This is a genomic window from Synechocystis sp. PCC 7509 (assembly GCF_000332075.2).
Lineage (GTDB): Bacteria > Cyanobacteriota > Cyanobacteriia > Cyanobacteriales > Chroococcidiopsidaceae > Aliterella.
On record NZ_ALVU02000001.1, the window covers coordinates 3,155,865 to 3,271,207 of the forward strand.

The window sequence follows — 115,343 nt, forward strand, 5'->3', positions numbered from 1 at the left end:
GCCCACTGTCAAGGGTAAGGCTACAATTGTTAATCCGATAATTAAACCAAATATCAATTCTCCTACGTGAGGGCCACCCTCGTAGTAAACATCTTCACGAATGCCCATTTATTACCTCTGCTTTCGTCAATAACTGCTCTAATTCTTGCAGAAATTGTTGATAATCGCACTTACTCGTTACTGCTTGAGGTTGTACGATCGCAACTAAGCTCCATCCCGGCGTTATTTGCGGTAACAATGACCGAAATGCTGCCCGAAGTTGGCGTTTGATGCGATTGCGAATTACGGCGCGTTTGCTGACTTTCGTGCTGATAGAAATACCAATCCGTGTTGCGTTTACAACTCCCTTGACTGGGATTGTTTGCATACGTAAAGCTCTCAAAGTTAAATGAGAGCTTTTCAGGCGGCTTCCTTCCCGAAATAGGGTTTGAAAGTCGTGCCGATTTTTGAGTCGATTTACTTTTGGTAAAGCCACAGTACATTGTTAAGAAACGCTGAGACGATACCGCCCTTTTCGGCGACGAGCGCTAATTACATTTTGTCCGTCTGGGTTACGCATCCGAGCGCGAAAGCCTGAAGTTCTCTTTCTTTTACGGCAAGTACCGCCTAATGTCCGTTTCATTATTTAGGCCCTTAAATTTCGTCAAAAGTCACAATCTACAATAATATCACTAAAATTGCTAAGAAATGCTAACAATCCAAGTACCTACATAACGCAGAAGTGGCACATCGCCAGGGGAAAGGATTTGACAATTGAAATAATAAGTACCGCCAAAGCCTGGGTTTTTGACGTTAGAAAGTACCAATTCTACCCGACTTCCGGCGGGTACTGGCTCTACAGGGTAGATTTCTAAAGCTCGGTTTTCTTTATTCCAAACTACTTCTTTTAAAGGCACAGCTTTACCTTTGATGCGAATTTCAACTTTGTCAGTGTCAAAAGTGCCTTTGTAATAATCAGGATAAGAGACAGAAAATTGAGCTACAGCTAACTTTAACTGTTTAGGTGGAATCCTCAAGCGATAGCGATCCCAGCCGCCAGCTTGTCCGCCAAAGTCTAATCTAAAGGGTAATTGATTTTCGCGTTTGACACCGCTAAAAATTGTAAATCCAGGCAAACTTTGAGCAGAAATAAGCGCGGGAAACCCAGCGACTAAGCAACTGGTGACAGCTAAGGCAGAAAGAAAACGTAGCGTAGATTTTTTGGCAAACATTGGTTTAGAGTAAGTTTTTGTACTTATAATTTACTACTTGCTTCACCAACTTAGACGTAAAAGCTATTAAAAAAGTGCCTTAAGGTAGGTGTAAAGGTAACTAGGGCAAGGTACAAACGCCCATAGAAATAAATAATGCTAGTTCGGTATTGAGAAATTTAGCGATCGCACTATAGCAATCCTAAGTCAGTGAATATTGTAGGGGCGCAATGCATTGCGCCCCTACGATTGATGTTCATGAATCAAATAGGATCGCACTTTTTCCTAAACACATCATTAAAATGGATTAGAATTGCGATCGCGCTCAAAAGAAATTATCAATTATTCTAAAGACAAAGTTTTCTAAGTTAGATATAGACCTAAGATGGGCAAAATGTGCAACGTTTAAACAAAATAAGGAAACTGTTGCTTAATAAATGTTTGCAAACTATTTTAATTAGTCAAAGGCACAAATTTATTGCTGCCTTTGCCAGAAAATCGGTAATTACAAAAACATTTACCCTGGCAAAAACAAGTTTTCCCCATTTTAAGGAGATGAAATGATCATAGCGGTTGCTAAAGAAATTGAAGTCGGTGAACGTCGCGTTGCTTTGATACCCGAAACTGTAGCGCGATTGGTGAAAAAAGGCTTAGAAGTATGGGTAGAAGCGGGTGCAGGCGATCGCGCATTTTTTACTGATGCAGCTTACGAAGCAGCCGGAGCAAAGGTTGTAGCCGATAGTATCGCGATTTGGGGCGAGGCAGATATTTTGCTCAAAGTCGGCTTACCCCAAGAGCGAGAAGACGGGCGACAAGAAATTGATTTACTCAAAGTTGGAGCAGTATTAATTGGCTTTCTCAACCCCTTGGGAGCGCCGGAGACTGCCCAAAAACTAGCGGACAAGAAAGTTACGGCTTTTGCTATTGAACTAATCCCCCGCAGCAGTAGAGCGCAAAGCATGGATGCTTTATCGTCCCAAGCATCAGTAGCGGGTTACAAGTCTGTACTAATTGCGGCGGCGGCTTTGCCTAAATACTTTCCGATGTTAACAACGGCAGCAGGAACGATCGCCCCAGCTAAAGTATTTATTATGGGAGCAGGGGTAGCAGGATTACAAGCGATCGCTACAGCAAGGAGATTGGGCGCAGTAGTGGAAGCTTTTGATATTCGTCCCGCAGTTAAAGAAGAAGTGCAAAGCTTGGGAGCAAAGTTTGTAGAAGTACAGCTAAACGAGGAAACCGTAGCCGCCGGAGGCTATGCCAAAGAAATCTCCGCCGATGCTAGACAACTTACTCAACAAGTATTAGCCGAACACATCAAAAACTCAGATGTCGTAATCACAACGGCGCAAGTACAGGGTAAAAAAGCCCCGTTACTTGTCACCGAGGAAATGGTAGCGCAAATGAAGCCGGGATCGGTAATTGTTGATTTGGCGGCGGATCAAGGTGGCAATTGCGCCCGTACTGAGCCAGGAAAAGACGTGCAATGGCACGGCGTAACAATTATTGGCACGATTAATTTACCTTCTTCAATGCCCGTCCACGCCAGCCAAATGTATTCAAAAAACTTGGCTACTTTGGTGCAGTATTTAGTTAAAGACAACGCCCTCAACCTCGATTTTGCTGACGACATTATTGATTCTGCTTGCATTACGCATGACGGAGAGATTCGCAACCAAAGAGTAAAAGATGCTTTAACGGCTACCAGTGCAACGGTGGGTAATTAGTGGCGTTGTTTAAGTTAAGGGACAAAAGTGATCGCACGAGATTTAAAAACCAACGCAATGTAGAGACGTTGCAGTGCAACGTCTCTACACCGAAATTTATACATCTAATCAGCAATTAGTTTTTAAATAGGAGAATTTTAACGATGACAGAAGCATTAATTGCGGCATTATTCGTGTTTGTTTTAGCCTCTTTTGTTGGCTTTGAGGTAATTAATAAAGTCCCGCCAACTCTGCATACTCCTTTGATGTCTGGCGCTAATGCTATTTCGGGAATTGCCGTAATTGGCGCGTTAGTTGTTTCTGGGAGTAGAGACGTAAATATTAGTGTAATTTTGGGCTTGATTGCGGTGGTACTGGCAACTATCAACGTCGTGGGCGGCTTTTTGGTTACTGATCGGATGTTGCAAATGTTTAAGAAAAAAGAGGTTAAAGCGTGAACGATTTTTTACCAACGGGGATACAGCTAACTTATTTAGTTGCAGTGTGTTTATTTATCATCGGGTTAAAACAACTAGGATCGCCCGCTACAGCGCGTAATGGTAACTTGTTAGCTTCCGGGGGAATGTTGCTGGCGGTGGGGGCAACTTTGCTAGATCGGCAAGTATTGAATTATGAGATGATTTTGGTAGGTTTAGCGATTGGTTCATTGATAGGCGCGATCGCAGCCCAAAGAGTCGCTATGACCGAAATGCCCCAAATGGTCGGTTTATTGAATGGTTTGGGGGGTTTAGCTTCAGCATTAGTAGCAGTGGCTGAGTTTTGGCGGCTAATTGGCAATGGCGAAGCTATCGGTTTAGATGCGAATATTTCTATGCTGTTAGATGTCTTTATTGGTGGCGTGACTTTTACAGGCAGTATGGTTGCTTTTGCGAAGTTGCAAGGCTTAATTAGCGGCTCTCCGATTACTTTTCCATTGCAGCAACCAGTAAATATTTTGTTGCTGATTGGGTTTGTCGTCGGTAGCGGTTACTTATTGGTAACGCCGGAAAATGTACCTTTGTTTCTTGGTGTAGTTGCCGTGTCTTTGCTGCTGGGCGTATTGTTTGTAATTCCCATCGGTGGCGGCGATATGCCTGTAGTTATTTCGCTGTTAAATTCCTTGTCGGGAGTAGCAGCAAGTGCGGCGGGGTTTGTAGTCATGAACAATATGCTAATAGTGGCTGGCGCTTTGGTAGGCGCGTCTGGGTTGATTTTGACTCAGATTATGTGTAAAGCAATGAATCGCTCGTTATTTAGCGTCTTATTCGGCGCTTTTGGCGGTGGTAGTATTGCAAGCGGCGGTGCAGGTGCAACAGCAACCGATAAAAATGTCCGCAGTATTGACCCTGAAGAAGGTGCAATGATGCTAGGTTATGCTCGTTCGGTTGTCATTGTTCCCGGCTATGGTATGGCAGTGGCTCAAGCACAGCATAGCGTGCGCGAACTCGCCGATCAATTGGAGCGCATGGGTGTAGATGTCAAATATGCCATTCACCCTGTAGCGGGGCGGATGCCGGGGCATATGAACGTATTACTGGCTGAAGCAAATGTTCCTTATCCTCAGTTATCAGATATGGACGATATCAACCCCCAGTTTGAACAAACCGATGTAGCTTTAGTAATTGGGGCAAATGATGTAGTTAATCCTGCCGCCCGTCATGATACCGCTAGTCCAATTTATGGGATGCCGATTTTGGAAGTAGACAAGGCAAAACAGACGATTGTGATCAAGCGCGGCATGAGTGCGGGTTTTGCTGGTATAGACAATGAATTGTTTTACAAAGATAAAACTACTATGCTGTTTGGCAGCGCTAAAGATATGGTGGCGAAGTTAGTAGCTGAAGTGAAGCAACTGTAAAGAGAGATAAATTTAATCGGACATCATAAATATTGCTTGCTTGATTAAGTTCAAAACTCAATCAAGCAAGCTGTTTTTTATTAAACATAGTTTTAATTTTTAATCTATCAAATGGTACATTTGCTATCTTCATCAGTGCGAAGCGCTCCTAGTAAAGTAGATACAAATACGCAACGTTTGATATTGTTCGTTTCGTTACGAATGTTAAGGGTGACTTTTCCCTTTTGGACTGCTGCACCCCCGTCAGTGGTTTCAAGAGTACCATCAAATTTAAACCTTGCTCGATAGTAATTGGCAGGAGTTTGCCTCAAAGTAGTATAGGTTGAATTTATAGCGATGTGCTTAGAATCCGCTCCCAAAAGTGGTCGCCAATTTGTAGCGCTAGTACAAGCCCAAGTAGGATTACTTTCAGGTAAACGAGTTACAGAAGATAAGATTTTACTCCCATCATCACGAAAACAAGCAGCCCAAGTACGTCTTTCTCGTTTGGCGCTAGATTGAGCATTCCGCATTACTATAAAAACTTGTTCTTGGGCATTATTTAGGCGCTGGCGATTGATTAATCCTGTAAAGCTAGGAACTGCGATCGCTGATACTATACCAACAAGAAAAACTGTAGTTGCTAATTCTAGCAATGTAAAACCAGCTACGGGCTGCTTTGACAAGCAATACTTGTTCATTTTTTGTTTTAACTTAATGTGTTTACAAACTGAAATACTATTTAGTCAATTGCTTTAGGATCTTTATTAACGATACTTCGTCTCAAAACTTGAGTTCTTAGCGTCGGAAGCTTATTGTTATTACCAGGTTGTACTCTCCCTATGCTATTTCCCCGTAGAAAGACTAAAACATCTTGATTCAATGTTCTACCATCGTAAACATCCACGCCTAATTCCGAAGTTTTATCTACTCTGACACAAGCATAAAAACTTCTCACGCCAGCAAAAGGTGTGGCAGTAACATCTGGCGAAACTCGATAATAAACATCATTGGTGAGATCGTCGACAGGACAAGCCGTAGAATCGGCAACTGATGAATTTATTCGTTCCCCGTCAACAAAATCTACCAAAGTCTGAGGAATGTCATTGTTAAGGTTAGGTATAGCAGCTTGTAAATTGCTTACAGTACCACCTTTCAACTGCCAGGGCCACTTACGAAAACCTACACCTGGTTGTTCTGGACTGACATAATTTGCGATCGCAGTGCCATCACTTGCATAATTAGGCAATTCATAGCGTAGCAAGCGGGATTTACCATACCATCTAGGAATGTCAGTGTCTACGTTTTTTCTTAAAAAGTAAACAACTAATGTGTAAGTTCTGCCGGAATTGCAAGGTACGCCTGCTGTAGGGGTAGCAGTGCCACAACTGTTAATTAGAGGGCTGGGCAGAGTGTCTAACTTCCAAAAAGCTAAAATTGGCATACTATTATTGTTAAAGTCAGTACCAAAATCTTTGATATGATTGACAACTCCAGGACAAAAGTCTGGGCTAACGGTAATTGCTGACTTACTTCCTTCTCCTGTAGCTGTTAAACATTCTCCAGGATAAACATATACTGCTTCTCGCAGATCGTTACTAATATAGTCAAGAGCAAGCTGCATATCATTTTGAGTTTGGGTTTGTCCTGACTCTTGCTGATTGGTGGATACCAATTGAACCACCAAAGACATCAAACCTGATACTACAACTGAAGCGATCGCCATACTGATTATTAGTTCTACTAAAGTAAAACCAGATATTTTGCGTTTAGGATGATTAAACGACAATTGGCGCAATAGAAAAATAAAATATTTTATATTCATTTTTTTACCTAATTTTGGCAATCTACTCAATAATAATCAACGTTACGGACTAAGATACTGCTTATATTTTTCTAAAGAAACTGTCGTTGCATCGCTACGAGCAACTGTAGTATAGGCAACCGCTAAAGGACTAAATTCTTGACTTCCATAACTTGTTGTCAGTCGCAAAGATGCAGGCAAAATTTGCAAGCTCCCAGCTCTAGCGACTTTTGAATAAACTCTAACTCCAAGTTGAAATGCAACTAACGTAGTTGTTCCAGTAGGTATTGCATTAGAGTTGTTGTCACGAAATATTTGTACGTAGTAGTCAACTTGAGCGTCGTTGTCTACATCAACACCAAAAGCTTTGGTAGTAGCATTAGCTAAAGCACGACTTAGATCGGTGTCAATTTTACCGCTAACAATGGGAGTAGTAACAAAGGTTGTAGGAGCCGTTACTTTAGCAATATTGCTATCGGGTATTATGCCACTAGGAACGGGAGGTAATTTTGCTGTGTAGGCTCCTCCTTGTTCTACCAAAACTCTGATTCGATCAACTTCTGCTTGTGCCAGTTGCATAGCTTGTTCGGCTCTGCGGTTTTGTACGCGCGTAGCGGTGCTGATAACAATTGGCGGTGTAATTGTGATTGCCACTACTGTTATTACCAATATTCCCATCAAAGATTCTACTAAGGTAAATCCTTGTGCTTCTATTTGGAGATTGGTTTTTGGTTGCTTAAAAAGACTAAGATTACTAAGCATTTTTTTGGGGTGTGGTGTTAAGAACATTTGGGATCGACTTTGGTAGAAGTTGCACCAATGGTGGCACAACGCAGCTTTCTAATATAGGGGTCGTCTACAGGCAACTCTCTATAAAACTCACTACGAATAGAGCTAATAGTTGTAAAACGCTGTGAAACTGCGCCTGGAGCTTGAAACTGCAAGGCTACATCGTAACCCCAACGACGATTGGGAGGGCCATAATATTCGATTGGTTCATTTGCATCGGAGGTATCAAGTTTTTCCCAAGAATCTTGGTCAAAAGGGGCAGTGGCAGAGGTACTGAAGTTTAACTGAATAAAAGACCCAGAAAGATATAAATCAGTCTTTGGGTTACCATTCCAGGTTTCTAGAAAGCGAGGAAAGTTATGCAAACCCCCATAAGCTTGTTGTTGTCGCGAAGGTACAAGACCACTAATTAGAACGGCATTAATGCGGGTGACTGAAGCTATATTTCTTTGTTTTCCATTGGTAAAAGCCTGGTATGCACCAGCGTACTTTACTCCTGGAGTAGCAGTACCTGTTCGAGGCGCTCCTTCGCTATCAAAAACTATTGGAGACTTATCATCAGCTATATTTTCTCGAAGCCAGCTAGCAAAAGTAATACTACCAGTAGGACGGTTTTGGTTTAGATAAGAAGTGGCTATGTTGCCTGTACCACAACCATATTTAGCCTCGCTTATAGTAGTTGTACTGCTTGGTGCAGCAGATCCTGATACAAATAATCCATCTTCGATGCTACCATCACAAAAACTGTTGGAAAGGATAGTAATAGCATCGGCAATAATTTCTGTAGGTCGCCACGAGTCAATAGCAGGTTTGGCAAACTCTGTACTAGGCGTTGTGCGAGTGTAAAAATTACTGTAAAAGCCACCAGTACCGTAGGTCAAAAGCTGAGTAAATTCTTCAAGTAAAGTGTTACTTGAGTTTTTATGTAAATTGAAGTCTCCTTGAATATAGGCGGTGTTATCAGAAATAAACGACAAACCGAAAGTGTTGTCTACACCCACTACCGTTCGGGCTAGAGTTGTTCCTTGCTTTAGGCGGAAACCATAAGGACGACGCGCTGGATCTGGGTAGTAATCAATTGGTTTGGGGCTAATACCTGTTCCACCTGCTGAAATCGCGCCATTACCATCCGAGCCATTTAATGGTGGGTCTTTGGGAGTAACTGCATCCATGCGCCAAATTTGTGATGGCGTGCCAGTGCTAGTTTCTGGAGGGCCAGAGGCAGTATTAGCGTCCCACACGCTTTTGTACTGAGGCCATGTCCCCAGAGGTGGTCTAGCAATGCCATCTTCTCTAACAGCATCTTCACGGAAGGCAAAAACAAGTCCGCTTGCAGGCAGCCAGGTATCAGCAGCATAAGGTTGATTTTGGCGTAACAAGTCAAGGTCAATGTTTAGCACTCTGACGCTCATCATTTCGCGCCCGTTGAATAAAGCCGTATCTTTGAAGGGAATGCGGTAGACCGTAGAGACTCCCCCCGCAGTTGTATATTTGATTAAGTTATTAGTTTTATCATTGGGTGCATTAGTACCGGGGCTGGCAATCGTTGCTGGATCTAGTTTCCAGTTAGCGATAGGTTGTGGAGTTAATCTAATGCTCTCTAGAGCGGTATCGTCATTAACAGTATTGAAAGTAGTACCTCCAATACCTTGATAAACTAACGTAGTTGGATTTACACCTGTAGAGTTTAGGTAAGTATCGGCACGAGATTCATTGCGATTGGCTGTGGGGAAAATGTAAGATAAAGCTTCATACTTTGGAACAATAGGAGTAGTAATAGGAGGACATAGCTTTGCCACTATGTATGGGTAGGGATGTATAGCAAGGGCAGAAGGGTTAAGGTTTGTACTACACACATAACCTACATTGTTACGTCGATCGCGATCAATCTGCTCTTTTAGATAAACCAACCAAGCTGTATCAGCGATCGGTAAATTTGCTTGAAACAACTTTGTAGTAACTTCTTCCGGTGTGGCTCCAGTTATAACTGGCATAGCTGTTGGAGCTAAAGCAGAATTTAAAGCCGTTAGGTTTACTATATTAGCTGCATTTGTATAACTATAATCTTTAAGTTTTTTAATTTCGTCAGCCAACATTCCTAAAGAACAATTAGCTGTATCAATGTAGGTTTTATCGGCGGTGCTGAGATCGGCGTAACTAGAACCAGCGAGAATTGTCAGAGCGCGTCTTAAATTGGAGAAATCTCCGTTTTGCGTTAAGAGTGGGTAGGGGTGAACAACCGTTGAAGTTGACGCTTCTTGCTTGGGCGGAAATGCCCCATTAGGATCGCCGGAATAATTGGCAAGGTTCTTTAAAGCTATTAGCTGTGCAGCATTAGGTCCTCCAGCACTTGGGGCGGTGTACTCCCATCCGTTTGTTCCCCTGCCAGTAAAAAAGTCATTTTTCAGTGTTACAGGTGTCCCACCTACGTTAAAGGTTACGTCTCTAAACGTAGCGCTGTTTTTGAGACTATCAGCAGTGCCAGGATGTACGGCAGTAGCCAAGCAAGCGACAGGTGTATCAACATTTTCATGGAAGTAAATAGCTGTTGCTTGTACCGCCGCAAGATTGTCCCTTAAAGTTCGTCTTTGCAAGGCTTCGTGAGGTCTGCTTCCTAAAGAACCAGGTGCAGCAAGAGGATTGCCCAACTCTAGGCGCTGTCCAACAATAATTCGCAACCCTTGGTTGCGCGAACGGCGCTCCCAGTAACCATCTAGACCCACGTTATCAATGTTACCAGCTATAGGATCGTTGCTAACAAGTTCTGTAAGAGTGCTACTTATTGGATCTCCTACTTTGGTTGCTGCGGGTAGTCCACCCTTGGGTATTTTTGGCCCGTAGCGATTATCAGCCCGATAACTATCATCTACGTATGGTTTGGCAACTGCTTTATTGAAAACTCTCTGAGTTGCACCTTGAGCTAGAGGGTTGGTAGTATCCCAAGCTGCTGTATCTCTTGCCGTTGTATTGTTTGGGTCAGCAGCTTTTCGAGCTTCCGACTTATCTTCTGTAAGTAGTGATAGGGCATCAAGAGCAATATCAACAGGTAGCTTGACTGCGCCTACTGTGTCTTGTCTTACAGAGTCGGTAGCTGAACCAAGGGTAGTGGTTTGGGTGGGACTGCGATCTATTTGCCCCACAGTAGCAACAAAGGTATTGTCTTTCATTGTGCCACTAATAATCTGCCCTTGAAACCTGGGTGTCTTGATTATTGCTGGATTGATTGGATCTCTAACTTCTGGTTGATCTTTCATACTTATCTCAGAAGCTTCTAAACCATCAACACCATATAAGCAAGAATTAGGCGCACTAATTAAATGTGCTTTGAAAGCCGCAGAGCCTATAAATATCGTTCCTTCAGTGTGCATTGAGCCATTCCAGTTGAACTCAGGACCTGGAAAAACTTCTAGGTCATTAAGAAACCATGCGCCCCATTTATTTCCTCGGTCTACTTGTCGCTCTTGTTGAAACTCTAAAGTTGTAGCAGTTTGGTTAGCTGCACCATTTTTAAGCACGACTGCGTTGACTTGGAAGTTTTTCCGCAAAAACCCGGTACTAACACCATCTTTGAACCAACCTTTTTCTAAAGCACTAGCACCAGCGTTTGCACAAGCTGAACTTGGTTGAACGGTACTAACAGGGCCACTGCGGACTACTAGACTACTTGCTTTAGTTGCTAAGTCTGCGGTCTTAACATTTACGGTTCCCTCCTCGGCTTTCATCAAGATAGAGTAAGCAATAGTATTGCCTTCAGCATCTTGATACATCCAAGCGTTTTCTGTCGTACCAGTATTACCGTCTAAGTTCAGACGAGTTTCCTGTTGAGATGTGGTTTTGCCAGGAAAATTGTAAACATTCTCCTGCATCAATTCAGCTAATTTACCTTCTGGCGGTATCCCACTAGGAAGTTTGCCATCTTTAAATAAGTATTCTAATTTTGCTTTGGCGCGGTCAATGGCTGGAGTGGCGGCGTTGTAGATTTGTTGTTGCTCTCGTTGACCAATGACTTGAGTTGTTCGACTTAACGAGCGAAAAAGTAAGGCTGCGACTGTTAAGCCAACAACTAATAAAACTAATACAACCGTTGGTAACACAAATCCCGCTTGTGGTTGTTGCCGTAAACCTACAATCCAACCACGCAGTAGCCATTGAATCTGCTGTTTGAGATCGGTTTTCGATAGCTGCTCAATTTGCTTAAGTAGATTTTGTTTAGTTTTATCTTGCTTGTTGGTTGACATAACTACTTTTGGTTGATGGTATTTTTACAGGTAACAAAAAAATGCTGGGGCGATTTGCGGTCAAGGCTTAAACTTAATAACAATGTGTATTTGTAAACTTTTATACTTTTGTAAAGATAATAAATTGACTTTCTAACTACTTTTTTAGCAGTTGAATTGTTTATTAGATATGGGATAAATACCAATTTTATTATATTGGCTGCTACAAAGTCGTGCGTGTTATTACTGGTAATAGAAAATTTTGCGCTAAAAACACACATTCTTAGGCAGCAACTTAATTTACGAGTAAAAATAATTATGAATATCTTGCCGAGGTTATCTTACCCAAAACCCTCGCAAAAATAACTTAGTAGAGATAATTTTATAGTTTTAGGGCTAATGGTAGAAATTAGAAGCACACTACACCATTAGCCCTAAATATTAATAACTTAATAATGATTGAGATTGATTCCGGCTTCTTTTGCCATTGCAGCTATACCTCTGGTGTTTAAGGTTTTGATGGCTTTGGTGGAAATTTTGAGTTTTACCCAGCGATTTCCTTGACTCCACCAAATACGTTTCCACTGTAAGTTTGATTCTTGGAGCTTTTTGGTGCGGCGGTGAGAGTGGGAGATAGCAAAGGCGTTATTGGCTTTTTTGCCTGTCAACTGACATATACGGGACATAATAGTTTTTTGATTGTTAACTAACGTGCAGTTTCTTATTGTATCGGTAGTTAGGAGAAAGGCGATCGGGCGTTGCTGATTAGATGTAGGAATTTTGGTGTAGAGACGTTGCAATGTAACGTCTCTACATTAGTTTTGAAATCACGAAAAATCAGTTTCATACCTGAATTCAGCAACACCGCGATCGCACATTCATAAAAGGCGATCACCTATCATAGCAAATTAGCTACTAGCAGCCCGTTCGGTGAGGCGTGTTAGCACCTGGTTAGAACGTTCGACAAAGGCGTTCATTCCTTCCGCGTCAAAGCCTTTTTGCGCCATTAGTGCCAGATCGTAGACGTGATTGCAGATGAGGTTTGCAAGTTCGGCTGTAGGGGCAGATCCATCGCTAGTTGCGATCGCGCCAGCGTTGAGATTAACCAAGTTTTGAATTAAGGGATGAGTAGTATTGACTAGCAAAATATGCTCCTCTGGAAATTGAGGGGTTTGTTGCTGCATCATGGCGCTCATGTCTCGCATCCGCCGCATAAATTCGGGTAATAAAACAATCGCTGGTGGTGTTCCTTGGGGATTGTCAGATTTTATCGCCTCGGTGCGGATGGTAATTTTGGGTTTATTGATGGCTTGCTCAAATATCTCCTTAATTACTTCGCTGCGGGTTTTATTAGTTTTGGGATCAACAATTTCCGCAGGTTTGTCTTGTTCTAAAAGGCTTTCGTCTAAGTCAGAATCTACACGAGAGAATTTGACGCTAGAGTATTCTTGCTCCAAAAACGAGATGAAGTGCGTGTCAATAAAGGAGTCCATAAACAAGACTTCTAAGCCTTGACTTTTGTGTAGTTCGATATATGTAGCTTGGGTGGCTTCGTTGGTGCAGTAAAAAACGCGGTTTTCGTGACGTTCTTTGTTGCGTTCTAAATATTCCTTAATCGTGGTGTATTGCGGACTGTTTGCATCCGATGGAGGATTAACCTCTTGCCAAGCATCATTTTCGCTGCTTTGAACTTCAACGCTGGGGGTTGGTTCGGCGGCGGCTTTGGTAGTGCGGTAGATGAGGATATCTTCTACTTGCTTTTTGAATTTATCATCGTTGAGAGCGCCAAATTTGGCAAAAGTGCCGATATCTTGCCAGCTTTTGATGTATTCAGCACGGTTATCGCGGTATTGTTCTTTGAGCCTGTCGCCAACTTTACGAGCAATGTAGTCTGCTATTTTTTTGACAGTGCGATCGCTCTGTAAGGCACTACGGGATACATTGAGCGGGATATCAACGCTGTCAATTACTCCCCGCATGGGTAGCAAAAATTGGGGGATAATTTCTTCGCAATGGTCGCTAACAAAAACTTGATTGCAAAAGAGTTTAATTTGTCCTTTGGTAACGTCTACATCTGGTACTAATTTGGGAAAGTAGAGGATACCGTTAAGTAAAAAAGGATAATCGGTATTGAGATGTACCCACAATAGCGGTTCTTCTTGAAAAGGATAGAGGTAGCGGTAAAATTCTAAATAATCCTCTTTGGTTAGGCTACTAGGAGAATCGCGCCAGGGTGCTTTTTGACGGTTGATGACTTCGCCATCTAGCTTGATGGGTACGGGGAGAAAGTCGCAGTAAGTTTTGACCAACTGGCGGATACGAGCGGTTTCGGAGTATTCGCCTTCTTCTTCCTGCAAAGATAGAGTGATGGTAGTACCGCGTTGGGTGCGGCTAGAATCCTCTAAACGAAATTCTGGCGAACCGTCACAACTCCAGTGGACGGCTTGAGCGCCTTCTTGGTATGAAAGGGTGTCAATTTCGACTTTTTGCGCCACCATAAACGACGAGTAAAAGCCTAGTCCAAAGTGTCCGATAATTGGCTGATCGGATTTACCTGCGTATTTTTGGATAAATTCTTCGGCGCTCGAAAAAGCTACTTGATTGATGTATTTTTTTACTTCTTCGGCAGTCATTCCGATACCATTATCGGTAATAGACAAGGTTTTTTGCTCTTTGTCTACAGCAATAACGATTTCTGGTTCGCCAGCATCGCCGCTATATTCTCCGGCACGGGATACCATTTTTAGCTTTTCGGTGGCATCTACGGCGTTAGAAACAAGCTCTCGGAGGAAAATCTCATGGTCTGAGTAGAGAGATTTTTTGATGATCGGGAAAATATTTTCAGTATGTATACTGATTGTGCCTTGTTCCAGCATGGGTTTTAGATGTAGTAATTTAGTTAATTAAGATTTTAATCGGTGTGGGAGAAGATGGTTGTTAGCGATATACGTCTCCCTTTGTGGCGTTTGAGGCTGTTTAGCCCCTCAAATCCCCCAATGCTGGGGGACTTTGAAATCCAGTTCCCCCAGTATTGGGGGTTAGGGGGCGATTTGCACTTTCATTCTCATCAGGGCGATCGCCTTTTCTACTTAGCTGCTTTAGCTTCTTTGAGCAAGCTAACAGGAATTTGGCGATTAAAAGTTAAACTACTGTCTGCATAATCTACAAGAATTGTATCGCCTTCAGTAAAGGTGTTTTCCAATAGCTTAGTTGCTAGAGGGTTTTCGATTTGTTTTTGGATGGCTCTTTTTAAAGGACGAGCGCCATAAACGGGGTCATAACCTGCTTCTGCTAAAAAGTCTAAGGCGGGGGAAGATAATTCTAGGCTGATTTTTTGGTCGGCTAATAGATTCATCACGCGCTTGATTTGAATAGCGACAATTTGCCGTAACTCGCTGCGGTTGAGGGTATGGAACAGAATAATATCATCAACTCGGTTGAGAAATTCAGGGCGAAAATGCGATCGCAATGCGTCTAATACTTTAGTTTGCATTTGGTCATATTTGCGATCGTCTCCAGCTACATCTAAAATATGTTCGCTACCAATATTGCTTGTCATGACAATTACAGAGTTGCGAAAATCTACTGTTCTACCTTGAGAATCTGTAATTCTGCCATCGTCTAACACTTGCAGCAAAATATTAAAGACATCGGGATGGGCTTTTTCTACTTCGTCTAGCAGTACAACGGAATAAGGACGACGGCGCACGGCTTCGGATAATTGACCACCTTCTTCATAGCCTACATAGCCTGGAGGCGCACCAACTAAACGCGATACTGAGTGTTTTTCCATGTATTCGGACATATCTAAACGCACTAAAGCATCGTCTGCATCAAATAGAAATTGTGCCAAAGCGCGGGCCAATTCGGTTTTACCGACTCCTGTAGGGCCCATAAACAAGAATGAACCAATCGGACGACCGGGATCTTTCATGCCTGCACGGGCGCGGCGGATGGCTGCGGAAACGGCTTCTACAGCTTCGGTTTGACCAATTACTCGCTCGTGTAAATGGCTTTCTAGTTGTAATAGTTTTTGGCGTTCGGATTCTAAAAGGCGATTTACAGGGATTCCCGTCCACTTAGCAACTATTTCGGCGATGTCAGCTTCGGTTACTTCTTCCCGCAACAGCGTTGAACCTTGGGTTTGAATTTCTAATAACTTGGCTTCTTTGGCTTCGCGATCGTGTTGTACTCCTTCTAATTGTCCGTACTTTAACTGTGCGGCAGTATTTAAGTCATAGGCGCGTTCGGCTTGTTCGATTTGAACTCTTAGGGAATCTTCTTGTTTTTTTAACGTACTAATAGCATCTAATATCTGTTTTTCGCCTTGCCATTGGTTGTTGAATTCTTGCTGTTTTTCGGTTAAACTGGCGATTTCTTGCTGGATTCGGTCTAAACGCTCTTTAGTAGTAACGGCGCGTTGATCTTCTCCAGCTAAAGATAGTTTTTCCATTTCTAGCTGCATAATCCGCCGATCTATTGCTTCTAATTCTGAGGGTTTAGAAGTAATTTCCATTTTTAGCTGCGCGGCGGCTTCGTCTACTAGGTCTATGGCTTTATCGGGCAAAAAGCGATCGCTTATATAACGATTAGATAAGGTAGCGGCGGCGACTAGCGAGGAATCGGTAATTTTGACACTATGATGCACTTCGTAACGTTGTTTTAAGCCGCGCAAAATAGAAATTGTAGTTTCTACCGTTGGCTCGTTAACGTACACTTGCTGAAAGCGTCTTTCTAAAGCGGCATCTTTTTCAATATACTTGCGGTACTCGTCTAAAGTTGTTGCGCCAATACAACGCAATTCTCCCCGCGCCAGCATGGGTTTAAGCAGGTTTCCCGCGTCCATAGTCCCTTGACTTGCTCCCGCACCTACAACGGTGTGCAATTCGTCGATAAATAGCACAATTTGCCCGTTAGATCCGGTAACTTCTTTTAATACCGATCGCAAACGATCTTCAAATTCTCCCCGATATTTAGCCCCAGCAATCAAACTTCCCATATCTAGAGAAATTAGTTGCCGATTTTTGAGATTTTCGGGAACATCACCATTAATTATCCTTTGGGCTAAACCTTCGGCGATCGCAGTTTTCCCTACTCCAGGTTCGCCAATTAGTACAGGATTATTTTTACTCCGCCTTGACAATACTTGAATTACTCGCCTAATTTCTTCATCTCTACCAATTACAGGGTCAAGTTTGCCATTTTTTGCTTGTTCCGTTAAATCTCGCCCAAACTTCTCTAAAGCTTGATAGCGCGATTCGGGGGTTTGATCGGTAACTTTTTGGCTACCTCTAACCGTTTGAATTGCTGCTTCTAATTTTGCCGTGTCGAGGTTAAAAGTTTTGTACAAACGGCGACCAATGCGATCGTCTTGAGCAAAGCCTAAAAGGATGTGTTCGATGGAGATAAACTCGTCTTCCATCTTCGCTCTAGCTGCTTCTGCGCGGTCAAGCAACAGGTCTAAACTGCGCCCTAGGTAGAGTTGTTCGCTTTTGCCAATTTTGGGCTGGCGCTGGGTAAATGCGTCGAGTTGTTGTTGAAAGCGGCTAAGTTCGATCCCAGCTTTAGTTAAAATGCGATCGCCCAGTTCATTTGGTTCTAATAGCGCTAATACTAAATGTTCTACATCTAATTGCTGTTGTAAATAATTCCGGGCTATATCTTGGGACTTGACAATTGCATCCCAGGCTTTGTCTGTGAACTTGTTAGGATCGGTAGGCTGCATTTGGAAATATTTTTAAGTTGGCGATAGTAATTTGTTTAAAAATTGCCTGTACATCAACAGTTTAATCTTTATTGTTTATCAGCGATACACAAGTATATATGTACTATATCGAGAAGTCGCATTAGACTAAGAGTGTCTCTCAAACTAGCAACTTTTGGCATCTAACCTTACGGTGAATTAAGTTTTTATGCTGCTATCTCTTTCAATTGAAAACTTTGCTTTGATCGATCGGCTAAATCTAGAGTTTGGCGAGGGTTTGAACGTGCTGACGGGGGAAACGGGGGCGGGAAAATCAATTATTTTAGATGCGATCGATGCAGCTTTGGGAGGTAAGGTTTCTAGCCGTGCTATCCGTACAGGCTCAAATCGAGCAATAGTAGAAGCTACTTTTAAGTTAAACCGCTCTTTGGCGGCGTGGTTGGTAGAGCAAGAAATTGAACTAATTGATGAAGAAACCCTAGTTTGCAGTCGAGAAATGAATGCTAGTAGTGGTAGTCTTCGCAGTCGCACTAGAGTAAACGGTGTATTAGTCAATCGTCAGGTAATGACGCAATTGCGCGGCTTATTAGTAGAAATTACCGCCCAAGGGCAAACAGTACAAGTTGGACAATCAGCACAAGTTAGGCAATGGTTGGATCTTTACGGTGGCGAGGCGCATTTTAAAGAGCGGGAAATTGTCGGAAAGCTGTTTGCAGAGTATCAAGAAGCGAAAACAAATTTGGAAAAACGCCGCCAGGGCGATCGCCAACGTTTGCAGCAATTAGACTTACTTAAGTATCAGTCGCAAGAATTAGGAGCGGCTTCTTTGAGCGATCCTGACGAAATGGAAGCTTTAGAACAAGAAAGTCAGCGTCTTAGTCATGTAGTGGAGTTGCAACAGTTAAGCTACAAGGTTTATCAAGCGGTATATCAAAACGATAACGATGGTTTGGCGGCGGCGGATTTGTTGGGAAATGCGGAAATAGTTTTAACCGACATGGTGCAATACGATTCTCAGTTGCAGCCGTTGGTAGATGCGATCGCCGAAGCGTTAGCTACAGTGGGAGAAGTAGGAAGACAAATACACGTTTACGGAGATGCTTTAGAAGCCGATCCGCAGCGTTTGGCAGAAGTTGAGGAGCGAATTCGTGAATTAAAACAAATTTGCCGTAAGTACGGGCCTACACTCGTAGAAGTCATCGCTTATTACGATCGCATTCAAACAGAATTAGCAGAAATAGACGGCGGCGAACAATCGATTGAAGCCTTGGAACAAAAGGAAAAAGCTTGTTATACCAAGCTGATGCAAACGGTAGATAAATTAACTAAACTCCGCCAAGCTACCGCCTTTCGGATGGAAGAAAAGCTACTAATTGAGCTTAAACCTTTGGCAATGGACAAGGTAAAGTTTCAAGTTGCGATTGAACCAACTACCGTTTCAGCGATGGGAGGAAACCGGATTACATTTTTATTTAGCGCTAATCCCGGCGAACCTTTGCAACCGCTTACTGAAGTTGCTTCTGGGGGAGAAATGAGCCGTTTTTTATTAGCTCTAAAATCTTGCTTTTCTAGCTTAGATCCGGCGGGAACTTTGATTTTTGATGAAATTGATGTAGGTGTATCGGGAAAAGTAGCTAATGCGATCGCCGAAAAGTTGCATCAATTAAGCGATCGCCAACAAGTATTATGCGTCACTCACCAGCCTTTAATTGCGGCTATGGCAGATCGTCATTTTCGCGTTGATAAACTAGCTCTTGATACTTCTATAGACGCGGATACTCGTACAGTGGTGCGTGTAAAAGCCTTAGATAACTTTGCCACTCGTCGGGAAGAATTAGCCACTTTAGCTAGTGGAGAATCTCAAACTGAGGCGATCGCTTTTGCTGATTCTTTACTCGTTCAAGCCGCCCATTTGCGCCAAACTAAGTTAGTCAAATAAATCGCCGTAAAATTGCAGTCGTCCATAACCCATAAATTGCCCCGCCGTTTTTTCACCTGGAGGAAAAGCTTTAACTCCAAACAAGTAAACTCCCGACGAGAAGGGATTTTGCACCGGACGCAAACCAATTGTAATTGTTTTTCCTGGAGTAATTGGCGGGTTAAATACTACGGTGACAGTGCGGGTTTTTTTGTCTCTAGTTACAGAACCTAAAGCAATATTTTCTCCTTTATTTCGGCGCGTCCCCACAAAAGCGCGGGTATCTTCAAGATCGAAACGAATATTATCTACCCCTTCATGCTGATTAAACGTAACTGTTTGCAAGGGTTCTCCAGCTTTTTCCGGTAAGTTGATGGTGAAATAGTAGGTTGCACCCCAAGCATTGATGTCTTTTAGTGTCGTTGTAGCTTCGACTAAACGGGGTTGTTGGACAAAAGATATAGTTCCATCTCTCAACTGTACCCCTCGTGCTATTTCGGGAATAATTACGAAAACACTGGCAATTGCTAAGGTTGCGGCAGCTAAACTTTTGGGGCGGATTAGCATAGAAAATTAGGTGGCGTTTAAAAAATATGCGATCGCTAATTACCTTTAATCTAAGCAATTGTTATCAATCTTGGTTAGAGTTCACAAAACTTAGGGCTTTGCGCGGGTTTACTTTAAATAATATTTCGCCGTTGTTACTAAAAAAATTAGATAAGCTAAAAATATAGAATACATCAGAGGAAATTATATGACTGCTGTTTCTAACCTGCAATTAAAGACTTCGCCTTGGCAAACTATTGTCCTATTAACCTTGAGTTTATGGCTGGGTGCAAGCTTAATTTTAGACTGGGTAATTATGCCTAGTTTATATGTGTCAGGGATGATGACACAAGCGGGTTTTACTTCCGCAGGTTATCTAATTTTCTGGAATTTCAACCGGATTGAATTAGTAGCGGCGGCGGTAGTATTAACTGGCGTACTAGCTTTAAATAAAACAGCTTTTGTAAGCAATAGCTGGCGACGCGGTGCGGTGATTTTGTCAGGAATGATGTTAGCTGTAGCTTTAACCAATGCCTACTTTTTGACTCCGCAAATGTGCGCTACAGGAGTCCAGCTAAATTTGTTTGAAGCTGTTGAAGTTCCTAGCACAATGAACAACTTGCACGTTGCTTACTGGCTATTAGAAGCAATTAAGTTAGCTATAGGTGGTACGCTTTTGGGTTGGTGTTTTCGTCAACAAGCTTAAGAAATTTTGAACCATCTAAACATTGAAAGCCTTTCATAGTGAATGAAGGGCTTTTTGCTATTGCTCTAGTTGGGCAATTAATTATTGTTGATGCGCTACTTTTTCCCTGCTACTCCATAATCAAACAACCCTGCGACTGTTCACAAGCCATATCTTAATTAATGTTATTTAACTCCAGTCTTCGTCTTCACCCTTATTAGCTTTACCTTTATAAAGTGGTTGGTTAGCGTGGATTTGACGAGTTTTAGCAAATAATTGGGTTTCTGTAATCTCCCAGTTTTGCAACACTAGGTCTAAATCCCCTTGAATATCTCTAGCGCCAGGAAAGCCATTGTAACGAATCCGTAGTCTGGCAAGCTCCGCCAGATTATAATCGGTAGGCGAAGATATTAATAGATTGTTAACGATAATGCGATCGCGACCGTGTAAAGGATGTTGGCGATCTTGATTTTCCGTTTCTGACATTAGCAATTTTTGGTTCGCACTGTGTACTAGGTTAATAGTTACAGATTTTTTTGTCGGTTACAGTGCAAGGGTTGTTGCAAAGTGTCAAGAGCAAACCAAAGTCAATAGCGTTGTGCTAGTGTCAGTTTTTAGACGAACTTGTTTGCTTGAGCAGCTAACCAAAGTCTAAACCCCTAGCAAGGGAATGATTTTTTGCTTCTCTCTTGGAAAACTCTGTAGAGGGAAACCCTCAAGAGCAGATTTTCCGCTCTATTGTAAAACTCTGTGGAAGAAACCTTCCTACATATTTTCCGTTTTAACTCTTGGTAGCTGTATGTCTGACCTTCCTTTCACTTTAGATCAGTTACGCATCCTGAAAGCGATCGCGGCAGAAGGAAGCTTTAAGCGTGCCGCAGATAGTTTGTACGTTTCTCAACCTGCTGTTAGCCTCCAAGTTCAAAACTTAGAAAGGCAATTAGATGTGCCTTTATTTGATCGCGGTGGACGACGCGCTCAATTAACCGAAGCAGGTTATCTTTTGCTAAGTTATGGCGAAAAAATCCTGACTTTGTGTCAAGAAACTTGCCGCGCCATTGAAGACTTACAAAATCTTCAAGGTGGAACGTTAATTGTCGGCGCGTCTCAAACTACTGGAACTTATCTTTTGCCGCAGATGATTGGCTTATTTCGGCAAAAATACCCTGATGTTGCCGTCCAGTTACACGTTCACTCTACCCGCCGCACAGCTTGGAGTGTCGCCAACGGACAGGTGGATTTAGCAATTATTGGTGGTGAAGTACCTAGCGAATTGCAAGAATCTTTAGAGATTATTCCCTACGCGGAAGATGAATTAGCGCTGATTTTACCTGTTTTTCATCCCTTTGCTAAACTGCACACAATTCAAAGAGACGATTTATATAAATTACAATTTATTGCTCTCGATTCTCAATCGACAATTCGTAAAGTTATCGATCAAGTATTGACTCGCTGTGAAATTGATACGCGCCGCTTGAAAATAGAAATGGAACTCAATTCAATTGAAGCAATCAAAAATGCCGTGCAGTCAGGGTTAGGAGCAGCTTTTGTGTCGCTAAGTGCGATCGCTAAAGAATTACAAATGAACGTCCTCCACTGCACTCCGATTGAAGGAGTTGTAGTCAAACGGACGCTATGGCTAATTTTCAACCCCAATCGTTATCGCTCAAAAGCGGCGGAAGCTTTTAGCAAAGAAGTTTTACCCCAATTTGCTACCCCAGGATGGAATCAAGAGGTTCTATCCGTCCAACCATTAATTACTGAAGCTATTGGAGAAATAAGCGATCGCCCAATTTCCATAGCACCCCAAGCTGAGAAAACAAATATTTAGCTAAAAGTTAATCGGCATAAGTTATAAACAAGAAAATTGCTTATTGCTACCGTCCAAATCATCAATATTTATGGAAGTCTATTGCACTCGTTCAAGTTGTCCCCGTCCGCAAAATAATTTTGCCGATTTAGATGATGGTGCAACCTTAAAGACGACACAGCAAAAGTACTGTACTACTTGCGGAATGCCATTGATTTTAGTAGGGCGCTACTTACCACTAAAATTGTTAGGACGGGGAGGATTTGGGGCGGCTTTTTTGGCGCGCGATCGCTATACTCCAGGTTTCCGTAAGTGCGTAGTCAAGCAATTCAAACCCTCTGGCGATTTAACCCCAGAGCAATTACAAACAGCCCACCAACTATTTGAACGCGAAGCGGAAGTTTTAGAACTAATTGGCAATCAAAATAATCAAATCCCCGACTTATTTGCGTTTTTTGATTTAACTGTTCCCAGTCTTCAACCTTCCAAACAAGAGCAATTTTTTTATTTAGTTCAAGAATTTATTGATGGCAAAAACTTAGAAGAAGAACTACAGGAAAAAGGCAAGTTTTCCGAAGCTGAGGTACAAGAAGTATTACTAGAAGTTCTCAAAGTTTTAAAATTTGTCCACGATAGCGGCTCGATTCATCGAGATATCAAACCTTCCAATATTATGCGCCACAAAAACGGGCGCTTGTATTTATTAGATTTTGGTGCAGTTAAACAAGTAGCCAGCACCGCCACTAGCAAGGCTTCCACAGGCATTTATTCCCTGGGATTTGCCCCCCCAGAACAAATGTCTGGCAAGCAAGTTTATCCATCTACCGATTTATATGCTTTGGCGGTTACTTGTGTAATGTTGCTGACAGGTAAAGACGCAGCCGATTTGTTTGATAACTATAGCAATCAATGGAGTTGGCAAAAAGAAGTCAAGATTAGTCCAACGCTAGAAAATGTACTAAATAAAATGTTGATAGCAGCTCCAAATCAACGCTTTCAATCGGCGCAAGAAGTATTGGATGCTCTAGCTATAATTCCTGTCCCACAAACACCGCCACCTAGTCCTAGGGCAAAGCCTAACCCATCTTTAACTAATATTCCGAATTCTGCCCCGATTGTTTCTACTACTCCTGTTGCTCCTGCTGTCAGGCAGCAATCGCATCCCACTTTTTCAACCTGGGAATTATTAATCAATGGCGCTTTTACTGGCTTTGAGGGGAGTTTAATTGCGATCGCCTTAGCGAGTCTTTTAGGTACAACTTTAATGACTACCGGAGCGTGGCTAGTTGTGTTGGGAGGACTAATTTTTGTCCAATGGCGACGCTGGATTGAGGGCAAAGATTTATTAATTATTGCGGGTCTTACCTTAGCCCTAATATTATTCTTGCCCGGATTGCACAAAAAAATTGTTAGTAGTTTGCCAGGAATTGGAACTTGGCAAACGGTATTAATATTAGCGATAGTTGCAGGCTTGGGTGCGATCGCTGTAACGGCACTATATAAATTAATCTACAAGTTACTTGCTCGATTTATTCGCTAACAGTGGCTAACAAGCAATCATGTCCGAAAGAAACGAAACCACTATTTTAGTTCTAGCTTTACTAACTACATTAGGTTTGGTAGGTGGCGCGATCTGGTGGTTTACTCAAGATAGGATCAAACTAACTGATTTAACTAAAAATCAAACTGAGCCAAATACTTTTGCCCAAGTAACCAATCTTCCTACGGGGCTATTTAGTTATGGTGGTAGTACAACTTGGGCCTCCATTCGGGGTATTGTCGATCCAGCAATTGAAATTGTCCATCCTGAATTTCGGCTGCGCTATACCAACCCCACCTCTGGAACTCCTGGTTCTGGTAGTGGGATCAAGATGTTATTAGATGGTCAATTAGCCTTTGCTCAATCTTCACGCTCAATTAAAGAGCAAGAGTTAAACCGCGCCACTGCTAGAGGCTTTGAGCTTAAAGCCATACCTGTTGCCATTGATGGTATTGCGATCGCCGTTCACCCAAATTTAAACATTTCTGGTCTGACTCTAGGGCAATTACAAGAAATTTATACGGGTAAATTAACTAATTGGCAACAATTAGGAGGTATAGATTTACCCATTGTTCCTTATTCGCGCCAACTCAATGAAGGCGGGACTACTGAATTTTTTGCCGAAAATGTTTTAAACGGGGCAGATTTTGGTCGCAACGTCCAGTTTAGCGACACAACTACCCAAGCTTTGAGAGCCGTAGCAGCAAATCCCGGCGGTATTTATTATGCTTCCGCTCCCGAAATTGTCAGCCAATGTACTGTAAAACCCTTACCATTGGGTCGTAAAGCTACAGAACTTATTGCGCCTTATCAACAGCCATTTATTGCCCTTTCTCAGTGTCCCAGCCAACGCAATCAAGTAAATACCGCAGCCTTTCAAAGCGGTGATTATCCAATTACTCGTCGCTTATTTGTAATTGTCAAACTTGATGGCAACGCCGACCAGCAAGCCGGAGAAGCTTATGCTAAGTTACTTTTGACTTCCCAAGGTCAACAATTAATTGCTAAAGCTGGATTTGTTAGTATTCGCTAATTTTTGTAGTTAAAATAACAGGTTAAATTGATGTTGAGAAAATTGTCTAACCATTACTGCGAGTAATTTATGTCTCAAAAAAATGAAACTCCGCTTTTGATTGTGGCTTTATTAATTACTGTGGGGCTAGTCGGGGGGGCAATATGGTGGTTTATGCGATCGGGGATTAACTTAACGGCAACTAATAATAATCGCCCTACTCCTACCAATAACCAGCCAGAAGCTCCTCTCAATGCTAGTAGCGATCGCGATTTTGCCTCCGTACAAAAAGTTCCTAGTGGCTTATTTAATTATGGTGGTAGCACTTCTTGGGCCCCTATCCGTTTGCGAGTAGATTCAGCAATTCAAGCGGCGCGTCCTGAATTTCGCTTGCGGTACGTTACCTCCACCGGAGTTGCACCAGGATCATCCACGGGAATTAAAATGTTAATTGATGGCAAGCTAGACTTTGCTCAATCATCCCGGAGTCTCCGAGACGAGGAGTTAAGCAGCGCTCAACAGCGAGGGTTTAAGCTACAACAAACTCCTATTGCTATTGATGGTCTAGCAGTGGCGGTCAATCCCAGCTTAAATATTTCTGGACTGACGATAGACCAACTTCGGTCTATTTATACAGGCAAGGTAACTAACTGGCAACAAGTCGGTGGACCAAATGTGGCGATTCAACCTTATTCGCGTCCTGCTAATGATGGCGGTACGGTAGAGCTTTTTGTTCAAGATGTTTTGGGGAACCAAAAGTTTGCCGCCAACGTCCAATTTGTTGCTACTACTACTCAAGCGTTGCAAAAACTAGCTAGTAGCCCTGGAGGAATTTACTATGCCTCCGCCCCCGAAGTTGTTCCTCAATGTACGATTAAGCCGATAGCCCTAGGGCGCAAAGCTAACGAATTAGTCCCTCCTTTTCAAGAACCTTTTGTGCCGTTGTCTCAATGCCCCAGCCAGCGCAATCAATTAAATACCGAGGCTTTTCAATCGGGAGCATACCCCATTACGCGGAATTTATTTGCGATCATCAAACAAAACGGTCAAACCGAGCAGTTGGCTGGGGATGCCTACGTCAATTTTCTGCTCTCAAATCAAGGGCAAGAATTAATTAGTCAAAGTGGGTTTGTCAGAATTCGCTAACTTTAACGCCGTACTAAATTTATCGAAGCGGCGGGCAAACAAATTAAGTTGTCTCCTTGGTTAATCAATAACCCTTTTTGACGTAACTTACCCATCAAGCGGGTAACAGTAACGCGCGTAGAACCAATGGCGCTACCGATTTGAGCGTGAGTAAGAGGAAAAGGCAAATAATATCCGCGCAAAGTTTCTGGATCTTCTTCACTTACTGAAGCTTCGCCATATTCCTCAACTAACAATGTTAAAAAGCCTAATAACCGATCGATGGTGCGTCTTTGACCTAAAGCACTCAGCCATAATAGCTTGCGCTGGTGCTGGTAGCGAAAAGCATCTAGCACTTCCCGGCGGAAATGGGGCCAGTTGTCTAAGTCGTGCCAATACATCCACACTACTGCTGTTTGGTCTACGTGAGCGTAACTTTGCAGCGTAAAAGGAGATTGAGCAACAATTTCAAAAGGCTGTCCCGCGCCCACAAAGCCTAAAAAAGCTTCTTCGGGAGTGCGGTTAATCCGCCTTGACATCAATTGACTTGCGGTGGTGCTGGGTTGTGCTGTGCCTACCAGTCGTACAGCGCCGCGCTGGACTAAATAAAGCAATCCAGGTCTAGCAGGAATGCGCTCATCTTTACTAAAACTACGGCATCGATAATGCTCGTTAGCCCAGTCGAGAATCCGTTGCCAAGTTAAGAAAGGTCGTGATGGCTCTGAAAAAGATGGGGATTGCATAATTTAAAGCAAATGGCGATCAAGCGTGAAAAGTTACATTAATTGCAGTCGTTTCCGATTTTCTGTAATGATAGGTCTATACAAAAGAATCGGCTGTTTGAGCGGTCAAGCTAAACTATAATTACACATTTATCTAAGTAATTGTATTTGTCTTTAGTTATTGTTTAGTGAATTTTATGGTTGGTGAAATTGTAGCTATTGTAATTCAATCTAGTTAAATAAAAATCAGCAATAGAGTAGTAAATTAGGCAATCAAAAATATATGTCATGAATTTATTGGCGATCGCCTTGCTAAAAAGTAGAGAATCAACAGTTATTATCAAATTACTAAATCGACGGTTTTTGGGGCTAGAGTTTGATTGAGTATAGAATATCACTGCTGTCAATGGTGTTTAGCCTATCCAGCAATTAAGCAACTAGCTTTACAGCAGTTAAAAACGGCGGCGAACAGGTATTTTGTGAATAGTCCATTGCCGCTAGTTGATTCTATGTCTACATCCTACCGAGCTAACGGTTGCTGTCAAGTAACTTATAGGACAAACGTAGCATTTGTATTCAGTAAGGTTTTAAATATTCCTCCTTTAGAAATAGCCAAAGACTTTGCTACTTTTTATGCGGTTACTGAGGTACACCAGCCAGATTTTGAACTCGCTGTAGTCGCGCCAGGTTTTTTGCAGTTAAAACTGACAGAGCTTAAACTAGCCAATTGGTTGCAATGCCTGCCATTGGGAGCGCTAGTATTAGCTAACTTACCTCTACCAAAATATTCTAGGGCTTTAAGCAATAAATATAGTTTGTTTGCAATTCAATATGCTCATGCACGTTGCTATAGTTTGATGCAGTTAGCTCAAAGAGAAGGATTGATTACTTTAGAAGAAATATCAACTAATCAAATTAAGTCAATGTTTCCTGACTTAATTTACTTGCCGGAAGCCACAAAGATTTTAACTATTAATCATTGGCAGACGTTAGTAGGATTAAATTACAACCAGCAATTCCAGTTCTGTCATCCTGCCGAATATGCTCTAATTACTCAGCTTGTCAAGGTAGTAGACGACTTTTGCTGTTCTCCCAAATTAATCTTAGATGACTGGGCAAAAATAGCAATAAGTTTAAGTCAAGCTTTTGCAGATTTTTATAGCCATTGTCAAATTTTTGGTGCCACAAAAACCCAAACACCCGATTTAGCGCGATCGCGCTTAAGTTTAATCTTAGCGACTTACACAGTCTTAAAACTTGTGTTACAACGGTTGGGAGTTTTTGCGCCCCAAGAACTCTAACTACTCTCTATCTAAAGATAGATAATAAAATTACAACTGGTGACAAATTAATCATCTTCATATATATTTAATCTTGTGTGAGGAGCGAACCAGCCAGAACACCGAGACGAAACACGGCAAGTCGTCGGTGTTCTTTCTGAATTTCAATTATTCTCAAGCAAATATTTTTCAATCGCTACGGCGGCTCCATCTTGTTCGACTCCAGGCGCTACCCACTGAGCTACGGCTTGGACACCCGCAGGAGCGTTACCCATGGCGATCCCAAGTCCGGCGTACTCTAGCATTTCTACATCATTGAAGTTATCGCCAATTGTCATAACGTTAGCAGCGTCTATTTTTAGTAATTCTTCAGCTAGATAGCGCACACCCGTACCTTTATTAACTAGCGGGTTTGTAGCTTCAAAAAATGTTGCCACAGATTTAGTCAAATATAGTTCGGCGGGGGTGTATCGTTGACGCAAATTGCCCAGCAAGCGATCTATTACCTCGGTATCGTCACTTAAAGCTAAAACCTTGGTTGGTGCTTCGCCAAGGACGCGGCGCAAGTCTCCAACAGCAATTGGTTCTATTCCTGATCTAAGCGCATAAATCTCTGTTTCTGGGGTAATTTCCCGGACGTACAGGCGATCATTGATGTAAAAATGCACCGACAAGAGATTTTGCAATTGCGGTTGCTCAAAGTAGTCTAAAAGTTGGTGGGCGGTATTAGGATCGACGCACCAATGACGGTGAAGTTCTCCGCTACTAGGATCTTGAATCCAAGCCCCCTGATAGGCTAATAGGGGCAAAGCCGAGCCAATGTCTTGATGGAAACGCAAAGCCGAACGATACATTCTCCCGGTGGCGATCGCTACTTGTACGCCACGATTTTGCACCGCTTTAACAGCTTGTAAGACGCGGGAATTGATTGTATTTGACGATCCAGCGATCGTGCCATCAATATCTAGCACGAGCAATTTAATTTCCCTTGGCTTTATTTCTGGATCTTTGTCTACAAATATCTGCATAATTGCTTGCTAGTTTAGTGCAAAAACTCGCTCTAGCTTCATTAGCTAGAGCGAGTTTTTCATTAATTATTCACTGTGTCTAGAACGTGAATGTAGTACGCAAAGTTCCTACATAAATTGTATCGTTGGTATCATTGTGTTCTGGGTTAAGAATCACTAATAAGCCTGGGGTAACAGCGATGTTGTCGTTGAGTTGCAAACGGTAAAGCGCTTCAATGTGGTAGGAGGTGTCTGGATCTTCACCACCGCCGCCAAAACCACCGTTGTTAGCTACGGTTAAATCGTTGTCGGTAACTTTTGGTGGTTGACCAAAGATTAATCCAAGTTGGCTACCTTCGGGTCCAACGTCTTGAATAGCTAAAGAAACTGCGTAGTTAAAGGAAGTTGCGCTGAGATCGCCACCACGGAACTTGTCTTCAGCGTCTGTAAGACCAGCCCAACCAGAGATTGTAAACTTGTCACTAGCACGGAAACTTGCTTCTACACCGTAGTGATTAGCTGCTGTAGGTACGTTACCAAAAGGTCGGTTGGCAAGAGTGCTACCTGTACCACCTAATAAACTTACTGTGTCAGCACCGCCAACACCCCCTGGACCATTACCTTTTTCGTAAGTACGAGCGTAGGTCAAACCAATGTTGATGGCTTCACTAGGTCTAAAAGCAATTTGACCTAATGCAGCAAAAGAACCGTCAAATAATCCAGTTCCTTCGGATGGGTCATTAGCATTATTTGCTATATAACCTACAGATGCACCAATTGGGCCGTTGGGATTGAAGTTGAGGGTTAATCCCGCGCCACTACCTACTCGATAAATGGGGTTAAAGCGTCCAAAGTAAGATATTGCACCGCGTCCACTGCTTTCAAAAGCTGGGTTGAAGGTATAGACGTTGTCGTTAAATTCAACGTTGGAGAAGTCAACTTGCGCTTGGAATCTTTCACCAATGGGGAAACGATAGAAAAAGTCGTCTAATTCAAACTGGTTATCAGTATTGGTTTCAAACCCTAAGCGAGTCATAGGAGTACCCGTATCGAAGCTGTTGAAGTTTGCAGCTTGTAAACGAGTTCTCAGTAAGTCTCTGCCAGTGAAACTGGTGTTGAAGTTCAAACGAGCGCGAGCGCCAAGAGTAGTGTTTGTATTCGTATCTAGGTCGTCGCCACCAACTGATTGATCGCCAAAAGCATCAGAAATAGCTGCTACAACTTCTCCTGTTAGTTTGGTTGTGGTCGAGAACTGGTTAGCTTCTAGTTCCGCCGTCCGAACTTCAAGAGCATCTACACGACCTCGTAAAGTAGCAAGTTCAGCCGAGAATTCTTCCTGCAAACGCTGCAAGGTGGCGAGGTCTTCGCGTCTTACTAGGTCTGCTGTGGCGGTGGCAATTAGTTCGTTAACGCGGTCTAAACAAGCGTTCAAACCTGCGGCAAATTCGTAACGAGTTAAAGCGCGATTACCTCGGTAAGTGCCGTCAGGATAACCAGCGATACAACCGTAACGTTCAACTAAAGACTGTAATGCTTGAAATGCCCAGTCGGTAGGTTGTACGTCCGATAGCTGAGAAACTGATGTTACTTGAGCTAGATTGTCGTTAGCTGGAGCGTTTTGGCTCACAACTATTGGTGCTGATTTGACAATTTCTTGAGTTGCTGGAGCTACGGGGGCAACTTCTGTAGTCGCTGCGGGAACATTTGCTGCTACTATTTGACTTTCAGTAGGTTGAATCTGTAGTGTTTCGTTTGTAGCTACTGTTGGACTTGGCGCTAGGTCTGCGGCTGATACTTCCGCAGCTTGGGCGCGACTGGCTACAAGTAGAGTAGCTCCTAATAAAACTGGGCTTAGTTTAAGCGCGTTCCAAAAAACTTTCGACATATATTCCTCTCACTCACACCTTAAAATACTTGTAGAAATTGCTTTATTGATTGCAGGTTTGCTACTACGTTCGATCCTCAATCTCGATTATACAAAGCTTTTGCTTAAATGTGTCAACATAAAGTTACACTTTTTTAAGTCTTCATCTAAACTTTAGTTTTTGGTTATTTCCTAAAGGAATGATTAGCTGTCGTTGGTGACGTATTAGTAGGTTTTCCTCCTCAAATTGCTGTAACATTCTTGTCACTGACACTCGTGTTGTATTAATAACTTCAGCTATTTCTTGATGAGTTATTGCGATATCAATTAATTGTCCTCGATCGACCTGACGACCAAATTTTTGACTTAGCCAGTTTAAAAATTGCCACAATCTTAGCGATACGGGTTTGCGATGAACAATGCTTAATAGTTCCTCAGTTTGTTGAATATGGGAAAGCATCGCTTCTAGGGCTTCATCCCAAAGCTTCAAGGGGAGAAGACTTGTTTCTACACTTGTTAAACATTCTATTTGATAAGGATTAACCCGTGATAGGGAATGACCGACGACATCTCCTTTTCCCCAATATCCGAGAGTAATTAATGTACCTTGTTCGCTCCAAGTATAAGTCCGTACTGCTCCCCGATCGATTTTCCATAAAATGTCTTGACGTGGTGGAATTATTTCGCGGCGGCTAAATATCCGCTGCGTCAGCATGGTGGGTAAGGTGGGATTTAAAGCTGAAATTGCCATAGGTTAAAACCGCTATTGATACATCTACCTTAATGATTGAGTATTTGTAGAATTTAACTCACATCAAATAATGTAGAAACTTTAAATTAAGAGGCTGGGCGATCGCGCAATTGATGGCTAATTCAATACTTTCAATCGTTATTGGTTTGGCGGTGCTGCCTAGCAATAGAAAATTATGCAGGTCAATGGTTAGCTAAATTTTAAAGTAGTAAGTTTAAGAGCAGGTAAGGCTTTGTTAAAGGTTTTTGGTTTAGCCTCTTTGTCCAGTAACTATGTAAGCGACTCTTTGACCTATATTAGTAGCATGATCTGCCATTCGCTCTAGATGGCGAATAATTAATACCAACAATAAAATTGGCTCGACAACTCCCTTGATATCGCGTTCGTTGGCTAAGGTTTGATAAAGGGTTTTGTAGGCAGTATCAACTGTATCATCTAAACGTTTGACCGATTGCCCCGCCGTAACATCTAAATCCGCTAAAGCGACTAAACTTGTAGCTAACATTGCTTGGGCGTGATGAGACATCGTTTCAATTTGGGGGACGCAGCGATGAGCAGGGTAAGGAAACATTTTCAAAGCAATTTCGCCTAAATCTTCGGCATAATCACCAATTCGCTCTAAATCTCTAACTAGCTGCATAAAAGCACTTATTAGTCTCAAATCTTGAGCTACAGGCCCTTCTAAGGTGATTAATGCGGCACATTCCAACTCAATTTGACGATAGAAGTGATCGATTTTTTTATCAAGTAAAGGAAGTTGTTCAGCAGCAATTAGATCGCGAGCAAACAAGGCTTGGTGACTCAAGCGAAAAGAGTTTTCAACCAAAGCACCCATACGGAGAATATCGCGTTCTAAACGCCGAATGCGGCGCTGAAAGTGGGGTCGTTCAAAATTGCGATCGGAAACGGCATTATTCACTGTTGGCTTTTGGTTGCAATCAGTTACAGAACTCTTTGTTTAATATAGTTCTAGTTACTCAAGTTCGGGATAATTTTGGGTAATTCTACTTGTAGCCAAGCGCCACCCGTATCAGGATGGTTTTTAGCTTTAATTGTACCGCCGTGAGCTAGAACAATTTGTTGGGCGATCGCTAAACCTAATCCACTACCATTAATTATCGGTAAAGATGTATTGTTTTCGACAGAATGCCGATTTCTATCTGCTTCGCAGCGATACAGGCGATCAAAAACGTAAGGTAAATCTTCTATTGGGAAGCCTTTACCGCTATCTATTACATTAATTTGTACTTGCTTGGGAGCCGTTTTAGTCGGTAGCAAATTAATAATTACGTGGATAGTAGCTTCTGCTGGGCTGTACTTAATACTATTGTGAAGTAGATTTAAAAATACTTGAGTCAGCCGCGATTTATCAGCTTTTATCCATAGGGGAGCGCTTTGGGAGTAGTCAAGCTGAAGATGGCGCTCTTGAGCGATGGGTTCGAGATTTTGCCAAACTGAGTAAATCAGACTTTGTAATTCTACAGGTTGGAGATTTAATTTTTTGTGAGGTTCTAGCTCTAAATGACTGATTTCTAGCCAATTTTGGACTAAATTAATTAAGCGGTCAACTTCTGGGAGCAAGCGATCAATTAAGCGCCGCCAAGGTAAGTCTATTTGCTGCTGTAAAGTCTCTATTACTAAGCGAATGGAAGTTAGAGGGGTTTTTAATTCGTGTGCTAAATCAGAAACTAGGCGATCGCGCGTTTGGATGATTTCTACGATCGGCTGCTGATTTTCTATAAATACTCCTACTTGTTCTTGAGGTAAAAGTAAACTAGAGGCTCGCAGGCTGATTTTTTGTAGATGGCTGATGGCGGCTGCATCAGAGCAATCTGGGTGGTGCAACCATTCTTGGATTTGTGGCGCTCCGCGATCGCGGGTTTGCTCAATTAGCCGATCTAATTCGTAGGATCTCACCAATTCTAAAAGCAAACGTAGTTGTCCAGGCTTCCATTTTTGCAATCCAAGCAATTGTCTAGCTTTTGGGTTGCACCACAATAGTTGATTTTCGTCATCTACTTGCAAATATCCAATGGGTGCGGATTCTAGCAAAGTTTCCCAAGTTTGTAGCTGGGAAAGCAATTGTTGTTGACGCTGATTTTGTAGGGCAATTTCGCGACGCAAGCGGGGAATTAATGGCAGCGAAACTTCTGACACTTCCGTGCCAAAAGTTTCAAGCAAATGTTGCAACTTGCGCTTAAATCGAATTTGTTGCCAAACCCAAAATCCAACGGCGACGGCTAATCCAAGCAAAAATGAAACCACAGGCAATATTTAAGCTTTTAGATATCAGCTTAACGATTTTTATAGTCTTTGGGTTGGTTTATAACTTTTACCTTCAACCGAAACGATAGCCAAATCCTCGCACCGTAATAACGTACTCTGGATGACTTGGATCTACTTCTAATTTTTCCCGCAGCCAACGAATATGAACATCTACAGTTTTGCTGTCGCCAACAAAATCTCCTCCCCATACTCGATCTAGCAATTGTTCGCGCGACCAGACTCGGCGCGGATAGTTCATAAATAATTCTAAAAGGCGAAATTCCTTTGGCGAAAGACTGGCTTCTTGAGCGCGTACCATTACCCGGCATTCTTGAGGATAAAGAGCAATTTCTTTAAACTGCAATACAGGTAATGGAGGTAAACCGCCTAAACGCTGGCGGCGCAGCAAAGCACGACAACGAGCGATTAATTCCCGCATACTAAAGGGCTTAGTAAGATAATCGTCAGCGCCGACTTCTAAGCCCAAAACGCGATCGATTTCACTACCTTTAGCACTAAGCATAAGAATAGGTACGGGATTTCCTTGATGGCGCAGTAAGCGGCAAATATCCATTCCATTTACTTGCGGCAACATTATATCCAAAATTACTAAGTCAAAGGGAAGTTCGCCAAAGTTCGGTTCGGTATTTTGCAGCAATAATAAAGCTGTACGTCCATCCGTCGCGATGGACGTTGCATAACCCTCGCCTTCCAAGCCCAAAACGACCATTTCCCTAATTAGTTCTTCATCTTCTACTACTAAAACGCGGCTCATTTGTCCAATATCTGCCCTAGGAGGACTTTTTGTTAGTTCGCGGGTAATCATGAATGAAAAACTATTTATTTGCCTTTGCACTGTTTTTATTATCTGCTCTGAGGGAACATATAACTTTTTTCTTCCCTTGTCAGCAACTAATATCTTTGAAATTTGACAATTGCTTGTTGCTATGTTTAAAAGTTAGTAGTATATTTGTTCTGTATTTAAGTATGCGCACTCTAGCGGTAATATTTCCGTAATCTCACGTACAAAAGCTACGATAGAGGCAAATTAGGGTGTAGTGAAGATTATGTATGTCTGGATATTTTTACCAGGAAAATGGCAATGCGGTAATATCTCCCCTAGCCCCTTAAAAAGGGGGAAATATGTTTTACTTGCGCTTTTTTGAAGGGGGCATCTCTAGTTATTATGCCCAGGCTGAGGACTCTAAATCGGGCGGGATATCTTGCCAGCGTCCTTGTCCAACAGCTTGAATTGCCTGTTTGAGAGAGATATCGCCAGTATATAAAGCGCGTCCGACGATCGCACCGCTTACTCCTTGGGGTTCTAGCGCTAGTAAGCTGAGAAGGTCGGTAATGGAACTTACGCCACCAGAAGCAATAATTGGGATAGATAGGGCGGCGGCTAGTTCGCGCAATGCTGCTAAGTTTGGCCCTTGTAACGTACCATCGCGATGAATATCTGTGTAAATAATCGTCGCTGCGCCTAATTCTTGCATTTGCTGGGCTAAATCGGTGGCTAAAACTTCGGAATTTTCTAGCCAACCACGAGTTGCAACTTTGCCGTTACGCGCATCTATACCCACAACAATTTGATTTGGAAATGATTGGCATAAGTCGGCGACAAGTTTTGGTTGTTCTACTGCAACAGTGCCTAAAATTACTCGATGTACGCCTAAGTTTAATAATTGCTCCACGCTGGAAAAGTCACGTAATCCGCCGCCTATTTGAACTTTTACGGGTACGGTTTGGACAATTTGAGAAATCGCCTGATGGTTGACTACTTTACCCGCTTTCGCGCCATCTAAGTCTACAATATGCAGGATTGTAGCGCCTTGTTCTGCCCATTCTATTGCCACTTCTACGGGATTATCGTTAAAAACTTGAGACTGAGCATAATCGCCCTGATACAGCCTCACACACGCACCATTTAGTAAATCAATTGCTGGAATTACGTCCATTTTTCAGTTAGTTCCGCAAACTTGTTTGAGAGTAGCAACAAAAGTAGGATAAGAAATCGCCGCCGCTTCCGCGCCGTGAATAGTAGTTTTGCCTTGAGCATTAAGCGCCGCGACAGCTAAACTCATAGTAATACGATGATCGCTATAGCTTTCAACTTCTGCCCCGGTTAAAGGAGTACCGCCAGTAATTTCCATTCCATCGGTTAATTCGCTAATTTTTGCCCCCATTTTATTTAACTGATTTGCCATCACAGTAATGCGATCGCTTTCTTTAACCCTTAATTCCTCCGCATCCTTAATTATTGTCGTTCCCGATGCAAAAACGGCAGCTACGGCGAGAACAGGAATTTCATCAATTAATCGGGGAATCAAGTCACCAGAAATTGTACAGCCATGTAACGCCCTTGCACGCACTCGTAAATCGGCGACAGGTTCTCCAGCTACTACGCGCTGATTTTCTAGCGTTATATCTGCGCCCATCATTGCTAAAGCTTCTATTACCCCGGTGCGGGTGGGATTAACGCCGACATTCTCAATAAGTATTTCTGAACCGGGAACAATCGAGCCTGCTACTAGCCAAAAAGCCGCCGAACTTATATCCCCAGGAACAATTACCGTTTGTCCGTGTAAGGTAGCTCCACCTGTTATCGTTACGCTTTTACTATCGGGGTCGGTGGTAAGTTGCGCCCCAAATGCTTTTAACATTCGTTCGCTGTGATCTCGCGATACCGAAGGTTCAGTTATGGTGGTTTTTCCCTCGGTCATTAATCCTGCTAAAAGAAGGCAAGACTTAACTTGAGCCGAAGCAATAGGGGATTGATAGTGAATAGGTTTTAGGGTTTGTCCAAGGACTGCTAAAGGTGCTAAAGCTGCGCCCGCACGTCCCCAAATATGAGCGCCCATTTGCTGCAAGGGCTTGACTACACGAGACATGGGACGCGATCGCAAGGAACTATCCCCTGTAACCGTAAATAGCCGCCCTGGGTGCGACGCTAGTAGCCCTAGCATTAATCTTAAAGTTGTACCAGAATTTCCCGCATTTAAAATATCTACTGGCTCTTTGAGTTGTCCTAAGCCGATGCCTTTAACCCTCACCAATTGGGTATTTAAGTCGGAAATTTCTGCACCCATAGCTCGGAAGCATTCGGCGGTACTGCGGGGATCTTCCCCTAAAAGCAAGCCTTGAATTTGGGTTTCACCTTGAGAAATCGCCCCTAACATTAACGCGCGGTGAGAGATGGATTTATCACCGGGAACTTCAATTTGACCTTGTAAAGCTATTCCCGAAGTGGGCGGTTGAATAATTAGATCGTCTGTAAGCTGCGTAGTAGTTTCGACCGTAACCAAGGTTGCCGACATGAAGATAACTAGGGTGTGACTGAGCGGTTCTATCGTACCGTAGAAAACCCGCCAAGGAAGTTAACATTCTTTCTGTGTTTGTTCCCAAATAGGCAAATCTTCCGGTCTATCTACGTCTGCTAAAGGGGGTAAGTAAGAAATTATTAAATTAAGCTTGTGGGCAATAGCTACCGTTTGGGCTAATACGCGATCGCTTCCCCAACTAATACCTGTAAATAACTCTGGGATAAATTTACTTAAAGCAATTAAATAATAACCCCCGTCTATTGCCGAACCTAGCACCAAATCGCTACCAAGATCCAATTGTTGAAAGGCTTGGGCGATCAACTGCGGCGTTAATCCAGGGCAATCGCTACCAATAATTACCACCGATTCTATTTGATTTTGAAAGGCTGACAATAGGGAATAAGCCATTTTTTGACCCAAATCCCCCTCTCCTTGGGCTAGACAATCAATATCATCTCCTAGCCATTGTTGCATCAATTGTTTGTCGCCACTGGCAAAACGCACTTCGATTGAAACAGGACAAAACTCTTGCAATAGTTGGGCTTGCGCTAGAGTATGTTCAGTCATTTGACGTTGGAGATTTGCCGCGCCTATTTCTCCCAATGCTCCAATCATGCGAGTTTTAGTTTTTCCTGGCTCTGGATAGCGAGTAAAAATGATTAAGCGTTTTTTAATGATTTTGGATAACTGCAAAGTATTGATAAATTTGAAATTTTTGCTATTGTAACTACGAGTAAACTAATAAAAATTGCCACTTAAAAATGTGGTAACTTCGGTAGGTCTTGCTAAATGATAAAAGTGACGAGCAAGAAATGGAAAAAATAGTTGAAGTTTTACCAAGCTTGGAATTGCTAATTGAGCGCAGTTTAGCAATTATTCTCGATCGCATTAGTGATTCTATTGCCGAGCGGGGATTTTGTGCGATCGCCCTAGCAGGTGGAAGTACGCCTAAACCCCTCTACGAAGCGATTTCTAAGCAATCGCTACCTTGGAACAAAATTCACGTTTTTTGGGGCGATGAACGCTACGTAGCACCAGAGCATCCAGACAGCAATCAATTGATGGCAAGGAAAGCTTGGCTAAATAAAGTCCCGATCCCTGCTACCAATATCCACCCCATGCCCACAAAGGAAAGCGATCCTCATGTAGCCGCAAGCATCTACGAGCAAGAATTGCTAGGTTTTTTTCAACTTACTCCCGGAGAACTACCAGTATTTGACGTGATTTTGCTAGGAATTGGCGATGATGGACATACAGCATCATTATTTCCTCATACCGATGCTTTGAAAGTGAGCGATCGCGCTGTTACTGTAGGTAGTAAAGACGGACAACCGCGAATTACCTTCACGTATACATTAATTAATCAAGCTCGTTGCGTGATGTTTTTAGTTGCTGGATCTAGCAAAAAAGCGGCACTAGCACAAATTTTTGCACCGATAGCCGACAACTATACTTATCCCAGTAGATTTATTCAACCCCAAGGTAAGCTATGGTGGCTGCTCGACGGGTCCGCAGGTCAAGAAGTCCCCTCAAAGAGCGCATAATAAAATAATTATTGCTATTTATTTACTTTTAGTTGGTAAATTGTCAGGCTAAAACTTAAATGGGGTAGTAATACTTGTTTTTCTCCCCGACTGCGCTTGAAAAAAGTTGTTCTTTTCTTCCTATCCCATTTATGATCGTCTGCCCTAACTGCAATCACTCCAACCCTGAAGGCGCACAATCGTGCGAAGCTTGCTATACACCTCTCCCAACTATGACAAATTGTCCTAATTGCGCCGCAGAAGTTCAATCGGATGCGACATTTTGTGGTCAGTGTGGTTCTAACTTAACTACCTCATCAATGGCAACAGAAGTAGAACCAAGCATTGCTACAGATATTTCCTCACCTATGCCCGATTTGATGGCTTTAGAGCCACTCCTACAACCAGAGCCTTTGGTAACTAATAATGAAACTGAAGCCATGCCTGTAGTAACAACAGAGGTGTCTAAACCACCAGTAATGACTTCTCCAGAGCCACCATCAGCGCCACCACCAATAGAACCTATAGCTCCACCTTTTGCCGCACCCGAAGCAATGCCAATGGAGGCTAAACTAAGTTCTACAACACAATTACAGCAACAAAAAGCGCGGATGCTGCATATTCAAACCGATACATTAATTGAATTGCCGCCAAATTTATCAGTAGTACACATTGGCAAGCAAAATGATCGCATTCCTCCCGATGTTGATGTTTCTGGCTTTCCCAATTCGGAAATTGTTTCACGGGTTCATGCCGATATTCGCGTAGAAGGAGATACTTATTACATTGAAGATGTAGGCAGCGCTAACGGTACTTACGTTAATAATCTGCCATTACCTCATGGTAATCGTCATCGCTTGCGTGCAGGCGATCGCATTGCCCTAGGCAAGGGAGATTTGGTAACTTTCTTATTTCAAATTTCTTAGTAACTTTTAAAATACTGGCAACGTGATTACATTAATGCTTTTGCATCCACAAAACTCAACTCCAATGCAAAGTTGGAAATTTAACGACAAATCTTTGATCCGGATTGGCAGAGCAACAGATAATGAAGTTGTGTTATACAGTTCTGTAGTTTCGCGCTTGCACGTTGAATTACGAGAAAGTAACGGAAATTGGGAAATTATTAATAAAGGTGCAAATGGTACTTATGTAGACGAGCAACGGATTTCTCAAGTACCAGTTGTAGACGGGGTAGTTATGCGGATTGCCCCTTCTGGTCCAAAGTTGCAAATTCGGTTTGGCGATGTGATGGTCAATAGACCTCTTGCAAAAGTTGCCTTTAAAGTTGATTGACATTTAAGTAAAGCTCATAATTATAAATAGAAGCTATTAAATTAAACCTTAATCCAAATCGTTTCCTTCTATTTCTATATCGCCCTTTTAAAATCCTAAGTCTTTTCAAATGTGCAAAAACATTTTCAATAATTATTCTCTGTTTCGCTAACTCTCTATTCTCTATTCTCTATTCTCTTTGCTACGGAAAACTTGCTTTTTCTTGGTTTCTGTCTTAGAAAGTTTTGTGGAAGGAAACCTTCCCCACAAACTTTCCGCTTTTTGGGTGTTTGACTGAAAGGATGATGCTTTTTAATTCCTTGATATCCCTTATCTGCTAGGCATTTAACCTCTTGATTGATTTTTACCTTACTTCTTTTATATAGTTTAAAATCATGTTCAGAACCCTTTCCATAAGTCGTACATAGGATTTGCCCATCCTTTTGACTGATACTTACTTGAGCTTTCAATGTATGGATTTTTTTCTTACCACTGTAATATTTTTTTTGTTTTTTTTAGGTCTTTCTATCGGAGTTTCCCTCACATCTATTACTACCGTTTCTAGCTGATAATCCTCTTGAATAATTAGTCTTTTTTTCCCTGGCAATCTTAGTTCCGGTGCTTGAATTAAAATATCTTCAATCTTTTTGACAATTCGATAAGCTGTAGATTCATTAATTCCCCACGTTGCTCCTAGATGAAAATAAGTTCTGTATTCTCTTAAGTATTCCAAAGTCATTAATACTTGGTCTTCTACTTTTAATTTTGGCGGTCTTCCTGTTATCTTGCGTGAGCAATATACTTTTTTAACTATTTCCACCATTTGATTAAATGTCTCATAATGCACTCCAGATAATCGTTTGAATTCTTCAGAAGTCAGCTTTTTTACTTGTTTATAAGTCATTATTGTCTCTATCTCATCTTTTTCTCCCAATTCTAACACCTACTTTTGCAAGAGGTCTATTCTACTCAAAGCCTAACCAAAGTGATTGACGAGCAGTCTCTGCCCTTGACGGCTCGTAGAGCCAGCTATCTGATTGTGAAGCGCGAGGAGAATCGAGTGCGCGAAGACACCAAACTGTTAGGGCAGCTAGTGGCACAGAACCCAGACCTAGCAATTGCAGTGGAGTTAGCACAGGAGTTCTTGCGACTGCTACGCCAGCGACAAGGTGAGGCGTTTGAGCCTTGGTTGACCAAGGCTCAAAAAAGTTCATTGCAGCCCTTTCAAGTATTTGCATCAGGTCTTTTTGATGACTTTGCGGCGGTTAAGGCAAGCATGATGTTAAGCGTGAGTAATGGTCCAGTGGAAGGATTGAATAACCGATTAAAAATGTTGAAACGGCAGATGTATGGACGCGCTGGATTAGCATTACTCACCAAACGTTTCATTCTGTCTCAGTAAGTCATATCTAAGATTCATCAGTTGCTCACATTATGACTAGTACAGGAGGGCAGAAATAACTAACCAGTAATATTGGTGGTGTAAAACACTGATAAACTTAATATCACAAATTATCGAGGGTAGATAAGCAGTGCCTCACCCTATAGCAAGGGCGATCGTACTATCAGAGAAACAAAGGCATCTGTTAGAGGCGATAATTCGTACTCACACAAATCCTTATCGATTGGTGCAAAGAGCGCAAGTGATATTGTACGCGGCTTCATCTCTAACGAATACAGAGATTTCATTGTTGGTAAGGTTAACAAGAAATCGTGTCAGGTTATGGCGAAATCGATTTAATGATGCAGTAGAAGAATTAAATCAAGCAGAGTCAGAGGATAGGAATGATCAAGGACTACGGAGAAAAATCCTTTTGGTTCTCATGGACGAACAGCGACGGGGTAGTCCAGGGAAATTCAGTATTGAAGAAATAGTCCAAATTGTTGCCCTTGCCTGTGAACTACCAGCAACGTCAGGACTGCCAGTGACGCACTGGACACCAACGGAACTCGCCCGCGAATCAGTAAAACGTGGCATAGTTACACAAATTTCGCCCCGCAGTGTGGGTCGTTTTTTAAAATCAAGTAATGTTGAAACCACATCTAACTCGTTACTGGCTGAATGCCAATCCTCAAAATCCTGAAACATTTAAACAACTTTCCGAGCAAATTTGCCAGCCATACCATCAGGCTCAAGAATTAAATAGCAATAACATACGTATCATAAGTACTGATGAGATGACGGGTATTCAGGCTCTGGAGAGAGCATATCCAACAGATACAATCAAACCCGGTAAAATCGAATTTCAAGAATTTGAGTATATTCGACATGGAACACTTTCTTTAATCGCATCATGGGACGTGGCATCTGGAGGGATATATCATTCTACGATTAGTCCTACACGCAACGAAAAGGATTTTAACGATCACATCGCTGCGACTATCGCTACCAAACCATCTGATGGATGGATTTTTGTCACCGACCAACTTAATACTCATAAGTCTTCGTCCTTAGTCCAACTTATCGTAACCAATTGTGGTATTGATATCGATTTGGGAATTAAGGGGAAGTCTGGGATAATACATTCAATGAAGTCTCCTGCAGCCTTTTTGACTGATATAACTCATCGTATCCACTTTGTTTATACTCCTCTTCATAGCTCGTGGCTTAATCAAATTGAGTGTTGGTTCAGTATCCTAGTACGTCGTTTGCTTCGGCGGGGTAATTTTACTTCAACGGGCGACCTCAAATCTTCAGGGGGCGACAAGCGCTCCAGAAACCATGCAGTAAGAAGCTTATAGCCTTGAAACTCTCTGGACAAATCGCCGAACTATTGACAACAGTCTCTGCACAAAGAAAAATAGTCAGGATTTATGGTAAAAATAAACGGTCTTCTCAATAAAGATAGACCGTAGTCAAAAATGTTGCCATCATTCTATCAAACTTTTCTCGAAAAATACTTGACTCCATCACAACAAATTACTCTGAAAATGTTGGTATGGTTACTCCAGAATCAAAAACAAGTAAAAATAGAAAGACTAGCTGCTACTCTCCCATTACCAATTCAACACAATAGTTGCCGACGACACTTACAACGATTTTTAACTCTGAAGGCAATAAGTGTAGTTTTAATCTGGTTTCCTCTCATCCAAGAAATACTTCATTGCCAAATTAAACCAGGTTCATACTAAGTTGCAGTCAGAGGTAGTACTTTAAGATGAGGAAAGTAAGTCATTGAACGTAGGCGCTCACAGTTAGAAGAAAGTTCAAACAACCCTTGGCACAGGACATCTTCTACTTGTTCAATTGATGAAAACACCTGATTATAGAAGTAGTTTTCTCGCACAGCCTCCCAGATATGTTCTACAGGCATTAACTCTGGACTATAGGCAGGTTGAAAAATTAACCGGATATTTTCTGGAATTGTTAAACAGCTAGAACGATGCCAAGAGGCTTTGTCTAATTGTAAAATCACAAAATAATCGCTAAACTCTTGAGCAACTTGCGCCAAAAATAAATTCATCATCTGAGTATTAGCGTAGGGTAAAATTAAGCAAGTCATTAAACCTAACTGGGGTGCAACGGCGGCATAAGCGTAAACCTATTGTCTAACTTGTTGCTTAGGTACAATTGGACGCATACCTTTTGGACACCAGCAAGCTCTGACTTCTCCTATACGCCCAAACCTACCCTCATCTCCCGCCATTAATACTATTGGTCTAGTATCAGATGGATTCCTGGTTTGATTTATTTGCCTAACTAAAGACGAGAAGTTTTTTTAAATTCATCAATGGCACTAGGGTCTTTTTTTGGATGAGAAGACCTTGGCACAATTTTGCGCCATTGATGCCTCTCTAATCAGCGATAAATTGTCGTCTTAGGTACTGGAAAACCACACTTAAGTTCCTAAGCAAGTTTAATTTGAATTGCGGTGGCTATTTGACCACGACGGGCTTTTTCTTTAAACCCATCTATTAGTTGTTTTTCCTCATCCCAACTTAAATAGCAATTACGTCTACCTCCTTTGCCTGGAGTAGATAATCCAATTTCTCCAGTGCGGTTATATTGCTGAATTACTTTTCTGACAAATCCTTGGGACACCCCACAATGACGCGCAATCTGAGCCGATAGTCTAGGGTCTGCTAGTGCATTGTAGATCACAAGCCATTTTTGTCTATCCCAATGAGAGGACGCTAACTTTATTTTTTGCTTGATTGTCTCCTTTTCTAAGTGAGAACAGGCTTTCGTTACTTGACCCACATATCCATTTCCCTTTTCCAAGTTTCTCTGTTTTACTACTCTACTACCTCTGATCGCAACTTAGTATCAAAGCAATTGACTGGCGAACGATGCCTTGAATGCTCTATCTGGGAAATATTCTTCAATTGGTCAATAATAGTTTCGATCACAGCACGTTTACGTAAAGCTCTCCGGGGGAATCTTCCCCCGGAAGACTTTACGTAATAGCAATCGATCAACCTGGGGCATCAAACGCTGCTTCATGTTGCGCTTGAGCTTAGTTATAAGTTGTACGCCAACACTGTCCAATAAATCTTTTGTAAGTTTTAGAGAAATGTAACCCTTGTCTGCAAACACTTTACCGAAAAGGTATTGTAGTAATCTAGGAACAGGTTTACGATCATCAATATTGCCTGGAGTCACCTGAAAGTTAAGCCGCCTTACCTTTGTCATTGACAACCAGATGGAGTTTAAAACCAAAAAACCAATCTACCGAAGTCTTACCACGAGCCGCTAGATTCTTAAATACTTTATGCTGACTGATACGCTTATTGTGACAGACCCGGAGGCTAGTGGAGTCCATGAAACTAATGCCACTACAAGAGCCAAAACGAGAACGTACATAGGCGCACAAGGGTATTAAAGTGCTAGGTATCCACTCTAAAAAACGGTTATAGCTCACAAGTCTGGGAAAATAAGCCTGCCAATCTTCTTGCACTTTTTCGCTCGTAATAGGTTTTAAAATTCCGGTAACAAGACTGATGAAAGCCAATCATAATCGTCATGATTTCGCTCAAACATAAAGTGCGCCTACGTTTGCGCCGTTGTAAATTGTGACCAAGCAATTGATTTTCCCACAATGGTTCAAAGATTTGGCAAAAATCATCGACGGAGCAGAATAGTTCTTCTAAACTGAGCATAAGGCAGCCAGGTGGATTGATTAGTTGGTACTTTCAGACTACCTGTTTTGCCCCTTTTTTGCTTTTTCCTTATCCCGAACTGACGTTAAATTAGATCCTCAATACATCAGTGCGTATATAGAGAGAGGATATATTCGCAATGACAAAGGAGAAAAAAAAGAAGCAATTACGGACTTACAAAAAGCAATAAGTCTTTTGTATAAAGAATATATGTTAAATGAAATCAGAGAGCTGAAAGCAGAGATCAAAAATATTCGGGATGAAATCAAAAATACTTCCTGGTGGCAGACACGAATATTTTAGTAAGCAGTCCTCGTATTTTAATCATTTAACATAAACAAATTTTAATCATTTAACATAAACAAAGCAGCCTCAATAAACTGAGGCTGCTTTGTTTATGTTAAATGATAGACCTGGCACTGAGCTATTGTCCCGTGGGGCAACCCCCAAAGTATCGTCGCCGCAGCAGCGTTTCACTTCCGAGTTCGGGATGGAGTCGGAGTGGTTCCACCGCGCCATAAGCACCAGGAAACTTGTTGAGTGTGTAATGGTCACAGCACCCTGAAGACTGCATAGAGAAGCAAATAGTTTTATTGATTTATTAGGTCAAGCCCTCGGTCTATTAGTACACTTCGGCTACATTCATTGCTGAACTTCCACCTTGCGCCTATTAACAGGTAATCTTCCTGTGACCTTACCTACTTATGTAGTGAGAGCACTCATCTTGAGGTGGGCTTCCCACTTAGATGCTTTCAGCGGTTATCCGCGCCGCACTTGGCTACCCAGCGTTTACCGTTGGCACGATAACTGGTACACCAGCGGTGCGTCCCTCCCGGTCCTCTCGTACTAAGGAGGGATCCTCTCAATGCTCTTACGCCTGCACCGGATATGGACCGAACTGTCTCACGACGTTCTGAACCCAGCTCACGTACCGCTTTAATGGGCGAACAGCCCAACCCTTGGGACGTACTTCCGCCCCAGGTTGCGATGAGCCGACATCGAGGTGCCAAACCTCCCCGTCGATGTGAACTCTTGGGGGAGATCAGCCTGTTATCCCTAGAGTAACTTTTATCCGTTGAGCGACGGCCCTTCCACTCAGTGCCGTCGGATCACTAAGGCCGACTTTCGTCCCTGCTTGAGTTGTAACTCTTGCAGTCAAGCTCCCTTTATGCCTTTACACTCTATGCACGGTTTCCAAGCGTGCTGAGGGAACCTTTGCGCGCCTCCGTTACCATTTAGGAGGCGACCGCCCCAGTCAAACTGCCCACCTGCAACGGTTCTTGTGCCGGCTAACGGCTCCAAGTTAGAATCCTAGCTGCGCCAGAGTGGTATCTCACCGTTGGCTCCATTACCCCCACAAGGGCAACTTCAACGCCTCCCACCTATCCTGCGCAAGCTCAGCCCGGATTCAGTTACAGGCTACAGTAAAGCTTCATAGGGTCTTTCTGTCCAGGTGCAGGCAGTCCGTATCTTCACAGACATTCCTATTTCGCCGAGTCTCTCTCTGAGACACCATCCAGATCGTTACGCCTTTCGTGCGGGTCGGAACTTACCCGACAAGGAATTTCGCTACCTTAGGACCGTTATAGTTACGGCCGCCGTTCACCGGGGCTTCAGTCGCCAGCTTTAAGCTTGCGCCCTGACCGACTTCCTTAACCTTCCGGCACTGGGCAGGCGTCAGCCCCCATACGTCGTCATTTGACTTAGCGGAGACCTGTGTTTTTGGTAAACAGTCGCCTGGATCTCTTCACTGCGACCCACGTCTTAGGTGGGCACCCCTTCTCCCGAAGTTACGGGGCCATTTTGCCGAGTTCCTTAGAGAGAGTTATCTCGCGCCCCTTGGTATTCTCAACCTCCCTACCTGTGTCGGTTTCGGGTACAGGTAATATGGACTTAACGTGCTTGGAGCTTTTCTTGGAAGCTTGACTGCTACCACTTCAGTGACGTATCACCTCGGACTCACGCCTTAGCTCAGAATGTTTTCTCCACTCCTCAACGCCTTGAACGCTTGCACCGGTAACCAACATCCGGCTGGCTCATGCCTTCTCCGTCCCTCTGCACAAATCCATATCAGTACGGGATTAATTACCCGTTGTCCATCGACTACGCCGTTTGGCCTCGCCTTAGGTCCTGACTAACCCTCCGCGGACGAACCTGCCGGAGGAACCCTTAGGGTTTCGGGGCATTGGATTCTCACCAATGTTTTCGCTACTCAAGCCGACATTCTCACTTCTGCTTCGTCCACACCTGCTTGCCGCTAGTGCTTCACCCAAAGCAGAACGCTCCCCTACCGATAGATTTAACCTATCCCACAGCTTCGGTATGTCACTTAGCCCCGTTCATTTTCGGCGCAGGAGCGCTTGACCAGTGAGCTATTACGCACTCTTTTAAGGATGGCTGCTTCTAGGCAAACCTCCTGGTTGTCTTTGCACTCCCACCTCCTTTATCACTTAGTGACAATTTGGGGACCTTAGCTGGTGGTCTGGGCTGTTTCCCTCTTGACGATGAAGCTTATCCCCCACCGTCTATCTGGTTGTGTGTGCATCTGGTATTCTGAGTTTGTCTCGATTTGGTACAGCTTTCGCCGCCCGCACCGAAACAGTGCTTTACCCCCAGACTATAATCACAACCGCTGCGCCTAAACACATTTCGGGGAGAACCAGCTAGCTCCGGGTTCGATTGGTATTTCACCCCTAACCACACCTCATCCGCTGATTTTTCAACATCAGTCGGTGCGGACCTCCACTTGGTGTTACCCAAGCTTCATCCTGGACATGGTTAGATCACCCGGGTTCGGGTCTATAACCAGTGACATCTATTTCGCCCTATTCAGACTCGCTTTCGCTTTGGCTTCAGCAATTCTTGCTTTAACCTGCCACTACTTATAACTCGCCGGCTCATTCTTCAACAGGCACGCGGTCAGACGTTAAATCGTCCTTCCACTGCTTGTAGGCTAATGGTTTCATGTTCTATTTCACTCCCCTTCCGGGGTTCTTTTCACCTTTCCCTCGCGGTACTGTTTCACTATCGGTCACGCAGTAGTATTTAGCCTTACGAGGTGGTCCTCGCTGATTCACACGGGATTTCTCGTGCCCCGTGCTACTCGGGATTAAGCTAGTATCTTTCCACTTTCGACTACAGGACTATCACCTTCTTTGGTGCAGTTTTTGGCTGCTTCGTCTAGCTTCCAGCTTCCATGTCGCTTTCCCACTACCCCAAAAATAAAAATTTCTGGTTTAGGCTCTTTCCTTTTCGCTCACCACTACTTGGGAAATCGATTTTTCTTTCTCTTCCTCTAGCTACTAAGATGTTTCAGTTCGCTAGGTTCGCTCATGCCTGTCTATATATTCAACAGGCTGTTTCTGGGTTGCCCCATTCGGATATCTCCGGCTCAATGCTTGCTTCCAGCTCCCCGGAGCTTTTCGTCGGTCGCCACGTCCTTCTTCGCCTCTGCGTGCCTAGGTATCCACCATTAGCCCTTTGTAGCTTGACCAGTTTTCTATTTGTCAGATACATTAGGTTTTACCCTTTTGGATCTGCCTGCTATTTGCTTTCTCTATGCAGTTTTCAAGGTTCTGACTGAGTTGAGACTCAGCATTCTAACTACTACTAATAGTCACGGTGCTGAATAAACTTTTGGTTGCTTGGCTTCAGGTGGAGGTTAGCGGACTCGAACCGCTGACATCCTGCTTGCAAAGCAGGCGCTCTACCAACTGAGCTAAACCCCCCAATGATTGGCTACAAGTTTTATGTCTTGTTGCTTTTTCAAGGTGGGCCATCCTGGACTCGAACCAGGGACCTCACCCTTATCAGGGGTGCGCTCTAACCACCTGAGCTAATAGCCCCCAAACCTTAATTATAATTGAAAAGACCCACTTTCTTCGCCACGACCTAGGTTGACCTCATCTAAACCTATTTTGATTTTCGGTGTCAATGGGTTTGGTCTCCCTTAAAGGAGGTGATCCAGCCACACCTTCCGGTACGGCTACCTTGTTACGACTTCACCCCAGTCACCAGCCCTGCCTTCGGCATCCCCCTCCTTACGGTTAGGGTAACGACTTCGGGCTAAGCCAGCTTCCATGGTGTGACGGGCGGTGTGTACAAGGCCCGGGAACGTATTCACCGCAGTAGTGCTGACCTGCGATTACTAGCGATTCCGCCTTCATGCAGGCGAGTTGCAGCCTGCAATCTGAACTGAGCCACGGTTTATGGGATTGGCTTGCATTCGCATGCTTGCTACCCTTTGTCCGTAGCATTGTAGTACGTGTGTAGCCCAGAACGTAAGGGGCATGCTGACTTGACGTCATCCCCACCTTCCTCCGGTTTGTCACCGGCAGTCTCTCTAGAGTGCCCAACTTAATGATGGCAACTAAAAACGAGGGTTGCGCTCGTTGCGGGACTTAACCCAACATCTCACGACACGAGCTGACGACAGCCATGCACCACCTGTGTTCGCGCTCCCTAAGGCACTCCTACCTTTCAGTAAGATTCGCGACATGTCAAGTCCTGGTAAGGTTCTTCGCGTTGCATCGAATTAAACCACATACTCCACCGCTTGTGCGGGCCCCCGTCAATTCCTTTGAGTTTCACGCTTGCGCGCGTACTCCCCAGGCGGGATACTTAACGCGTTAGCTACGGCACAGCTTGGGTCGATACAAGCTACACCTAGTATCCATCGTTTACGGCTAGGACTACTGGGGTATCTAATCCCATTCGCTCCCCTAGCTTTCGTCCCTCAGTGTCAGTTTTGGCCTAGCAGAGCGCTTTCGCCACCGGTGTTCTTCCCAATCTCTACGCATTTCACCGCTACACTGGGAATTCCCTCTGCCCCTACCATACTCTAGCTATTCAGTTTTCACGGCCTGTCTCTGGTTGAGCCAGAACCTTTAACCGCAAACTTGAATTGCCACCTGCGGACGCTTTACGCCCAATCATTCCGGATAACGCTTGCATCCTCCGTATTACCGCGGCTGCTGGCACGGAGTTAGCCGATGCTGATTCCTGAGGTACCGTCATTTTTTTCTTCCCTCAGAAAAGAGGTTTACAACCCAAGAGCCTTCTTCCCTCACGCGGTATTGCTCCGTCAGGCTTTCGCCCATTGCGGAAAATTCCCCACTGCTGCCTCCCGTAGGAGTCTGGGCCGTGTCTCAGTCCCAGTGTGGCTGATCGTCCTCTCAGACCAGCTACCGATCGTCGCCTTGGTAAGCTTTTACCCCACCAACTAGCTAATCAGACGCGAGCTCTTCTTCAGGCAATAAATCTTTCACCTTTCGGCACATTCGGTATTAGCAGTCGTTTCCAACTGTTGTCCCCAACCTGAAGCTAGATTCTCACGCGTTACTCACCCGTCCGCCACTAATGTCCGAAAACATCCGTTCGACTTGCATGTGTTAAGCATACCGCCAGCGTTCATCCTGAGCCAGGATCAAACTCTCCGTTTTGTTTAAAAAAGGAGGCTATTTGTTAGCTCTTTTTTGACTCACCCGAAGTGAGTCTCTTTTCTTATAGTTTTTCTGACGAAGACTATAGTGCTTTTTTTTGGCTTTTCAATTATAATTTTTTCATGGTTCGGCGTGCCTTCTGGTTCGCTCCGCTTTCGCTTCCCTCTCCAGCGCTTTATTAATCTATCAACTACATCGGTAGTTGTCAAGGGTTTTTATAAAAGAATTTTGGAGCTTTCATACAAGTCTTACGCAGCAAGGAATGTAGGCTAAAATTAGTTTGGATTTTTAGAAAAAAGTAGTTTAGTTGTGAGTAATGTTGCTGGTTTACCTCCTTGGATAGTTCTAGATCCTCTAATCCAAAGTTGGTTGATAGAAGATATTGGTAGGGGCGATCGCACCACTCAAGGTTTATTAGCAGGAAAAGCAAGCAGTATAAAAGCTGTGTGGGTGGCTAAAGCACCGGGAGTAGTTGCGGGTTTACCACTGGCGAGTAGAGTTTTTCAGCTTTTGGACACAAAAGTTAGTTTTGTAGCGATCGCGCGTGAAGGACAATGGTGTGAAGTGGGAGAGCAAATAGCAACAATTGAGGGGACGTTAGATAGCTTGCTTACGGGGGAAAGATTAGCTTTAAATTTGGCGATGCGGTTGAGTGGAATTACAACTTTGACGCGCGAGTATGCAAGGAAAATTGCAGATTTACCTGCTCGATTGGTGGATACTCGCAAAACTACGCCGGGTTTAAGAATTATGGAAAAGTATGCTTCACAGCTTGGAGGTGCGGTAAATCATCGGATGGGGTTAGATGATGCGGTGATGATTAAAGATAACCATATTGTGGTGGCTGGGGGAATTGGAGAAGCGATCACACTTATTCGTAGCAATATGCCTTATCCACTCACAATTGAGGTAGAAACGGAGAGTTTGGAGCAGGTAGAAGAAGCTTTACAGCACGGAGCAGATATTATTATGCTGGATAATATGCCGCCGGAGTTGATGATTTTGGCGGTGAAGGAAATCCGCGATCGCAATAGTAAAATCAAGATTGAGGCTTCGGGCAATATTACTTTAGACAATATTCGGGCTGTAGCTCTTACGGGTGTAGATTATATTTCTACCAGTGCGCTGATTACTCAGTCGAAGTGGTTGGATTTGAGTATGAGAATCCTTCGGTAGCAGATAGAGAAGTTATGTAAGAGCGGGAAAACCTTTGACTCGATCAGATGTTGTCTAGTAGTCGTGAGGATTAAAGTTAGAATATTCCTCACTTATTATTTTAAGTTTCTTATTTTATGAATGATACGGTAAAACAGCTAAAACTTAGCTTTGAGCAGGCTTTGAGTGCCGCTTTTGGCGATGAATATGCAAAAACAGATCCTTTGCTTGTTCCTGCAAGTAATCCGAAGTTTGGAGATTATCAGTCAAATGTTGCTCTGTCTTTGGCGAAACGGTTAGGACAGCAACCACGAAAGATTGCTGAACAGATAATTCAGAAGTTGAATGTTGTTGGTATTTGTGAAACTCCGCAGTTAGCTGGTGCTGGTTTTATAAATTTGACTTTGTTGCCAAGCTACTTGGAGACAGAACTTAAGAGCGCTTACACAGATTTAAGATTGGGAATTGTTAAGGCAAAAACGCCTAAGCGAGTAGTGGTTGATTTTTCTAGTCCTAATATTGCCAAGGAGATGCACGTTGGACATCTGCGCTCAACGATTATTGGCGATAGTATTGCTCGCGTTTTGGAGTTTCAAGGTCACAATGTATTGCGGTTAAATCATCTGGGGGATTGGGGTACTCAGTTTGGAATGTTGATTACCCAGTTGCGTGAGGCTGAATCAGTTAATGATTACGATTTATTAGATTTAGGTGAGTTGGTTGAGTTTTATCGGGAATCTAAAAAAAGATTTGATGATGATGCGGAATTTAGAGAGCGATCGCGTCAAGCAGTAGTAGCGCTACAATCCGGTGACGAAAAAGCAAAGATTGCGTGGAAATTTCTTTGTAATAAGTCTCGGATAGAATTTGAAATTATTTATGCGCTGCTAGATGTACATTTTGATGAAGAACGCGGCGAATCTTTCTACAATCCTTTTCTGGTGCAAGTTGTAGAAGATTTAGACAAAGCTGGCTTATTGGTGGAAAATCAGGGCGCTAAGTGTGTTTTTCTGGATGGATTTACTAATAGAGAAGGCGAACCATTACCTTTAATTGTGCAAAAATCCGATGGTGGGTATAACTATGCAACAACGGATTTAGCCGCAGTACGTTACCGAATTGAACAAGATAAAGCTAATCGGCTAATCTATGTGACGGATGCTGGGCAAGCAAACCATTTTGCTCAAGTTTTTCAGGTGGCTAGACGTGCGCTTTGGATTCCAGAAAGCATAGAAATCGATCATGTCCCTTTTGGCTTGGTACAGGGAGAAGATGGCAAAAAATTGAAGACGCGCTCTGGGGAAACGGTAAAACTAAAAGATTTGTTAGATGAAGCTATTGTCAGAGCGCGTGCAGATTTGGAAAATAGGTTAAAAGCGGAGGATCGTCAAGAAACTGAGGAGTTTGTTGCTAATGCAGCTTCGGTAATTGGGATTAGCTCGGTTAAGTATGCGGATTTGAGTCAAAATCGTACCAGCAATTATGTTTTTAGCTATGACAGAATGCTAGATCGACAAGGCAATACTGCGCCGTATATGTTGTACGCCTACGTGCGAACTCAAGGAATTAGCCGTAGAGGTGAAATTGATTTTGAGCAGCTAGGAAACAGTGTTGATATTTTGTTGCAGCATGAAACAGAGTTGATACTAGCAAAGCATTTGTTGCAGTTGGATGAGGTCGTTAATGCTGTAGAGCAAGATTTGTTTCCTAATCGTTTGTGCGAATACTTATTTCAACTCAGTCAAAAGTTTAATCAATTTTACGATAAAGTTCCAGTCTTAAACGCCGAAGAACCTTTGCGGACTTCTCGATTGGTACTATGTAACTTGACTGCTAGAACTTTAAAACTAGGATTATCTTTGTTGGGGATTCAGGTTTTAGACAGGATGTAGTTTTTGGTATTCTTGCTCGGTAATTAGGTCTTGGGTGCTTTGTAAGCGATCTACAAACACTATGCCATCAAGATGATCGAGTTCGTGCTGAAAAATTCGCGCTACAAAATCGGTTAATTCTTGCTTATGCAATTTCCCAGCGCGATCGCTATATTCAACTTCGATTGCTCTATATCTTGGCACTAATCCCCTAATTCCGGGAATACTCAAGCAACCTTCCCAACCCTTGACTAATTCGGAAGAATGCGCCAGAATTTGCGGGTTAATCATAGCGGTTGGCTGCATTTGAGGCGCGGTGGGATAGCGGGGATTAGGACGAGAAGCAACGATAAATAGGCGATCGTTTACAGCTACTTGCGGTGCTGCTATTCCGACTCCATTAGCGGCGATAACTGTTGTTAGCAGGTTATCAATTAGGTTTTGAATCTGGGGAGAATCAGTGTTATCAACATTTTGAGCTTGAGAGCGCAAAATAGGATGACCGAGTTGAATTACTTCTAAAATTTTTGACATAAATTAAGAGCGATCGCGCTGCGTGGGTAAGGATTCAAGTTTTACGGTTATTTGTTCTGTTTTTTGACCCCGTTGGATTTCCATTGTTAATTGACTTCCAACATTGCTACGTTCTACCAATTGCTGTACTTGGTCGGTTTTGGTTACTGGTTGATTGTTAATAGATTGAACTACATCCCCTGCTTGTAAACCCGCATCATCGGCAGGAGAATTAGGAACGACACGGACTAATAAAATCCCTGTTTCTGCTTCTACACGAATACGTCCGCGCGATTGAGTATCTAACTGTTCTTTAACTTCTGGAGTTAAAGTTAACATCTGAACTCCTAAATAAGGGTGTTCTACTTTCCCTTTAGTAATAATTTGCTGAGATATTCCTTGAACTGTATTAATGGGAATAGCAAAACCTAAGCCTTGAGCGCCACTAATAATTGCTGTATTCATCCCAATTACTTCCCCGCGAGCGTTCAATAATGGCCCACCAGAATTACCAGGATTAATTGCGGCATCGGTTTGAATAAAGCCAACTCGCTTGTCGGAAACTCCAATATCACTACTCGATCTATCTGTAGCACTGACAATTCCCGCCGTCACTGTATTGTCTAGTCCTAAAGGATTGCCGATCGCAATTACCCATTCTCCAGGGCGCAATCCGTCGGAATTGCCTATAGGAATGATTGGTAAGTCATTAGCAGCAATTTTAATCACTGCAACATCGGTAACGGGATCTTCCCCTAATACTTCGCCTTTAAAAGTCCGACCATCTTTGAGAGTGACGCTAACAGTATCTGCGCCATTTACTACGTGAGAATTAGTCAAAATTTGCCCATTAGCATTAACAATAAATCCCGAACCAGTACCGCGTTCTACGCGCCTAGAAGGTGGAGACGAACCAAAAAACCGACCCATCATCGGGTCGTCAAATTCATCGGGTGCTTGACTGCTAACGGTTCTAGCAGCATTAATTCTCACTACCGCCGGACCTACTTTTTGAACTGCTGTTACCACAAAATTTGGATCGGTGGGGTTGATATCTACAGAGCGATCGCCTTTAGTTAATGGATTAATTAGAGGTTCTGGTGTAGTGTTTTCACGATTTTGGGGCAATTTAGGTAAAGAACAACTACCCAAAAATATTATTGACAGTAAGGTTAGTAGGTAGAAGCGCGATCGCTTAAAAAAAAGTTGATTTTGCATACTGGGAAAATAGGGTGGCTTTGATTTAGGGGATTAGGGCGATTTCTTCTCTGTCTTTAGTCGTCTATGCAAGAATTTTTAGGGGTAGTAGTATGCTCAATTAATGGCGGTCGCGGCTATTTTATAGTTTATTTCCCAAGTGTTATTGCTAAACCAATTGATAGGGCTGATTTTTGCTAGATTGGTTGCTTATCTATATTTCTTATTGTGACGGGACGAGGTAGTTATTAACAGTGGAACTTAGCCTTGAAACTCTTTGGATTCAGGTGTTGGAACGCTTACAGATACAATTGAGCCGTCCTACCTTTGAAACTTGGATTAAAACTGCTAGTGCAGAAAAATTAGAGGATAATTGCTTAGTTATCTGTACTCCTAACCCTTTTGCGCGTAACTGGCTACAAAAATATTACATTCAAACTTTGGCGGATGTTGTAAAGGATATTCGCGGTTGCCCTACAGAGATTCAATTTACCGTAGCTCCTGGACAGGCAATTAATGCTTTTATCGAACCTGACAATGCACCAAAAGGACAAGAAGCAGGTTTACAAGGCGATCGCACTAGACCCCCAGCACTCAACCTCAAATATGTATTTTCACGCTTTGTAGTGGGCGCTAACAGCCGTTTAGCTCATGCGGCGGCGTTGGCTGTAGCAGAATCTCCCGGACGAGAATTTAATCCTTTGTTTTTGTGTGGTGGTGTGGGATTGGGGAAAACTCACCTAATGCAGGCGATCGCCCATTACCGTTGGGATATTAACCCCGATACAAATATTTTTTATGTTTCTACGGAAAAGTTTACTAACGATTTAATTGCTTCTATTCGCAAAAATAGTACCCAAAGTTTTCGGGATCTTTATCGCGCCGCCGATGTGTTGCTAGTAGATGATATTCAATTTATTGAAGGTAAAGAATCAACTCAAGAGGAGTTTTTTCATACTTTTAATACTTTGTATGAAGCAGGGAAACAAGTAGTTATTGCTTCCGATCGCCCACCTAATCAAATTCCCCGCTTGCAAGAGCGTTTATGTTCACGCTTTTCTATGGGTTTGATTGCTGACATTCAAACGCCAGACTTAGAAACTAGAATAGCAATTCTGCAAAAAAAAGCAGAGTATGAAAATATGCGTTTACCTAGAACAGTGGTTGAGTATATCGCCTGTAACTACATTTCTAATATTAGAGAATTAGAAGGGGCTTTAATTCGGGCTGTTGCTTATATTTCAATTTCTGGCTTACCGATGACGGTAGAGAATTTAATCCCTATTTTAAACCCAGCACTAGAAAATCTTGAAGCTTCACCAGATACAGTTTTGAAGATTATTGCTGATGAGTTTGATATTTCTCTTGAAGACTTAAAAAGCATTTCTAGGCGGCGAGAAATTAGTTGGGCTAGGCAAATTGGGATGTATTTAATGCGTCAACATACAGATTTGAGCTTGCCGAAAATTGGTGAGGAATTTGGTGGGAAAGATCACACCACAGTCATGTACAGTTGCGAAAAAATTGCTCAGTTACGCACTAATGATTCGAGTCTGGGGCAAACTTTGCGTCAACTAAGCGATCGCATTAATCTTGCTGTGCGATCGCAAGATAAATCTTGAAGCTTGGCAATTATGAACTTAATATAAACAAATGTAAACAAAATTTAACCTGTGGAAAACTAGCAATTTTCTGTGGAAAAACTGTTAGTAACCTGGGGAAAATTCTAGGCTTTTTGGGGAAAACTATAGCTTAAGACAATTGACCTGTGGAAACTTTAATTTTTTTTCCACAGGTTTTCCACAGGCACTAGGTAGACAAAAGGTATAACTGACAAGCATTTCAAAAAGTTTTCCACATTTTCCACAGCCCCTACTACTACTATTTAAAATAATTATTAATTTAGTAGTAGTAGTTAATATTAAAAAATAGATAGTACGCTTATACTATACAATAGACGTGCTAGGATACTTTTCTGAACCAATCGAAGCACCTGCTTGTAGCGGAAGTTTTTGAGACCTTTGGGTATAGAAACAAGCTTTTTAAGAAAAACTTAAAGCGCAGTTTTTGTTGTCTGGGTTGGAGAAGTTGTTAGCAAGTGCAGTTTTACAGAGCATGAGATCGTGATGAAATTAATTTGCAGCCAAACGCAATTAAGTACCAATCTTTCCTTGGTTAGCCGCGCTGTACCAACCCGTCCAACCCATCCAATTTTGGCAAATGTTTTGTTGGTTGCAGACGTGGAAACTCAGCAGGTGAGTTTGACGGCGTTTGATTTGAGTTTGGGAATTAAAACTAGCTTTAGTGCGGAAGTTATAGCACCTGGTGCGATCGCGTTACCGGCTAAACTGCTCAACGATATTGTTTCTAGGCTTTTAGACGGAGAAATTGAGCTTGAAGAAACTAGCGTTGAACCTTTAGGAATTACAATTGTCTCAGCTTCGGGGCGTTATCAAGTGCGGGGGATGGAAGTAGAGGAATTTCCCGAATTGCCAATAATTGAAGCTGGAGAAGCGATTTATTTGCCTGTAGAGGAGTTTATTGAAGGGTTGCGCTCGACTTTATTTGCCACTAGCAGCAACGAATTAAACCAGTTATTAACAGGTTTGCATATCATTGTTGAGCAAGAAACGATAGAATTTGCCGCAACAGACGGACATCGTTTAGCAATGGTTGAAACTCCGAACACTGTAGAAACACCTGTAGCATCTTCACGGCTGGAAGTCACAATACCCGCTAAGTCTTTGCGGGAATTGGAAAAAATGCTGAGTTTGGGAAATTCCAACGAACCCTTGGCAATGCAATTTGACCAAGGACAGGTAATATTCGAGTGGGCAAATAGACGTTTAACCAGCAGAGTTTTAGAAGGGCAATATCCCGCTTATCGTCAGCTAATACCGCGTCAATTTGACCGCCAAGTTACAATAGAGCGCAAGCTATTGATAAGTAGCTTAGAACGCATTGCCGTAATGGCAGACCAAAAACAAAACATTGTCAAGTTTAGCCTTGATGATACTAATCAACAAATATCTTTATCTGTAGAAACTAGAGATGTTGGTAGTGGAAAAGAAGTTATTTCAGTTTCCTGTTCGGGGGAAGATTTAGAATTTGCTTTTAACATTAAATACTTAATGGATGGATTGAAAGCACTTCCTACTAATGAAATTCAAATGCAAGTACATACTGCTACTAGCCCAATAATTTTTACACCATTGGGTAGTTTGAAAATGACTTACTTAATTATGCCCGTACAAATCCGCGTTTGACAGCTTCAGGATTTTGGGACTAAAACAGCGATCGCACTAGGAATAACCCGAAATCGAGCGGGAGTATAAGTAGTTATTTCACCATCGGTATTAATCGGTAGATGTTTGCGAGTAGAAATCTCAAACTCTTGACCGTGTAAGGATCGGACGCTAGATAACTCTGTATGCGTTCCTTGACGCATAGTTGGTAATAACATTAACATTTGCCACCAATGTTTTAGCTCTAAACTGTATAAATCCAGCGTTTGATCGTCGATGGTTGCGTCGTGAGTTACTGCCATTCCACCACCATAGTAGCGACCATTTCCCACAGCAATTTGTACAGTTTTTACTTGGATAGATTTGCCATTAAGAGAGATTTCGGCTCGAAAAGGACGCGATCGCCACACAACTTGAATTGCTGTAGCCGCGTAAGCCAAAACTCCCCAACGGCGCTTAGATTCTTTGGTAAGCTTTTGAGTAATTTCTACACTTAAGCCTAAACTTGCAACATTAAAAAAATGTTTACCATTCACCCAACCTAAATCTATCCGCCGAGTTTGACCAGCAGCAATAACCCCGCAAGCTTCGGGGATAGTAGTAGGAATACTTAAAGTTCGCGCCAGATCGTTCGCTGTACCTAAAGGCAAAACACCTAAAGGCAACTGAGTATCAACTATGCCATCTACCGCCGCATTTAAAGTTCCATCGCCACCGCCAACAATTACCAAATCTACTTGATTTTTATAATTGCGAATCGTATCGGATACTTTTTTGGGGTCGTCGATAGATTCCTCCATTAACTCTAAGCCAAGGCTTTTTAATTGCTCGATAGCTTCAGATAGATTTTTTTGTCCGTGTCGAGAATGACGGTTGACTAATAATAAGGCTCGTTGACTCATAATTTAGCCCGATAACAGGCGATCGCAAATAAAGTAATTATCCTATTTAACGAGCCACAACTACAGCAACTCTACAATTCCTAACTGTCCATCAATACGGACGCGCTGCCCATTTTTTAATAGAGTCATGGCATTATGAACATCCATTATCGCCGGAATACCATACTCACGAGCGACGATCGCTCCATGAGATAATCGCCCGCCCACTTCAGCAATTAAACCGCCTGCGGACGCTAGTAGCGGCGACCAACCCGAATCAGTATAAGGTACAACTAAAATAGTTTCCCTGGTTATCTCTCCCACTGCTTGCAAATTTCGTACTACTAATACATAGCCTTCAACTTGTCCAGCGCTTGCGCCAATTCCTTGCATTCTGGAAGTAATCGGCGCAGAGGAGGAAATAATTGTAGTTGGTGCTTGACCATAAACTAAGGCAGGAACAGGATCGTTATTGCTATTGGCTAGGAATTGCGATCGCCTTTTAGCTATCAACTTCTGTATATTCTCCCTATTTCTAAAACCTTTGACTTCCTCTAACTCTAAAAAAAATATCTCTCCTGGTGCTAATAACCAAACTTTTTCTAAAGCTACAAACCGCCACCTCAGCAGCGCTAACAAACGACTATAAACTTCTGTCACCCTTCCTTTGAGATCCACTCGCTCTTGCACAAACCCTTTTTTACGCTTAATTTGACGTTTTTGCGTCTCGTTGTCTCCCTTAACCATTCGGATAAACAAATCTTTAATTATTTGGGGTTCTTCCCGCCAGGTAGAAACCGCGATATCTGTACCTACTTCACTTAAATAGCCGTACTGCGTTATTAATTGCTCAAACTGGTTTAAAATCTCTTGTCCTTTTGAAGTTTGTGCTAAGTCTTCAAAGCTTGCTATGTTTAGTTTTCGCGCTTCTGTGGCTAAACGTGCGATCGCATTTATTGCCGATACTTCGGGAGTAAGACTATTATCAATGTCTCGATCTTGAACTTTAAATACTGCAAACCGCAAAGCTGCACTTAAAGGCGACATAATACTGTAATAAGTCGCTTTTTTCAGCAATTCTAAAATTAAATCTACTTCTGCTAATAAAATTTGTGGAGATTCGGCGGTTAAATCTCTTTCTAATCGCGCTAAAGCTGGGGAAAAATGGATTCGATAATCGCGTTCAAAATCTTTTTTTAGCTTTAATTCGCGCCCCAAAAGCCTCATCAATCCCGGTACATTTTGCAATGTAGATAAAACAGGCGGTTTGCTAAACTTTGCTCCTCTAGTTAAAAACTCCAGGCTTTCTGGTGGTAAACCCATGCGCCGAAAAATCTCCCCTAACAAGGAAGCATTAAAATAAGCGCGGGAATAGTGCAATGTGGCGGTGGAATTAAAATCTAATCTCGATGCGCGACTTCCCAAAACTATAGTAAAAATCTCTCCCCAAACGCCACAAGTTAAAGGACGATTAATCGACCAAGTTAAGGGACGAATTAAACCCGGTATAACTTCTGAGGCTATTTTACGAGTCCAAATAGGTAACAAAGTTGTAATTGGGCGCGATTGTAATAACCATAGAGTTTCGCCGTCATAACTCCATTCAATATCTTGGGGAATAGAGCGATCGCAAGATTCCAAATGTCTCGCTAAAAATGCCACTTGCTTAATTAATTTCTGTGGTACATCCCCTATTCCTTCAACAGTTATATCTGCATCTTCCGGTAATACCCAGCTACTCCCCGTTGCCATAGTGGGCGCAATATAAACCCGATATTGTTCGGGGGTAAATTGCCCCGAAACTACTTTTGTCGCGTCTCCCGGTAACGCCTCTATTACAACCCAATCGCCTGTACGGGCTACTGGATCGCGGCTAAAAGCTACTCCCGAAAATACCCCTAAAACTTGTTTTTGAATTAAAACCGCCATTGAATCTTCGGCGATCGCGCGATGGCGGCGATAATCTATAGCTGCCTGATTATCATAGGAATCTATAACGCGAGAAATTGCCCGGCGTAACTGTGCTTGACTTGTAACGTTTAAAACTGTGTCGTATTGTCCGGCGGCGGAAGCGGTTTCGGAATCTTCCCCTACTGCTGAAGATCGAACTACCAATCTTTCGGCAGTAGAGGGATGCAAAAAGGCAACTATAGCCTCTAAATCATCTCCCGCCGGAAGCAACCACCCTTGAGGTACGGGATAGCCTAAACGTTTTAACTTGGATAAAGTAGCGGCTTTTTGACCAGCTTTTTGTACTTCTAACTCAGCGTCTAGAGAAACTATAGTTTTACTCCCTTGAAAAAATCTAAACGTGGCTTGAGACTCTGCTTGTCCAGCTTCGGGGGATAAATCCAAATCGTCAGGAAGCTTTTTATAAATCCAGCCGAGAATTACTGCTAACGAAATAGCTGCCACAATCCGCCCAGAATCATTGGCGTGTAACAACATAGTTAGTATGGGAAATAACACTAAAACCCCAAATCTTCCTATTTCTCTTTCCCGCAAAACGGTAAAACTAACTCCACCAATTAAAAACGATAGTGCAGCAATGCGCCAATCATGAACTAAATAACCCCAAACAACATTAGTCGCTCCTGCACCTTTGCCAATCCAGTACCTACCCATTACTAAAGCAATCAAGGCGATTATTTCCCAAGTGGGATTTGTGGGGAAAAAAGTACGGGCAACTAATACCGCAACAATGCCTTTCGTCGCCTCAGATATTACCGCGAGGATTCCGGCAATTTTACCACCGTGATAAAAAGCTGCGGAAACACTAATATTGCCCGTACCTAATTTTGTTAATTGTTGGCGAGAAACTGCGTAAGTAAACCAAGCAATTAACGGCAATCCGCCAAGTATAGGCAGAATAAAAAAAATAACTAACGCGCCCCAAACTTCGTTGAGCATTTTAAAACTTCTCTAACTGAAGTTATTTTAAACTGCCGTTTCCTTATCTATCTGCTGTACTTCTTCAAGCGATAGCTTAACTTGTACAGATTTTACCGAGTCTTCAATACTCGAAACCTTACTAGCACCGGGAATCGGTACAATACAAGGCGATTTTGCTCTTACCCAGGCTAAAACGATCGCATATACCGATACTTCTTTATTTTTTGCTAAAGATGCGATCGCTTTTATATCCCCCAATTTACTAGCTTTACGGCTACCACCCAAAGGACTCCAAGGCAAAAATGTTAGGTTTTGGCTTTCACAATACTCTAGCACTCCATCAAATTCGGGCTGTCGATGCCAAGGATTGTATTGATTTTGCACTGAAACTATATCCACTACCTCACGAGCGCGTTTAATTTGCTCTACTGAAAAATTAGAAACCCCCACAAACCGAATTAATCCCGCTTTTACTGCTTCCGCCGCAGGTTTTAGAGATTCTTCAATCGAATATTTAGGATCTGGGGCGTGATACTGCCAAACATCAATAGGTTTTTCTCCGCCTAAAGATTCAAAACTGGTACGAATTGTCTCTTTTAGGTGTTTAGGGTTGCCGTCGCGCGTCCAATCTCCATTAGGGCGCATTAATCCGCCTTTGGTGGCAATAGTAACGTTAGCGTTTCCTTGATATTCCTTTAATGCTTTAGCTATCAACCGCTCATTATGATGCTTATCTGACTCATCTTTACAATAGGAATCCGCCGTATCAATTAACGTTACGCCTAAGTCTAAAGCGCGATGAATCACCGCAATCGATTGGGCTTCTTCTGGTCTACTACTTAGAGACATGGGCATTCCTCCCAAGCCTATCGCGCTAATAATAATATCTGTAGAACCGAGTTGTTTTGTTTCCATGAAATGAAATTTTCCTTAGTTGCTTTTAACTTAATAATTTCTATTGTTTAATCAAAATTCGTCTATCTAATGGGTAATTTTGGTGTTTTTAATTCCTGGTAGGGGCGCAACGTATTGCGCCCCTACGGTATTTTGCAACCATTTTCAATCTAAGGTAAGTTTTTATTAAAAAACTCCCAATTTATCTAACTTAAATTTATTATTTCCCTTACTTAACTTTTGCTTTAAAATCACATTTGTAAATCTTATCTTTCTCGATCAAAACCTATCTTTTTTATATATTAAACCCTTGACTTGTTAATAGTAATGTCATATTATGTGAATGTATTGGTCTGACTAAAGCTTGTTAAAAGTAAATGGCTATACGCGCAAAGGAGAATTCTCCTTTGCGCGGCTACAAATAGGATTTTAAGTATTAATTAAAATTCAGCTAGAAGCACTGGTATAAAATCGCAAAGCATAGCCCCAAAAAGCACGAGAGATAAATAAAAGCGCGATCGCAAGTAATCCCGCACCAACGATCCAGCCTAGCTGTACGCGACCGAGCATTGCTTCGGCGGGAACAGTAGTTAGAAACGCTACGGGAACTACAAAAGTAAAGAAAAAGCGGTAAGCCGTAGGATAAGCAACCATTGGATATCGCCCCGCTTCTAGTAAGCCTCTAAGTACCTCTGTAACATTGTAGATTTTCACAAACCAAATGCTAGTAGCACCAAGCATAAACCACAAACTATAGAGACTTGCCAGCCCAAATATTAAAGGAATTGCGCTGAGTAAATAATCGCTAATTTGTATATTTAACTGATTTCCAGCATAAAAAACAAGCACTCCCCCAAAAACAATATCTGGGATTCCCCAAGGCGAAATAGTATGACCAGATAACCAAAATTGGCTACTAATAGGCTTTAAAAGTACAAAATCTAAAGTACCTTGCTGGACGAGCTTAACAATGCTGTTAAGATTAGGCGCTAAAAAAGTGCTAGAAAAGCCTTGGAGTAAGGTAAAAATGCCCAAAACAACTAAAGCTTCTGCCCAAGACCAACCTTGAAAAGTATAGCCAGTGCGGTAAAACAAAAATAAGCCAAACAAGCTACCAGCTAGATTTCCTAGGCTTGTAAGCGTTGCGAGAACAAAGTTTATGCGGTATTCTAACTCAGCAGAAACCGCCGCACCCCAAAGCAGTCGCAATACATCAAAGTATCGTTTCACTTTTAATATTCCTTAAAGCGTATCTAAATCAATGCCTAACTCTAGCAATTTTGCCGCTAAACGGTCAGCGCGTTGGGCTTGTTGAGTTGCTAGTGCGATCGCATTTGCTCTTTGCTCATCTAGTTCTACATAAGTAGCAAACTTTTGACCATCGGGGCGATAAATTTCTAATCCTGTAGGCTTTGGCTCAAACCTTATTCCCAACCTTGGACTTACAAAACCGCTAAGTTGCTCGATTTCTTGCAATTCATCTCCAGAGCGCAACCAAGCTGAAAAATCCTCCTTATCAGGATCGTAAATGTAGTATTCTTCAACTCCGTAGCGCTCGTAAAACTTAAGTTTTTTGAGCATTTCTCCGAATCGATTACCTGGAGAAAGGACTTCAAAAACTACTTGAGGAGGAATATTACCTTCTCGCCATTGTAAGTAAGATCCGCGATCGCCTTTTGGTCTACCAAAAACAACCATTGCATCCGGTGCAATCCGAGTTTTGTTGTCACCTTCTACCGGATACCACAACAAATCCCCAGCAACAAAAACCTCTGGATTGCCAGAAATTAGACTATCTAAACCGCCTTGAATAGTCACAATCCATCGAAACTGTTTAGTGTTATCCGACATTGGCTGCCCATCTCTTTCTGGGTAGATTATTTGATCTTGGGCAGCAATTTGAGTCGTCATAGCTTTAGCTTCCTCTAACGCTAAATCTGTTAGCTTGCTTTGAGTTTAGCTTTTATGGCGATGGAAGTGCGATCGCCCTTATTTGTTGTACCAAGCTTTTCGCCATTGCTGCATCTGCGTAATTTCTGCTTGCTGAGAAGTCAAAATATTTTGGTTTAACTGCTTAACTTCGGAGCGAGTGGACTTACTTATCGCATCTTTAGCCATAACTAAAGCACCTTCATGATGAGGAATCATCGCATTAAGAAAACGTAAATCAAATTTATCATCCGCCGCACCTAAGTCTTGTGACATCATCATGCTTTCATGTTGTTTTGCAGACATGGGCATTACCGATTTATTTGCCCCACCGTAGGCTACAGGCTGCTGACTAGCGGCGGGATACCAAGCTGTGCGCCACTGTTTCATTTGAGCAATTTCTTTCTTTTGCGCTGCGATAATATTATTAGCAAGCTGTTTAATTTCTGGGCGCTTAGACTTTTCTAAAGCTTCTGTTGCCATAATTACCGCTCCTTGGTGGTGCATCATCATCCCATCAATAAACCGCAGATCGTAATTTACATCTGCCGCGCCTAAATCCATCTCCATACTATGATTCATCATGCTATGGTCTGTATTGCTTACAGAATCAGCACTTGAATTTATAGGATTTTGAATCACGTTAGTACAGCCTGTAGCGGTAGATGCGATCGCTATAATGGCTAAAGCTACAAATTTCCGATTAATTACACCCATAAAAACCTCTGATTTTATACTTTATCAATAGCCTAAATTCTTAGTATTGCGTCTAAAAATGAAATCAGGATGAAATAGCTGTCAACCATGGGAAACAAATATTTATTCTGTCGTTGGTAGGACGCGATAGCGCCAGCGCGCTCGCAGAGCTTCACATTAGTAAACTTCTAAGGTTATTGGTGAAAGGCAATTAATTTCATTATCAACTCTCTAGTCGAGTAGAGAGTCAAGCGGGGTAAAGACCTATTTAACAAATCACCCCTGTATTTATTCCATTAGCAACAACAAAACTTCCCAAATAGTTGATACATGGGGACTAAAACCAGAGCAATTAAGGAGACAAAAAAATGACACATCATCTCGCTTTGTATCAAGTCAACCCAGAAATGAAGCAGTGCATCCAAAACTGTTTAGACTGTCACAGCATCTGTTTAAATACCGTCACTTATTGTTTGCAACAAGGCGGAATGCACTCCGAATTACCTCATATTCGCTTAATGTTAGATTGTGCCGAAATCTGTCAAACCAGCGCGAATTTTATGCTACGCGGTTCAGAAACTTGCATTCGTACTTGTGCTATTTGTGCGGAAATCTGCCTTAAATGCGCTGAAGATTGCGATCGCATGGGCGATGATGAGCAAATGAAAGCCTGCGCTCAAATGTGCCGCACCTGCGCCGAAACTTGCCGTCAAATGTCTATGTCAATGGCTGGCTAATTTATCACGACAAAAATTGGCAATTTTAACCCCCGGTTATAAATTAATTGGGGGAATTTTTCTAAGCAGTTGATTAAATTTGTAACTATCCCTTGACTCTCTACTCTACTAGAGAGTTCACAATAGAATTAATTAATTTAATTCAAACTATGGAAACCCTCACTCTCAAACTTAGAGGCATGAGTTGCGCTTCCTGTGCCAAAAGTATAGAAAAAGCAATAAATAATGTTCCTGGCGTAACTAACACCAACGTCAACTTTGGCATAGAACAAGCCACAATTACTTATAATCCCAAAAAAACAAACTTAGATAAAATTCAAGCGGCGGTAACTGAAGCTGGTTATTCATCTTCCCCCCAAGAAGATATAACAAGCAATGATGATACAACAGAAACCGCCGCCCGTTTAGCCGAATTAAAGCAATTGCAACGTAAAGTTATTGTAGGAGCGGTAATTAGTACAATTCTTGTAATTGGCTCTTTACCAGCAATGACAGGCTTACATATACCTTTGATTCCTGCTTGGTTCCATAACTCTTGGTTGCAATTAGTATTAACTGCTCCCGTGCAATTTTGGTGCGGTAAAGATTTTTATCTCAGCACTTGGAAAGCTTTAAAACGCCATGCTGCAACAATGGATACATTGATTGCTTTAGGTACAAGCACGGCTTATTTTTATTCAGTATTTGCAACAATTTTCCCTAGCTTTTTTACCACCCAAGGACTTACACCCGATGTTTATTACGAAACGGCGGCAATTGTAATTACTTTAATATTACTGGGTAAATTGTTAGAAAACCGTGCCAAAGGACAAACTTCTGTTGCTATCCGTAAGCTAATTGGCTTGAGTGCAAAAGATGCCAGAGTAATTCGCAACGGAAAAGAAATAGATGTGCCGATTCAATCAGTAGTTGTAGGCGATATAGTTTTAGTTCGTCCTGGTGAAAAAATCCCTGTAGATGGAGAAATTATTGCTGGAGATTCTACCGTTGATGAAGCAATGGTGACAGGGGAAAGTTTGCCTGTAAAAAAACAAATTGGCGATGAAGTAGTTGGAGCAACAATTAATAAAACAGGTAGTTTTAAATTCCGAGTAACCAGAGTAGGAAAAGATACATTTTTGGCGCAAATAGTTAAATTAGTCCAACAAGCCCAAGGCTCTAAAGCACCCATTCAAAAACTCGCAGACCAAGTTACAGGCTGGTTTGTACCCGTTGTAATTGCGATCGCGATCGCAACTTTTGTTATTTGGTTCAATAGTATGGGTAATCTAACATTGGCACTAATTACTACTGTAGGCGTATTGATTATTGCTTGCCCTTGTGCGTTGGGTCTAGCAACTCCTACATCTATCATGGTGGGGACAGGTAAAGGCGCAGAAAACGGCATTTTAATTAAAGGTGCGGATAGTTTAGAATTAGCCCACAAAATCCAAACCATTGTTTTAGATAAAACCGGAACACTAACTGAGGGAAAACCCACCGTTACAGACTTTATAACTACTAATGGTACAGCCAATCAAAATGAGCTAAAACTGTTGCGTTTAGCTGCAAGTGTCGAGAAAAACTCTGAACATCCCTTAGCGGAAGCTGTAGTTAAGTACGCCAAAGCTCAACAAGTAAGCTTAGTAGAAGTAGAGAAGTTTCAAGCGATTTCTGGAAGTGGTGTAGAAGGCAGAGTTGCCGATATATTTATCCAAATTGGGACAAGTCGCTGGCTAGAAGAATTAGGAATTGATACTAGCGCTTTGCAAAACCAGCAATCAAGTTTAGAAAAGTCGGGAAAAACGGCGGTATGGATTGCTGTAGATGGAGAAATGCAAGGTTTAATCGGGATTGCAGACGCACTCAAACCTTCCTCTATCGTGGCTGTAAGGGCGCTGAAAAGACTAAAACTAGATATAGTTATGCTGACTGGTGACAACCGTTATACCGCAGATGCGATCGCCCAGCAAGTAGGAATTACTAGAGTTTTCGCTGAAGTTCGCCCAGAACAAAAAGTTTCTACCGTGAAAAAATTACAAGCAGAAGGCAAAATTGTCGCTATGGTAGGGGATGGAATCAATGATGCACCCGCTTTAGCGCAAGCAGATGTCGGAATTGCGATCGGTACGGGAACAGATGTAGCGATTTCAGCTAGTGATATTACGCTAATTTCCGGCAATCTTCAAGGCATTGTCACAGCAATTGAACTAAGCCGCGCCACGATGCGAAACATCCGCCAAAATCTCTTTTTTGCCTTTATTTACAACGTTGCAGGGATTCCCATTGCGGCGGGGATTTTATTTCCCTTCTTTGGTTGGCTACTTAGTCCAATTATTGCCGGAGGAGCGATGGCTTTTAGTTCTGTTTCGGTTGTTACAAACGCTTTAAGATTACGAAATTTTCACCCCAAAGCAAGCGGAGAAATTTGAGAAATGTTAAACAAAAAATATCTTGTTGGTAGTCTTGTTAGCCTCGGCTTTTTAATTATCGCAGCTTCTAGCCCAGCTTTCGCCCAAATGCCTGAACAAACTACACAGTTTCGACGTATTGAACAACCTATAGGTTTAAAAATAGGTGTGACTTTAGGCGGTTTAGCCCTAATTGGTACTGAGTTGTGGTGGTTTACTTTTAGTAAAACTAAATCCCAACAAGCCGCCTTAAACCAAGGCATCCAAGAGTTAACAATTAATGTCAATGGTGGCTACTCGCCCGATCGCATTACTGTAAAATCAGGGCAACCAGTACGGCTTAATTTTTTCCGTACCGATCCAAGTAGTTGTTTAGAAAAAGTTTTATTACCAGACTTTCATATCGCCCAAGACTTAGCCTTAGATCGCGTTACTCCGGTAGAGTTTACACCACAAAAACCAGGACAATACTTGTTTACCTGCGGCATGAATATGTTTAGAGGTGTGGTAGAAGTCCGGTAAATAACTAATTTTTTTGAATTACTGGGCAAATTGTCCCCGCTTGCAAGGTGTTAAAGTTCTCCCAACCGGAAAGTATGCCGCCGAGTTCAGAACGCAAGGTTAGTAGTTCGTCAATTTGCTGGTCAATTTCGACAATTTTGTTTTTTAACTTTGCTTTCACATCATCGCAAGGCAGTTGTCCGCGATCGTAGACTTTGAGCAATTCACTAATTTCTTGTAGACTTAAACCCAAACTTTGACTGCGCTTAATAAACGCAAGTCTTGCTAAAACGCTCTCATCAAACTGCCTAAAACCGCCGCCCGTGCGATCGCCTGATTCAATTAATCCCAAGCTTTCGTAGTAGCGAATTGTCCTAATCGGGACATTGCTTAAAGCCGTCACCTGACCAATTAACAGTAATTTCGCATTTTGAGTCAACATAGATAATTCAACTCAATAGTTGTCTATTTTTAGTCTAACAGGTACGCCAAAACCCTAGCTAAATATGCCTAAAAGCTCCTATAGACTGTTATTCTGCAATAGGTGAGGCAGTATACATATTTGCCATATTTACGGGGAGCATAATTTTGGGCATAGAGTTACGCAGTTATGTATTTCTAGACAACTTACAGCCTCAACACGCGGCTTACTTGGGAACTATAGCACTAGGGTTTTTACCTTTACCGGGAGATACATCGCTGTGGATAGAAATTTCCCCAGGAATTGAAATCAATCGGATTACAGACATCGCCCTCAAATCTACTGGGGTGCGTCCTGGAGTGCAAATTGTCGAGAGATTATATGGACTATTAGAAGTTCATTCTAGCCGCCAAAGTGAGACACAGGAAGCCGGGAGAGCAATTTTAGAAGCCCTAGGAGTCCGAAAAGAAGAAGGACTTAAGCCGCGCGTAATTTCCAGTCAAATTATCCGCAATTTAGATCCTCACCATACTCAACTTATCAACCGCACCCGGCGGGGACAAATGATTTTAGCAGGGCAAACCCTTTATGTATTAGAAGTTCAACCCGCCGCTTATGCTGCTTTGGCAGCAAATGAAGCCGAGAAAGCAGCGTTAATTAACATTCTTGATGTTCTTGCCGTTGGTAGCTTTGGCAGACTTTATTTAGGTGGGCAAGAACAGGATATATTAGCAGGTTCTAGGGCGGCGCTGGCAGCAATTGAGAACGTAAACGGGCGAGAACAGCCTTATGCTGGCGCGGAGTAAAAAATATGGCAAATTTAGACCATCTTGCCTTATTAAAGTCGGGTGCAGTGAGATGGACAAAGTGGAGAGAAGATAGTCCGGAAATATCACCAGACTTGAGTTATGCCGATTTGACAGGAATCAATTTGAGAGGTAGAAACCTAAGTAATGTTAATTTAGCAAATAGCAATCTTAGCAACGCAATTTTGATTGCAGCTAACTGTGAGACTGCTAATTTTACTCTTGCCAATCTTTCCCATTCTCTTTTAATGAAAGCTAATTTAAGTAATGCTAACCTCAGTATTGCTAACCTTCAAGATGCAAATTTAAAAGGGGCTTTTTTAGGGGCGGCTAATTTAATTGGGGCGGACTTGCAAGGCGCTAATTTAAGCAATGCCGATCTTGAGAACGTTAATTTAATTGGTGCAAACTTACAAAACGCAAATCTTAAAAGCGCTAATTTAAGTGAAGCAAAACTGATTCGTGCTAACTTAAACGAGGCTAATTTAACTGAAGCTCATCTAAATTACGCCGATTTGAGTCATGCTAACCTTGGGAGCGCTTCATTAGTTGGCGCGATATTGTACAAAGCCGAACTCCGTCAAGCTAATTTGAACGATGCTTATTTACACAAGGCTTATTTATTTGATGCAAACTTGAGCCAAGCTAGACTAATAAATGCTGACTTGCGTTGGGCTAATCTTCGAGGTGCAAATCTTCGAGGTGCTAACCTTACCGGGGCAAATTTTCGAGGTGCTATCCAAAATATAATTAGTGAGGAAATATGACAATTGCGATCGCACTCAATTCTGAAATTATCAACTCTTTGGATCTTGCGCCCGTACAAACAGTAATTGATAACTTGCTGACAACAGGAGTCATCGCCGCCTATGAACAGCAACTAAGCTTTACTATAGACTATCCACAAGAACCTGAAGATCCGCGCGAATTGCCAGAAATTCCCGAAATCCGGCTATGGTTTATTCGTTTAGATTCCCGTTATCCTTGGCTACCATTTTTGCTTGACTGGAAAGCCGGAGAACTAGCACGTTATACAGCGATGCTTGTACCCCATCAATTTAGCGCTTCTGAAGGATTGCAATTTAACCCTGAAGCTTTAGAAATATTTTTAATGCACAAACTTTTTGTTTTGGGCGACTGGCTACCCCAATATAGTATCAATAGTCCATCTCGGCTAAAGTCAATGGCGCAAATGCTAGGTTATGACTTGGAAGACGAACTATTTGCCATGTTTTAGTAAGTATTGCATTGTCACTAACATCTCGCTTGTTATCAAATTAATAATAGTTTCATTTTCTAATTGAGCTTTTCCGTATCTTGAGATGAAGAGTATTTGTGTATACACTCAACCACGATTACAGCGTTGCTAAAGTATGAAATATAAATTCCTGATGACTGACAACAAGGTTCTTCAGTAATTGTTATGCCAAACTAATAAATTAAGTCCAGTTCAGCAAACATCTAATCCTGAAGTTATCAAAATTTCTGAATTCATATCCACAGCGTTTAATAAGTTTAAGTTTGTTATTAATTCCTTCTACAGTACCGCTTGTTGTTCCATTATCAAAGTAAGCGATTATTTCATCAAACCAGCCAATAAAAGTATTGTGGCTGCGAAGAAAGTATTTTTTAGCTCTAGATAACCACATTCCTATTTTAAAAACTCCTGTATACCAATCATCAGTTTTATTAAATATTTTTCTGATTTTTTCTTTTAATTCGTGCATTTCTTTCAAGCTCGGAGATACTTCTTTAACTTCTATGAGCTTTAACAACTGTGAATCTGTGAGATTATCTTCGTTCTTAAGCAAAGAATATTTGCTATTTTTTAAGCCGGATAAAATAATTTCATACTTAGCTTTCTCTTCTGCTGCTTTAGTCTTATTAATTAATTCTTCAACATTTCTTCTTTCTCTTTTTCTTTGCGTATCTAGTTCTTTATTGATTTGCGTCATAACATGGAATCTATCTGCAACTACTTGAGCATCTGGCATTAATTCTACCACTAGCTTTTTATATCCAAGCCATAAATCAATACTTACTTCTTCTACTTGCTCTAAAAGTTTAATTCCCCATCCAATCAGGGTTTCCTTGATTATTTCTTGTGTTCTTCCCTTGAGAATAGCCAGGAGTTTAGATGTATCTAAATCTACTAGCACTGCACAGTAATGACCTTTAACTTTAACTAGAGCAATTTTGTCAATTCCAAGTCTTTTTAAGTTGGATGGTTTTGAATCACATAGTTCTGATGGGAGCATCCCAGTTTTAATTTAGCGAGCAAAGATTAATCTATTAAGATAGGCACAGCGATGAGCTAAGACTTGAGAAACGTTATGAGCTTTCCATTGTGCGCCAGAAATTTTGGTTCGACGATCAATCTGTTTAACAGTAGACTCAATAGCACCAGAACCAATGGAACAAATTTGTTCAGCTTGATAATATTGGTAATTGACAATCCGGTGTCGATGTTTCTCAAGATAACCACAGAAATTAAGAGCTTGTTTGAGATTACAGTCGGCAAACAGTGCGATAGCATCATCAACTTTTCCTTGCCACAGTAAAGTTTTTACTTGATGGAGCCGTTGATTTGAAACACCAACTTTGTGTAGATTTTCCATCAGATGAAACCAATCAAGTACCTCGCGGCGCTGGTGTTCGGGTGCAAAATCACGGACAATATTCCAAATACCGTCATGACCATCGCCAATGCAAGTGACGATGGGAGCCAGTGCTTGGCTTTTGAGCCAATTAATCATCAGGCTATTTTCTTGAAATGAGGCAGCAATCGCCGATTTTTGATGTAAGCAGGTAGCTCTATAACCCTTCCAATCACAAGCTTGTCCTTGTGGTGTACGAAGGCGGATATTGCCCCCATCTACACTCAATTCTTCAACAGTTGATTCTACTTATGGCAATTCAAATTTTTGACGATGCACCAGTCTTTGCTGTACGCTTTTTGATACTTTTATTCCAGTTAAATATTCAATATCTTCTGCCGCACGTTGATAGGACACTGACGCACTGATTGCCCAACAACAAGCTGATAAATAGGAACTCAATTGGTCAAAGGCGGTACTGTGTCGTACAGGAATAAGTGAAGTTTTAAAGCAAAGATTTCAGAGGTAGAGTAAAGCCCGGTACAACATCTTCACCACTCAAAACGGCTGTAGCTGGGTATTGTGTAATAGATAACTCACTACGATAAACAAAGGCTTGCTGATTTTGAGGATCTATTAACCAACCAAGTTTGACACCATTAGCAATGTATTCTTGCATTTTGGCTTGAAGCTGAGATAAGCTATCGGTTTTGGAACGAATTTCAATAGCTAAATCGGGAGCTAAGTCTAAAAATCGATCTTCTCTTTGATGCCAATCTTGAGGTAAACGATCTTTAGCAACAAAAGCAGCATCAGGCGATCGCACTGCACTATTTGCTAATCTAAAACCGCCACTAGAACTAAAAACGTCGCCTAAATTGTGACTTTCTACCCAAGCTATCAGATAGCCTATTGCTTTAGCTTCTCTGTTACTAGAAATTCCACCAGTTGGGGGCATAGTTACAAGTGTACCATCGGCATTACGCTCAAATTGTAGTTCTGGATTTGCAGAGCTTATCCGCATCAGTTCGTCATCGGTAATAACAGATACTGGCTGTAATTTTACTTGTGCAGTGTTCACGGGCAATGCTGTAGTGAAGACATCTTTAATTGTATATCTGTCTGCTATGTTGGGTTTAATTGCGCGATCGCAACAAATTCAGGATATTTTCTCATGGCAAATGTGCGACTAGAAGGAATTAAACGCAGATTTAACAACGTTACAGCGATTGAAGATATTACATTTACTGTTCCTGATGGGCAATTTTGGGTATTAGTTGGGCCATCGGGTTGCGGGAAGTCTACAGTATTAAGAACGATCGCGGGTTTAGAATCGGCGACAGAGGGAAACTTATATATTGGCGATACTTTAGTTAATAATATTCCTGCCAGAGCGCGAGATGTAGCAATGGTTTTTCAAAACTATGCACTGTATCCGCACATGACGGTAGCCGAAAATATTGGCTTTGGTTTGCAAATGCGAAAAGCCGATCCTAAAACCATTCGAGAAAGAGTATCTGTAGTAGCAAAAAGTCTGGCTTTAGAACACTTGCTAGAACGCAAACCTAAACAGCTTTCGGGGGGACAACAACAAAGAGTAGCATTAGGGAGAGCGATCGCCCGTCAACCCCAAGTATTTTTATTAGATGAACCCTTATCTAACTTAGATGCACAGTTAAGAGACGATACAAGGGTTGAACTCAAGCAATTGCACCAACAGTTAGGGATTACAACTATTTATGTGACTCACGATCAAACCGAAGCCATGACATTGGGCGATCGCATTGTGGTACTAAATAACGGTAAAATTCAGCAAATTGGCGCACCGCAAAGCATTTATGCTAAACCTGCTAATCGCATGGTGGCGACGTTTTTAGGCAATCCACCCATGAATATTATTCCCGCAATCTATACAAATAATAGTTTTAAAGTTGGGAATCAATTTTTAGTTTGTCCTGCAAGTGTTAGAGAGAAATTACACCCTGTTGAGGGACAGAGTTTTGATTTGGGGATTCGTCCAGAAAATATATATATCGATAAAACACCTCTAACAAATACAACCTCTTTACAAGTTGAAGTTAAAGTAATTGAACCTTTGGGGAGAGAAACCTTAATTCGCGGGGAAATAGCAGGAGTACAGATAAACGTTCAAGGGGGTAAAGATGTGGCTTCGCATCCGGGAGAAGTTTTAGCTTTAGCCTTAGATTTAGACCAATTATTTATATTTGAGCCAACAACGGGTAATACTTTATACCCCTAAAAAAGCTGGTGGATAAACAACTTTTCCCTTTTGATCTCGATAATTATTTAGAGTTTTAACCATAAAAAAATCTTCCGGTACGGGAAAAGGAGACTCGATCTGATAGCAAACAGAAGGTTTAAAGCCAAAACGGTTGTAAAACTGAGGATTTCCCAAAGCGATCGCACTAGATTCCCCCATTGTATCGGCTCTTATTAATCCTGCTCGTACCAAAGCGCTACCGATACCTTGTTTTTGAAACTGTGACTTCACAGCTAGAGGTGCTAAACCCAAAACTTTACAAGTCACATCATCTACTAAATCTATATAGCTAAATAAAATGTGACCGACAATAACGCCGTCAACTTCAGCCACTAGGGAAAGATTGGGGATATAGCGAGTACTCTTGCGAATTTCCTGTACTAGCCTTGCTTCATTATCTTGCCCAAAGGCCTGCAAAATTACGTCAGAAATCTCTTGATAATCTGCTAGTTGTTCGGCGCGAATGAGCATCTTATAGAGACTCCTTGCATTAATTGTAAACGTGTAGGGGCGCAATGCATTGCGCCCCTACAACAACAAAATGTTTATAAATTATATGCGATCGCTCTAAGCCAATTGTTTTTCATGTAATTGTGCGTGTAACTGATTGGGAACAAAAGCACCGTGTTCGGTAATAATGGCGGTAATTAAGTCCGCAGGAGTAACATCAAAAGCAGGATTGTAGAAGTCTGCGCCATCAGGAGTAATAATTGTTTCGCCGATTTGATAAATTTCTACTGGATCTCTTTCTTCAATAGGAATTTCGCTACCTGTAGCCAATTGAAAATCAATGGTAGAAAGCGGTGCAGCTACAAAAAAGGGTACGTTGTGAGCTTTGGCAATTAAAGCCAGACTGTAAGTACCGATTTTATTTGCGGTGTCTCCATTTGCTGCAATCCGGTCTGCGCCTACAACTACCGCATCAATCATTTTACGCTGCATACAGTGCGCTGCCATGCCATCAGTGATTACAGTTACGGGTATACCCTCAGTTACGCACTCCCAAGCGGTGAGTTTTGCACCCTGGAGGCGGGGACGGGTTTCGTCGGCGTAGAGTCTGGTCAAACGTCCTTCCCGCCAAGCGGAACGCACTACACCTAGGGCTGTACCGTAGCCAGCCGTTGCTAAAGCTCCAGCATTACAGTGAGTCAGCAAGTTTAGTTTATCAGGATTGGTGGGTAAAGCTGCTAAACCATAGTCGCCGATCGCATGACAAGTCTGCAAATCTTCAGAATTTATGCTCTGCGCGGTTTTGAGGAGAATTTCTTTAATTTGGTCAACATTACCAATGCTTTCGTAGGCGGTGCGTAGCATTCGCGCGATCGCCCAAAATAAGTTTACCGCCGTTGGACGAGTAGAACGCAATAATTTTGCTACTTCTTCTAAGTGGGTAAAAAAGCGCTCTCTATTTTGGGTATCAATTTCCCTTGCGCCCAAATACATCCCATAAGCCGCCGCTACCCCAATTGCTGGCGCACCGCGCACAATCATAGTTTTAATTGCTTGCGCCATATCATCGCAGCGATGAATTTCTACTAGAGAGTATTCGTTAGGTAAACGAGTTTGATCGATTAGCCATACCGCGTTTTCAGACCAAATAACCGGATAAACTTGTGTATTTTGAGGCATCATAAATTTATTTGTAATGTGCTTAGTGGCATGAACGCTCATACAGGGCAACAACAATTGACTATTTTGTTCTTTAAGATTACCTCCAGTACGTCACTTTTGCGATGTCAATATCGTTCTGGATAAAGTCTATTGAGCTACAAAATTAAACTTTACCAAAACGGCGATCGCGTCCTTGATAATTAGCTAAAGCTTTGTGAAACTCTGTTCGGTTAAAATCGGGCCACAATGTATCAGTGACATAGATTTCTGAATACGCCATTTGCCAAAGTAAAAAATTACTAATCCGCATTTCACCACTGGTACGAATGACTAAATCTGGGTCGCTTCTTCCCGCCGTGTAGAGGTGACTTGAAAACAATGCCTCATCTATATCTTGGGGGGCAATTTTACCTTGTTGGACTAAATGGGCGATCGCTTTTGTGGCATCAATAATTTCTTGTCTACCGCCGTAATTAGTCGCCACCGTAAATTGAATATCTTGATTGTGCTGAGTTTCGCTCATCGAACGTTCAATTTCCGCTTGCAGGGAGTGCGGCAAACCGTCTAATTTGCCCACAAAGTGGATTTGAACGTTTTCCTGCATCATCCCCCGCAGTTCTTGACGCAGCACCCTTTGAAACAAGGTCATTAAAAAATCGACTTCCTCTAACGGTCTACTCCAATTTTCCGTTGAAAAAGCATAAGCCGTCAGTGCTTTGATGCCCCAATCTTTACAACAACGCAATAAGTCTTTGAGAGTATCTACGCCCTTTTTATGCCCCATAATGCGCGGTAAACCTTGATTTTTAGCCCATCTACCATTTCCATCCATAATTACCGCTACGTGCTTGGGCAAACGTTCTAGCGTTAGGTCTGGGGGCAATTGTTGCAGTACACTTGGGGGTTTCATTTTTTCTTTCGAGACGATGATAGTAGACCGAGTAAACGTGAAATTAGAAGTTGCCCTCTAGTTTTGATTTGATGCCCCAAACTTCGTAGACTAGGAGCTACAGCTTCTCGTTCCACTACGGGCGAAAATCTCGCCTCCAACAGTTCTTTTAGTTTACTGCTGGTCAGGGGTCTATTTAGTATTCCCCGTTCTGCTAAAGATATTGAACCTGTTTCCTCTGATACTACGACACAAATACAATTTTCTACTCGCTCAGTAATGCCCATCGCCGCCCGGTGACGAGTTCCTAGCTGACGGGAGGCGGTACGTTCGCTAAGGGGCAATATTACCCCCGATGCCATAATTCTTGAACCGCGAATTAAGGTTGCACCGTCGTGTAATAAAGTTTTTGGCTGGAAAATTGTTTGCAAAAGCTCCTTAGAAATTTCGGCGTTTAGCTTTACTCCGGGGACAGAAAAATAGCGATCGTCTAGGGGGCTATCGGTTTCTAAAATCAGTAAAGCGCCGATGCGATTTTGGGATAGTTCTTTAACCGCATCAACAATTTCATCAACTACACTATCGGGTTTAGAAGTGGTGCTAGTCGCTGGTTGCAACAACTGTTTAAATTCTCCCCGTCCTAATTGTTCCAAAAATCGCCGAAACTCTAACTGAAACACTACCGCCATTGCTACCGCCGAACCTACTACCAATTTTTCTAAGACAAAATTTAATAGTTGCAGGCGCAAATAAGCGCTCAGAGCGGAGGCGAGAATTAAAATAATAAATCCCCGTACCATCCACAAAGTTCGACGTTCGCCGACAATTACCAGCACCATATAGGTGAGCGCTAACACCAAGCCCAAATCGAGAGTTTGAAGCAACAAAGGCTGCACCCAGCCTAAGTTTGTCAGCCATTGCTTCCACAAATCTCTCATTAGTTGCAACTTTACCTTTGTTGTAAAAATCCGTTGGTGTTCCAGGGAGTATTTTTACTAATCCCTCTACTTATTATTGACTGCTCAGTCGTTCTGGTAGTCGGTCAAAACGAATTAAATCTTGATAAGTTTCGCGCTGCAAAATTAGATTTGCTTCGCCATTACTAACCAATACTGCCGCCGGACGAGGCAAGCGGTTGTAGTTAGATGCCATGCTGTAATTGTAAGCACCTGTTGCCATGACCGCGAGAATATCTCCAGGATTGGTAGGAGGTAAAGTTGCGTTTTTAATTAAAATATCACCAGATTCGCAGTGTTTTCCAGCTACCGTAACCGTCTGAGTTAGCGGTGCAGACATTTTGTTAGCGATCGCAGCGCGATAAACGGATTGATAAGTAATAGGGCGAGGATTATCAGACATACCTCCATCTACAGCGATATAAGTGCGGATTTCGGGAATTACTTTCGATGAGCCGATAGTATAAGCTGTAATGCAAGCAGAACCAACCAGACTACGCCCTGGTTCGCATAATAATTTAGGTAAAGGTAAGTTTTCGGTTGTGCAGGCATTTTTTACGGCGTGACAAATAGTTTGTACCCATTCGTCAATACTAGGGGGATCGTCAGATTCGGTGTAACGTATACCTAAACCGCCGCCAACGTTTAATTCACTAATTTTTAGTCCATACTCCGCCGCTTTTTTAATCCACTGCACCATCACCCCGCCTAAATCTTGGTGTGGTTGACGTTCAAAAATTTGCGAACCGATATGAGCGTGGAGTCCGATACAATTTAAGCATTCTTGCTGACTGACAAAAGCAAATACTTCATCTAATTGATTGGGATCGAAACCAAATTTGCTGTCTAAGTGTCCTGTGCGGATGTATTCGTGAGTATGGCACTCAATACCGGGAGTTAGCCGCAGCATAATCCGGGTAGAATCGCCTATTGCTACTAAATTGTGCAATTCTTGCCAATTATCTACGACGATCGCACAACCTGATGAGATCGCTTCCTTTAATTCTTGCACCGATTTATTATTGCCATGCAAGTAAAGTTTATCAGGGGTAACTCCGGCTTTTAATGCGGTATAGAGTTCGCCCCCCGATACTATATCAATGCCCAAACCTTCGGAAAATGCGATCGCGCATACCGCCAAACAACTCCAAGCTTTAGAAGCGTAAAGTACCTGTGATTCCCCCGGATAATAACGCTGCATAGCTTCTCGATACTGACGGCAAGCAGTGCGGAGAGTTTCTTCGTCTAAAATATATAGTGGTGAACCAAATTGTTTTACGAGGCTAGGAACATCGCAACCGCCGATTTCTAGAGCATCATGCTCGTTAACTTTGGCGGTAATGGGTAATAATTCTTGGTTAGGGGAAGTTACTAGAGTATTATTTGCATTGGGTAAATAACCAGTGCCAGAATTTTCGCTTTCTACCGGGTGAAACGTAGATACCATAATTTCAGAAGTCAGTTGTTAATTTCTAGTGTACTAAGCGCTCGTACCAATAACTCGTGTGAATTTATTAGAACTTAAACCAATTACAACTCAAATGCTTAAAGCCGTAGTAGAACTAGACGGGCTATGCTTTGGCGGTTTGTGGACATTTGAAGGCTACGAGCGAGAGATAGACAGCACCAACGCCGATTTGCTGGGTTTATCCCTTCCTGGTAATCCGCCTTTATTAGTAGGAATGGGCTGTTTGTGGTCAATTGTCGATGAAGCTCATATTACAATTTTGGCAGTGCATCCCCGCTACCAAAGTCAAGGTTTCGGGCAATTTATCTTATTAGCATTACTTACTTCTGCTCAGAGACGAGGATTAGAAAGAGCTAGTTTAGAAGTACGTACTTCTAATAAATGTGCGATCGCACTCTATCAAAAATTTGGGTTTAAAACGGCAGGAATTAGGAAGCGATACTACTCAGACACCGGGGAAGATGCCTTAATTTTGTGGCGCGGTGGCTTACAAGACGCGGAATTTATTCAGAATTTAACTTCTTGGCGGCAAAACGTGCGATCGCGCATTGTTACAACTACAGGCTACCAATTAAAAGTGCATTAGCGGAAAAATTGGGGTGTGGCTTTGCCTCCCCCAATGTTTTCCAAGAGAGTGGCAGCTTGTTAAGAAATAGGCGATTCCAACAAGTGACTCGATTAAGGAATAGGTGATAGAAAAACTTTATTATCGTGGCATGGCAGAGCAGAATGGTAAACCCAAAATAGGTCGTAGCGCCAGACTGTTAGGAGTTAGACCTAATATCGATATAAATATTGAGCAAATACCAATAGGTTATGTGGATGAGCAAGGATATTTGTTGCCATTCCAGCGCAAATTTAGTGACGAGCTTATAATTGTTGCAATTAGAGACACAAAAGGAATGTCTGTTTCTCTGTCAATCGAAGGTTTACCCACCTTTCGCAAACCTATTAGATTTGGCGGAACTGGTAAAGACGCTTTATGGCGAATTAACAACAGCATTATCGCTGGAGATTTACAAGCCGTCCAAGATAGCCCGACCCACGTTAGCATCTTGCCAAGAGTTACAATGTCTCTAGAAAAGTACGAATTGGCATTAGCAAGTACCCAAAAATATTGGGAAAGAATTGATTAGTAAAATCCAAAAAATAGGGGGCTATAAAAATGGCTTGGATATTTAGTTTGTCCGCAGAATGTGGTGCTGAGGAAAGCAGCGCCCATAAATTTGCTCGACACTTTGAGGGAATATCATGGTTACTCTCAAATAATCATCACTGCCAATGTCACACAGACATTTTCCAAGATATAGAGAAAAACTGGTGGTGTCGGGTTTCGCCAAGCAATCTTAGTGAAGTAGGAATAGATAGCCCTGGAAGTGCTTATTTGATGACAGAGCTAGGTATTTTACTCTATCAGTCTCTAAGGTTTGCACCCCAATTTCGTTATGCTTTAGTTGGTGTTGAAGTCGATGAATTTAGAACTTATAGCGAGCTTATTGAAGAATTACATAGTTTATCTATTCCAGGATTAGTTTTGGCAAAAAGCCTTAAGCAAGAACTGGAAATACCGCCAATGTTTCGAGCCTTTAGCTCTAATTATGTGTGGCAGCCCTACGAGGGAGAAATCTACAATCCGCTAATGGCATCGCCAAACTTAAAAAGTAAACTTGATGAATTGTTAGCTGCAAGTTGAGTTAAAACTCTTAAGAGCGACAATTACAAAATAAATGCGATCGCCCTCTATCAAAAATTTGGGTTTAAAACGGCAGGAATCAGAAAAAAATACTACTCAGATACCGGGGAAGATGCCTTAATTTTGTGGCGTGGCGGCTTGCAAGAAGCTGAGTTTATTGAGAAATTAAAGATGTGGCGGCAAAACGTGCGATCGCGCATTGTTATAAATACAGGCTACCAGTTACAAGTGCATTAGTTGCAGCTTGCGATCGTATTTATATATTCAAATAATGCTGGAAAATTTTAATATAATAATATAGTTAGAGTACTGGATTTTCGTTATAAAATAGTTTCTTATACTTAAATTCTGGTAAACCTCAGATAATAAGATTCATATTGTTTTGATCTAATTTTTGCTATTTACTTCTCTTAATCCACCAAGTGAAATAATGAACTTTTCCCGTTTGGCGTACATCAAAAATATTAATGACGATACAGATTGGGCGTATAAAGAATATCCAGTTTGTTCTTACTTCCCTCTAAATTTTAAGAGAGGCGATGGCATAAAGGCTCATGTCTCAAACTTGCCGAAAGGATCTCTGATTATTCTTTCTCAAAAACCTCCGAGCCAAAGTAAGCGATATCTTACTCATGTTGTCGAACCCTGCAATGAACATCATGAAGATAAACCCCAGTGGGATTTGGGGTCGTGGGGCATAGTTCGCTGGGTAAAAGTTTGTTGGGTTGCAGATTTTAGTAATATTGATACAATGCCTGCCGACCAAGATGTTATGCAAGCTGAATGGGGCTGGTTTGATACAAAAGCAAAGTTATTAACGAGTCCCAATTTGATGAACAAGTGGGATAATATTGATAACTTGAGAGCGCATTTACAAAAGATATTTGTCTGAGCCGACGCACTCTAACAACCGCAATGCACCGGAACTTTGAAATATACTGGTTTCTGTCAAGAGTTATCTGTGTTCGGTGATTACGAATATTATTTTAACTTGATTTAATCGAGTGGAGTTTGTAAGCGATCGCACTTTAAACTATTAACTTAAATTTCAGACTCCCATCAATCGCTTTACTTGGATTCGTTGTCAAATAGCCCCGCAGCGATCGCTTGATGCTAGCGTTCAATTGTCCATTTGTAGGTAGTAATGGTCATAGAAATATTAGCCTAAAAACGCCTAGATGTCTGTAATTATGGCTTATTCGTGATTTTTGTTGCTCTAAAGTGCGATCGCACTCTATCAAAAATTTGGCTTTAAAACGGCGGGAATTAGAAAGCGATACTACTCAGACACCAGGGAAGATGCCTTAATTTTGTGGCGTGGAGGCGTGCAAGAAGTTGAATTTATCCAGGAATTGAGAACTTGGCGGCAAAACGTGCGATCGCGCATTGTCACCACTACAGGCTACCAATTAAAAGTTCATTAATTCTAGCAATCCCTTGTTTAGGAATAATCTACAGTATACCGATAGGAATATTGTAGATTATTTTTGTATGCAGCCTTGATTTATTGATTTAATCTATGCCATACTCCTTAATTAAGTTAACTACGGCAAGTCGAGCGGTTTACCGTAGATTAAAAAAATAATGCCGTCTCCATTGTTTATTAGCTTTGGAATTGCCTTCTTTTTGAGGAATCCTAATTTGTTAAGTAGATACCACTGGTTATTAGATAGCTTGAGCCACTACAAGTATTGGTTTAAGCAGCAATGCGCCAAAACCGTTGAGGGAAGACAAGTTCAAACCGCGCCTTGCTTGCGTAATCCTAAGTTTTTGCTATTTACTACAAGTCTATGTTTGAGTTTAGTAGTATCTGCGTGTACGCCTACGGATTCACAATCATTGCAAAGCGATCGCCCAGTTACCAATACCAGTTCTAATCAAAGTGCTGAAAACAAAACAATTCGGATTGGCTATCAAAAGTACGGTACGCTCAACATTCTCAAAGCTCAAGGAAGTTTAGAGCAACGATTGAAACCGCAAGGAATTGCCGTGCAATGGGTGCAATTTCCCGCCGGGCCACAATTGTTAGAAGCCTTGAACGCCGGAAGTATTGACTACGGGCATACAGGAGAAGCGCCACCAATTTTTGCTCAAGCGGCAGGCGCACCTTTGGTATATATTGCTCACGAGCCGCCCAACCCCAAGGGAGAAGCAATTTTAGTTGCTAAAGATTCCCCAATTCAAAACGTAGCTAGTTTGAAGGGCAAAAAAGTTGCTTTAAATAAAGCTTCAAATGTGCATTTCTTTTTAGTTCAGGCACTAGCAGCAGCCGGGTTGAAGTATAGCGATATTAAACCAGTGTTTCTGCCACCAGCCGAGGCACGGGCGGCTTTTGAGCAGGGAAGCGTTGATGCTTGGGCAATTTGGGATCCGTTTTTTACCGCCGCCCAACGGGCGACAGGAGCGCGAGTATTGACCAATGCCGAGAATTTGGCAGCAAATCGGGAGTTTTATTTAGCGGCTAAACCTTTTGCAGACAAGCATGGAAGTCGCATCAAAGTAATTTTAGAAGAAACCCAAAAAGTAGACGATTGGGCGAAAGCTAATCCCACCGAAGTAGCAAAGTTGTTGTCGCCGCAGTTGGGAATTGATGTACCGACTTTAATCGAAGTATCTCAGCGTCGCCCTTATGGAGTCCAACCAATGCAGCCGGAAGTTGTGGCTTATCAGCAACAAGTAGCAGATACATTTTTTAAATTAGGGCTGCTACCCAAAAAATTAGAAGTAAAACAAGTGGCGCAACAGTAGATTTTAAGGAAGACGATAAATGCAACTACTTTGGTTTATTCCCACTCATGGCGATGGTCGTTATCTTGGCACAGCAAGCGGGGGACGGGCAACGAATTTCCCTTATCTGCGGCAGATTGCCCAAGCGGTAGACGATCTTGGCTATACGGGGGCTTTGTTACCTACGGGGCGTTCTTGCGAAGATGCTTGGGTGGTAGCTTCAACCCTTGCTGCGGTGACGCAAAAAATGAAGTTTTTAGTAGCGATTCGTCCTGGTTTAATGTCGCCAGGAGTAGCGGCGCGAATGGCAGCAACTTTCGATCGCTTATCTAACGGCCGCTTGTTAATAAACGTTGTTACAGGGGGCGATCCGGTGGAATTGGCAGGAGATGGCGTACATCTAAGTCATGCAAGCCGCTACGAGTTGACAGAGGAATTTTTAACCGTATGGAGAGCGATCGCCTCTGGGGAAGAAACTAATTTTAAAGGTGAATATTTCGATATTCAAGGCGGTAAACTGATGTTTCCATCGGTGCAAACACCTTATCCGCCGTTGTGGTTTGGGGGATCTAGTGCGATCGCTCAAAAAATTGCCGCCAAGCACGTTGATGTTTACCTTACTTGGGGCGAACCACCGCAGCAAGTAGCAGAAAAAATCGCCACTCTACGCAGATTAGCCGCCGCCGAAGGACGTACTTTAAAGTTTGGCATTCGCTTACACGTTATTGTCCGCGAGACGCAAAGCGAAGCTTGGGAAGCTGCCGAAAAGCTGATTAGTTATGTAGATGAAGAAGCAATTTCTGCGGCTCAAAAAGTCTACGCTCGGTTGGATTCTGAAGGACAAAAGCGGATGACGCAGTTGCATAATGGCAGCCGAGAAGCCTTAGAAATTAGTCCTAATCTTTGGGCGGGAGTTGGTTTAGTACGTGGCGGTGCGGGAACAGCGTTAGTTGGAGATCCTGAAACTGTGGCGGCGCGGATGTTGGAATACGCAGACTTAGGAATTGATACTTTTATTCTTTCTGGCTATCCCCACTTAGAAGAAGCTTATCGCGTCGCCGAGCTATTGTTTCCACATTTGCCTTTACAAAGTCTGCCAGTAATAAATCAGCAAGTAATGCTCAGTCCTTTTGGTGAGATTGTCGCCAATCAAAGTTTCCCCAAATCAAAAACGCCTCAATTAACAGTGGATTAAGTGTTATGCAAAAAAAATGGCTCAAGCAAGCTATACCTTGGATAGTACCAATATTGCTAGTTATGCTTTGGCAGTTACTATCCCAGTTTGGTTGGCTGCAAGCGCGAGTTTTACCAGCACCAACGGCAGTAATTCAAGCGGCGATCGCTCTAGCAAGTTCTGGCGAACTACTGCGTCATATTATTACAAGTTCCACCCGCGCTATTGTCGGTTTGCTAATTGGCGGTGGAATTGGGTTTATTTTAGGATTGCTCAATGGCGTTTTCCCTGTAGCAGAGAAGCTATTAGATAGCTCAATGCAAATGCTGCGAAATATTCCACATTTAGCGATGATTCCTTTAATAATTGTTTGGTTTGGGATTGGGGAAGAAGCCAAAATTTTCTTAGTGGCGATCGGGGTAATGTTTCCCATCTATTTGAATACCTATCATGGCATCCATACCGTTGATAAAGGATTGCTAGAAATGGGCAAAGTCTACGGACTCAAGCCTTGGGAACAATTCTGGCAAATTATTTTACCTGGAGCTATGCCTTCAATTTTAATTGGCTTGCGTTACGCCCTAGGGATTATGTGGCTGACTTTAATTGTCGCTGAAACGATCGCGGCAGATTCTGGGATTGGCTACATGGCAATGAATGCACGCGAATTTATGCAAACAGATGTAATAGTTTTCAGCATTTTAGTTTATGCCTTACTAGGCAAACTTGCCGATACCAGCGCAAAAGTGCTGGAAGAAAAGTTGCTTGGGTGGCATCCGAGTTATCAAATAGCCTAGGTAAAAAGGAATGAAACCAGAAATTAGAGGCGCAGACTTGAAAGTACGAGGTTTAAGTAAAACCTTTGGCAAACAGCAAGTTTTACACAATTTAGATTTAGAGATTTCACCCGGCGAATTTGTCGCTGTGGTTGGTCGTAGCGGTTGCGGTAAAAGTACCTTACTGCGTTTATTGGCAGGCTTAGAGCCTCCCACTACGGGAAGTATTTTAATTGATGGCGAACCTCTAAAGCAAATTAACTACTCGGCGCGGGTGATGTTTCAAGATGCGCGCTTGCTAATGTGGCGACGGGTACTTGAAAATGTGGGGCTGGGTTTGCGTCACAACTGGCAACCAAAGGCACAATGGGCGCTAGAACAAGTTGGGTTAGGCGATCGCGCTCAAGAATGGCCCGCAGTCCTTTCCGGGGGACAGCGCCAACGAGTAGCCTTAGCAAGAGCTTTAGTTAGTCAACCGCGTTTGCTATTACTTGACGAACCATTAGGGGCGCTGGATGCTTTAACGCGGATTGAAATGCAACGGCTAATTTCTAGTCTTTGGCAAGAGCAAAAATTTACCGCCCTGCTAATTACTCACGATGTAGAGGAAGCTGTAGCCCTAGCAGATCGAGTCATTCTGATTGAATCGGGAAAAGTCGCAATGGATCTAGAAATTACTCTTTCTCGTCCACGTCATCGCGGCGACGCTGCCTCGGCTGCCATTGTAGAACACATTTTAGAGCGGGTTTTAAATCCCGGCGCTAATACCAAAACAAATTTACTTACAAGGAGTTTTTAAGATGACAAATATTTTATCTTAAATAACTTTTATTCCTCTACTGCTTTTCGTATTTTTCAAATATCAATCTTGACTTTGTTACAAACGCCAAAAATTAGTTAAAGAGAGACATTCATTATGACCCTGCTAAGAAATTCGCGCGTATCTTATCCCACAGCGATCGCTAATGTTAAACAAAAAGTAGCAACTCCAATTCCCGAACTACATCCCCAATGGCAATCTCTCGATTTAGCGGAACTTTTAACCCAACCAACAGCCTTTCTTTCCATTAGTCAAAGCAATAGCCTGTATAGTCCTCAAGGCGTACAAAGCAAGGAAAAACAGTGGGAGCGTCCCAGTTTAGAAAATACGGTTAAAGTAGTGATCGCAGCTCGTAAAGCTGGAGCAAAATTCTTTTGGATTGGTTACAACGTATTTAGAGAAGACTATCCCAAAAGTCCTTTAGATGAAGCACAGTATCGCAACTGGTACGAGCCTTACACAAACTGGAGTGACGAGCAAAAGCAATGGGATGGAGAACTGGTTGACCAATTAAAAGCTCTCCAGCAACCCCAAGATGTAGAATTTTTTGAAACTGCTCATCAGTCGTCTTTTATCGGCACAACCTTACCCCTTTATCTTCATCGCTGGGGAATTCGCAACCTGTTGATAACGGGGATGCACTTAGATTGGTGTATTGAAGGAAATGCCCGTGCAGCAAGAGATAGCGGTCTGACACCCATTGTAATTGGCGATGCCTGTGCTTGCCAATACCAAGAAGATGAGCCAGCGACACTGCGGCGGATTAATAACTTTTTTGCGCCAGTAATTTCGGCTGATTTTGCCGTGCAGTTACTAGAAAGAGACTGGGTAAGACCGATTTAGAGCCTAAAGTTAGTAACGTTTTAGCAGAGAAGCTGGCGATCGCACTTTTACCCTAGAAGTGCGATCGCATTTCTACAAGCAAGTTTAATAATTACAAGCTAAATGCGATCGCATTTTATTCTCAAACAAGGCTCGCCAACTTATATTTTTTTGACTTGATTTGCAGCAAATCAGTGATTTTAATATTTACTTGCTCCATTGTATTTTATATCTTGTCCAACAGTTCTCTAGAGCAAATTGCCTAAAATGTTAACCAGAAAAATTCCGTGTAAACTTCTTTTATATAGGGTGGATATACAGAAAAATTTTGTACAATCTCCAAGTATGAATGTTATTCAGACAATTTCCTTTGATCGTGACTAAAAATGACCAGGATGCTTGTAGGTTCTGCATTAGTAAAAGATTATACGTAAAATTTCATTATAATAAACAGTTAGACAGTCGTGACATGGATTGAACTTTAGAATGCCAAAACTCGCGAACTAATCGATCAGATAATTGAAGTACGTGAACATCGAAATTTGTCATTTCAACAAAATCTCTCACAGTTCGATATTGCAGTAATTGTTTTGCAAGCATCATCTAATCGTTTAGCTGATTTAAAGCCTTTAGAACCACAGATAATAGCTATTTTAATATCAGCAGCCAGAGGACAAGCTACGATAGTCGGCGCATAAAAACACGGAAATGCGATCGCATTTCCCACCCAATTTGTCTATTATTTGTAAGCGCGATCGTATTTCCTACTAATTTATCTAGTATCTTTGCAACAAGCGCGATCGCACCCAAATGTACCAGGAGTTTGAAGTAGTCCACTCTAACTAAATTGTTATACCAGTAAACTATAAGTACAGAACTGGAGGTCAAAGACGTATGCTTAAAAATTCATTAATTATTAGCGTATCTCCTAGCGTTATGAGTGGTACTCCTGTCTTTGCTGGTACTAGAGTTCCTGTACAGACGCTTTTAGATTATCTCAAAGCTGGAGAATCTATTGACGATTTTTTGGATGGATTTCCGACAGTGACAAGAGAACAGGTTATTGCCTTGCTTGAAGAAGCTGAAAAGCAGCTTGTTGGCATAACATGAAGCTTCTTTTGGATGAGTGTATTGACCGCAAGTTTGCAAAAGAGTTTGTTGACTACGAAATAAAGACAGTTCCACAGATGAAATGGGCGGGGATTAAGAATGGTGAACTTCTTGCCCTTGCACAAGCAGAGTTTGATGTGTTCATCACCGTAGATCAAAATTTGTCATTTCAACAAAATCTCTCACAGTTCGATATTGCAGTAATTGTTTTGCAAGCATCATCTAATCGTTTAGCCGATTTAAAGCCTTTAGCACCACAGATAATAGCTATTTTAATATCAGCAGCCAGAGGACAAGCTACGATAGTGGGCGCATAAAAACACGGGAATGCGATCGCCTTTCCCACCCAATTTATCTATTATTTGTAAGCGCGATCGCATTTCCTACTCAATTTATCTAGTATCTTTGCTTGAAGCGCGGTCGCTCTTTTTAATCAACCACAAGTCTTTGTTAGCCGTTTTGCACCCATTCTAAAGATGGCTTTTTTTGCGATCGCACTTTCATCTATGAGCGACTTCACTTAATGCTTCATTAATTACTTCATCGCTGACACCCTGACGTTTTAAACTTGCAATCAATGTTGTTAGTGTGTCGCTCTCAAATCGCTCCAGGTCAACGCGTAGCCCTTGACCGATATAAGCACGAATTAAGGGCTGATACCCCGAAAACCCTAACAACGGCGCGACTCGTTTGAGGTCTTCTACAACGTCTTCAGGCATTCTAATTGTGATGCTGGTCATAGGTCGATTTCGATCCAATCGTACTTTTAAGGCTTCAATTTTCATACTTTAACTGCTCAGGGCGAGTTGCTTTGCGTGCTGAAATTATCCGAATTACATTGTCTTCCCGCTCAATGTGAACTACATACAGTAGATTCCATCGCGTATCTAAACCGATCACCGCTTCTCGTGCTTCCTCATTTCTACTAGCATCGATAACCACTACAAAGGGGTCAAAGAAGACTTCCGCAGCCTGTTGAAAAGTAATCCCATCATGCTTGCTGGGATTTTTCTCTGCTTTTGCCTCGTCCCACACAAAGGTAATGCCATTGAGCGCGAAATACACATTCATGCTCTCTAGTCTAGATAAAACGTATTTACAATGTCAACACAGTATTTAGGAAATGCGATCGCATTTCCCACCCAATAGACCTCTTGCAAAAGTTAGTGATAAAATCATAGAGAAGTGACCTGCGTAGAAGCAAAAGTGACTTATAAAAAGGTAAAAAACTTAAAGGCGGAAGATTTTAAACGCTTGACTGGAATCCACTTTGACACTTTTAATCAAAGGGTAGAAATAGTCAAGCAAGCGGAAAAATCACGAAATAAACCTGGCAGACCACCAAAATTAAGGATCGAAGACCAAATTTTAATGCTCTTAGAATATTTACGAGAGTATAGAACTTTTTTTCATTTAGGTGCTACTTGGGGAGTAAATGAGTCCACAGCCTACCGAATTATTCAGAAAATTGAAAACATTTTAATCAAAGCTCCTCAACTAAGACTACCAGGAAAAAAAAGATTAATCGCCGATGATTGTCCGCTAGAAACCGTAGTAATAGATGTAAGCGAAACTCCCATAGAAAGACCTAAAAAAAACAAAAAACCTATTATAGCGGCAAGAAAAAAAGACATACGTTGAAAGCCCAAGTGATTATTGACCAAAAGAATGGGCAAATACTATGTACCGCTTATGGCAAAGGGAGAGAGCAGGATTTCAAGTTATATAAAAGAAGTAAAATAAGAATTAGAAAAAAGGTTAGATGTTTAGCAGATAAGGGATACCAAGGAATTAAGAAGCATCATCATTTCAGTCAAACACCTAAAAAGAAGCCAAAAAAAAGCAAGTTTTCTGTAGTAGGGAAAAAAGAGAATAGAGAGTTAGCTAAAGAGAGAATAATTATTGAGAATATTTTTGCCCATTTAAAAAGATTTAGGATTTTACAAGGGCGATATAGAAATAGAAGGAAACGATTTGGATTAAGGTTTAATTTAATAGCTTCTATATACAATTATGAGCTTTACTTAAATGTCAGTCAACTTTAAAGGTGACTTTTGCAAGAGGTCTAAATATAAGAGCAAGGAACTGATACACCTCAAATATAACGGGTTTCACCAGTAGCGATCGCTTGTCGAACCATTGCCGCCATTCGATCCCACTGCTCGTCGGTTGTCTCTGCAAAACGAGCATCCCATTTTTGCTCGTCTTGCAATTGAGCTAAAATCAGAGTAGCGATCGCATCAAGTTGAACGTCGGAAAGTTTTTCAATTTGAGAAATCGCCTGTTTTAGCAGTTCAGTCATAACTTTGTAGCAGCAAACACTGATATTTCCTTCGACTTCCCAATTTTACCTGTAGTTTTGAATATCTTTGCAAGAAGCGCGATAGCGCAAGCGCGCACGCAGGGCTTCGCATTTTCTACCCAATTTTTGCCAGAGGCGCGATTAAATGATTGGGGTTATGGTGTCATAATAGAAAAGTTCATCACTTCTCAATGATGTATGCAAGTCAAGGATTTGACGGTTGAAGAGCTTAAGCTTTTGATCCAAGAAACTGTTGCTGAAACGCTTCACACATTGTTAACCGATCCTGACGAGGGAAAGGAACTAAAACCCGAAGTGAGGCAACAACTACTCGTTTCCCTAAAGAAAACTCAGTCTGGAGAGCGGGGAGTTTCGGCGCAAGAAGTGGCAGGAAAACTTGGGCTGACTTGGTAATGAGCTACAACGTTGAATTTACTCTGACAGGAATAGATAGTTTAGATGAACTTACGTCAACTATTCAAGATCGTATCCTGCGAAAAATTCGTTGGCTATCTGAAAACTTCGATGATGTAACTCCTCAAGCTTTAAGTGCCGATTTAAGTGGGCTTTTTAAACTCAGAGTTGGCGATTATCGGGTTATTTACTCCTTTAATGCTGAAATACAGATTATGACAATTCATAAGGTTGGACATCGTAGAGATATCTATAGTTGAGAAGTTTGCGTAACATTTATTCTTGACTGCTGTTATTCTTCCTTTTCTGCGATCGCACCCAATTATTCTAGTATCTGTAAGCGCGATCGCATTTCCCACCCAATTTTTGCAACAAGCGCGATCGAATTCTATCAAACAATAAGCTTGTTACACGCGAAGTTTTAACAATTATTCGTTCACCAATAACTTTTACAAGTTCCACAACTAAGCCGATCGTTTTACTTATTTAATCGCGGCGGAAAATAGACAACTTTGACGAAGCGATTGGGTTTAGACATAACGATTAAGTTGAGTGAACGACGATCGCCTCTAACTCAATACCAAAATACCCAATTTGTCAGATCCAATCATGGGTTAAATTGCTTTTATTTCTTTCCGAGAATCCGATCGTATTCGGCGTGCGAACCAATCCAAAACCACACAATCTTCTCTTCTTCCGATCTCATAACTCCTAATGCTCTCCATCCAATTCCTACTCTGACTGACCAAATATTTTCTTTGGGCTTAACTTCCTTGAAGTTTAAACTTGAATAGAATGGATTCTCTTTCTAAAGTTCGTAGTTTTTCTTGGCAGTTTCTTTTATTCGTTGAGGTAATTTCAAAAATAACTCCCGAAATTCTTGGGTTCTTGACGATTTCATTACTCCTCGCCAAAACCTTTTTCTTCTGTATTACCTTCTCTATCCTCAATCAATGCTGCTTGAGCCATTTTCTGGAGAACATCTAAATCAATATCTGGATTTGCCAAGGTTTCCAGCCATGCAAGTTCGTTCTCAATATCCTCTAACAATTGATTGGCAATTTCGTCTTGGAGATCGTTTGAAAGCTTTTGAGCTTCTTTGAAAGCTTTTTCCAGTAATTGAGTCATGGGTGTATTTCCGAAGGAGCAAACTCACTACCATAATACTGTTTTTTTTATGCTTGCAATCTAAGGGAAAAGTTAAACGGTAGCAGTTCTATCTCGATCTCAGCACTAAGATATACTCAGCTATCCACTCCAACGAAACGTTAGGGCGTAGTGTTTTCAGGCTCAACGAATCTCCTTGGCTCTCTGCTCCCAGATCATCCTCTCACCAAGATCAATACCTGGAAAGTTTGGCGCGATCGCATTTCCCACCCAATTTATCTAGTATTTTTGCCAGAAGCGCGATCGCACCCAATTTATCTAGTATTTGTAAGCGCGATCGCATTTCCCACCCAATTTTTGCCAGAGGCGCGATCGCATTTCCCACCAATTTATCTAGTATCTGTAAGCGCGATCGCATTTCCTACCCCATTTATCTAATATCTTTGCAAATAGACAACTTTAATGGCTCATTATTGCTGCCTATTGAGGTTGTTGTAGGGTTTACTATAGTTTATTAATTAGCTTGTCGTATTGGGCGTGAGTTCCGATCCAAAACCAAGAAATACCGCTTTCTACCTCAACACCTAAAGCACGATAATCTAGTCCTGCTCGAACTGACCAATACTTTTTACCGAGCTTCTTGAAGTGCAACGATGGATGAGTTGGATTGGCTTTCAAAAGTTCATAACATTGGTTTGTTGTCTTCTGGACATTCTTAGGTAAATCGCCATAGCACTGCCAAAATCGTGCTGTTGTATAGTGCATTAAATTTCCCGAAAATGACCCGCTTTAAAATCAGCGATCGCTTCTTCTGCTAAAGCGTCTAACTTACCATCGGCGATGTCTTGCTCTAACTGCTCGTCCCAGCGCTGATAATCTACGTCAGAGAGCCATTGTTTGAGTCGCTGAAACTCCTCTGAAGGAAGGGTGAGAATAGCTGCTTCAATTTGCTCAAGGGTTGACATACTGGGTTTCATCGTTGTTGTATTACTGGCATTAAAGTCTAGGCAATACTAATTAAATTATTATATTATCGCGTAGTCATCTAAGCTTTGCTCTGATTAGTATTTTTACAACAAGCGCGATCGCCTTTCCTACCAATTATTCTAGTATCTGTAAGCGCGATCGCACTTCCCACCCAATTTTTGCAACAAGCGCGATCGCATTTCCCACTCAATTTATCTAGCATTTTTAAGCGCGAGCGCACGTAATCAACTACAAGTCTTTGTTACCCGTTTTGCACCCACTCTAAAGATGGCTTCTTTTGCGATCGCATACAGTCTTGGAGATAGAGATTTATCAGGCTTTGATAAGGAATTCCCGTTTCCTCAGAGATGCCTTTAAAATAATCTACCACTTCCTCCTCAAGCCGAATCGTTACCTGTTTTTTTAGCTTTTTAAAGTAGGGATTTTGAACTGATTGAGTAAAATCGTATTCATCTTTCATAAAGCAAAGCTACTATCTTCAGCTTCTATATAACGACGCAAGACTGAATTGATCGTAGTTTGGTATTCTGTACCATGAGCTTGAAACCACTTTAAAACCTCTGGATCGATCTGAACTAACCTATGGGCAAGGTTTGCAGGAATTCTCAACGTTGCTTTTTCAAAGAACTCCTCCGTTAATGGTGGAATGTCGGAGTAATCAATCTCCTCATCTGTCATCGCTTCCAGTGCTTCCCAGTTAGTCCGAGAGGTATTGCTCAAGTCTTTGTCGTTCATATCGATTTGCCTTTCGTGTTGAAATAATTCGCATTACGTTATTCTGTCGTTCTGTCCAAACAACAACCGCGATCCCGTTACCGAGGAAACCGATCCCGAACCAACGATCTTCGCCATAGTCAAAACGAGTGTCTGGCTCAATTAGCATTGGACTATCAAACATTTTGGAGACATCGGCGAAGTCAATCTCGTGTTTGCGAATATTTTCTAGATTCTTCGCTTCATCCCATTCAAACTGCATTAAAGTCTAGGCAATACTAATTGGGTTGCTTATATTATTGCGTAGTCATCTAAGCTTTGCTCTAATGCGTATCTGCGATCGCATTTCCCACCAATTTATCTAGTATCGGTAAGCGTAATCGCATTTAATTAACCACGAAGCTTGTTATACAGGGAAGTCTTAACTGTTGTTTTTGAATGTGCGTTCCTGCCAAGCTGCGATTAAAAACGCTGCCATTGAACCTGCCAAGTTAACTGCAAGCGCAGCATGGCGAACAGAGGGTTTAATAGCTTTTTTGCTTTTACCATGAGCATCACTAAGCTTATTGCGTAAAGTCCCAAGACCTTCGATTATGGTTTGGCAACCACCAAGAATTTGTTTGAAGACCTCTTCTTGATGCTGCTCAGGAGCCATGTTGAGTTGTTTAGCAGTTTTTTTATACAGTTTAGGTAAATCATCTTTATCAGTGTGAGGTATACCTGCTTCATCCAAAATGTGTTTACAAACTGATTCAATTAATGTACGTGCCATAGTAATCGCTGCTTCTGGATCTTTATTACGCCGTTCGAGTGCTTTTTGCCAAGCAATGTGAACGTGTTCAGCATCAAAGTTGACCAAAATAGCAGAAATGTTGTCATCGGCTGGTTGAGCCTCAACAATGTTTTGCTCCAGAAACGCAATTAATGAAGCAAATTCATCCCATATGAATACTCGTCGTTCTTTATAGGTTTTGAATTTTGGTTGGATGAAGCCCCAGAATTTTGAGAGTTCATTATGATTTATCACGAATTGAGGAAGATGATCTTTGACGGCGCTATCTCTCAGAAACTCTATACGGAGCTTTTTATAATCTTCGTCGCCAGTGTCACCACCTGTTGCACGAGAAATAAGTATGTCTTGAAGTTGCTGTAACCTTTCTAGCCGTTTCGTCATCACTAACCACCACTCAAACGCACTTGGTCAAAAGCATATTTCTCTTTAATACTTTCATTAAAGTATTGTCCTTTTGATGTTGCAGTTTCCAATCCTTGAGCAATACTTGCTGGAACATCTTGGTATTTGTAGATGCTGCCATTGTTGAACTTTATAGTTAATATTTGGGTTGCGGCGTTGTATTCATGCTCTTTGACGAAGCTGCTGGAACTTTTTAATAAGGGAAAAGCGATCGCATCTCGAATACTGGCACAATCTGTTAATACCATTACTAAACGATCTATGCCTATTCCTAAACCTCCTGTAGGTGGCATTCCGTATTCTAAGGCGGTCAAAAAGTCTTCGTCTACTCCGTGTGCTTCTAAGTCTCCCTCGGCTTTACGTGCTGCTTGCGCTTCTAAGCGTTGACGTTGTTCGATGGGGTCTGTAAGCTCAGAAAAACTGTTTGCTGTCTCTCTACCTACTATAAATAGCTCAAAACGTTCTACTAAGCCGGGTTGCGAACGATGGGGTTTTGCTAAAGGTGATATTTCAACGGGATAATCTGTGATAAAGGTAGGTTGAATTAATGTTGTCTCAACCTTTTCCTCGAAGACTTCGTTTAGCAAGCGTCCAATAGAATTTACTTCGGGAGAAACGGCAATTCCTGCCTTTTCTGTAGCGGCTTTTGCTTCTGTGAAGGTAGAAAAAGTATTAAAATTTATGCCTGTGGCATCTTCTACTACTTGGTGCATGGTGACTCTGCGCCAAGGTAAAGTGAAGTCTATTTCTTGACCTTGATAGTTAATTTGCAATGTACCTAATACTTCTTCGGTGACAGTTGCGATCGCATTTTCGGTTAATGCCATCATATCAAAGTAGTCTGCATACGCTTGATATAGCTCGATGGTTGTAAATTCAGGGTTATGTCTTGTAGAAACGCCTTCGTTGCGGAAAATTCGCCCTAATTCAAAGACTTTTTCAAATCCCCCCACAATTAGCCGCTTTAGGTGTAATTCCGTTGCAATCCGCAAATACAATTCCATTTCTAGAGTGTTGTGATAGGTAACAAATGGACGCGCATCCGCTCCCCCAGCTTCGGATTGCAATACGGGGGTTTCAATTTCAATAAAGCCCAATTTGTCTAAATACCGCCGTAATCCTGCGGTTATTTGAGCGCGACGGCGAAAAGTTTGTCTAACTTGGGGATTAACAATTAAATCTACATACCTTTGACGATAACGCTTTTCTGTATCGGTCAATCCGTGCCATTTGTCGGGTAAGGGTAAAAGCGACTTAGTAAGGACGGTGTATTGATTCACATAAACCGATAATTCGCCTTTCTCCGTGCGCTTAATTGTCCCTTTAACGCCGATAATATCTCCCACATCAGTTAGTTGCTTAATATGGTTAAAAGCATCAGGATCGATATCTGCCATGCTTTGGGAGATACGATTTTTGTCTAGATATAGTTGAATAGTTCCCGTTTCATCTTGCAGACTGAAAAAAGCCAGCTTACCAAAAACACGCCGTGCTAATATTCTGCCAGCGATCGCAACTATAACATCTACTTCCTCACCACTAATCAACTCTGCATAGGTTTCCTGGAGTTGCGCCGCATGGTGGGTTGATTCCCAACTATAAGCATAAGGATTTATCCCTAATTCTTGGAGTTGGGCGACTTTCTCTAGTCTGGCGGCGCGAAGTTCATCTAGATTGGAAGCACTTTGAGTTTGGTTTTGGTCGGAAGACATAGGTTAATAGGTTGTTAAATCTAGATAATGAGCTTGTTTACTGGTTAGATTGCGATCGCTTTATTTCTTCAATTTCTGCTTGCAAGTCTTCAATTTCTTTACGTAATGCATCTACTTGGTCATCGGGGGCGGTTGATTCTACATTAACAGCAGTTGACCTGCAATAATTTCCCTGACGTATTTGCTGGTACTCTGCGGAATTTGCCCATTCTTGAATAAAAGTTAAACGTTCCACTGTAAAAGGATGCGTCATAAACACACCTTGAGAGAAATTATTATAAAGGATAAATTTGTACACTTGGTTCAAACTATCGCTATCTAAGTTTTGATATTTCTCCGATTGACGCACAAATTCATCTAAGCTACATTCGTTGGCGTACTTATTACTACCGCCTGCTAACCTCATCATGCTATTCATTACGGGGTTTAGCTCGTCCATGACCAATAAAGCGGCTCTATCTGCCGATAATTCGGCTTTGCGTTGCCATTCGTGAAAAGCATATATTAAACCCGTACCGAGCAGATTCCCTAAACCAAAGGTTCTTTGACCGATAAAAGAGGCGGTAGTAATTGCCCAAATTGCCATTTGAATTAGCAAAGTATGACCGCATTTTAGATGACCTAGTTCGTGAGCAATGACGGTTTTTAGTTCAGTTTCGCTGAGTAAATCTAATAATCCGGTATTTAAAACAACGTAAGGATACTCTTGTCCCAAGGCGTAGGCGTTGACTAAAGGCGCTTGAGAAACAAACAAATTGGGTTCGGGGGAAATATCTAAATCTCTCACGCACTCGCGGAACATTTGGTAAACGCTAGAATACTGGCGCGGCCCTACTTGAATGCTATTGCCCATATGATAGATAAATTGCGGACGTTCGTAGACAAATTCAACAAATTTACCCGCAACTAAATCGAATCCCGGTAAACTGCGTAAACTTTGCTCCGCTTGACGGTCAAGGGGATGACGGAAAGCTTCGCTAGAAATTCCTGTATAAGTTGGCATTGGGGATAAAACTTATTTCTGTTTTGACTTTCATACAATAATAGAACTGGCGATGCTAGAACAAGCAAGACCTAGCTGTTTATGAGACGGAATTTGTGATTGAAGCAGAAGTACACTATTCATTACATAATTTTTTGCGATCGCATTCTTCCCCTTCTTGGTCGCATCATTTAACTATGGCGCGGCTTGTAGCTAGAGCTTTCCGCGTCGGACGCAGTGCTTTAATGCAGGTAGGCGCAGCTAGTGGTTATCAAGGGCGTTATCGTCTTAGTTATCTTGCACCCGCTTTAATGTGGCATCAACCTGTCGTATTAGTTGCCGAAGAAAAAGTACAGCAGCGCATTAAAGACATAGAAATTCCCAGGTTGCAAGAGTGGTTAGGGGCGAATAAAGCTATCCGTACAGGGGAATGCTTTCCAGATGATAATAACTTTAAAGGTTTATTTATTACATCCCCTTCTAGTTGGCTATCAGCGCAGTTAGAGCAAAAGACTCCGCCCTTTCCTCCTAATATCCCCACAATCATTGATGGCGTGGACGATTTAGAAGATTGGGTACGCCTGCAATTAACTTTTAGCATTAATTCCCAAAACTGGGACGAACTTATATTGGATTGTCCTTGGCAAAATGAAGCTATCCGCACGGCTAGAGTAAAAATTGCTAAATTTATCTTTCAACGTCCCTCAAATCCTTATGAGTGTTATTTAATCTCCCCCGAAGAAAGAGAGATTTTAGTTAGTTTGTATGCAGGTTTAGAGAGCTATTGTTTACCCCCAGCTTGGGTAAAGTTTGGGCAAAGTTTGCAATCAGCTAATCAATTACTCTACGCCCGTGTGGTGCGGCCAGTCGGCTTATTTTCCTTACATTCGTCTCCGGTACAAGTTGCTGAAAGTCTTGCCCCCGTTTGGTCTAAGCAACCAGTGGTTTTAGTTGGTAGTGCGATAGAACAGGAAGCTACCGCGCCAATTTTTCGGCAATCTATTGGGTTAGAAGATGTAACGAGTTTAAAATTTTCCGACGATCGCCAAACTAACTTAATTCAACTATACATTCCCGATCGCTTACCTTTACCCAATACCCCCGAATATCAAAGCGCCCTGGTTGATAAACTCCACTCTTTGCTAAGGTTAAGGACCGCAAGTTTAGGATTAACCGTGATTTTGGTGGGAGATGTGCCGCTAAAAGCTCAAGTTGGGACGATTTTGGCGGCGGAATTTGGTTCAAGAGTACAGGTAGAAAAAACTTGTTTGGATGACAACGGTATTTTAGTGAGCGGTTGGGAATTTTGGAAGCAGCATCAAGAAGTTTTACCCGCACCGCAATTATTAGTTGTTTCTACTTTACCTTTACCATCGTTAGAAAACCCCTTAGTTGCGGGGAGAGTAGATTATTATCGCAAGTCGCATTTAGATTGGTTTCGCTTGTATTTATTGCCGAAAGCTTTAACCGAATTAGCAAGAGCGATCGCACCATTACGAGAAAATCAAGGTGTAGTAGCATTATTAGATAGTCGTATTCTGCATCGCAGTTATGGCGCTCAAGTATTAGCGGCGCTCAATCCGGCGGCGAGAATCAATTATTTAGACTCTAGTTTTTTTACCCCAAATCATGACTACTAATACTTGGACTCGTCGCCATGTCTTGTCTCTAGAGGATTTCACTAGCGACGAATACAATACAGTGTTGCAAACTGCGGCAAGTTTTGGGGAAGTGCTGACACGGCGCACTAAAAAAGTCCCAACGTTGCAAGGACAAGTAGTTGCAAACTTATTTTTTGAATCATCCACCCGCACTCGTAGCAGTTTTGAACTTGCAGCTAAACGCCTTTCTGCTGATACTCTCAATTTTGCGTCCGCTACTTCTTCTTTGTCTAAAGGCGAGACAATTTTAGACACAGCTAAGACTTATTTGGCAATGGGTACAGATATGATGGTGATTCGCCATAAAGAAGCAGGTGTCCCTAGTGCGATCGCATCGGAAATGGATAGACTAGGAGTAAAAGTAGGCGTACTCAACGCCGGAGACGGTCAACACGAACACCCCTCCCAAGCTTTACTAGACTTATTTACTATTTGTACGGTCCTAGAACCCGAACAGCCACGTTTAGAATTACTAGCAGGCAAAAAAATTGCCATTGTCGGCGATATTTTGCATTCAAGAGTAGCAAGGTCGAATATTTGGAGTTTAACCGCAAGTGGCGCAGAGGTTCATTTAGCAGCGCCTCCAACGCTTTTACCGCAATTATTTACAGAGTTTGGTAAAAATAGACCTGGTAAGTTATTTTTGCACTGGAATCTAGAAAACGCCCTCATTGATGCCGATTTTGTCATGACGTTGCGATTGCAAAAAGAGCGAATGACGAGCCATTTATTGCCGAGTTTGCGGGAATATCAACAATTATTTGGCATTACCCGCGAAGTCTTGCAACTATGCAAACCTGACGTTAAAGTTTTACACCCTGGTCCTGTAAATCGTGGTGTAGAAATTAGTTCTGATTTGATGGATGACCCGCGTTTAAGTTTAATTTCCCAGCAAGTAACTAACGGTGTAGCGGTACGAATGGCATTACTATACTTAATGAGTAGCGGGAAAGCTTAAATGATTAGTTGGCGTTGAGGACACTATTTAGTGTTTGCAATAAGTCCTTAGCTGAAAAGGGTTTTGATAAAAAGTTTATTACTCCACTACTAGCGGCGGCGGCTAACTTTTCACTGGAACTAAGTCCGCTAATAGCAATAACTTTGACATCAGGATTAATTTGTTGCAAAGTGCGGATAGTAGTCGGCCCATCCATAACGGGCATCATCATATCTGTTAAGACTACACTAATTTCTGCTTGATGCTCAGTATATAGAGCTACAGCCTCTTTGCCATTACAAGCAGTGATGGCTTTGTAATTATAAACTTCTAAAGATGTTTTGGTAACTTCTCGAATCGCACTTTCATCGTCTACCACTAAAATTAATTCTCCCCGTCCCAAAGGTAAGTCAGAGTCGGAACTTTCTTGATTAGCAGTGGCTTGGATGGCGGGTAAATAAACTTGAAACTCCGTCCCTTGTCCTAGTTCGCTATACACCTGAATAAAACCACCATGACTTTTAACTATACCCAAAACTGTAGATAAACCAAGTCCCGTACCTGCGCCAATATTTTTAGTTGTAAAAAATGGCTCAAAAATTCTTGCCAGGACTTCCGGCGCGATCCCAGTTCCCGTATCAGCGATCGCAATTGTAATATAAGACCCCGGTTGAGCGTCAATATGCAATCGGGCATAGTTTTCATCAATATATATATTTTTGGCGCTAGTTTTCAAAGTTCCGCCATTAGGCATCGCGTCTAAAGCATTGACAACAAGATTCATCAATACTTGATGCAGTTGCGTAGCGTCTCCCAAGACCGTCCACAATTTAGAATCTACATCTGTAGAAAAGACAATGGATTTAGGGAAAGTTTCTCTAACTATTTGCTCAACTTCTAAAATTAAATGTTTGATTTGCAATATTACCCGTTTGCCTTCAATTCCGCGCGCAAACGATAAAACTTGCTTAATCAATCCCGCACCGCGTTTAACATTACTTTCTAGCATTTTCAGCAAAGGCTGATGCTGGGGTTCGGGGAACTTGATTTTTAATAGTTGCACTGACATCAAAATTGGCGCAAGCACATTGTTAAGATCGTGAGCAATGCCACTTGCTAGAGTTCCCACGCTTTCTAGACGTTGAGCGCGTAAAAACTGTGCCTCTAGTTGCTTTTTTTCGATAATGTCGGTATTGACAACTAAAATTGATGTTGGTTGCCCTGTGCGATCGCGTACTAGCGTCCAATGACTTTCAACGACAACTTTTTTATTTTCTTTGCCTACTTGCTCTAATTCCCCCTGCCAAGCACCGTTAGAGAGCAAAATTGCCTTAGCTAGTTCCTGCATTTGGGGTAAATTGTCTTCATGCCCAAAGCGACTGACAAAGCTGCCCACAGCTTCGGTTGCTGAATAACCGTACAAGTGTTCTGCGCCTTTGTTCCAAAACAAGATTTTGCCCTGCAAATCTTGCACCAAAATCGCATCGGTAGCAATATCAAGTAAAGCTGCTTGTTCGCGGATTTTTTGCTCAGAGCGTTTGCGTTCAATCGCGTAGCGCAGAGATTTTTCTAAAGCTGCGGAGTCAATTTTACCTTTTTCTAAATAATCTACTGCTCCCGCTTGCATTGCTTCTAAATCGATTTTGTGTTGACCTTGCCCTGTAAGCATAATTATCGGCGCAGTACAACCACTAGAAATCGCTTCGCGCAGTAATTCTAAGCCGTTGTGAGTTCCCAAACGGTAATCAAGCAAATAAACATCATGTCGCTGTTGAGAAATTTCTGTAATTGCGGCATTGTAAGTTGATACCCATTCCAACTGAAACTTATCATCCCTTGCTTCGGTCAACCAGTCGCCGATTAGCACATAGTAATCCTCATCATCATCAACTAACAAAACTTTAACTAGCTGGTTATCCATAAATTATCTCCAACCGATTACAACGGTAGTTCGACGATTTCAAACCAATATTTACCAAGCGTTTTCATTACTTCAACTAAACCACTAAAAGTTACAGGCTTAGTAATAAAAGAGTTTGCCCCCAGAGCGTAGCTGCGATAAATATCTTCCTCAGCTTTTGAAGTAGTTAAAATCACAACGGGAATTTGCCGCAAACTTGCATCCGCCTTAATTTGTTTTAAGGCTTCGCGTCCGTCTTTTTTAGGCATATTGAGATCGAGCAAAATTAGCCCCGGACGCGGTGAAATGCTAAGGTCGCTATACTTGCCACGATGCCATAAATAATCCATCAACTGTTCGCCATCTCTAACAAAGTGTAAAACGCTAAAGGCTACACGACTTTCTGCTAAAGCCTCTTGTGCTAGCAAGCAGTCGTCTTCGTCATCATCAGCCATAAGAATTGTTATTACTGGTCGATGACTCACGCTAATTTTTCTCCTTATCCCGCTTTATAGGGAGCGTCACAATAAATTTTGCTCCTTGTCCAAGCGCACTTGTGGCGGCAATACTGCCACCGTGACGTTCTACAACTTTGCGACAAATAGCTAGTCCCATTCCCGTACCTTCGTATTCGCTGCGATTATGCAAGCGTTGAAAAATGTTGAAAATGCGATCTAGATATTTTTCATCAAAACCAATGCCGTTATCTTCTATAGTAATTTGACAATGAGTAACTACCAATTTTTCTACTGCTCCCTGTTCCATCTGTAGCATTTGACTGTTAACTTTGACTACAGGTTTGACGGCGGTGCAATGAAACTTTAGGGCATTAGTAATTAAATTTTGGATTAGTTGGCGGATTTGCAATGGATCGGCTTCAATTGTGAGTAACTCTCCCACTTCAACACGCCCGCCCGTCTGCTCAATTTGTAGTTCTAGGTCTAGTAATACTTCCTGAACTATTTGGCCCAGATCGACTTTTACAAAGGGCTGTGCCTTGGTAGTTATTTGGGAAAGAGCTAATAGGTCATTAATTAAAGTTTGCATTCGTTCGGCGGCGTTGTGCATCCGCTCCAAATAATCTTGTCCGCGATCGCCTAATTTTTCGCTAAATTGTGATTGTAAGCGATTACCAAAAGCCTGAATTTTCCGCAGTGGTTCTTGCAAGTCGTGGGAAGCAATATAAGCAAATTCTTGTAATTCAGCGTTAGATCGCAAAAGTTCTTGGCGCTGACGGCTTTCGTCTTCCAATAGTTGAGCTTGAGCTAAAGCTATCCCAATTTGATTGGCTAGTTGTTGTAAAATTTCAATTTCAAAGTTTTTCCATTTGCGGGGCTTGCTACATTGATGGATAATTGTCAATCCCCAAAGCTCTTGTTTTAGCAAAATTGGCACTACTAACTTAGCTTTGACTCCAAAGCTTTGCATAAATTCTACCAAGCAAGGTTCGATCTGGGCTTTTTCGATATCGTTGATGGTATAAATTCGTCCTTGACTATATTTTTTTAAATATTCTGACTGGAAACATTCATCAGTGATATTTTTCTGCACTACCGAAGCACACCCAGGCGTTATTGCTTCTACAACTATTTGCCCGTATCCGTTATTAAGCAAGCGAAAAATCAGCACTCGGTCAGCTTGCAACAAGTTCAATACTTCAGTAGCAGTCGTTTGAAGAATCTCATCTATTTGCAAAGACTGGCGAATTTTTAGCGTCACTTCTGAGAGTAATTGCATCCGCTTTTGCGATTCATATAATTGAACTTCGCTTTGCTTTTGTTCGGTAATGTCTTGAAAATAAACTGATAGTCCATCTCTTGCGGGGTAAGCGTGGACGGCAAACCAAGCGTTTAGCGGCGGTGGGTAAAATTCCACAAATTCAACGCTGACTTGTTGGGCTACAGCTTGGTGATACTGCTTGTAAAAAGCTAGGTTTACAGATTCTGGGTATTCTTGCCAAATATTTTTGCCTAGTAATTGCGATCGCGTTTTTTGTAGAAGTAACTCTGCTTGGTGATTGACATAAGTAAATTGCCATTGTTTATCTAAGGCAAAAAAGGCATCGGTAATACTTTCAATAATATTTTTAATTTGATTGCGGCTAATTTCCGCCGAAGCTCGCGCCGCTTGCTCTTGAGCAAGTAATATTAAGCGCTCCTGTTCGGCGGTTTTACGGGCGGTAATATCGGTTGCTATACCTAACATCCGCATCGGTTTATCGTTTTCGTAATAAACTTGACCTCGATTTGCTACCCAATGAATGCTACCATCAGCCCAAATAACCCGAAATTCATGGCTAAAGTTGCGATTTTGCTCGATTGCTTGGGCTAATAACTCAGCAACGGCGGGACGATCTTCAGGATGGAGACAGTTTAATAAAGCTTTATAGGTGCGGTAATTTGAGCTAGAAGTTAAGCCAAATATTGGTTTTAGTTGTTCGCTATAAATAACTTCATTGGTTAATAAGTTCCACTCCCAAGTACCCATTCCCGCCGATTCTAGGGCTAATTTCAATTGTTCGGCTTTGAGATGGGACTTTTCTTTTTGAACTTCTAACTGCACCATTGCTTGACTTGATTGGTGTAGATGGCGCACTCTCTGGCGCAATACTGCCCAATGAATCGGTTTAGTTACATAATCTGTCGCCCCGACTTCAAAAGCTAAGTCTACCGATTCCGGGTCTTCTAATGCTGTAATCATTAGTATGGGAGTGTGAAATCTACTAGGAAGACAACGCATTTGCCGACAGCAATCAAACCCATTCATCACAGGCATTAAAGCATCTAGCAGCACAATATCCGGTTGCAATTTAATATAGGAAGCTAAAGCTTGTTCGCCATTTTCTGCCTCTACTACTGTATAACCGCCTTGTTCCATTGCTCGGCGTAGCTGAAGGCGCATAAATCTATCGTCATCAACAATCAAAACTAAATGACGATTTGCTGCTAATTCTAAAAAATTCATAACGACTTGCGGTACTGGCTGACAAAAAAATGCAAGGCTGCCTTGACTTGTTCGTATTGGGCTTGTAGTTGCGGCAGTTTTTCTAACCCATCTTCAGTATGACTTGTACGGCTGAGGGTTTCCAATTCTTGACACATAGCTGCTAAATTTGTTGCGCCTATTGTGGCACTACTAGACTTTAAAGTATGAGCTGCTAGGCGTAATTCGGCAGCATCTTGTTGAGAAATCGCCCTACTAATTGTTTCTAAGTATTGAGGAGCATCTTCTAAGTAACATTCAATAATTTCTATTAAGATCGCCTCATCTTCCCCCACCATAGTTTTAAATTCGGCAATAATGTTCGCGTCAATGGGGCTAGAAGGCTCTGTAGCTGCGTGTTGACACTTACTCAAGGCGGCGGCTAATTGGTCTAACCTGATGGGCTTACTAAGGTAGTCATCCATGCCAGCATTTAAGCATTCTTCGCGATCGCCTTGCATGGCATTAGCAGTCATGGCAATAATTCGCGGGCGCACTCTATGACTGGCGATAATTTGGCGCGTAGCTGCCAAACCGTCCATTTTTGGCATTTGTACGTCCATCAATATCACATCGTAATGTTGATGATTTAGCGCCGCCAATACTTCCAATCCATCTTTGGCGACATCGGCAGCGTAGCCCAATTGTTGCAGCAAGTGTAAGGCTACTTTTTGATTAACGATATTGTCTTCCGCCAGCAAAATACTTAAGGGTAAGGCAACGATGGGAGTGGTTTTTTGTCGTGGCAAAGTTGGGGTAGTTAAAATTACAGATTTGTTATTTAAAATTTGATTTAAAACATTGCACAAATGAATTTGTTTAATTGGTTTACTAATAACGGCGGCAAAGTTGGCGTTTGTTCTTGCTTGCTTTTCTATCTGACCTTTATCAATGGATGTCAATAAAACTAAAGGTAGATTTTTTGTGGGTAAATATTCATGAATTTTTATAGCTAAAGTTAATCCATCCATGTGCGGCATTTGCATATCTAAAATTGCTAAGTCGAAACTTTGTTTTTGCAGCAATTTGAGAGCTTCGTTACCCGATTCTACTGCCTGCGGCATCATTCCCCAAAATTGGGTTTGAAGGATTAAAATTTGTCTATTAGTACCATTGTCATCAACAATTAATACCTTTTTTCCTTGTAATTGCAACTCGTCTTGCTCAACAAGAATTTGAGAATTAGCTGCCGCCGGAGCAATAATTGTAAAATAAAATGTAGAGCCGCAATTTGCTTGACTTTCACACCACATTTGACCGCCCATTTTTTCGCTTAATTGCTTGCCAATTGCTAGTCCCAGCCCTGTACCTCCATACTGACGGGTAGTAGAAGAATCTACTTGACTAAAAGACTTAAACAAGCGATGTTGTCTTTCTAGCGGAATCCCTACCCCTGTATCTTTAACTGCAAACTTAAATTCGTAATGAGTATCAATTGTATTTTTCTTTGGTGTTTGCAGTTTGCGGGCTGTAACTAAAACTATCACTTCGCCAGTAGATGTAAATTTAACGGCATTACTCAGCAAGTTGACTAATATTTGTCGCAAGCGGATAACATCTGCCACCAGTAAATTAGGTACTTCCGGAGCGATTAAGTAAGCTAATTCAATGTTTTTTTCTGCGGCTTTAAAAGCTAATAAATCGAGGGATTCTTCGACAAAATCTCGGAGATTGAAGGAGTATTGCTCTAACTCTAATTTTCCAGATTCAATTTTTGACAAATCCAGAATATCGTTAATCAGCATTAATAAAGTATCGCTACTACTTTGAATTGTATTTACAAAGTCTTGCTGTTGCGGAGTCAATTGCATAGTCAACAAAATATCTGTTAAGCCGACAATGGCATTCATAGGAGTACGAATTTCGTGACTCATATTTGCAAGAAACTGGCTTTTAAGGCGCGTGGCACTTTCCGCCGCCACTTTAGCTTTTTCTAAGGCTTTGGTACTGGCAATTAGCGCCAGTTGTCCAAAGTATTGTTCGCTAATATCATCAAATAGCCATAGTCTACCTGGAACATCGCCCGTGCGAGTGGAGGTACTAGAAACACTCAAAACTTTGGGCTTTTCACCGCCAATAATCCAATTCCAGTTACGGATTTCGCTTTGAGGTTGGCTAAAAAACTGTTGTGCCTGGGCAGCAATTTCGGTTTGGTTTTCCGCACTTTTGCGTAAAGCAGCCATTGCTTGAGCAAGGATTGGTGGTTCTACATAGCCAGGATTTAATTGCAATTGCTGCGCCGCCGCTTGATTAATCCACCCCTGTTCGCCGCTTTCATCGACAAATACAACGCCCTGATGAATTGTCTCTAGCATTGCCTCATAACGCGCCTGTAGCTTGTCAAGGCTAGTAGTTAAATCGTTAAATTTTAAAAGGGTGCGTAGATGCCCAAGTATTGAGTCAATAAATCGTTTTAAATAGGCGGAAATCTGCGTAGGTTGATGCCAAATTAATAAAATTGCTCCTTTCCTGCCATCGACGGATACTAGGGGCAATACAGCCACAGATTTAGCCCCTTGAGCGATTAATACACGAGCAGCGTTAGGGGTTGAGGAGTAATTATGGTAATACAAGCATTGGTTAATATTTACAGCCTCTGCATACAAAGCGGGATTTGTCAAAGAATTGGGTAAGGCATTCTGGGGAAATTGGGCGATCGCCACGGCGGTAAGATCGTCAATTTGGCGTAAAGCGATCGCTGCATCGGCTTGGGCAAAGTTAAGCAATAATTTGATTGCTTTAGTAATTAATGTAATCGGCGTAGGATCGCCATCGCTTAAGCTTGAAAGCACCGATTGAGAAGCCAATCGCCACTCAATGCGCCGTAAAAACTGGGCTAAAAAAACACTACTCAAAGAAGTCACACCTAATTCAATTAGATGTAATAATCCGCTACCGAGACTAGCCGCCAGGATGAGGAATATTAACCCCACAGATAAAGCAGACAAGGGCAACATTGAGCAAAAGAGCAAAAATACCAATCCGAAAATTTGGCTAGTTGTCCAGTTATCTAATAGTGCCAAAATCGCCAACAGCAACACTAATCCTAGTAATGCTGGGGTAAAGGTTGGTAACAAGTTCGGATGATGGCGCAATTGCCACCGTTGGATATTTATTCGCCAAGCCATGATGCGATCGCTTTTGTAACGACTTCCGGCGCACTGAGATGAGGTAAATGTCCCTCCGCAGCAATGGGGATAAATTTATTATGCTTAATTTTATCTGCCATATATTGCCCCACTTCTTCGGGTACGGCAGGATCGTGACTGGGTTGTAAAATTAGTGTGGGGACTTGCAAGCGCGGCAAATCTTGGCGATGATCGGATTCAAAAATTACTCGTGCTACAGCTTGGGCGATATCTGGGCGAATCTCGGTTAAAGTTCTGGCAAATTCTTGAGCCAATTCTGGGCGATCGCTATTACCCATAACTAAGGGTGCAAAACCACTAGCCCAACTATAGTAATTAGAAGACATCGCCGCGTACAAGCTATCTAAATCGGTGCGTCCAAATCCGCCGACATATTCGCGATCGTTGAGATAACGGGGAGAAGCGCTCAGAAAAATTAGCTTACTAAAGCGATTACTTTCAACCAAAGCCGCCAACAAACCAATCATGCACCCCACCGAATGACCGATCAAAGTAGACTTAGTTAGCTTCAACTCGGCGCACAAATCTAACAAATCTTCCGCATAACTATAAAGGCTGCTGTAACGATGGGGACTATAAGCATTAAAATCTGATTTTCCCGCGCCCACATGGTCAAATAATACAATCCGGTACTTGGGCGCAAAGGCGGCTACTTGATGTCGCCAAGCTGTTTGATCGGAGCCGAAACCGTGGGAAAAAATTAATGTTTGTTCGCCTTTGCCCAAAACTTTGACATTATTGCGCTCAAAAATGCTAGTTGCCATAAATTACAGTTTCGACCTTTTATTCTCAAAAAAAGCGGTAGAGCATTAAATACTCTACCGCTTTTATAGTTATGCCTCGGTTAGCTTGTAACTAAACTTACGCACCCTTAGTTAAATCAACACCTTGGGGTAATAACTCGCGGGTTGTCGGCTCGGAAACTACTTTAACTATTCCCGTTTCATCGACATCAACCAACGCCGTATCGCCATCGCGGACGCGACCCGATAAAATTTCCTCAGCTAGGCTGTCTTCCAGCAAGCGCATAATGGCGCGGCGCAATGGTCTTGCTCCGTAGCTGGGGTTGTATCCTTCTTCTACCAAGCGATCTTTGAAGCGTTCGGTAACGTCTAAGGTAATACCCTTTTCCATTAGACGATTGAATACTTCCTTGAGCAGGATATCGGCAATTTCCTTCACTTCGTCTCTAGTCAACTGACGGAAGACAATAATCTCGTCTAGTCGGTTTAAGAACTCTGGACGGAAGTATTGCTTAAGTTCTTCATTAACTAGCGACTTAATCCGGTTGTATTGGGATTCTGCCACGTCTTGAGCCAATTCAAAACCTAAACCCGCCGCACCTTTTTCAATCACCTTAGAACCGATGTTAGAAGTCAAAATCAGCAAGGTATTTTTGAAGTCTACCGTGCGACCTTTAGCATCCGTTAACCGCCCATCTTCCAATATCTGCAAGAGCATATTGAATACATCGGGGTGGGCTTTTTCAATTTCATCAAACAGCACCACCGTGTAAGGACGACGACGTACAGCTTCTGTTAGCTGACCGCCTTCGTTGTAACCTACGTACCCTGGAGGCGAACCAATTAGCTTGGATACGGTGTGACGCTCCATATATTCCGACATATCGAGCCGGATCATCGCGTCTTCCGAACCGAAGAAATAAGCCGCTAAAGACTTAGTTAACTCGGTTTTTCCTACTCCAGTAGGGCCAGAGAAGACAAAACTTGCGATCGGTCGGTTGGGATTTTTTAAGCCCACACGAGCGCGGCGAATAGCCTTAGAAACCGCTCTAACTGCTTCTTCTTGCCCGATTAAACGCTGGTGCAGGGTGTCTTCCATGTGCATCAGCTTCTCGGATTCCGATTCGGTCAGCTTGCTAACGGGTACACCTGTCCAAGAAGCAACGATATGGGCAATATCTTCTTCGGTAACGACGGGGGCATCTTCTCCATCTGGGCGGGTGGTATTAGCTTTATTTTGCGATAGGGCGCGGATTTCGCCTTTGATTTCCATTTCACGATCGCGCAATTCTCCAGCTTTACCAAAATCTTGTCCCCGGACTGCGTCGTCTTTTTCTTTTAAGACTTTACGCAATTCTTTGTCTAAATCTTTGGCGGCGGGTGGAAGTGCTGAATTAATTAACCGCACTCTAGAGCCTGCTTCGTCCATCAAATCGATAGCTTTGTCGGGTAAAAAGCGATCGCTTATGTAACGGTCAGATAGTTTAGCGGCGGCAAACAAAGCTTCATCAGAGATTTTTAGTTTGTGGTGTTGCTCGTAGCGTTCCCGTAAACCAAACAATATCTCAATAGTTTCATCTACCGAGGGTTCGCCCACCATTACAGGTTGAAAGCGGCGTTCTAAAGCAGCATCGCGTTCAATGTGCTTGCGGTATTCGTCTAAAGTTGTTGCACCAATACACTGCAATTCTCCTCTTGCCAAGGCTGGTTTGAGGATATTTGCCGCGTCAATAGCGCCTTCGGCTGCGCCCGCACCGATGAGAGTATGCACCTCGTCAATCACCAAAATCACGTTCCCCGCCGAACGAATTTCGTCCATGATTTTTTTCAGGCGTTCTTCAAATTCACCGCGATATTTAGTCCCAGCTACCAATAATCCAATATCGAGGGTAACTACGCGCTTATCTTCGAGGATATCTGGTATATCTTTATTAGCAATTCGTGAAGCTAACCCTTCAGCGATCGCAGTTTTACCAACGCCGGGTTCGCCAATCAATACGGGGTTGTTTTTTGTCCGCCGACCCAATATTTGAATTACGCGCTCAATTTCTTTGGCACGACCAACTACCGGATCTAGCTTGCCATCGGCTGCCATTTGCGTCAAGTTTGAGCCAAATTCATCCAATGTGGGTGTTTTGGTTCGTCCTGACGGCGACCCGGCATTAACTTCGGCGGTTTCTCCTAGCATCCGAATTACTTGGGTGCGAACTTTTGATAAGTCTACGCCTAAGTTTTCTAATACTCTAGCCGCTACGCCTTCTCCTTCGCGGATTAAGCCTAGTAGTAAGTGTTCTGTGCCAATATAGTTATGTCCTAATTGTCGTGCTTCTTCTAGAGATAGTTCTAGAACTCGCTTCGCGCGTGGCGTAAATGGAATTTCCACTGCGACAAAGCCCGAACCACGACCGATAATTTTTTCTACTTCAATCCGAGCATCTTTGAGATTGACACCCATTGACCTCAAGACTTTTGCTGCTACGCCCGTTCCTTCGCCGATCAGACCCAGGAGGATCTGTTCTGTTCCTACGAAGTTGTGACCCAGGCGGCGGGCTTCTTCCTGGGCCAGCATGATCACCTTAATGGCTTTTTCTGTGAAGCGTTCAAACATAGCGTTTTTGGTTCCCCTGAGTCGTGCCAGTACGCTGATTTTAGCATAGGCTACATTTCTGGCTGTCTTATGATGATAGCTACAAGCAGTACGGTTTTCCCCACTCTAAGGAAACAATTTTTATTTTTTTGTAAAAGTATGCTGTTCTAAATACTTGGTGTAAGTATAAATTCTTATACCTAAATTAGGTCAACGGGCGATCGCACTTTAGGGAAAAAAATCAATAATATTTTCCTAAAAATAAGCGATCGCCCAAGCCATACTAAAGACATCTAAGGGTTTTTAGATTGGGTTGCTATGAGTGTCACTACCTACAAATGGACAATTGAACGCTACCATCAGGCGATTTCTGCGGAGCTTTTTGACAGCGAATCCGTCGAGCTATTGCGTGGAGATATTATAGTTATGCCCCCAGAGGGAGAAACCCATGCCTACTACAACAGCGAAGTCGGAGAGATGTCACATTAAATACTGAATTAACTACACCTTATTGTGCTAGCAGATCGGGGACTATTTGTGTAAATGTAACCTGGAACAGCGCAAGGATTTATGGTGCAGACCCTGCCGAAGAAAAAATTATAGATGTAGAGTTTCAATCAATCCGCAAGGCAGTAATGGAGAAGTTTAAACCCGTTGCCGATCGCACTTAACTAATATTAAAAAGTTTTGTACCTAGGCTAACGGCTTGAATTACAAAAAAACTTTTTGATTAAAAAAATCGGCGGGTAAATAGTTACTCGCCGATTCTTAATTAAGCTAAAATTGCCCTTTTACAATTTAGTGCCGCACTCAGGACAAAAATTATTACTCAAATTTTTAGCGCCGCAACTACAGTAAACTGGCTCTACTTGTTCGGACTTGACAATCTCCGGTAAACCAATCATTTGTGAATTGCTCTTACCAGGCGCAACCATTGGGTAGCAGTTTTCATCTCTAGTAACGTGAGCGTCTATCAACACTGGGCCATTGTGCGCTAACATTTGGGCGATCGCCTCTGGCAATTCTTCCCGGCTGCTAATTGTTATTCCCTTAATCCCGTAAGCCTGAGCCAACATTTCAAAGTTGGGCATTGCTGGCTCCATATTGGACGATGAATAACGCTCCCCATAAAATGCCTGCTGCCATTGGCGTACCATTCCTTGCCAACCATTGTTTATAATTACTATCTTGACATTTATGCCGTAATGTGCAAGTGTACCTAATTCTTGTAAATTCATTTGAAAACTAGCATCGCCACTAATACAAATGACTTCTTCGGTAGGCAATGCTACTTTTGCGCCCATTGCCGCCGGCAAACCGTAACCCATAGTCCCCAAGCCAGCGCTAGAAATCCAGCGCCGGGGTCCATTTTTTAAAAACTGTGCTGACCACATTTGATGTTGTCCCACATCCGTTGTGTAGTAAGCATCTGGTGCTTGAGTCGCTAGTTCAAAAATTACTTCTTGAGGCGACATACTATCGGCATGATGAGGCACAACTAAAGGGTAGTCTCGTCGCCAAGTATTAATGCGGTGTAACCATTCTTGAGTTTGATTTGGGGTACAAACGCGATCGCCTTTAGTTTGACATAAAGCCAATAAATCGATTAGTACCTGCTTGACATCTCCCACAATTGGCACTTCAGGGACGCGGTTTTTGCCAACTTCCGCCGGATCGATATCGATGTGAATAACTTGAGCGCGAGAGGCAAATTCGTCTAGTTTCCCCGTAACGCGATCGTCAAACCTTGCCCCTATACAAATTAATAAATCGCACTCACTAACGGAAAAATTAGCGTAAGCCGTGCCGTGCATTCCCAGCATTCCCAAAGCCAAAGGATGATTTTCATCAAAAGCACCCTTACCCATTAGTGTTGTTGTGACGGGGATATTAAATAACTCGGCAATTTGCTTAATCTCATGATGAGCGCCCGCAGCAATTGCCCCCCCGCCTACATACAGTAATGGGCGACGCGAATTCTGCATTAATTCCCAAGCCGCATTGATTTGACGGGGATTACCTTTGACTGTGGGACGATACCCCGGCAACTTAACCGTACCTGGTTCTACAGGCACATACTCAAATTCCTCTAAACCAACATCTTTGGGGACATCGATTAAAACCGGCCCCGGTCTGCCGCTACTAGCAATATAAAATGCTTCAGCCACAATCCGCGCCATATCTTTGACATCGCGCACTACATAGGAATGCTTGACAATCGGCAGCGTAATTCCGTAAATATCGGTTTCTTGAAAAGCATCTGTGCCGATCGCCGCGCGACTTACTTGTCCGGTCACAATTACCATCGGGATCGAGTCCATTTGCGCAGTAGCAATGCCTGTAACTAGGTTTGTTGCTCCAGGGCCGGAAGTTGCAAAACACACGCCTACTTTTCCCGTCGCACGAGCATAACCATCCGCCGCATGAGCCGCCCCTTGTTCGTGTCTAACTAAAATGTGCTGAATACCGCCGAGGGCTTCAGCTT

General features: G+C 42.2%; 108 protein-coding genes, 2 tRNA genes, 3 rRNA genes and 6 pseudogenes (2 of these 119 cut by a window edge). 47 read left to right on the plus strand and 72 right to left on the minus strand.

Going from position 1 to position 115,343, the window contains the following annotated elements; genetic code table 11:
- The 4 genes in view from SYN7509_RS0215815 to SYN7509_RS0215825 are tightly spaced (at most 58 nt apart) and all read right to left on the minus strand, a layout consistent with a single transcriptional unit that may run on beyond the window.
- Positions 1–108 carry the start of a PH domain-containing protein gene (locus SYN7509_RS0215815; RefSeq protein WP_009631824.1) on the minus strand. The gene continues 285 nt to the left of window position 1, outside the view, so the window shows 108 of its 393 coding nt (coding positions 1–108); the start codon lies at positions 106–108; the stop codon falls past the left edge of the window.
- Positions 95–475: a ribonuclease P protein component gene (rnpA, locus tag SYN7509_RS0215820; RefSeq protein WP_009631825.1), complete on the minus strand. Its 381-nt coding sequence runs from the start codon at positions 473–475 to the stop codon at positions 95–97. The genes SYN7509_RS0215815 and rnpA overlap by 14 nt, the downstream gene beginning before the upstream one ends.
- Before the next feature lie 9 nt (positions 476–484).
- A complete protein-coding gene (gene rpmH, locus SYN7509_RS28635) occupies positions 485–622 on the minus strand; it encodes a 50S ribosomal protein L34 (protein WP_071994164.1) in 138 nt (45 codons plus the stop codon).
- Between the two features lie 58 nt (positions 623–680).
- Positions 681–1,211, minus strand: coding sequence for a DUF2808 domain-containing protein (locus SYN7509_RS0215825; RefSeq protein ID WP_009631826.1), 531 nt, complete (start codon positions 1,209–1,211; stop codon positions 681–683).
- A gap of 539 nt (positions 1,212–1,750) precedes the next feature.
- Between SYN7509_RS0215825 and SYN7509_RS0215835 the strand changes: the two genes are divergently transcribed.
- From SYN7509_RS0215835 to SYN7509_RS0215845, 3 genes are all read left to right on the plus strand, one after another.
- On the plus strand, positions 1,751–2,917 hold the full coding sequence (locus SYN7509_RS0215835; protein ID WP_009631827.1) for a Re/Si-specific NAD(P)(+) transhydrogenase subunit alpha: 1,167 nt from the start codon (positions 1,751–1,753) through the stop codon (positions 2,915–2,917).
- Positions 2,918–3,060: 143 nt separating this feature from the next.
- Positions 3,061–3,354: an NAD(P) transhydrogenase subunit alpha part 2 gene (locus tag SYN7509_RS0215840; protein WP_009631828.1), complete on the plus strand. Its 294-nt coding sequence runs from the start codon at positions 3,061–3,063 to the stop codon at positions 3,352–3,354.
- The gene (locus SYN7509_RS0215845) at positions 3,351–4,754 is read left to right on the plus strand and encodes an NAD(P)(+) transhydrogenase (Re/Si-specific) subunit beta (RefSeq protein WP_009631829.1); all 1,404 of its coding nucleotides are present in this window, start codon (positions 3,351–3,353) and stop codon (positions 4,752–4,754) included. Before SYN7509_RS0215840 ends, SYN7509_RS0215845 begins: the two co-directional genes overlap by 4 nt.
- 107 nt (positions 4,755–4,861) lie before the next feature.
- On the opposite strand, the gene SYN7509_RS0215850 is transcribed toward SYN7509_RS0215845, so the two are convergent.
- The 7 genes from SYN7509_RS0215850 to clpB form a co-directional block, all read right to left on the minus strand.
- Entirely contained in the window at positions 4,862–5,434 is a 573-nt protein-coding gene (locus SYN7509_RS0215850; protein ID WP_009631830.1) for a pilus assembly FimT family protein, read from the minus strand.
- A 41-nt stretch (positions 5,435–5,475) separates the two neighbouring features.
- Positions 5,476–6,558, minus strand: a complete 1,083-nt coding sequence (locus tag SYN7509_RS0215855) for a prepilin-type N-terminal cleavage/methylation domain-containing protein (RefSeq protein ID WP_009631831.1) — start codon at positions 6,556–6,558, stop codon at positions 5,476–5,478.
- A 42-nt stretch (positions 6,559–6,600) separates the two neighbouring features.
- Entirely contained in the window at positions 6,601–7,299 is a 699-nt protein-coding gene (locus SYN7509_RS0215860) for a type II secretion system GspH family protein (protein WP_009631832.1), read from the minus strand.
- A 17-nt stretch (positions 7,300–7,316) separates the two neighbouring features.
- Complete coding sequence (hpsA, locus tag SYN7509_RS0215865) at positions 7,317–11,564, minus strand: hormogonium polysaccharide biosynthesis protein HpsA (protein ID WP_009631833.1); 4,248 nt, start codon at positions 11,562–11,564, stop codon at positions 7,317–7,319.
- A 428-nt stretch (positions 11,565–11,992) separates the two neighbouring features.
- Positions 11,993–12,229: a 50S ribosomal protein L28 gene (rpmB, locus tag SYN7509_RS0215870; RefSeq protein WP_028954364.1), complete on the minus strand. Its 237-nt coding sequence runs from the start codon at positions 12,227–12,229 to the stop codon at positions 11,993–11,995.
- A gap of 222 nt (positions 12,230–12,451) precedes the next feature.
- Complete coding sequence (gene htpG / locus SYN7509_RS0215875) at positions 12,452–14,419, minus strand: molecular chaperone HtpG (protein WP_009631835.1); 1,968 nt, start codon at positions 14,417–14,419, stop codon at positions 12,452–12,454.
- Positions 14,420–14,628: 209 nt separating this feature from the next.
- A complete protein-coding gene (gene clpB, locus SYN7509_RS0215880; protein WP_009631837.1) occupies positions 14,629–17,268 on the minus strand; it encodes an ATP-dependent chaperone ClpB in 2,640 nt (879 codons plus the stop codon).
- A 187-nt stretch (positions 17,269–17,455) separates the two neighbouring features.
- Between clpB and recN the strand changes: the two genes are divergently transcribed.
- Positions 17,456–19,186, plus strand: a complete 1,731-nt coding sequence (gene recN / locus SYN7509_RS0215885; RefSeq protein ID WP_009631838.1) for a DNA repair protein RecN — start codon at positions 17,456–17,458, stop codon at positions 19,184–19,186.
- Here the strand turns inward: recN and SYN7509_RS0215890 are convergent.
- Positions 19,175–19,732, minus strand: a complete 558-nt coding sequence (locus SYN7509_RS0215890; RefSeq protein WP_009631839.1) for a DUF2808 domain-containing protein — start codon at positions 19,730–19,732, stop codon at positions 19,175–19,177. The two genes, recN and SYN7509_RS0215890, sit on opposite strands and share 12 nt — an antisense overlap.
- A gap of 187 nt (positions 19,733–19,919) precedes the next feature.
- On the opposite strand from SYN7509_RS0215890, the gene SYN7509_RS0215900 reads away from it, so the two are divergent.
- A complete protein-coding gene (locus SYN7509_RS0215900; RefSeq protein ID WP_009631840.1) occupies positions 19,920–20,417 on the plus strand; it encodes a DUF4149 domain-containing protein in 498 nt (165 codons plus the stop codon).
- Between the two features lie 168 nt (positions 20,418–20,585).
- Here the strand turns inward: SYN7509_RS0215900 and SYN7509_RS0215905 are convergent, their stop codons facing one another.
- Complete coding sequence (locus SYN7509_RS0215905; protein ID WP_009631841.1) at positions 20,586–20,882, minus strand: DUF3288 family protein; 297 nt, start codon at positions 20,880–20,882, stop codon at positions 20,586–20,588.
- 313 nt (positions 20,883–21,195) lie between these two features.
- Between SYN7509_RS0215905 and SYN7509_RS0215910 the strand changes: the two genes are divergently transcribed.
- From SYN7509_RS0215910 to SYN7509_RS0215925, 4 genes are all read left to right on the plus strand, one after another.
- On the plus strand, positions 21,196–22,227 hold the full coding sequence (locus SYN7509_RS0215910; protein WP_009631842.1) for a LysR family transcriptional regulator: 1,032 nt from the start codon (positions 21,196–21,198) through the stop codon (positions 22,225–22,227).
- 70 nt (positions 22,228–22,297) lie between these two features.
- A complete protein-coding gene (locus SYN7509_RS0215915; RefSeq protein ID WP_009631843.1) occupies positions 22,298–23,746 on the plus strand; it encodes a serine/threonine-protein kinase in 1,449 nt (482 codons plus the stop codon).
- Between the two features lie 19 nt (positions 23,747–23,765).
- Positions 23,766–24,779 (plus strand): PstS family phosphate ABC transporter substrate-binding protein, encoded by a 1,014-nt coding sequence (locus SYN7509_RS0215920; protein WP_009631844.1) that lies wholly within the window; start codon positions 23,766–23,768, stop codon positions 24,777–24,779.
- Positions 24,780–24,848: 69 nt separating this feature from the next.
- A complete protein-coding gene (locus tag SYN7509_RS0215925; protein ID WP_009631845.1) occupies positions 24,849–25,904 on the plus strand; it encodes a phosphate ABC transporter substrate-binding protein in 1,056 nt (351 codons plus the stop codon).
- Positions 25,905–25,906: 2 nt separating this feature from the next.
- Here the strand turns inward: SYN7509_RS0215925 and SYN7509_RS0215930 are convergent, their stop codons facing one another.
- Positions 25,907–26,626 (minus strand): Crp/Fnr family transcriptional regulator, encoded by a 720-nt coding sequence (locus tag SYN7509_RS0215930; RefSeq protein WP_009631847.1) that lies wholly within the window; start codon positions 26,624–26,626, stop codon positions 25,907–25,909.
- Positions 26,627–26,985: 359 nt separating this feature from the next.
- Between SYN7509_RS0215930 and SYN7509_RS0215940 the strand changes: the two genes are divergently transcribed.
- The gene (locus SYN7509_RS0215940) at positions 26,986–27,906 is read left to right on the plus strand and encodes a DALR anticodon-binding domain-containing protein (RefSeq protein ID WP_028954365.1); all 921 of its coding nucleotides are present in this window, start codon (positions 26,986–26,988) and stop codon (positions 27,904–27,906) included.
- Between the two features lie 143 nt (positions 27,907–28,049).
- On the opposite strand, the gene SYN7509_RS0215945 is transcribed toward SYN7509_RS0215940, so the two are convergent.
- The 9 genes from SYN7509_RS0215945 to SYN7509_RS0215985 form a co-directional block, all read right to left on the minus strand.
- Entirely contained in the window at positions 28,050–28,913 is an 864-nt protein-coding gene (locus SYN7509_RS0215945) for a Cof-type HAD-IIB family hydrolase (protein WP_009631849.1), read from the minus strand.
- 79 nt (positions 28,914–28,992) lie between these two features.
- Entirely contained in the window at positions 28,993–30,777 is a 1,785-nt protein-coding gene (locus SYN7509_RS0215950) for an iron uptake porin (RefSeq protein ID WP_009631850.1), read from the minus strand.
- Between the two features lie 142 nt (positions 30,778–30,919).
- Entirely contained in the window at positions 30,920–31,507 is a 588-nt protein-coding gene (locus SYN7509_RS0215955) for a Crp/Fnr family transcriptional regulator (RefSeq protein ID WP_009631851.1), read from the minus strand.
- Positions 31,508–31,757: 250 nt separating this feature from the next.
- Complete coding sequence (gene phoU, locus SYN7509_RS0215960; RefSeq protein ID WP_009631852.1) at positions 31,758–32,426, minus strand: phosphate signaling complex protein PhoU; 669 nt, start codon at positions 32,424–32,426, stop codon at positions 31,758–31,760.
- Between the two features lie 50 nt (positions 32,427–32,476).
- A complete protein-coding gene (locus SYN7509_RS0215965) occupies positions 32,477–33,772 on the minus strand; it encodes a PAS domain-containing sensor histidine kinase (protein ID WP_009631853.1) in 1,296 nt (431 codons plus the stop codon).
- Positions 33,773–33,845: 73 nt separating this feature from the next.
- On the minus strand, positions 33,846–34,598 hold the full coding sequence (locus SYN7509_RS0215970; protein WP_009631854.1) for a winged helix-turn-helix domain-containing protein: 753 nt from the start codon (positions 34,596–34,598) through the stop codon (positions 33,846–33,848).
- Between the two features lie 358 nt (positions 34,599–34,956).
- Positions 34,957–35,730 (minus strand): 1-(5-phosphoribosyl)-5-[(5-phosphoribosylamino)methylideneamino]imidazole-4-carboxamide isomerase, encoded by a 774-nt coding sequence (gene hisA, locus SYN7509_RS0215975; RefSeq protein WP_009631855.1) that lies wholly within the window; start codon positions 35,728–35,730, stop codon positions 34,957–34,959.
- A gap of 3 nt (positions 35,731–35,733) precedes the next feature.
- A complete protein-coding gene (aroA, locus tag SYN7509_RS0215980) occupies positions 35,734–37,089 on the minus strand; it encodes a 3-phosphoshikimate 1-carboxyvinyltransferase (protein WP_009631856.1) in 1,356 nt (451 codons plus the stop codon).
- 60 nt (positions 37,090–37,149) lie between these two features.
- A complete protein-coding gene (locus tag SYN7509_RS0215985) occupies positions 37,150–37,788 on the minus strand; it encodes a TIGR04282 family arsenosugar biosynthesis glycosyltransferase (RefSeq protein ID WP_009631857.1) in 639 nt (212 codons plus the stop codon).
- Positions 37,789–37,907: 119 nt separating this feature from the next.
- Between SYN7509_RS0215985 and pgl the strand changes: the two genes are divergently transcribed.
- The 3 genes from pgl to SYN7509_RS26135 all read left to right on the plus strand — a co-directional run bounded on the left by pgl (position 37,908) and on the right by SYN7509_RS26135 (position 39,914).
- Positions 37,908–38,639 (plus strand): 6-phosphogluconolactonase, encoded by a 732-nt coding sequence (gene pgl / locus SYN7509_RS0215990; RefSeq protein ID WP_009631858.1) that lies wholly within the window; start codon positions 37,908–37,910, stop codon positions 38,637–38,639.
- A gap of 131 nt (positions 38,640–38,770) precedes the next feature.
- Positions 38,771–39,544, plus strand: a complete 774-nt coding sequence (locus SYN7509_RS0215995; protein ID WP_009631859.1) for an FHA domain-containing protein — start codon at positions 38,771–38,773, stop codon at positions 39,542–39,544.
- Between the two features lie 64 nt (positions 39,545–39,608).
- Positions 39,609–39,914 carry an FHA domain-containing protein gene (locus SYN7509_RS26135; protein ID WP_227501507.1) on the plus strand — a complete coding sequence of 102 codons (306 nt, stop codon included), beginning with the start codon at positions 39,609–39,611 and terminating at the stop codon, positions 39,912–39,914.
- Here SYN7509_RS26135 and SYN7509_RS28640 read toward each other — a convergent pair.
- Positions 39,901–40,797: pseudogene (locus SYN7509_RS28640) on the minus strand (IS5 family transposase). The gene SYN7509_RS26135 and the pseudogene SYN7509_RS28640 overlap by 14 nt on opposite strands.
- An 81-nt stretch (positions 40,798–40,878) precedes the next feature.
- Between SYN7509_RS28640 and SYN7509_RS26145 the strand changes: the two are divergent.
- From SYN7509_RS26145 to SYN7509_RS28650, 4 genes are all read left to right on the plus strand, one after another.
- Positions 40,879–41,295 (plus strand): ISL3 family transposase, encoded by a 417-nt coding sequence (locus SYN7509_RS26145; protein ID WP_028954368.1) that lies wholly within the window; start codon positions 40,879–40,881, stop codon positions 41,293–41,295.
- Positions 41,296–41,425: 130 nt separating this feature from the next.
- The gene (locus tag SYN7509_RS28645) at positions 41,426–41,977 is read left to right on the plus strand and encodes a helix-turn-helix domain-containing protein (protein WP_009629864.1); all 552 of its coding nucleotides are present in this window, start codon (positions 41,426–41,428) and stop codon (positions 41,975–41,977) included.
- The gene (locus SYN7509_RS26150) at positions 41,922–42,635 is read left to right on the plus strand and encodes a transposase (protein WP_009629863.1); all 714 of its coding nucleotides are present in this window, start codon (positions 41,922–41,924) and stop codon (positions 42,633–42,635) included. The genes SYN7509_RS28645 and SYN7509_RS26150 overlap by 56 nt, the downstream gene beginning before the upstream one ends.
- Before the next feature lie 120 nt (positions 42,636–42,755).
- Positions 42,756–43,025 (plus strand): hypothetical protein, encoded by a 270-nt coding sequence (locus SYN7509_RS28650; protein WP_009631340.1) that lies wholly within the window; start codon positions 42,756–42,758, stop codon positions 43,023–43,025.
- On the opposite strand, the pseudogene SYN7509_RS26155 reads toward SYN7509_RS28650, so the two are convergent.
- The 4 genes and pseudogenes from SYN7509_RS26155 to SYN7509_RS31925 form a co-directional block, all read right to left on the minus strand.
- Positions 43,022–43,420 (minus strand): annotated as a pseudogene (locus SYN7509_RS26155) (transposase); the annotation flags it as partial. The gene SYN7509_RS28650 and the pseudogene SYN7509_RS26155 overlap by 4 nt on opposite strands.
- 173 nt (positions 43,421–43,593) lie before the next feature.
- Positions 43,594–43,680 (minus strand): annotated as a pseudogene (locus tag SYN7509_RS31785) (hypothetical protein); the annotation flags it as partial.
- A gap of 60 nt (positions 43,681–43,740) precedes the next feature.
- Entirely contained in the window at positions 43,741–44,094 is a 354-nt protein-coding gene (locus SYN7509_RS0216030; RefSeq protein ID WP_009631412.1) for a helix-turn-helix domain-containing protein, read from the minus strand.
- Positions 44,095–44,165: 71 nt separating this feature from the next.
- Positions 44,166–44,993: pseudogene (locus SYN7509_RS31925) on the minus strand (IS982 family transposase); the annotation flags it as partial.
- A 24-nt stretch (positions 44,994–45,017) separates the two neighbouring features.
- Between SYN7509_RS31925 and SYN7509_RS0216040 the strand changes: the two are divergent.
- Complete coding sequence (locus SYN7509_RS0216040) at positions 45,018–45,296, plus strand: hypothetical protein (RefSeq protein ID WP_028954237.1); 279 nt, start codon at positions 45,018–45,020, stop codon at positions 45,294–45,296.
- A 108-nt stretch (positions 45,297–45,404) separates the two neighbouring features.
- Here the strand turns inward: SYN7509_RS0216040 and rrf are convergent.
- From rrf to SYN7509_RS0216065, 5 genes are all read right to left on the minus strand, one after another.
- Positions 45,405–45,522, minus strand: a 5S ribosomal RNA gene (gene rrf / locus SYN7509_RS0216045).
- Positions 45,523–45,595: 73 nt separating this feature from the next.
- Positions 45,596–48,486, minus strand: a 23S ribosomal RNA gene (locus SYN7509_RS0216050).
- 162 nt (positions 48,487–48,648) lie between these two features.
- Positions 48,649–48,721 (minus strand) — tRNA-Ala (locus SYN7509_RS0216055).
- Between the two features lie 43 nt (positions 48,722–48,764).
- Positions 48,765–48,838: transfer RNA gene (locus SYN7509_RS0216060), tRNA-Ile, on the minus strand.
- A 106-nt stretch (positions 48,839–48,944) separates the two neighbouring features.
- Positions 48,945–50,434 (minus strand): 16S ribosomal RNA (locus SYN7509_RS0216065).
- Together the 16S, 23S and 5S rRNA genes with 2 tRNA genes alongside form the textbook arrangement of a ribosomal RNA operon.
- 309 nt (positions 50,435–50,743) lie before the next feature.
- On the opposite strand from SYN7509_RS0216065, the gene nadC reads away from it, so the two are divergent.
- Together nadC and argS are read left to right on the plus strand one after the other, a co-directional pair.
- A complete protein-coding gene (nadC, locus tag SYN7509_RS0216070; RefSeq protein WP_009630890.1) occupies positions 50,744–51,610 on the plus strand; it encodes a carboxylating nicotinate-nucleotide diphosphorylase in 867 nt (288 codons plus the stop codon).
- Between the two features lie 116 nt (positions 51,611–51,726).
- Positions 51,727–53,481, plus strand: coding sequence for an arginine--tRNA ligase (gene argS, locus SYN7509_RS0216075; RefSeq protein ID WP_009630891.1), 1,755 nt, complete (start codon positions 51,727–51,729; stop codon positions 53,479–53,481).
- Here the strand turns inward: argS and def are convergent.
- Both def and SYN7509_RS0216085 read right to left on the minus strand, forming a co-directional pair.
- A complete protein-coding gene (gene def / locus SYN7509_RS0216080; protein WP_009630892.1) occupies positions 53,467–53,994 on the minus strand; it encodes a peptide deformylase in 528 nt (175 codons plus the stop codon). The two genes, argS and def, sit on opposite strands and share 15 nt — an antisense overlap.
- 3 nt (positions 53,995–53,997) lie before the next feature.
- Positions 53,998–55,191 (minus strand): HhoA/HhoB/HtrA family serine endopeptidase, encoded by a 1,194-nt coding sequence (locus SYN7509_RS0216085; protein WP_009630894.1) that lies wholly within the window; start codon positions 55,189–55,191, stop codon positions 53,998–54,000.
- Positions 55,192–55,424: 233 nt separating this feature from the next.
- Between SYN7509_RS0216085 and dnaA the strand changes: the two genes are divergently transcribed.
- A complete protein-coding gene (gene dnaA, locus SYN7509_RS0216095) occupies positions 55,425–56,792 on the plus strand; it encodes a chromosomal replication initiator protein DnaA (RefSeq protein ID WP_009630895.1) in 1,368 nt (455 codons plus the stop codon).
- Between the two features lie 504 nt (positions 56,793–57,296).
- Entirely contained in the window at positions 57,297–58,436 is a 1,140-nt protein-coding gene (gene dnaN / locus SYN7509_RS0216100) for a DNA polymerase III subunit beta (RefSeq protein ID WP_009630896.1), read from the plus strand.
- 5 nt (positions 58,437–58,441) lie between these two features.
- Here the strand turns inward: dnaN and SYN7509_RS0216105 are convergent, their stop codons facing one another.
- The 6 genes from SYN7509_RS0216105 to SYN7509_RS0216130 all read right to left on the minus strand — a co-directional run bounded on the left by SYN7509_RS0216105 (position 58,442) and on the right by SYN7509_RS0216130 (position 65,728).
- Positions 58,442–59,317 carry a lipid kinase gene (locus SYN7509_RS0216105; protein ID WP_009630897.1) on the minus strand — a complete coding sequence of 292 codons (876 nt, stop codon included), beginning with the start codon at positions 59,315–59,317 and terminating at the stop codon, positions 58,442–58,444.
- Positions 59,318–59,377: 60 nt separating this feature from the next.
- Positions 59,378–62,206: a glycerol-3-phosphate acyltransferase gene (locus SYN7509_RS0216110; protein WP_009630898.1), complete on the minus strand. Its 2,829-nt coding sequence runs from the start codon at positions 62,204–62,206 to the stop codon at positions 59,378–59,380.
- Between the two features lie 27 nt (positions 62,207–62,233).
- Positions 62,234–63,103: an aldo/keto reductase gene (locus SYN7509_RS0216115; RefSeq protein ID WP_009630899.1), complete on the minus strand. Its 870-nt coding sequence runs from the start codon at positions 63,101–63,103 to the stop codon at positions 62,234–62,236.
- 426 nt (positions 63,104–63,529) lie between these two features.
- On the minus strand, positions 63,530–64,312 hold the full coding sequence (locus SYN7509_RS0216120; protein WP_009630900.1) for an ABC transporter permease: 783 nt from the start codon (positions 64,310–64,312) through the stop codon (positions 63,530–63,532).
- 12 nt (positions 64,313–64,324) lie between these two features.
- On the minus strand, positions 64,325–64,993 hold the full coding sequence (locus tag SYN7509_RS0216125; RefSeq protein WP_009630901.1) for a Uma2 family endonuclease: 669 nt from the start codon (positions 64,991–64,993) through the stop codon (positions 64,325–64,327).
- Between the two features lie 78 nt (positions 64,994–65,071).
- Positions 65,072–65,728, minus strand: a complete 657-nt coding sequence (locus tag SYN7509_RS0216130) for a DUF305 domain-containing protein (RefSeq protein ID WP_009630902.1) — start codon at positions 65,726–65,728, stop codon at positions 65,072–65,074.
- A gap of 347 nt (positions 65,729–66,075) precedes the next feature.
- Here SYN7509_RS0216130 and SYN7509_RS31065 point away from each other — a divergent pair, with 347 nt between their 5' ends.
- The 3 genes from SYN7509_RS31065 to SYN7509_RS0216145 all read left to right on the plus strand — a co-directional run bounded on the left by SYN7509_RS31065 (position 66,076) and on the right by SYN7509_RS0216145 (position 69,356).
- A complete protein-coding gene (locus SYN7509_RS31065) occupies positions 66,076–66,444 on the plus strand; it encodes a four-helix bundle copper-binding protein (RefSeq protein WP_009630903.1) in 369 nt (122 codons plus the stop codon).
- Positions 66,445–66,593: 149 nt separating this feature from the next.
- Complete coding sequence (locus tag SYN7509_RS0216140) at positions 66,594–68,855, plus strand: heavy metal translocating P-type ATPase (protein WP_009630904.1); 2,262 nt, start codon at positions 66,594–66,596, stop codon at positions 68,853–68,855.
- Positions 68,856–68,858: 3 nt separating this feature from the next.
- Positions 68,859–69,356 (plus strand): cupredoxin domain-containing protein, encoded by a 498-nt coding sequence (locus SYN7509_RS0216145; protein WP_009630905.1) that lies wholly within the window; start codon positions 68,859–68,861, stop codon positions 69,354–69,356.
- A gap of 4 nt (positions 69,357–69,360) precedes the next feature.
- Here SYN7509_RS0216145 and SYN7509_RS0216150 read toward each other — a convergent pair whose 3' ends face one another.
- Entirely contained in the window at positions 69,361–69,777 is a 417-nt protein-coding gene (locus tag SYN7509_RS0216150; RefSeq protein WP_009630906.1) for a heavy metal-responsive transcriptional regulator, read from the minus strand.
- A gap of 146 nt (positions 69,778–69,923) precedes the next feature.
- Between SYN7509_RS0216150 and SYN7509_RS0216155 the strand changes: the two genes are divergently transcribed.
- From SYN7509_RS0216155 to SYN7509_RS0216165, 3 genes are read left to right on the plus strand one after another with little or no spacing between them, the layout of a single operon-like run.
- Complete coding sequence (locus SYN7509_RS0216155) at positions 69,924–70,562, plus strand: bacterial microcompartment protein (protein WP_009630907.1); 639 nt, start codon at positions 69,924–69,926, stop codon at positions 70,560–70,562.
- A 5-nt stretch (positions 70,563–70,567) separates the two neighbouring features.
- Positions 70,568–71,329 (plus strand): pentapeptide repeat-containing protein, encoded by a 762-nt coding sequence (locus SYN7509_RS0216160; RefSeq protein WP_009630908.1) that lies wholly within the window; start codon positions 70,568–70,570, stop codon positions 71,327–71,329.
- Entirely contained in the window at positions 71,326–71,799 is a 474-nt protein-coding gene (locus SYN7509_RS0216165) for a CRR6 family NdhI maturation factor (protein ID WP_009630909.1), read from the plus strand. Before SYN7509_RS0216160 ends, SYN7509_RS0216165 begins: the two co-directional genes overlap by 4 nt.
- Positions 71,800–72,001: 202 nt before the next feature.
- On the opposite strand, the gene SYN7509_RS26165 is transcribed toward SYN7509_RS0216165, so the two are convergent.
- The 3 genes and pseudogenes from SYN7509_RS26165 to SYN7509_RS0216180 all read right to left on the minus strand — a co-directional run bounded on the left by SYN7509_RS26165 (position 72,002) and on the right by SYN7509_RS0216180 (position 74,240).
- Complete coding sequence (locus SYN7509_RS26165; protein ID WP_202807241.1) at positions 72,002–72,820, minus strand: ISL3 family transposase; 819 nt, start codon at positions 72,818–72,820, stop codon at positions 72,002–72,004.
- Between the two features lie 12 nt (positions 72,821–72,832).
- Positions 72,833–73,627 (minus strand): annotated as a pseudogene (locus tag SYN7509_RS26170) (ISKra4 family transposase); the annotation flags it as partial.
- 37 nt (positions 73,628–73,664) lie between these two features.
- On the minus strand, positions 73,665–74,240 hold the full coding sequence (locus SYN7509_RS0216180) for a Uma2 family endonuclease (RefSeq protein WP_009630603.1): 576 nt from the start codon (positions 74,238–74,240) through the stop codon (positions 73,665–73,667).
- A 93-nt stretch (positions 74,241–74,333) separates the two neighbouring features.
- Between SYN7509_RS0216180 and SYN7509_RS0216185 the strand changes: the two genes are divergently transcribed.
- A complete protein-coding gene (locus SYN7509_RS0216185; RefSeq protein ID WP_009630601.1) occupies positions 74,334–75,419 on the plus strand; it encodes an ABC transporter ATP-binding protein in 1,086 nt (361 codons plus the stop codon).
- Here the strand turns inward: SYN7509_RS0216185 and SYN7509_RS0216190 are convergent.
- The 5 genes from SYN7509_RS0216190 to lysA form a co-directional block, all read right to left on the minus strand.
- Entirely contained in the window at positions 75,408–75,911 is a 504-nt protein-coding gene (locus SYN7509_RS0216190) for a GNAT family N-acetyltransferase (protein ID WP_009630600.1), read from the minus strand. The two genes, SYN7509_RS0216185 and SYN7509_RS0216190, sit on opposite strands and share 12 nt — an antisense overlap.
- Before the next feature lie 96 nt (positions 75,912–76,007).
- Entirely contained in the window at positions 76,008–77,069 is a 1,062-nt protein-coding gene (mtnA, locus tag SYN7509_RS0216195) for an S-methyl-5-thioribose-1-phosphate isomerase (RefSeq protein WP_038021806.1), read from the minus strand.
- A 145-nt stretch (positions 77,070–77,214) separates the two neighbouring features.
- Positions 77,215–77,961: an isoprenyl transferase gene (locus SYN7509_RS0216200; protein ID WP_009630598.1), complete on the minus strand. Its 747-nt coding sequence runs from the start codon at positions 77,959–77,961 to the stop codon at positions 77,215–77,217.
- Complete coding sequence (gene cdaA / locus SYN7509_RS0216205) at positions 77,958–78,878, minus strand: diadenylate cyclase CdaA (RefSeq protein WP_009630597.1); 921 nt, start codon at positions 78,876–78,878, stop codon at positions 77,958–77,960. The genes SYN7509_RS0216200 and cdaA overlap by 4 nt, the downstream gene beginning before the upstream one ends.
- Positions 78,879–78,951: 73 nt before the next feature.
- A complete protein-coding gene (lysA, locus tag SYN7509_RS0216210; RefSeq protein ID WP_009630596.1) occupies positions 78,952–80,343 on the minus strand; it encodes a diaminopimelate decarboxylase in 1,392 nt (463 codons plus the stop codon).
- A 58-nt stretch (positions 80,344–80,401) separates the two neighbouring features.
- On the opposite strand from lysA, the gene rimI reads away from it, so the two are divergent.
- The 9 genes from rimI to SYN7509_RS0216255 all read left to right on the plus strand — a co-directional run bounded on the left by rimI (position 80,402) and on the right by SYN7509_RS0216255 (position 88,397).
- A complete protein-coding gene (gene rimI, locus SYN7509_RS0216215) occupies positions 80,402–80,950 on the plus strand; it encodes a ribosomal protein S18-alanine N-acetyltransferase (protein WP_009630595.1) in 549 nt (182 codons plus the stop codon).
- 103 nt (positions 80,951–81,053) lie between these two features.
- Positions 81,054–81,500 (plus strand): Tse2 family ADP-ribosyltransferase toxin, encoded by a 447-nt coding sequence (locus SYN7509_RS29265; protein WP_227501508.1) that lies wholly within the window; start codon positions 81,054–81,056, stop codon positions 81,498–81,500.
- 29 nt (positions 81,501–81,529) lie between these two features.
- On the plus strand, positions 81,530–82,057 hold the full coding sequence (locus SYN7509_RS0216225) for a hypothetical protein (RefSeq protein ID WP_009630593.1): 528 nt from the start codon (positions 81,530–81,532) through the stop codon (positions 82,055–82,057).
- A 430-nt stretch (positions 82,058–82,487) separates the two neighbouring features.
- Positions 82,488–82,949 carry a hypothetical protein gene (locus tag SYN7509_RS0216230; RefSeq protein ID WP_009630592.1) on the plus strand — a complete coding sequence of 154 codons (462 nt, stop codon included), beginning with the start codon at positions 82,488–82,490 and terminating at the stop codon, positions 82,947–82,949.
- 692 nt (positions 82,950–83,641) lie between these two features.
- A complete protein-coding gene (locus tag SYN7509_RS0216235; protein WP_084610684.1) occupies positions 83,642–84,805 on the plus strand; it encodes a sulfonate ABC transporter substrate-binding protein in 1,164 nt (387 codons plus the stop codon).
- A gap of 19 nt (positions 84,806–84,824) precedes the next feature.
- Complete coding sequence (ssuD, locus tag SYN7509_RS0216240) at positions 84,825–85,979, plus strand: FMNH2-dependent alkanesulfonate monooxygenase (protein ID WP_009630590.1); 1,155 nt, start codon at positions 84,825–84,827, stop codon at positions 85,977–85,979.
- Positions 85,980–85,984: 5 nt separating this feature from the next.
- Positions 85,985–86,755, plus strand: coding sequence for an aliphatic sulfonate ABC transporter permease SsuC (gene ssuC, locus SYN7509_RS0216245; RefSeq protein ID WP_009630589.1), 771 nt, complete (start codon positions 85,985–85,987; stop codon positions 86,753–86,755).
- A gap of 10 nt (positions 86,756–86,765) precedes the next feature.
- A complete protein-coding gene (locus tag SYN7509_RS0216250) occupies positions 86,766–87,533 on the plus strand; it encodes an ATP-binding cassette domain-containing protein (protein WP_009630588.1) in 768 nt (255 codons plus the stop codon).
- A gap of 117 nt (positions 87,534–87,650) precedes the next feature.
- Positions 87,651–88,397 carry a cysteine hydrolase family protein gene (locus tag SYN7509_RS0216255; protein ID WP_009630587.1) on the plus strand — a complete coding sequence of 249 codons (747 nt, stop codon included), beginning with the start codon at positions 87,651–87,653 and terminating at the stop codon, positions 88,395–88,397.
- Positions 88,398–89,054: 657 nt separating this feature from the next.
- Here the strand turns inward: SYN7509_RS0216255 and SYN7509_RS29815 are convergent.
- Positions 89,055–89,264 (minus strand): hypothetical protein, encoded by a 210-nt coding sequence (locus tag SYN7509_RS29815; RefSeq protein WP_148298010.1) that lies wholly within the window; start codon positions 89,262–89,264, stop codon positions 89,055–89,057.
- A gap of 6 nt (positions 89,265–89,270) precedes the next feature.
- Here SYN7509_RS29815 and SYN7509_RS0216260 point away from each other — a divergent pair, with 6 nt between their 5' ends.
- Positions 89,271–89,486: a DUF433 domain-containing protein gene (locus tag SYN7509_RS0216260; RefSeq protein ID WP_028954373.1), complete on the plus strand. Its 216-nt coding sequence runs from the start codon at positions 89,271–89,273 to the stop codon at positions 89,484–89,486.
- The gene (locus tag SYN7509_RS0216265) at positions 89,483–89,803 is read left to right on the plus strand and encodes a DUF5615 family PIN-like protein (protein WP_028954374.1); all 321 of its coding nucleotides are present in this window, start codon (positions 89,483–89,485) and stop codon (positions 89,801–89,803) included. Before SYN7509_RS0216260 ends, SYN7509_RS0216265 begins: the two co-directional genes overlap by 4 nt.
- A gap of 183 nt (positions 89,804–89,986) precedes the next feature.
- On the opposite strand, the gene SYN7509_RS0216270 is transcribed toward SYN7509_RS0216265, so the two are convergent.
- Both SYN7509_RS0216270 and SYN7509_RS0216275 read right to left on the minus strand, forming a co-directional pair.
- Positions 89,987–90,271 carry a hypothetical protein gene (locus SYN7509_RS0216270; RefSeq protein ID WP_028954375.1) on the minus strand — a complete coding sequence of 95 codons (285 nt, stop codon included), beginning with the start codon at positions 90,269–90,271 and terminating at the stop codon, positions 89,987–89,989.
- Positions 90,261–90,557, minus strand: a complete 297-nt coding sequence (locus SYN7509_RS0216275) for a BrnT family toxin (protein ID WP_028954376.1) — start codon at positions 90,555–90,557, stop codon at positions 90,261–90,263. The genes SYN7509_RS0216270 and SYN7509_RS0216275 overlap by 11 nt, the downstream gene beginning before the upstream one ends.
- 135 nt (positions 90,558–90,692) lie before the next feature.
- On the opposite strand from SYN7509_RS0216275, the gene SYN7509_RS28665 reads away from it, so the two are divergent.
- A protein-coding gene (locus SYN7509_RS28665; RefSeq protein ID WP_202807341.1) for an IS5 family transposase occupies positions 90,693–91,531 on the plus strand; the annotation gives its coding sequence in 2 pieces (ribosomal slippage) (positions 90,693–91,077 and positions 91,077–91,531; 840 coding nt in all).
- Positions 91,532–91,581: 50 nt separating this feature from the next.
- Here the strand turns inward: SYN7509_RS28665 and SYN7509_RS0216290 are convergent.
- Positions 91,582–91,788: a hypothetical protein gene (locus SYN7509_RS0216290; protein WP_009632327.1), complete on the minus strand. Its 207-nt coding sequence runs from the start codon at positions 91,786–91,788 to the stop codon at positions 91,582–91,584.
- Between the two features lie 198 nt (positions 91,789–91,986).
- Here SYN7509_RS0216290 and SYN7509_RS0216295 point away from each other — a divergent pair, with 198 nt between their 5' ends.
- The gene (locus SYN7509_RS0216295) at positions 91,987–92,202 is read left to right on the plus strand and encodes a hypothetical protein (protein WP_009632326.1); all 216 of its coding nucleotides are present in this window, start codon (positions 91,987–91,989) and stop codon (positions 92,200–92,202) included.
- Complete coding sequence (locus SYN7509_RS0216300; protein WP_009632325.1) at positions 92,202–92,462, plus strand: type II toxin-antitoxin system RelE family toxin; 261 nt, start codon at positions 92,202–92,204, stop codon at positions 92,460–92,462. Before SYN7509_RS0216295 ends, SYN7509_RS0216300 begins: the two co-directional genes overlap by 1 nt.
- A 365-nt stretch (positions 92,463–92,827) precedes the next feature.
- Here SYN7509_RS0216300 and SYN7509_RS31930 read toward each other — a convergent pair.
- Positions 92,828–92,995: pseudogene (locus SYN7509_RS31930) on the minus strand (hypothetical protein); the annotation flags it as partial.
- A gap of 107 nt (positions 92,996–93,102) precedes the next feature.
- Positions 93,103–93,330, minus strand: coding sequence for a hypothetical protein (locus SYN7509_RS0216310; protein ID WP_009632324.1), 228 nt, complete (start codon positions 93,328–93,330; stop codon positions 93,103–93,105).
- A 150-nt stretch (positions 93,331–93,480) separates the two neighbouring features.
- Between SYN7509_RS0216310 and SYN7509_RS0216315 the strand changes: the two genes are divergently transcribed.
- Positions 93,481–93,747: a hypothetical protein gene (locus SYN7509_RS0216315; protein ID WP_148298012.1), complete on the plus strand. Its 267-nt coding sequence runs from the start codon at positions 93,481–93,483 to the stop codon at positions 93,745–93,747.
- Between the two features lie 66 nt (positions 93,748–93,813).
- Here SYN7509_RS0216315 and SYN7509_RS0216320 read toward each other — a convergent pair whose 3' ends face one another.
- From SYN7509_RS0216320 to SYN7509_RS0216360, 9 genes are all read right to left on the minus strand, one after another.
- Positions 93,814–94,074: a ParE family toxin-like protein gene (locus SYN7509_RS0216320; protein WP_009632323.1), complete on the minus strand. Its 261-nt coding sequence runs from the start codon at positions 94,072–94,074 to the stop codon at positions 93,814–93,816.
- Positions 94,074–94,274, minus strand: coding sequence for a hypothetical protein (locus SYN7509_RS0216325; RefSeq protein ID WP_028954379.1), 201 nt, complete (start codon positions 94,272–94,274; stop codon positions 94,074–94,076). The genes SYN7509_RS0216320 and SYN7509_RS0216325 overlap by 1 nt, the downstream gene beginning before the upstream one ends.
- Before the next feature lie 80 nt (positions 94,275–94,354).
- Complete coding sequence (locus tag SYN7509_RS30195; protein WP_158506161.1) at positions 94,355–94,498, minus strand: hypothetical protein; 144 nt, start codon at positions 94,496–94,498, stop codon at positions 94,355–94,357.
- A gap of 39 nt (positions 94,499–94,537) precedes the next feature.
- Positions 94,538–94,756, minus strand: a complete 219-nt coding sequence (locus SYN7509_RS0216335) for a BrnA antitoxin family protein (protein ID WP_009632321.1) — start codon at positions 94,754–94,756, stop codon at positions 94,538–94,540.
- Positions 94,753–95,031, minus strand: a complete 279-nt coding sequence (locus tag SYN7509_RS0216340; protein WP_009632320.1) for a BrnA antitoxin family protein — start codon at positions 95,029–95,031, stop codon at positions 94,753–94,755. Before SYN7509_RS0216340 ends, SYN7509_RS0216335 begins: the two co-directional genes overlap by 4 nt.
- Entirely contained in the window at positions 94,994–95,272 is a 279-nt protein-coding gene (locus SYN7509_RS0216345) for a BrnT family toxin (RefSeq protein WP_009632319.1), read from the minus strand. Before SYN7509_RS0216345 ends, SYN7509_RS0216340 begins: the two co-directional genes overlap by 38 nt.
- A 159-nt stretch (positions 95,273–95,431) precedes the next feature.
- The gene (locus SYN7509_RS0216350) at positions 95,432–96,184 is read right to left on the minus strand and encodes an abortive infection family protein (protein ID WP_009632318.1); all 753 of its coding nucleotides are present in this window, start codon (positions 96,182–96,184) and stop codon (positions 95,432–95,434) included.
- 2 nt (positions 96,185–96,186) lie between these two features.
- Positions 96,187–97,917: a lysine--tRNA ligase gene (gene lysS / locus SYN7509_RS0216355; RefSeq protein WP_009632317.1), complete on the minus strand. Its 1,731-nt coding sequence runs from the start codon at positions 97,915–97,917 to the stop codon at positions 96,187–96,189.
- Between the two features lie 37 nt (positions 97,918–97,954).
- Positions 97,955–98,920, minus strand: a complete 966-nt coding sequence (locus SYN7509_RS0216360) for a M48 family metallopeptidase (RefSeq protein ID WP_009632316.1) — start codon at positions 98,918–98,920, stop codon at positions 97,955–97,957.
- A 95-nt stretch (positions 98,921–99,015) separates the two neighbouring features.
- Between SYN7509_RS0216360 and SYN7509_RS0216365 the strand changes: the two genes are divergently transcribed.
- Together SYN7509_RS0216365 and SYN7509_RS0216370 are read left to right on the plus strand one after the other, a co-directional pair.
- Positions 99,016–100,539, plus strand: coding sequence for a helicase C-terminal domain-containing protein (locus SYN7509_RS0216365; RefSeq protein WP_009632315.1), 1,524 nt, complete (start codon positions 99,016–99,018; stop codon positions 100,537–100,539).
- On the plus strand, positions 100,529–101,518 hold the full coding sequence (locus SYN7509_RS0216370) for an aspartate carbamoyltransferase catalytic subunit (protein ID WP_009632314.1): 990 nt from the start codon (positions 100,529–100,531) through the stop codon (positions 101,516–101,518). The genes SYN7509_RS0216365 and SYN7509_RS0216370 overlap by 11 nt, the downstream gene beginning before the upstream one ends.
- Positions 101,519–101,522: 4 nt before the next feature.
- Here SYN7509_RS0216370 and SYN7509_RS0216375 read toward each other — a convergent pair whose 3' ends face one another.
- The 6 genes from SYN7509_RS0216375 to SYN7509_RS0216400 all read right to left on the minus strand — a co-directional run bounded on the left by SYN7509_RS0216375 (position 101,523) and on the right by SYN7509_RS0216400 (position 112,879).
- A complete protein-coding gene (locus SYN7509_RS0216375; protein ID WP_009632313.1) occupies positions 101,523–103,418 on the minus strand; it encodes a hybrid sensor histidine kinase/response regulator in 1,896 nt (631 codons plus the stop codon).
- 17 nt (positions 103,419–103,435) lie between these two features.
- Positions 103,436–103,882, minus strand: coding sequence for a response regulator (locus SYN7509_RS0216380; protein WP_009632312.1), 447 nt, complete (start codon positions 103,880–103,882; stop codon positions 103,436–103,438).
- 1 nt (position 103,883) lies between these two features.
- Entirely contained in the window at positions 103,884–106,361 is a 2,478-nt protein-coding gene (locus SYN7509_RS26185; protein ID WP_009632311.1) for a response regulator, read from the minus strand.
- Complete coding sequence (locus SYN7509_RS0216390; RefSeq protein ID WP_009632310.1) at positions 106,358–109,507, minus strand: hybrid sensor histidine kinase/response regulator; 3,150 nt, start codon at positions 109,505–109,507, stop codon at positions 106,358–106,360. Before SYN7509_RS0216390 ends, SYN7509_RS26185 begins: the two co-directional genes overlap by 4 nt.
- A complete protein-coding gene (locus SYN7509_RS0216395; protein ID WP_009632309.1) occupies positions 109,492–110,292 on the minus strand; it encodes an alpha/beta fold hydrolase in 801 nt (266 codons plus the stop codon). The genes SYN7509_RS0216390 and SYN7509_RS0216395 overlap by 16 nt, the downstream gene beginning before the upstream one ends.
- A gap of 97 nt (positions 110,293–110,389) precedes the next feature.
- The gene (locus SYN7509_RS0216400) at positions 110,390–112,879 is read right to left on the minus strand and encodes an ATP-dependent Clp protease ATP-binding subunit (protein WP_009632308.1); all 2,490 of its coding nucleotides are present in this window, start codon (positions 112,877–112,879) and stop codon (positions 110,390–110,392) included.
- A gap of 297 nt (positions 112,880–113,176) precedes the next feature.
- Between SYN7509_RS0216400 and SYN7509_RS29820 the strand changes: the two genes are divergently transcribed.
- A complete protein-coding gene (locus tag SYN7509_RS29820; protein WP_009632307.1) occupies positions 113,177–113,347 on the plus strand; it encodes a Uma2 family endonuclease in 171 nt (56 codons plus the stop codon).
- Between the two features lie 302 nt (positions 113,348–113,649).
- Here the strand turns inward: SYN7509_RS29820 and ilvB are convergent, their stop codons facing one another.
- Positions 113,650–115,343 carry the 3' portion of a biosynthetic-type acetolactate synthase large subunit gene (gene ilvB / locus SYN7509_RS0216405; RefSeq protein ID WP_202807342.1) on the minus strand. Its footprint extends 133 nt past the window's final position, so the window shows 1,694 of its 1,827 coding nt (coding positions 134–1,827); the start codon falls outside the window, past its right edge — the gene reads right to left on this strand; it ends in the stop codon at positions 113,650–113,652.

What these genes read in the sequence shown, in the direction of transcription:
- rpmH (WP_071994164.1), bottom strand. Translation starts at nt 622, where the DNA reads ATGAAACGGACATTAGGCGGTACTTGCCGTAAAAGAAAGAGAACTTCA.
- SYN7509_RS0215825 (WP_009631826.1), bottom strand. Translation starts at nt 1,211, where the DNA reads ATGTTTGCCAAAAAATCTACGCTACGTTTTCTTTCTGCCTTAGCTGTC.
- SYN7509_RS0215835 (WP_009631827.1), top strand. Translation starts at nt 1,751, where the DNA reads ATGATCATAGCGGTTGCTAAAGAAATTGAAGTCGGTGAACGTCGCGTT.
- SYN7509_RS0215840 (WP_009631828.1), top strand. Translation starts at nt 3,061, where the DNA reads ATGACAGAAGCATTAATTGCGGCATTATTCGTGTTTGTTTTAGCCTCT.
- SYN7509_RS0215850 (WP_009631830.1), bottom strand. Translation starts at nt 5,434, where the DNA reads ATGAACAAGTATTGCTTGTCAAAGCAGCCCGTAGCTGGTTTTACATTG.
- SYN7509_RS0215855 (WP_009631831.1), bottom strand. Translation starts at nt 6,558, where the DNA reads ATGAATATAAAATATTTTATTTTTCTATTGCGCCAATTGTCGTTTAAT.
- SYN7509_RS0215860 (WP_009631832.1), bottom strand. Translation starts at nt 7,299, where the DNA reads ATGCTTAGTAATCTTAGTCTTTTTAAGCAACCAAAAACCAATCTCCAA.
- hpsA (WP_009631833.1), bottom strand. Translation starts at nt 11,564, where the DNA reads ATGTCAACCAACAAGCAAGATAAAACTAAACAAAATCTACTTAAGCAA.
- rpmB (WP_028954364.1), bottom strand. Translation starts at nt 12,229, where the DNA reads ATGTCCCGTATATGTCAGTTGACAGGCAAAAAAGCCAATAACGCCTTT.
- htpG (WP_009631835.1), bottom strand. Translation starts at nt 14,419, where the DNA reads ATGCTGGAACAAGGCACAATCAGTATACATACTGAAAATATTTTCCCG.
- clpB (WP_009631837.1), bottom strand. Translation starts at nt 17,268, where the DNA reads ATGCAGCCTACCGATCCTAACAAGTTCACAGACAAAGCCTGGGATGCA.
- recN (WP_009631838.1), top strand. Translation starts at nt 17,456, where the DNA reads ATGCTGCTATCTCTTTCAATTGAAAACTTTGCTTTGATCGATCGGCTA.
- SYN7509_RS0215890 (WP_009631839.1), bottom strand. Translation starts at nt 19,732, where the DNA reads ATGCTAATCCGCCCCAAAAGTTTAGCTGCCGCAACCTTAGCAATTGCC.
- SYN7509_RS0215900 (WP_009631840.1), top strand. Translation starts at nt 19,920, where the DNA reads ATGACTGCTGTTTCTAACCTGCAATTAAAGACTTCGCCTTGGCAAACT.
- SYN7509_RS0215905 (WP_009631841.1), bottom strand. Translation starts at nt 20,882, where the DNA reads ATGTCAGAAACGGAAAATCAAGATCGCCAACATCCTTTACACGGTCGC.
- SYN7509_RS0215910 (WP_009631842.1), top strand. Translation starts at nt 21,196, where the DNA reads ATGTCTGACCTTCCTTTCACTTTAGATCAGTTACGCATCCTGAAAGCG.
- SYN7509_RS0215915 (WP_009631843.1), top strand. Translation starts at nt 22,298, where the DNA reads ATGGAAGTCTATTGCACTCGTTCAAGTTGTCCCCGTCCGCAAAATAAT.
- SYN7509_RS0215920 (WP_009631844.1), top strand. Translation starts at nt 23,766, where the DNA reads ATGTCCGAAAGAAACGAAACCACTATTTTAGTTCTAGCTTTACTAACT.
- SYN7509_RS0215925 (WP_009631845.1), top strand. Translation starts at nt 24,849, where the DNA reads ATGTCTCAAAAAAATGAAACTCCGCTTTTGATTGTGGCTTTATTAATT.
- SYN7509_RS0215930 (WP_009631847.1), bottom strand. Translation starts at nt 26,626, where the DNA reads ATGCAATCCCCATCTTTTTCAGAGCCATCACGACCTTTCTTAACTTGG.
- SYN7509_RS0215945 (WP_009631849.1), bottom strand. Translation starts at nt 28,913, where the DNA reads ATGCAGATATTTGTAGACAAAGATCCAGAAATAAAGCCAAGGGAAATT.
- SYN7509_RS0215950 (WP_009631850.1), bottom strand. Translation starts at nt 30,777, where the DNA reads ATGTCGAAAGTTTTTTGGAACGCGCTTAAACTAAGCCCAGTTTTATTA.
- SYN7509_RS0215955 (WP_009631851.1), bottom strand. Translation starts at nt 31,507, where the DNA reads ATGGCAATTTCAGCTTTAAATCCCACCTTACCCACCATGCTGACGCAG.
- SYN7509_RS0215970 (WP_009631854.1), bottom strand. Translation starts at nt 34,598, where the DNA reads ATGATTACCCGCGAACTAACAAAAAGTCCTCCTAGGGCAGATATTGGA.
- hisA (WP_009631855.1), bottom strand. Translation starts at nt 35,730, where the DNA reads ATGGACGTAATTCCAGCAATTGATTTACTAAATGGTGCGTGTGTGAGG.
- aroA (WP_009631856.1), bottom strand. Translation starts at nt 37,089, where the DNA reads ATGTCGGCAACCTTGGTTACGGTCGAAACTACTACGCAGCTTACAGAC.
- pgl (WP_009631858.1), top strand. Translation starts at nt 37,908, where the DNA reads ATGGAAAAAATAGTTGAAGTTTTACCAAGCTTGGAATTGCTAATTGAG.
- SYN7509_RS0215995 (WP_009631859.1), top strand. Translation starts at nt 38,771, where the DNA reads ATGATCGTCTGCCCTAACTGCAATCACTCCAACCCTGAAGGCGCACAA.
- SYN7509_RS26135 (WP_227501507.1), top strand. Translation starts at nt 39,609, where the DNA reads ATGCAAAGTTGGAAATTTAACGACAAATCTTTGATCCGGATTGGCAGA.
- SYN7509_RS26150 (WP_009629863.1), top strand. Translation starts at nt 41,922, where the DNA reads ATGTTGAAACCACATCTAACTCGTTACTGGCTGAATGCCAATCCTCAA.
- SYN7509_RS28650 (WP_009631340.1), top strand. Translation starts at nt 42,756, where the DNA reads ATGTTGCCATCATTCTATCAAACTTTTCTCGAAAAATACTTGACTCCA.
- argS (WP_009630891.1), top strand. Translation starts at nt 51,727, where the DNA reads ATGAATGATACGGTAAAACAGCTAAAACTTAGCTTTGAGCAGGCTTTG.
- def (WP_009630892.1), bottom strand. Translation starts at nt 53,994, where the DNA reads ATGTCAAAAATTTTAGAAGTAATTCAACTCGGTCATCCTATTTTGCGC.
- SYN7509_RS0216085 (WP_009630894.1), bottom strand. Translation starts at nt 55,191, where the DNA reads ATGCAAAATCAACTTTTTTTTAAGCGATCGCGCTTCTACCTACTAACC.
- dnaN (WP_009630896.1), top strand. Translation starts at nt 57,297, where the DNA reads ATGAAATTAATTTGCAGCCAAACGCAATTAAGTACCAATCTTTCCTTG.
- SYN7509_RS0216105 (WP_009630897.1), bottom strand. Translation starts at nt 59,317, where the DNA reads ATGAGTCAACGAGCCTTATTATTAGTCAACCGTCATTCTCGACACGGA.
- SYN7509_RS0216110 (WP_009630898.1), bottom strand. Translation starts at nt 62,206, where the DNA reads ATGCTCAACGAAGTTTGGGGCGCGTTAGTTATTTTTTTTATTCTGCCT.
- SYN7509_RS0216115 (WP_009630899.1), bottom strand. Translation starts at nt 63,103, where the DNA reads ATGGAAACAAAACAACTCGGTTCTACAGATATTATTATTAGCGCGATA.
- SYN7509_RS0216125 (WP_009630901.1), bottom strand. Translation starts at nt 64,993, where the DNA reads ATGACGACTCAAATTGCTGCCCAAGATCAAATAATCTACCCAGAAAGA.
- SYN7509_RS0216130 (WP_009630902.1), bottom strand. Translation starts at nt 65,728, where the DNA reads ATGGGTGTAATTAATCGGAAATTTGTAGCTTTAGCCATTATAGCGATC.
- SYN7509_RS31065 (WP_009630903.1), top strand. Translation starts at nt 66,076, where the DNA reads ATGACACATCATCTCGCTTTGTATCAAGTCAACCCAGAAATGAAGCAG.
- SYN7509_RS0216140 (WP_009630904.1), top strand. Translation starts at nt 66,594, where the DNA reads ATGGAAACCCTCACTCTCAAACTTAGAGGCATGAGTTGCGCTTCCTGT.
- SYN7509_RS0216145 (WP_009630905.1), top strand. Translation starts at nt 68,859, where the DNA reads ATGTTAAACAAAAAATATCTTGTTGGTAGTCTTGTTAGCCTCGGCTTT.
- SYN7509_RS0216150 (WP_009630906.1), bottom strand. Translation starts at nt 69,777, where the DNA reads ATGTTGACTCAAAATGCGAAATTACTGTTAATTGGTCAGGTGACGGCT.
- SYN7509_RS0216160 (WP_009630908.1), top strand. Translation starts at nt 70,568, where the DNA reads ATGGCAAATTTAGACCATCTTGCCTTATTAAAGTCGGGTGCAGTGAGA.
- SYN7509_RS0216165 (WP_009630909.1), top strand. Translation starts at nt 71,326, where the DNA reads ATGACAATTGCGATCGCACTCAATTCTGAAATTATCAACTCTTTGGAT.
- SYN7509_RS26165 (WP_202807241.1), bottom strand. Translation starts at nt 72,820, where the DNA reads ATGCTCCCATCAGAACTATGTGATTCAAAACCATCCAACTTAAAAAGA.
- SYN7509_RS0216185 (WP_009630601.1), top strand. Translation starts at nt 74,334, where the DNA reads ATGGCAAATGTGCGACTAGAAGGAATTAAACGCAGATTTAACAACGTT.
- SYN7509_RS0216190 (WP_009630600.1), bottom strand. Translation starts at nt 75,911, where the DNA reads ATGCTCATTCGCGCCGAACAACTAGCAGATTATCAAGAGATTTCTGAC.
- mtnA (WP_038021806.1), bottom strand. Translation starts at nt 77,069, where the DNA reads ATGCCTCAAAATACACAAGTTTATCCGGTTATTTGGTCTGAAAACGCG.
- SYN7509_RS0216200 (WP_009630598.1), bottom strand. Translation starts at nt 77,961, where the DNA reads ATGAAACCCCCAAGTGTACTGCAACAATTGCCCCCAGACCTAACGCTA.
- cdaA (WP_009630597.1), bottom strand. Translation starts at nt 78,878, where the DNA reads ATGAGAGATTTGTGGAAGCAATGGCTGACAAACTTAGGCTGGGTGCAG.
- lysA (WP_009630596.1), bottom strand. Translation starts at nt 80,343, where the DNA reads ATGGTATCTACGTTTCACCCGGTAGAAAGCGAAAATTCTGGCACTGGT.
- SYN7509_RS0216225 (WP_009630593.1), top strand. Translation starts at nt 81,530, where the DNA reads ATGGCTTGGATATTTAGTTTGTCCGCAGAATGTGGTGCTGAGGAAAGC.
- SYN7509_RS0216230 (WP_009630592.1), top strand. Translation starts at nt 82,488, where the DNA reads ATGAACTTTTCCCGTTTGGCGTACATCAAAAATATTAATGACGATACA.
- SYN7509_RS0216235 (WP_084610684.1), top strand. Translation starts at nt 83,642, where the DNA reads ATGCCGTCTCCATTGTTTATTAGCTTTGGAATTGCCTTCTTTTTGAGG.
- ssuD (WP_009630590.1), top strand. Translation starts at nt 84,825, where the DNA reads ATGCAACTACTTTGGTTTATTCCCACTCATGGCGATGGTCGTTATCTT.
- ssuC (WP_009630589.1), top strand. Translation starts at nt 85,985, where the DNA reads ATGCAAAAAAAATGGCTCAAGCAAGCTATACCTTGGATAGTACCAATA.
- SYN7509_RS0216250 (WP_009630588.1), top strand. Translation starts at nt 86,766, where the DNA reads ATGAAACCAGAAATTAGAGGCGCAGACTTGAAAGTACGAGGTTTAAGT.
- SYN7509_RS0216255 (WP_009630587.1), top strand. Translation starts at nt 87,651, where the DNA reads ATGACCCTGCTAAGAAATTCGCGCGTATCTTATCCCACAGCGATCGCT.
- SYN7509_RS0216260 (WP_028954373.1), top strand. Translation starts at nt 89,271, where the DNA reads ATGCTTAAAAATTCATTAATTATTAGCGTATCTCCTAGCGTTATGAGT.
- SYN7509_RS0216265 (WP_028954374.1), top strand. Translation starts at nt 89,483, where the DNA reads ATGAAGCTTCTTTTGGATGAGTGTATTGACCGCAAGTTTGCAAAAGAG.
- SYN7509_RS0216270 (WP_028954375.1), bottom strand. Translation starts at nt 90,271, where the DNA reads ATGAAAATTGAAGCCTTAAAAGTACGATTGGATCGAAATCGACCTATG.
- SYN7509_RS0216275 (WP_028954376.1), bottom strand. Translation starts at nt 90,557, where the DNA reads ATGAATGTGTATTTCGCGCTCAATGGCATTACCTTTGTGTGGGACGAG.
- SYN7509_RS0216290 (WP_009632327.1), bottom strand. Translation starts at nt 91,788, where the DNA reads ATGACTGAACTGCTAAAACAGGCGATTTCTCAAATTGAAAAACTTTCC.
- SYN7509_RS0216295 (WP_009632326.1), top strand. Translation starts at nt 91,987, where the DNA reads ATGCAAGTCAAGGATTTGACGGTTGAAGAGCTTAAGCTTTTGATCCAA.
- SYN7509_RS0216300 (WP_009632325.1), top strand. Translation starts at nt 92,202, where the DNA reads ATGAGCTACAACGTTGAATTTACTCTGACAGGAATAGATAGTTTAGAT.
- SYN7509_RS0216310 (WP_009632324.1), bottom strand. Translation starts at nt 93,330, where the DNA reads ATGACTCAATTACTGGAAAAAGCTTTCAAAGAAGCTCAAAAGCTTTCA.
- SYN7509_RS0216320 (WP_009632323.1), bottom strand. Translation starts at nt 94,074, where the DNA reads ATGCACTATACAACAGCACGATTTTGGCAGTGCTATGGCGATTTACCT.
- SYN7509_RS0216325 (WP_028954379.1), bottom strand. Translation starts at nt 94,274, where the DNA reads ATGTCAACCCTTGAGCAAATTGAAGCAGCTATTCTCACCCTTCCTTCA.
- SYN7509_RS30195 (WP_158506161.1), bottom strand. Translation starts at nt 94,498, where the DNA reads ATGCTAGATAAATTGAGTGGGAAATGCGATCGCGCTTGTTGCAAAAAT.
- SYN7509_RS0216335 (WP_009632321.1), bottom strand. Translation starts at nt 94,756, where the DNA reads ATGAAAGATGAATACGATTTTACTCAATCAGTTCAAAATCCCTACTTT.
- SYN7509_RS0216340 (WP_009632320.1), bottom strand. Translation starts at nt 95,031, where the DNA reads ATGAACGACAAAGACTTGAGCAATACCTCTCGGACTAACTGGGAAGCA.
- SYN7509_RS0216345 (WP_009632319.1), bottom strand. Translation starts at nt 95,272, where the DNA reads ATGCAGTTTGAATGGGATGAAGCGAAGAATCTAGAAAATATTCGCAAA.
- SYN7509_RS0216350 (WP_009632318.1), bottom strand. Translation starts at nt 96,184, where the DNA reads ATGACGAAACGGCTAGAAAGGTTACAGCAACTTCAAGACATACTTATT.
- lysS (WP_009632317.1), bottom strand. Translation starts at nt 97,917, where the DNA reads ATGTCTTCCGACCAAAACCAAACTCAAAGTGCTTCCAATCTAGATGAA.
- SYN7509_RS0216360 (WP_009632316.1), bottom strand. Translation starts at nt 98,920, where the DNA reads ATGCCAACTTATACAGGAATTTCTAGCGAAGCTTTCCGTCATCCCCTT.
- SYN7509_RS0216370 (WP_009632314.1), top strand. Translation starts at nt 100,529, where the DNA reads ATGACTACTAATACTTGGACTCGTCGCCATGTCTTGTCTCTAGAGGAT.
- SYN7509_RS0216375 (WP_009632313.1), bottom strand. Translation starts at nt 103,418, where the DNA reads ATGGATAACCAGCTAGTTAAAGTTTTGTTAGTTGATGATGATGAGGAT.
- SYN7509_RS26185 (WP_009632311.1), bottom strand. Translation starts at nt 106,361, where the DNA reads ATGAATTTTTTAGAATTAGCAGCAAATCGTCATTTAGTTTTGATTGTT.
- SYN7509_RS0216390 (WP_009632310.1), bottom strand. Translation starts at nt 109,507, where the DNA reads ATGGCTTGGCGAATAAATATCCAACGGTGGCAATTGCGCCATCATCCG.
- SYN7509_RS0216395 (WP_009632309.1), bottom strand. Translation starts at nt 110,292, where the DNA reads ATGGCAACTAGCATTTTTGAGCGCAATAATGTCAAAGTTTTGGGCAAA.
- SYN7509_RS0216400 (WP_009632308.1), bottom strand. Translation starts at nt 112,879, where the DNA reads ATGTTTGAACGCTTCACAGAAAAAGCCATTAAGGTGATCATGCTGGCC.
- SYN7509_RS29820 (WP_009632307.1), top strand. Translation starts at nt 113,177, where the DNA reads ATGAGTGTCACTACCTACAAATGGACAATTGAACGCTACCATCAGGCG.